At 54.5% G+C, this 112810-nt stretch carries 117 protein-coding genes, 1 tRNA gene, 3 rRNA genes, 1 other RNA gene, 1 pseudogene and 1 other annotated feature (2 of these 124 running past the window's edge); of the genes and pseudogenes, 42 read left to right on the plus strand and 81 right to left on the minus strand.

Features of this window, described 5'->3' with window-relative positions; all coding sequences use genetic code 11:
* The 6 genes from lepA to rseD form a co-directional block, all read right to left on the minus strand.
* A protein-coding gene (lepA, locus tag L362_RS10175; RefSeq protein WP_008502183.1) for a translation elongation factor 4 crosses the window boundary here: on the minus strand, positions 1–1030 show its 5' portion. 770 nt of this gene lie to the left of the window's left edge; 1030 of the gene's 1800 nt are visible here — the first part of the coding sequence; the start codon lies at positions 1028–1030; its stop codon lies off the left edge, out of view.
* 184 nt (positions 1031–1214) lie between these two features.
* A complete protein-coding gene (gene rseC, locus L362_RS10170) occupies positions 1215–1691 on the minus strand; it encodes a SoxR-reducing system protein RseC (protein ID WP_008502184.1) in 477 nt (158 codons plus the stop codon).
* The gene (gene rseB, locus L362_RS10165; protein WP_008502185.1) at positions 1688–2641 is read right to left on the minus strand and encodes a sigma-E factor regulatory protein RseB; all 954 of its coding nucleotides are present in this window, start codon (positions 2639–2641) and stop codon (positions 1688–1690) included. The genes rseC and rseB overlap by 4 nt, the downstream gene beginning before the upstream one ends.
* The gene (gene rseA / locus L362_RS10160) at positions 2641–3291 is read right to left on the minus strand and encodes an anti-sigma-E factor RseA (RefSeq protein ID WP_008502186.1); all 651 of its coding nucleotides are present in this window, start codon (positions 3289–3291) and stop codon (positions 2641–2643) included. Before rseA ends, rseB begins: the two co-directional genes overlap by 1 nt.
* Positions 3292–3322: 31 nt before the next feature.
* On the minus strand, positions 3323–3898 hold the full coding sequence (gene rpoE / locus L362_RS10155) for an RNA polymerase sigma factor RpoE (protein WP_006176728.1): 576 nt from the start codon (positions 3896–3898) through the stop codon (positions 3323–3325).
* Positions 3895–3978, minus strand: a complete 84-nt coding sequence (gene rseD / locus L362_RS25115; RefSeq protein WP_223605340.1) for a rpoE leader peptide RseD — start codon at positions 3976–3978, stop codon at positions 3895–3897. The genes rpoE and rseD overlap by 4 nt, the downstream gene beginning before the upstream one ends.
* 343 nt (positions 3979–4321) lie before the next feature.
* On the opposite strand from rseD, the gene nadB reads away from it, so the two are divergent.
* The gene (gene nadB, locus L362_RS10150) at positions 4322–5941 is read left to right on the plus strand and encodes an L-aspartate oxidase (RefSeq protein ID WP_023294332.1); all 1620 of its coding nucleotides are present in this window, start codon (positions 4322–4324) and stop codon (positions 5939–5941) included.
* Here nadB and L362_RS10145 read toward each other — a convergent pair.
* Positions 5926–6663 (minus strand): tRNA(1)(Val) (adenine(37)-N(6))-methyltransferase TrmN, encoded by a 738-nt coding sequence (locus L362_RS10145; protein ID WP_023344703.1) that lies wholly within the window; start codon positions 6661–6663, stop codon positions 5926–5928. The two genes, nadB and L362_RS10145, sit on opposite strands and share 16 nt — an antisense overlap.
* Before the next feature lie 132 nt (positions 6664–6795).
* Here L362_RS10145 and srmB point away from each other — a divergent pair, with 132 nt between their 5' ends.
* Entirely contained in the window at positions 6796–8124 is a 1329-nt protein-coding gene (srmB, locus tag L362_RS10140; RefSeq protein WP_023344704.1) for an ATP-dependent RNA helicase SrmB, read from the plus strand.
* 50 nt (positions 8125–8174) lie between these two features.
* Here the strand turns inward: srmB and grcA are convergent, their stop codons facing one another.
* Positions 8175–8558, minus strand: coding sequence for an autonomous glycyl radical cofactor GrcA (gene grcA, locus L362_RS10135; RefSeq protein ID WP_008502190.1), 384 nt, complete (start codon positions 8556–8558; stop codon positions 8175–8177).
* Between the two features lie 313 nt (positions 8559–8871).
* Here grcA and ung point away from each other — a divergent pair, with 313 nt between their 5' ends.
* Entirely contained in the window at positions 8872–9561 is a 690-nt protein-coding gene (gene ung, locus L362_RS10130) for a uracil-DNA glycosylase (RefSeq protein WP_023294333.1), read from the plus strand.
* 40 nt (positions 9562–9601) lie between these two features.
* On the opposite strand, the gene L362_RS10125 is transcribed toward ung, so the two are convergent.
* Positions 9602–10702, minus strand: a complete 1101-nt coding sequence (locus L362_RS10125) for a tRNA/rRNA methyltransferase (protein ID WP_008502192.1) — start codon at positions 10700–10702, stop codon at positions 9602–9604.
* Between the two features lie 204 nt (positions 10703–10906).
* Between L362_RS10125 and trxC the strand changes: the two genes are divergently transcribed.
* From trxC to L362_RS10100, 5 genes are all read left to right on the plus strand, one after another.
* Positions 10907–11326 (plus strand): thioredoxin TrxC, encoded by a 420-nt coding sequence (trxC, locus tag L362_RS10120; protein ID WP_021241886.1) that lies wholly within the window; start codon positions 10907–10909, stop codon positions 11324–11326.
* Positions 11327–11395: 69 nt separating this feature from the next.
* Entirely contained in the window at positions 11396–12094 is a 699-nt protein-coding gene (tapT, locus tag L362_RS10115; protein ID WP_008502194.1) for a tRNA-uridine aminocarboxypropyltransferase, read from the plus strand.
* 35 nt (positions 12095–12129) lie between these two features.
* Positions 12130–14793 carry a bifunctional acetate--CoA ligase family protein/GNAT family N-acetyltransferase gene (gene pat / locus L362_RS10110; RefSeq protein ID WP_023344705.1) on the plus strand — a complete coding sequence of 888 codons (2664 nt, stop codon included), beginning with the start codon at positions 12130–12132 and terminating at the stop codon, positions 14791–14793.
* Between the two features lie 110 nt (positions 14794–14903).
* The gene (gene pssA, locus L362_RS10105) at positions 14904–16259 is read left to right on the plus strand and encodes a CDP-diacylglycerol--serine O-phosphatidyltransferase (RefSeq protein ID WP_023294337.1); all 1356 of its coding nucleotides are present in this window, start codon (positions 14904–14906) and stop codon (positions 16257–16259) included.
* Between the two features lie 45 nt (positions 16260–16304).
* Complete coding sequence (locus tag L362_RS10100; protein WP_008502197.1) at positions 16305–16628, plus strand: YfiM family lipoprotein; 324 nt, start codon at positions 16305–16307, stop codon at positions 16626–16628.
* On the opposite strand, the gene L362_RS10095 is transcribed toward L362_RS10100, so the two are convergent.
* The 8 genes from L362_RS10095 to rluD all read right to left on the minus strand — a co-directional run bounded on the left by L362_RS10095 (position 16625) and on the right by rluD (position 27936).
* Positions 16625–17920 (minus strand): MFS transporter, encoded by a 1296-nt coding sequence (locus L362_RS10095; RefSeq protein WP_023344706.1) that lies wholly within the window; start codon positions 17918–17920, stop codon positions 16625–16627. The two genes, L362_RS10100 and L362_RS10095, sit on opposite strands and share 4 nt — an antisense overlap.
* 207 nt (positions 17921–18127) lie before the next feature.
* Positions 18128–18243, minus strand: a 5S ribosomal RNA gene (gene rrf / locus L362_RS10090).
* A gap of 64 nt (positions 18244–18307) precedes the next feature.
* A 23S ribosomal RNA gene (locus L362_RS10085) occupies positions 18308–21212 on the minus strand.
* Between the two features lie 182 nt (positions 21213–21394).
* Positions 21395–21470, minus strand: a tRNA-Glu gene (locus tag L362_RS10080).
* Between the two features lie 85 nt (positions 21471–21555).
* Positions 21556–23097, minus strand: a 16S ribosomal RNA gene (locus tag L362_RS10075).
* Together the 16S, 23S and 5S rRNA genes with 1 tRNA gene alongside form the textbook arrangement of a ribosomal RNA operon.
* A gap of 427 nt (positions 23098–23524) precedes the next feature.
* Positions 23525–26098: an ATP-dependent chaperone ClpB gene (gene clpB, locus L362_RS10070; RefSeq protein ID WP_023344707.1), complete on the minus strand. Its 2574-nt coding sequence runs from the start codon at positions 26096–26098 to the stop codon at positions 23525–23527.
* 129 nt (positions 26099–26227) lie between these two features.
* A complete protein-coding gene (yfiH, locus tag L362_RS10065) occupies positions 26228–26959 on the minus strand; it encodes a purine nucleoside phosphorylase YfiH (protein WP_023344708.1) in 732 nt (243 codons plus the stop codon).
* Positions 26956–27936, minus strand: coding sequence for a 23S rRNA pseudouridine(1911/1915/1917) synthase RluD (rluD, locus tag L362_RS10060; RefSeq protein WP_008502468.1), 981 nt, complete (start codon positions 27934–27936; stop codon positions 26956–26958). The genes yfiH and rluD overlap by 4 nt, the downstream gene beginning before the upstream one ends.
* Positions 27937–28067: 131 nt before the next feature.
* Between rluD and bamD the strand changes: the two genes are divergently transcribed.
* The 4 genes from bamD (at position 28068) to pheA (ending at position 30842) form a co-directional block, all read left to right on the plus strand.
* Positions 28068–28805: an outer membrane protein assembly factor BamD gene (gene bamD / locus L362_RS10055; protein WP_008502469.1), complete on the plus strand. Its 738-nt coding sequence runs from the start codon at positions 28068–28070 to the stop codon at positions 28803–28805.
* 268 nt (positions 28806–29073) lie between these two features.
* Positions 29074–29415, plus strand: coding sequence for a ribosome-associated translation inhibitor RaiA (gene raiA, locus L362_RS10050; RefSeq protein ID WP_008502470.1), 342 nt, complete (start codon positions 29074–29076; stop codon positions 29413–29415).
* Between the two features lie 110 nt (positions 29416–29525).
* Positions 29526–29651 (plus strand) — a sequence feature (Phe leader region).
* The gene (gene pheL / locus L362_RS24820; RefSeq protein ID WP_196231168.1) at positions 29527–29574 is read left to right on the plus strand and encodes a pheA operon leader peptide PheL; all 48 of its coding nucleotides are present in this window, start codon (positions 29527–29529) and stop codon (positions 29572–29574) included. Its footprint overlaps the feature before it by 48 nt.
* A gap of 30 nt (positions 29652–29681) precedes the next feature.
* Positions 29682–30842: a bifunctional chorismate mutase/prephenate dehydratase gene (pheA, locus tag L362_RS10045; RefSeq protein WP_023325894.1), complete on the plus strand. Its 1161-nt coding sequence runs from the start codon at positions 29682–29684 to the stop codon at positions 30840–30842.
* Here pheA and L362_RS10040 read toward each other — a convergent pair.
* Genes L362_RS10040 through aroF form a run of 3 tightly spaced genes read right to left on the minus strand, consistent with a single transcriptional unit; the run spans position 30839 to position 33973 of the window.
* Positions 30839–31711 (minus strand): SMP-30/gluconolactonase/LRE family protein, encoded by an 873-nt coding sequence (locus L362_RS10040; protein ID WP_023344709.1) that lies wholly within the window; start codon positions 31709–31711, stop codon positions 30839–30841. The two genes, pheA and L362_RS10040, sit on opposite strands and share 4 nt — an antisense overlap.
* A 59-nt stretch (positions 31712–31770) precedes the next feature.
* Complete coding sequence (gene tyrA / locus L362_RS10035; protein WP_008502473.1) at positions 31771–32892, minus strand: bifunctional chorismate mutase/prephenate dehydrogenase; 1122 nt, start codon at positions 32890–32892, stop codon at positions 31771–31773.
* Between the two features lie 10 nt (positions 32893–32902).
* A complete protein-coding gene (gene aroF, locus L362_RS10030; RefSeq protein WP_008502474.1) occupies positions 32903–33973 on the minus strand; it encodes a 3-deoxy-7-phosphoheptulonate synthase AroF in 1071 nt (356 codons plus the stop codon).
* Positions 33974–34187: 214 nt separating this feature from the next.
* Here aroF and L362_RS10025 point away from each other — a divergent pair, with 214 nt between their 5' ends.
* From L362_RS10025 to L362_RS10010, 4 genes are all read left to right on the plus strand, one after another.
* On the plus strand, positions 34188–34562 hold the full coding sequence (locus L362_RS10025) for a DUF2799 domain-containing protein (RefSeq protein ID WP_008502475.1): 375 nt from the start codon (positions 34188–34190) through the stop codon (positions 34560–34562).
* 138 nt (positions 34563–34700) lie between these two features.
* Positions 34701–35252 carry a regulatory sequestration protein YfiR gene (locus L362_RS10020; protein ID WP_021241999.1) on the plus strand — a complete coding sequence of 184 codons (552 nt, stop codon included), beginning with the start codon at positions 34701–34703 and terminating at the stop codon, positions 35250–35252.
* Positions 35245–36465: a diguanylate cyclase DgcN/YfiN gene (gene dgcN, locus L362_RS10015; protein ID WP_021241998.1), complete on the plus strand. Its 1221-nt coding sequence runs from the start codon at positions 35245–35247 to the stop codon at positions 36463–36465. Before L362_RS10020 ends, dgcN begins: the two co-directional genes overlap by 8 nt.
* A 12-nt stretch (positions 36466–36477) precedes the next feature.
* Positions 36478–36963, plus strand: a complete 486-nt coding sequence (locus tag L362_RS10010; protein WP_008502478.1) for an OmpA family protein — start codon at positions 36478–36480, stop codon at positions 36961–36963.
* A 2-nt stretch (positions 36964–36965) separates the two neighbouring features.
* Here L362_RS10010 and L362_RS10005 read toward each other — a convergent pair whose 3' ends face one another.
* The 7 genes from L362_RS10005 to ffh form a co-directional block, all read right to left on the minus strand.
* On the minus strand, positions 36966–38336 hold the full coding sequence (locus L362_RS10005; RefSeq protein WP_023344710.1) for a PepSY-associated TM helix domain-containing protein: 1371 nt from the start codon (positions 38334–38336) through the stop codon (positions 36966–36968).
* Positions 38337–38372: 36 nt separating this feature from the next.
* Complete coding sequence (locus L362_RS10000) at positions 38373–38777, minus strand: DUF2946 domain-containing protein (protein ID WP_023344711.1); 405 nt, start codon at positions 38775–38777, stop codon at positions 38373–38375.
* Positions 38778–38908: 131 nt separating this feature from the next.
* A complete protein-coding gene (gene rplS / locus L362_RS09995; RefSeq protein WP_002914145.1) occupies positions 38909–39256 on the minus strand; it encodes a 50S ribosomal protein L19 in 348 nt (115 codons plus the stop codon).
* Positions 39257–39299: 43 nt separating this feature from the next.
* Complete coding sequence (trmD, locus tag L362_RS09990; RefSeq protein WP_008502493.1) at positions 39300–40067, minus strand: tRNA (guanosine(37)-N1)-methyltransferase TrmD; 768 nt, start codon at positions 40065–40067, stop codon at positions 39300–39302.
* Between the two features lie 31 nt (positions 40068–40098).
* Positions 40099–40638 (minus strand): ribosome maturation factor RimM, encoded by a 540-nt coding sequence (rimM, locus tag L362_RS09985; protein WP_021241995.1) that lies wholly within the window; start codon positions 40636–40638, stop codon positions 40099–40101.
* A 15-nt stretch (positions 40639–40653) separates the two neighbouring features.
* The gene (rpsP, locus tag L362_RS09980; protein ID WP_003863133.1) at positions 40654–40902 is read right to left on the minus strand and encodes a 30S ribosomal protein S16; all 249 of its coding nucleotides are present in this window, start codon (positions 40900–40902) and stop codon (positions 40654–40656) included.
* A gap of 116 nt (positions 40903–41018) precedes the next feature.
* On the minus strand, positions 41019–42380 hold the full coding sequence (gene ffh, locus L362_RS09975; protein WP_008502496.1) for a signal recognition particle protein: 1362 nt from the start codon (positions 42378–42380) through the stop codon (positions 41019–41021).
* A 166-nt stretch (positions 42381–42546) separates the two neighbouring features.
* On the opposite strand from ffh, the gene L362_RS09970 reads away from it, so the two are divergent.
* Both L362_RS09970 and L362_RS09965 read left to right on the plus strand, forming a co-directional pair.
* The gene (locus L362_RS09970) at positions 42547–43338 is read left to right on the plus strand and encodes a cytochrome C assembly family protein (protein WP_032623031.1); all 792 of its coding nucleotides are present in this window, start codon (positions 42547–42549) and stop codon (positions 43336–43338) included.
* A gap of 18 nt (positions 43339–43356) precedes the next feature.
* Positions 43357–44643, plus strand: a complete 1287-nt coding sequence (locus tag L362_RS09965; protein WP_025759264.1) for an HlyC/CorC family transporter — start codon at positions 43357–43359, stop codon at positions 44641–44643.
* A gap of 52 nt (positions 44644–44695) precedes the next feature.
* On the opposite strand, the gene grpE is transcribed toward L362_RS09965, so the two are convergent.
* Positions 44696–45289, minus strand: a complete 594-nt coding sequence (gene grpE / locus L362_RS09960; protein ID WP_008502499.1) for a nucleotide exchange factor GrpE — start codon at positions 45287–45289, stop codon at positions 44696–44698.
* A 122-nt stretch (positions 45290–45411) separates the two neighbouring features.
* On the opposite strand from grpE, the gene nadK reads away from it, so the two are divergent.
* From nadK to bamE, 3 genes are all read left to right on the plus strand, one after another.
* A complete protein-coding gene (gene nadK / locus L362_RS09955) occupies positions 45412–46290 on the plus strand; it encodes an NAD(+) kinase (RefSeq protein WP_008502500.1) in 879 nt (292 codons plus the stop codon).
* A gap of 85 nt (positions 46291–46375) precedes the next feature.
* Positions 46376–48037 carry a DNA repair protein RecN gene (gene recN / locus L362_RS09950; RefSeq protein WP_023325902.1) on the plus strand — a complete coding sequence of 554 codons (1662 nt, stop codon included), beginning with the start codon at positions 46376–46378 and terminating at the stop codon, positions 48035–48037.
* Positions 48038–48175: 138 nt separating this feature from the next.
* Positions 48176–48514 (plus strand): outer membrane protein assembly factor BamE, encoded by a 339-nt coding sequence (gene bamE / locus L362_RS09945; RefSeq protein ID WP_008502502.1) that lies wholly within the window; start codon positions 48176–48178, stop codon positions 48512–48514.
* A 108-nt stretch (positions 48515–48622) separates the two neighbouring features.
* Here the strand turns inward: bamE and L362_RS09940 are convergent, their stop codons facing one another.
* Positions 48623–48910: an RnfH family protein gene (locus L362_RS09940; protein WP_008502503.1), complete on the minus strand. Its 288-nt coding sequence runs from the start codon at positions 48908–48910 to the stop codon at positions 48623–48625.
* Complete coding sequence (locus L362_RS09935; RefSeq protein WP_014832955.1) at positions 48900–49337, minus strand: type II toxin-antitoxin system RatA family toxin; 438 nt, start codon at positions 49335–49337, stop codon at positions 48900–48902. Before L362_RS09935 ends, L362_RS09940 begins: the two co-directional genes overlap by 11 nt.
* A gap of 156 nt (positions 49338–49493) precedes the next feature.
* Here L362_RS09935 and smpB point away from each other — a divergent pair, with 156 nt between their 5' ends.
* The 4 genes from smpB to L362_RS09920 all read left to right on the plus strand — a co-directional run bounded on the left by smpB (position 49494) and on the right by L362_RS09920 (position 52747).
* The gene (smpB, locus tag L362_RS09930; protein WP_008502505.1) at positions 49494–49976 is read left to right on the plus strand and encodes an SsrA-binding protein SmpB; all 483 of its coding nucleotides are present in this window, start codon (positions 49494–49496) and stop codon (positions 49974–49976) included.
* Positions 49977–50065: 89 nt separating this feature from the next.
* Positions 50066–50429, plus strand: a transfer-messenger RNA (tmRNA) gene (gene ssrA, locus L362_RS23960).
* A gap of 271 nt (positions 50430–50700) precedes the next feature.
* Positions 50701–50940, plus strand: coding sequence for a DinI family protein (locus L362_RS09925; RefSeq protein ID WP_023344712.1), 240 nt, complete (start codon positions 50701–50703; stop codon positions 50938–50940).
* Positions 50941–51397: 457 nt separating this feature from the next.
* Positions 51398–52747, plus strand: coding sequence for a hypothetical protein (locus L362_RS09920; RefSeq protein WP_023344713.1), 1350 nt, complete (start codon positions 51398–51400; stop codon positions 52745–52747).
* Positions 52748–52817: 70 nt separating this feature from the next.
* On the opposite strand, the gene L362_RS09915 is transcribed toward L362_RS09920, so the two are convergent.
* The 42 genes from L362_RS09915 to L362_RS23970 form a co-directional block, all read right to left on the minus strand.
* The gene (locus L362_RS09915) at positions 52818–53246 is read right to left on the minus strand and encodes a tail fiber assembly protein (RefSeq protein WP_023344714.1); all 429 of its coding nucleotides are present in this window, start codon (positions 53244–53246) and stop codon (positions 52818–52820) included.
* 1 nt (position 53247) lies between these two features.
* A complete protein-coding gene (locus L362_RS24950; protein ID WP_023344715.1) occupies positions 53248–54045 on the minus strand; it encodes a gp53-like domain-containing protein in 798 nt (265 codons plus the stop codon).
* Positions 54045–54725, minus strand: a complete 681-nt coding sequence (locus L362_RS09910; RefSeq protein WP_023344716.1) for a baseplate wedge 1 family protein — start codon at positions 54723–54725, stop codon at positions 54045–54047. The genes L362_RS24950 and L362_RS09910 overlap by 1 nt, the downstream gene beginning before the upstream one ends.
* Positions 54722–55921: a baseplate J/gp47 family protein gene (locus tag L362_RS09905; RefSeq protein ID WP_023344717.1), complete on the minus strand. Its 1200-nt coding sequence runs from the start codon at positions 55919–55921 to the stop codon at positions 54722–54724. Before L362_RS09905 ends, L362_RS09910 begins: the two co-directional genes overlap by 4 nt.
* Positions 55922–56275, minus strand: a complete 354-nt coding sequence (locus tag L362_RS09900) for a contractile injection system sheath initiator (RefSeq protein WP_023325694.1) — start codon at positions 56273–56275, stop codon at positions 55922–55924. It abuts the gene before it with no gap.
* Positions 56275–57027 (minus strand): Gp138 family membrane-puncturing spike protein, encoded by a 753-nt coding sequence (locus tag L362_RS09895; RefSeq protein ID WP_023344718.1) that lies wholly within the window; start codon positions 57025–57027, stop codon positions 56275–56277. Before L362_RS09895 ends, L362_RS09900 begins: the two co-directional genes overlap by 1 nt.
* Positions 57028–57087: 60 nt before the next feature.
* Positions 57088–57471 (minus strand): hypothetical protein, encoded by a 384-nt coding sequence (locus L362_RS0123085; RefSeq protein WP_032637835.1) that lies wholly within the window; start codon positions 57469–57471, stop codon positions 57088–57090.
* Entirely contained in the window at positions 57455–58273 is an 819-nt protein-coding gene (locus L362_RS09890; protein ID WP_155249608.1) for a hypothetical protein, read from the minus strand. Before L362_RS09890 ends, L362_RS0123085 begins: the two co-directional genes overlap by 17 nt.
* A gap of 122 nt (positions 58274–58395) precedes the next feature.
* Positions 58396–58743 (minus strand): hypothetical protein, encoded by a 348-nt coding sequence (locus L362_RS09885; RefSeq protein WP_023344720.1) that lies wholly within the window; start codon positions 58741–58743, stop codon positions 58396–58398.
* Complete coding sequence (locus L362_RS09880; protein WP_023344721.1) at positions 58740–59807, minus strand: hypothetical protein; 1068 nt, start codon at positions 59805–59807, stop codon at positions 58740–58742. Before L362_RS09880 ends, L362_RS09885 begins: the two co-directional genes overlap by 4 nt.
* 2 nt (positions 59808–59809) lie before the next feature.
* Positions 59810–60112, minus strand: a complete 303-nt coding sequence (locus tag L362_RS09875; RefSeq protein WP_023344722.1) for a phage baseplate plug family protein — start codon at positions 60110–60112, stop codon at positions 59810–59812.
* Positions 60112–60699 carry a phage baseplate protein gene (locus L362_RS09870; RefSeq protein WP_023344723.1) on the minus strand — a complete coding sequence of 196 codons (588 nt, stop codon included), beginning with the start codon at positions 60697–60699 and terminating at the stop codon, positions 60112–60114. Before L362_RS09870 ends, L362_RS09875 begins: the two co-directional genes overlap by 1 nt.
* Positions 60699–62681 (minus strand): hypothetical protein, encoded by a 1983-nt coding sequence (locus L362_RS09865; RefSeq protein WP_023344724.1) that lies wholly within the window; start codon positions 62679–62681, stop codon positions 60699–60701. Before L362_RS09865 ends, L362_RS09870 begins: the two co-directional genes overlap by 1 nt.
* Entirely contained in the window at positions 62671–62835 is a 165-nt protein-coding gene (locus L362_RS24955; RefSeq protein ID WP_023229521.1) for a DUF6889 family protein, read from the minus strand. Before L362_RS24955 ends, L362_RS09865 begins: the two co-directional genes overlap by 11 nt.
* A 23-nt stretch (positions 62836–62858) precedes the next feature.
* Positions 62859–63311, minus strand: a complete 453-nt coding sequence (locus L362_RS09860; protein WP_023344725.1) for a phage tail assembly chaperone — start codon at positions 63309–63311, stop codon at positions 62859–62861.
* Positions 63312–63314: 3 nt separating this feature from the next.
* Entirely contained in the window at positions 63315–63755 is a 441-nt protein-coding gene (locus L362_RS09855) for a DUF3277 family protein (RefSeq protein ID WP_000257260.1), read from the minus strand.
* Between the two features lie 11 nt (positions 63756–63766).
* Positions 63767–64912: a DUF3383 family protein gene (locus L362_RS09850; RefSeq protein ID WP_023344726.1), complete on the minus strand. Its 1146-nt coding sequence runs from the start codon at positions 64910–64912 to the stop codon at positions 63767–63769.
* Between the two features lie 3 nt (positions 64913–64915).
* Entirely contained in the window at positions 64916–65461 is a 546-nt protein-coding gene (locus L362_RS09845; RefSeq protein ID WP_023150228.1) for a phage neck terminator protein, read from the minus strand.
* Entirely contained in the window at positions 65454–65858 is a 405-nt protein-coding gene (locus L362_RS09840; RefSeq protein ID WP_023344727.1) for a hypothetical protein, read from the minus strand. The genes L362_RS09845 and L362_RS09840 overlap by 8 nt, the downstream gene beginning before the upstream one ends.
* Positions 65858–66364 carry a hypothetical protein gene (locus L362_RS09835; RefSeq protein ID WP_023344728.1) on the minus strand — a complete coding sequence of 169 codons (507 nt, stop codon included), beginning with the start codon at positions 66362–66364 and terminating at the stop codon, positions 65858–65860. Before L362_RS09835 ends, L362_RS09840 begins: the two co-directional genes overlap by 1 nt.
* Entirely contained in the window at positions 66361–66771 is a 411-nt protein-coding gene (locus L362_RS09830; RefSeq protein ID WP_023344729.1) for a DUF4054 domain-containing protein, read from the minus strand. The genes L362_RS09835 and L362_RS09830 overlap by 4 nt, the downstream gene beginning before the upstream one ends.
* Positions 66743–67153 (minus strand): STY1053 family phage-associated protein, encoded by a 411-nt coding sequence (locus tag L362_RS09825; RefSeq protein WP_023344730.1) that lies wholly within the window; start codon positions 67151–67153, stop codon positions 66743–66745. Before L362_RS09825 ends, L362_RS09830 begins: the two co-directional genes overlap by 29 nt.
* Positions 67154–67199: 46 nt before the next feature.
* Positions 67200–68147 (minus strand): DUF2184 domain-containing protein, encoded by a 948-nt coding sequence (locus L362_RS09820; RefSeq protein WP_016247459.1) that lies wholly within the window; start codon positions 68145–68147, stop codon positions 67200–67202.
* 11 nt (positions 68148–68158) lie between these two features.
* Entirely contained in the window at positions 68159–68662 is a 504-nt protein-coding gene (locus L362_RS09815) for a structural cement protein Gp24 (protein WP_023344731.1), read from the minus strand.
* 11 nt (positions 68663–68673) lie between these two features.
* Positions 68674–69945, minus strand: coding sequence for a DUF2213 domain-containing protein (locus L362_RS09810; RefSeq protein WP_023344732.1), 1272 nt, complete (start codon positions 69943–69945; stop codon positions 68674–68676).
* A gap of 261 nt (positions 69946–70206) precedes the next feature.
* Positions 70207–70740: a phage head morphogenesis protein gene (locus tag L362_RS09805; RefSeq protein ID WP_016247462.1), complete on the minus strand. Its 534-nt coding sequence runs from the start codon at positions 70738–70740 to the stop codon at positions 70207–70209.
* A 70-nt stretch (positions 70741–70810) separates the two neighbouring features.
* Positions 70811–72280, minus strand: coding sequence for a DUF1073 domain-containing protein (locus tag L362_RS09800; protein WP_023344733.1), 1470 nt, complete (start codon positions 72278–72280; stop codon positions 70811–70813).
* Between the two features lies 1 nt (position 72281).
* Positions 72282–73898, minus strand: a complete 1617-nt coding sequence (locus tag L362_RS09795; protein WP_023344734.1) for a hypothetical protein — start codon at positions 73896–73898, stop codon at positions 72282–72284.
* A gap of 198 nt (positions 73899–74096) precedes the next feature.
* The gene (locus tag L362_RS09790; RefSeq protein WP_023344735.1) at positions 74097–74699 is read right to left on the minus strand and encodes a beta/alpha barrel domain-containing protein; all 603 of its coding nucleotides are present in this window, start codon (positions 74697–74699) and stop codon (positions 74097–74099) included.
* A gap of 244 nt (positions 74700–74943) precedes the next feature.
* Positions 74944–75951 (minus strand): tyrosine-type recombinase/integrase, encoded by a 1008-nt coding sequence (locus L362_RS09785; protein ID WP_023344736.1) that lies wholly within the window; start codon positions 75949–75951, stop codon positions 74944–74946.
* A 64-nt stretch (positions 75952–76015) separates the two neighbouring features.
* Positions 76016–76198 (minus strand): hypothetical protein, encoded by a 183-nt coding sequence (locus L362_RS09780; RefSeq protein WP_023344737.1) that lies wholly within the window; start codon positions 76196–76198, stop codon positions 76016–76018.
* Positions 76198–76626, minus strand: a complete 429-nt coding sequence (locus L362_RS09775; protein ID WP_023344738.1) for a hypothetical protein — start codon at positions 76624–76626, stop codon at positions 76198–76200. The genes L362_RS09780 and L362_RS09775 overlap by 1 nt, the downstream gene beginning before the upstream one ends.
* A 135-nt stretch (positions 76627–76761) precedes the next feature.
* Entirely contained in the window at positions 76762–77283 is a 522-nt protein-coding gene (locus L362_RS09770) for a hypothetical protein (protein ID WP_023344739.1), read from the minus strand.
* Positions 77280–77810 (minus strand): lysozyme, encoded by a 531-nt coding sequence (locus tag L362_RS09765; protein WP_023344740.1) that lies wholly within the window; start codon positions 77808–77810, stop codon positions 77280–77282. The genes L362_RS09770 and L362_RS09765 overlap by 4 nt, the downstream gene beginning before the upstream one ends.
* 2 nt (positions 77811–77812) lie before the next feature.
* Positions 77813–78061: a class II holin family protein gene (locus L362_RS09760; protein WP_023331998.1), complete on the minus strand. Its 249-nt coding sequence runs from the start codon at positions 78059–78061 to the stop codon at positions 77813–77815.
* A 61-nt stretch (positions 78062–78122) separates the two neighbouring features.
* On the minus strand, positions 78123–78674 hold the full coding sequence (locus L362_RS09755; RefSeq protein ID WP_023344741.1) for a motility associated factor glycosyltransferase family protein: 552 nt from the start codon (positions 78672–78674) through the stop codon (positions 78123–78125).
* A gap of 131 nt (positions 78675–78805) precedes the next feature.
* Positions 78806–79609 carry an antitermination protein gene (locus tag L362_RS09750; RefSeq protein ID WP_023344742.1) on the minus strand — a complete coding sequence of 268 codons (804 nt, stop codon included), beginning with the start codon at positions 79607–79609 and terminating at the stop codon, positions 78806–78808.
* A complete protein-coding gene (locus L362_RS09745; protein WP_023344743.1) occupies positions 79606–80466 on the minus strand; it encodes a hypothetical protein in 861 nt (286 codons plus the stop codon). The genes L362_RS09750 and L362_RS09745 overlap by 4 nt, the downstream gene beginning before the upstream one ends.
* Positions 80466–81434, minus strand: a complete 969-nt coding sequence (locus L362_RS09740) for a toprim domain-containing protein (RefSeq protein ID WP_023344744.1) — start codon at positions 81432–81434, stop codon at positions 80466–80468. Before L362_RS09740 ends, L362_RS09745 begins: the two co-directional genes overlap by 1 nt.
* A complete protein-coding gene (locus tag L362_RS09735) occupies positions 81431–83047 on the minus strand; it encodes a DEAD/DEAH box helicase (protein ID WP_023344745.1) in 1617 nt (538 codons plus the stop codon). Before L362_RS09735 ends, L362_RS09740 begins: the two co-directional genes overlap by 4 nt.
* Positions 83048–83460: 413 nt before the next feature.
* On the minus strand, positions 83461–83763 hold the full coding sequence (locus tag L362_RS0123090) for a hypothetical protein (RefSeq protein WP_032637839.1): 303 nt from the start codon (positions 83761–83763) through the stop codon (positions 83461–83463).
* Positions 83764–83988 carry a hypothetical protein gene (locus L362_RS23970; protein WP_023344746.1) on the minus strand — a complete coding sequence of 75 codons (225 nt, stop codon included), beginning with the start codon at positions 83986–83988 and terminating at the stop codon, positions 83764–83766. It lies immediately after the preceding gene.
* Between the two features lie 105 nt (positions 83989–84093).
* Between L362_RS23970 and L362_RS09730 the strand changes: the two genes are divergently transcribed.
* The 11 genes from L362_RS09730 to L362_RS09680 all read left to right on the plus strand — a co-directional run bounded on the left by L362_RS09730 (position 84094) and on the right by L362_RS09680 (position 88983).
* Entirely contained in the window at positions 84094–84870 is a 777-nt protein-coding gene (locus L362_RS09730; RefSeq protein ID WP_023344747.1) for a S24 family peptidase, read from the plus strand.
* Between the two features lie 185 nt (positions 84871–85055).
* Positions 85056–85487, plus strand: coding sequence for a helix-turn-helix domain-containing protein (locus tag L362_RS09725; RefSeq protein WP_023344748.1), 432 nt, complete (start codon positions 85056–85058; stop codon positions 85485–85487).
* A 66-nt stretch (positions 85488–85553) separates the two neighbouring features.
* Positions 85554–85940, plus strand: a complete 387-nt coding sequence (locus L362_RS09720) for a S24 family peptidase (protein ID WP_023344749.1) — start codon at positions 85554–85556, stop codon at positions 85938–85940.
* A gap of 106 nt (positions 85941–86046) precedes the next feature.
* Complete coding sequence (locus L362_RS09715; protein ID WP_023344750.1) at positions 86047–86268, plus strand: hypothetical protein; 222 nt, start codon at positions 86047–86049, stop codon at positions 86266–86268.
* Complete coding sequence (locus L362_RS09710) at positions 86261–86626, plus strand: hypothetical protein (RefSeq protein WP_023344751.1); 366 nt, start codon at positions 86261–86263, stop codon at positions 86624–86626. Before L362_RS09715 ends, L362_RS09710 begins: the two co-directional genes overlap by 8 nt.
* Complete coding sequence (locus L362_RS09705; protein WP_023325728.1) at positions 86619–86831, plus strand: hypothetical protein; 213 nt, start codon at positions 86619–86621, stop codon at positions 86829–86831. Before L362_RS09710 ends, L362_RS09705 begins: the two co-directional genes overlap by 8 nt.
* On the plus strand, positions 86803–87024 hold the full coding sequence (locus L362_RS24960) for a ParE family toxin-like protein (protein WP_023344752.1): 222 nt from the start codon (positions 86803–86805) through the stop codon (positions 87022–87024). Before L362_RS09705 ends, L362_RS24960 begins: the two co-directional genes overlap by 29 nt.
* Positions 87021–87245 (plus strand): hypothetical protein, encoded by a 225-nt coding sequence (locus L362_RS09695; RefSeq protein ID WP_023344753.1) that lies wholly within the window; start codon positions 87021–87023, stop codon positions 87243–87245. Before L362_RS24960 ends, L362_RS09695 begins: the two co-directional genes overlap by 4 nt.
* Positions 87246–87345: 100 nt before the next feature.
* On the plus strand, positions 87346–87657 hold the full coding sequence (locus L362_RS09690) for a hypothetical protein (RefSeq protein ID WP_023344755.1): 312 nt from the start codon (positions 87346–87348) through the stop codon (positions 87655–87657).
* The gene (locus tag L362_RS24965; RefSeq protein ID WP_000050710.1) at positions 87647–87856 is read left to right on the plus strand and encodes a hypothetical protein; all 210 of its coding nucleotides are present in this window, start codon (positions 87647–87649) and stop codon (positions 87854–87856) included. Before L362_RS09690 ends, L362_RS24965 begins: the two co-directional genes overlap by 11 nt.
* Positions 87811–88983, plus strand: a complete 1173-nt coding sequence (locus L362_RS09680) for an Arm DNA-binding domain-containing protein (RefSeq protein ID WP_023344756.1) — start codon at positions 87811–87813, stop codon at positions 88981–88983. The genes L362_RS24965 and L362_RS09680 overlap by 46 nt, the downstream gene beginning before the upstream one ends.
* 300 nt (positions 88984–89283) lie before the next feature.
* On the opposite strand, the gene L362_RS09675 is transcribed toward L362_RS09680, so the two are convergent.
* The 4 genes and pseudogenes from L362_RS09675 to L362_RS09660 form a co-directional block, all read right to left on the minus strand.
* Entirely contained in the window at positions 89284–90330 is a 1047-nt protein-coding gene (locus L362_RS09675; RefSeq protein ID WP_023344757.1) for a bifunctional transcriptional activator/DNA repair enzyme AdaA, read from the minus strand.
* Complete coding sequence (locus tag L362_RS09670; protein WP_023344758.1) at positions 90314–91090, minus strand: isocitrate lyase/PEP mutase family protein; 777 nt, start codon at positions 91088–91090, stop codon at positions 90314–90316. The genes L362_RS09675 and L362_RS09670 overlap by 17 nt, the downstream gene beginning before the upstream one ends.
* 158 nt (positions 91091–91248) lie before the next feature.
* Positions 91249–91515 (minus strand): annotated as a pseudogene (locus tag L362_RS23980) (nucleotidyltransferase domain-containing protein); the annotation flags it as partial.
* Between the two features lie 305 nt (positions 91516–91820).
* Positions 91821–92135: a hypothetical protein gene (locus tag L362_RS09660; RefSeq protein WP_023344760.1), complete on the minus strand. Its 315-nt coding sequence runs from the start codon at positions 92133–92135 to the stop codon at positions 91821–91823.
* Between the two features lie 402 nt (positions 92136–92537).
* On the opposite strand from L362_RS09660, the gene L362_RS09655 reads away from it, so the two are divergent.
* Both L362_RS09655 and L362_RS09650 read left to right on the plus strand, forming a co-directional pair.
* Positions 92538–92894 (plus strand): hypothetical protein, encoded by a 357-nt coding sequence (locus tag L362_RS09655; protein ID WP_008502540.1) that lies wholly within the window; start codon positions 92538–92540, stop codon positions 92892–92894.
* 105 nt (positions 92895–92999) lie between these two features.
* A complete protein-coding gene (locus L362_RS09650; RefSeq protein WP_023344761.1) occupies positions 93000–93560 on the plus strand; it encodes a YceI family protein in 561 nt (186 codons plus the stop codon).
* Here L362_RS09650 and L362_RS09645 read toward each other — a convergent pair.
* Genes L362_RS09645 through L362_RS09635 form a run of 3 tightly spaced genes read right to left on the minus strand, consistent with a single transcriptional unit; the run spans position 93552 to position 95405 of the window.
* Positions 93552–94343: an anti-sigma factor family protein gene (locus L362_RS09645; protein WP_023344762.1), complete on the minus strand. Its 792-nt coding sequence runs from the start codon at positions 94341–94343 to the stop codon at positions 93552–93554. The two genes, L362_RS09650 and L362_RS09645, sit on opposite strands and share 9 nt — an antisense overlap.
* Positions 94340–94897 carry an RNA polymerase sigma factor gene (locus L362_RS09640; protein ID WP_023344763.1) on the minus strand — a complete coding sequence of 186 codons (558 nt, stop codon included), beginning with the start codon at positions 94895–94897 and terminating at the stop codon, positions 94340–94342. Before L362_RS09640 ends, L362_RS09645 begins: the two co-directional genes overlap by 4 nt.
* On the minus strand, positions 94878–95405 hold the full coding sequence (locus tag L362_RS09635; RefSeq protein WP_008502544.1) for a tetratricopeptide repeat protein: 528 nt from the start codon (positions 95403–95405) through the stop codon (positions 94878–94880). The genes L362_RS09640 and L362_RS09635 overlap by 20 nt, the downstream gene beginning before the upstream one ends.
* A 757-nt stretch (positions 95406–96162) precedes the next feature.
* On the opposite strand from L362_RS09635, the gene L362_RS09630 reads away from it, so the two are divergent.
* The 4 genes from L362_RS09630 (at position 96163) to L362_RS09615 (ending at position 111083) form a co-directional block, all read left to right on the plus strand.
* A complete protein-coding gene (locus tag L362_RS09630) occupies positions 96163–106224 on the plus strand; it encodes a BapA/Bap/LapF family large adhesin (protein ID WP_023344764.1) in 10062 nt (3353 codons plus the stop codon).
* A gap of 80 nt (positions 106225–106304) precedes the next feature.
* Positions 106305–107708 carry a TolC family outer membrane protein gene (locus L362_RS09625; protein WP_023344765.1) on the plus strand — a complete coding sequence of 468 codons (1404 nt, stop codon included), beginning with the start codon at positions 106305–106307 and terminating at the stop codon, positions 107706–107708.
* Positions 107705–109903 (plus strand): type I secretion system permease/ATPase, encoded by a 2199-nt coding sequence (locus tag L362_RS09620; RefSeq protein ID WP_023344766.1) that lies wholly within the window; start codon positions 107705–107707, stop codon positions 109901–109903. The genes L362_RS09625 and L362_RS09620 overlap by 4 nt, the downstream gene beginning before the upstream one ends.
* A gap of 10 nt (positions 109904–109913) precedes the next feature.
* The gene (locus L362_RS09615) at positions 109914–111083 is read left to right on the plus strand and encodes a putative HlyD family type I secretion protein (RefSeq protein ID WP_086374946.1); all 1170 of its coding nucleotides are present in this window, start codon (positions 109914–109916) and stop codon (positions 111081–111083) included.
* An 83-nt stretch (positions 111084–111166) separates the two neighbouring features.
* Here L362_RS09615 and L362_RS09610 read toward each other — a convergent pair whose 3' ends face one another.
* Positions 111167–111676 (minus strand): DUF6622 family protein, encoded by a 510-nt coding sequence (locus L362_RS09610; protein ID WP_023344768.1) that lies wholly within the window; start codon positions 111674–111676, stop codon positions 111167–111169.
* A gap of 85 nt (positions 111677–111761) precedes the next feature.
* Positions 111762–112810: the 3' portion of an aminotransferase-like domain-containing protein gene (locus L362_RS09605; protein WP_023344769.1), read on the minus strand. Its footprint extends 133 nt past the window's final position; 1049 of the gene's 1182 nt are visible here — the last part of the coding sequence; its start codon lies beyond the right edge, outside the window; the stop codon is at positions 111762–111764.

Here is a 112810-nt window from a genome sequence, read left to right on the forward strand (position 1 = left end):
CGAGGAAGCCGCAGCGGAAGCCGAAGCCCAGCGCCGTTGAGCTTTCTGGCTCGTAGAACAGGGAGGCATCGTTCAGGCTAAGCTTGCCAAGCGCATCACGGAAGTTTTCGTAGTCGTCAGAGCTGACCGGGAACAGGCCCGCGTAAACCTGCGGTTTCACCTTTTTAAAGCCTGGCAGCGCTTTTTCTGCCGGGTTACGCGCACCTGTCAGGGTATCGCCCACCGGCGCACCGAGGATGTCTTTGATGGCGCACACCAGCCAGCCTACCTCGCCGCATGTCAGCTCGGTACGGTCAACCTGTTTTGGCGTGAAGATACCCAGACGGTCGGCGTTATAGACCTGTCCGGTACTCATAACCTTGATTTTGTCGCCTTTGCGCATGGTGCCGTTTTTAATACGCACCAGGGAGACAACGCCCAGATAGTTATCGAACCAGGAGTCGATAATCAGCGCCTGCAGCGGGGCATCCGGATCGCCTTCCGGGGCCGGAATATCACGTACCAGACGTTCCAGCACGTCGGTCACGCCGACGCCGGTTTTCGCAGAGCAGCGCACGGCATCGGTCGCGTCAATACCGACAATATCTTCAATCTCTTCCGCGACGCGCTCAGGATCGGCGGCTGGCAGGTCAATCTTGTTCAGAACCGGCACAACTTCGAGATCCATTTCCATCGCGGTGTAGCAGTTTGCCAGGGTCTGGGCTTCTACGCCCTGCCCGGCATCGACTACCAGCAGCGCGCCTTCACAGGCCGCGAGCGAGCGTGAAACCTCATAGGAGAAGTCAACGTGGCCTGGGGTGTCGATAAAGTTCAGCTGATAGGTTTCGCCATCAGCCGCCTTGTAATCCAGCGTGACGCTCTGCGCCTTGATGGTGATACCGCGTTCGCGTTCCAGGTCCATGGAGTCCAGAACCTGGGCTTCCATTTCACGATCAGACAGGCCACCGCAAATCTGGATAATACGGTCAGACAGCGTCGACTTACCGTGGTCAATGTGAGCAATGATCGAAAAGTTACGTATGTTCTTCATATAGTTAAATAATTATGCCTTACGAATTCCTGGAGGCCGCTGTTCTTAGCCTGACGTTTTTCAGTGCGAAAACGCAGCATTCTACACTACATCTCCGCTACCTGGAAATGGACTTAGCGCCAGGTATAGCGTGAAGAAAGGACGTTTTCTGTTTTAAGACGTAAAAATGACAAAGCCCGATGAATCACCGGGCCTCAGAAGAGAGCGTCTCAACGCGAAGCTGGTCTGGCGCCAGCCCAACGCTGAGAATGACAGGCTGCCACTCCTCGCGCGCGGCAAGCGTCGGGGAGAGGCCTTTGGCAAGCCAGAATCCCCCCAGACCACCTAATGCGGCACCGCACATGGCGGCACCGTCGGTGCCAAACAGCATCTGGAAAACGCCGCCCATGATAAACAGCCCGAGCAGCGGAGAGAGATAGACCAGCATGGCGGAGCTGAGCAGACTGCCTTCCGCGATGCCGAGTTCAACTTTCTGCCCGGCCATCAGCGGCTGTTCGCTCGGCACAGAAATCGTGTGTGAGGTTTGCGGCCCGAGCTTATTCAGCACGCGGCTGCCGCAACCGGCTCGGGATGCGCAGCTATTGCATGAGGCTTTTACATCGCAGCTCACCAGCGCAATGCCGTTTTGCCACGAGACTACCGTCGCCCATTCTTTGATCATTGTGCGGCCCTGAATTTAATGCTGTCGGAGATGCGCTTCGCCGTTTGCGGAGGAAGTTCCCCCACAATGGTGATCTCTGCATTATCGCGTACCGTTGTGCTCACCGTACGGCGCCCGGTACGCAGAATTTGTTCAGTGCTGTTTGCCGTTGCGCGATTGATATTCACCGAGAAGCTGAACAAACCATCGGAATAGAGGCGTGATTCCACCGGCGTTTCAATCGTTGGCAGCTGGCGACGGCTGCTGGACACTTCGCTAAATCCTTGCGGGATCCAGGCAGGTACCCAGTTGAAATTAACGGAATCGCCTGCCGGAACGGAAAGCAGCGGCGGCAGGCTGGCCTTAGCCAGATTCTGCATGCTGTTGCCAACCTGGTTATTCACGCTAAAGGAGATAACGCGGAACTGTTCCAGCGTTTCACCGTCACGGTCAAGCAGGTCTACACGCATGGGGAGTTTGGTTTCCGCGTCAATCCAGACAATATAGCTGTAGCGCGTTCCATCCCGGGCGACAACGCGGATCACCTCACACAGTCTGTCCGCAATACGCGTACGCCCTACCGAAATAAAATCGTAGTAAGGGGCAAGCCGTTTGAAGTCGGTGTAAATGAGTGACGGCAGGGAATCAACGATATAGTCACCATTCAGCGTGAAAGGCTCCAGGCCGGGTTCGAAATAGCTGATTTCGTTACCACGCTGGACAACTTCCCGACGCGGGCCATCCATCTGTAAAAGCTGGGCGAGCGGCTGATTATCAAGACGGGCATGGCGATAGCGTAACGACTCGACGCCCTGCTTATTGATGCTGATAAATGCCAACTCGTAATTGAGTGACTGGCTGGCCAGATTCATTTGCTGCAACAACGCCCCGGATGATACATCAGCCGAGGCGTTGGCAGAGAAGAACAGGCTACCCGCCATCAGAGACATGGCGAACCAAAGTTGCTTCATTACTGCGATTGCGTTCCTAAAGTTTGGTTTCCGGGCACCTGCACAGCAGCTTGCTGTGTCTGCGCCTGCTCAAACTGAAGCTGTTCAGAGTGCAGACGACGCTGCAACTCGTAATCCTGCAACATCGCATTAATGCGACGGCGCTGCTCCTGAACCTGCTGTTGCTGGCCGCCGCTGGCGGAAGCATCAGCCGGTACGCCCAGGCTTACCGGGCTGGCTTTGCCCATCATCGGCAGTGTGTTAAACACTGGCGCTTCTGGCTGCTGATTAGTTTCAGACTGAGTATTATAGTGCTGGACGCCAACGATAACTGCAAGCGATACGCATGCAGCCACACCCATTTGGGTAAGCTGGCTGGCCCACGGACGCACCTTTTGCCAGAATGGCATTTTCTGCCACTGGTGAGGTGCGGGTTGAGCTTCAGGAATCAGCGGAGTGGTCTGATGAACAGGCTCATTCTCAATCGCCGCCATGACGCGGGCTGAGATATCGAAATGGAGAACCTCGCCGGTGTCACCGCGAAGGGTGTCACGGATGAGATGGTAACTCTCCCAGGTCTCTTGCATTTCGGGAGAATGAGACAGCTCGTTGAGCAGCTCACTATCCACCGTTTCACCATCCATTAAAGCGGAAAGTTTTTCTTTCTGCATGCCTAATACCTTTTCCAGTATCCCGCTATCGTCAACGCCTGATAAGCGGTTGAACTTTATTATCAATAGCTTCTCGCGCACGGAAAATTCGTGAACGTACCGTGCCGACCGGACAATCCATGATAGCGGCTATCTCTTCATAGCTCAGACCATCCAGCTCCCGTAACGTAATTGCCATGCGTAAATCTTCCGGGAGCGACTCGATCGTGCGAAAAACGATTTGTCTCAGTTCTTCTGACAACATTAAGTTCTCAGGGTTCGAAATTTCTTTCAATGCGCCGCCACTTTCGAAGTTTTCGGCGTCGATTGCGTCCACATCACTAGAAGGCGGACGACGACCCTGAGCGACCAGATAATTCTTTGCCGTATTGACCGCAATACGGTATAGCCAGGTATAAAAAGCACTATCTCCCCGGAACGAATCCAGCGCGCGATAGGCCTTAATAAAAGACTCTTGCACCACATCAGGCACATCACCTGACGGTACATAGCGGGAAACCAGGCTCGCCACCTTATGCTGGTAGCGCACCACCAGTAAGTTAAAGGCTTTCTGATCTCCCTTCTGGACCCGTTCAACCAGGACCTGGTCCGTTAACTGCTCGCTCATCCGAGGTAATGTCTCCCCAAACCTAAATTCCACGCGTTATCGAAACGCCACTCTAAAAATACCGCACTTTGAGCAAGCACCGAATTAGAGTGTCTGATCTTCAATAAGTTCCGTAACGCCTTTGTTTTTGTTCATCGCGCCGCAGACTGTTCATTTTCTCTCATTATAAGTCTGTTCACGATACGCACCACTTTCTGACAAGAAACATCTTTTTCCCGCCAGAAGAGTAACGCAACCCAGTCTTTATTTCATCACAAAATCTGACGCTAACGATCTGCTTCGCAAAATAATTTCACTCATTTAACCTCCGTTTACCTCCGCTTACGCGTTTAGCCATTGCAACACCCGTTAAAAAAAACGTGCGATAAATCGCATTCAGGTGCTATTCTGAGTCAACACTGTTTAGTAAATTAAACAACAATCATGAACACAACACCTGAACTCCATTGTGATGTACTGATCATCGGCAGCGGTGCTGCCGGTCTCTCTCTGGCGCTACGCCTGGCGGAGCATCAAAACGTTATCGTTCTGAGTAAAGGGCCGATAAGCGAGGGTTCCACGTTTTATGCCCAGGGCGGGATTGCCGCGGTGTTTGATGAGACAGACAGCATTGCCTCCCACGTCGACGATACGCTGATTGCCGGGGCCGGGATCGTGGATGCGCACGCCGCAGAGTTTGTCGCCAGCAATGCCCGCCATTGCGTGCAGTGGCTCATCGACCAGGGCGTCTTATTCGATACGCAGGTTCAACCCAACGGTGAAGAGAGCTACCACCTGACGCGCGAAGGCGGTCATAGCCACCGCCGCATCCTGCACGCAGCGGATGCCACCGGAAAAGAAGTGGAGACCACGCTGGTCGGCAAGGCGCTGAGCCATCCTAATATTCGGGTGCTTGAACGAAGTAACGCCGTTGATCTGATTATCTCCGACAAGATTGGCCTGCCGGGCACGCGTCGCGTGGTGGGCGCCTGGGTGTGGAACCGCAATAAAGAGAAGGTGGAAACCTGCCAGGCGAAGGCTGTGGTGCTGGCTACGGGCGGCGCCTCTAAAGTGTATCAGTACACCACGAACCCGGACATTGCCTCCGGAGACGGTATCGCGATGGCCTGGCGCGCCGGCTGCCGGGTGGCGAACCTTGAGTTCAATCAGTTTCATCCAACCGCCCTGTTCCATCCTCAGGCGCGCAACTTCCTGCTGACGGAAGCCCTGCGCGGCGAAGGCGCCTATCTGAAACGCCCTGACGGCACCCGCTTTATGCCGGACTTTGACGCCCGGGGCGAACTGGCCCCGCGCGATATCGTTGCCCGCGCCATCGACCATGAAATGAAGCGTCTTGGCGTGGACTGCATGTATCTTGATATCAGCCACAAGCCAGCAGAGTTTATTCGTCAGCACTTCCCAATGATTTACGAAAAACTGCTCAACCTTGGCATCGATTTAACCCGCGATCCGGTACCCATTGTGCCAGCCGCCCACTACACCTGCGGTGGGGTGATGGTTGACGATCATGGGCGTACCGATGTGGATGGTCTTTATGCTATTGGTGAGGTCAGCTATACCGGACTTCACGGCGCGAACCGTATGGCCTCTAACTCGCTGCTGGAGTGCCTGGTCTACGGCTGGTCTGCCGCAGAAGACATCACGAAACGCATGCCCTACGCCCGCGAAACAGAGCGCCTGCCTGCCTGGGATGAAAGCCGCGTGGAAAATCCGGACGAACTGGTCGTGATCCAGCATAACTGGCATGAGCTACGGTTGTTCATGTGGGATTACGTCGGGATTGTGCGCACCACGAAACGTCTTGAACGCGCGTTGCGCCGCATCACTATGCTGCAGCAGGAAATTGACGAGTATTATGCCAATTTCCGCGTATCGAATAATCTGCTGGAGCTGCGCAACCTGGTGCAGGTTGCCGAGCTAATCGTTCGCTGCGCGATGATGCGTAAAGAGAGCCGCGGGTTGCACTATACCCTGGACTACCCGGATCAGCTTGCTGAATCCGGCCCGTCGATCCTCGCCCCGCAGCTTTACATAAACAGATAGAACGCCTGGGTCAGGGCAGTGTAATCTTCGGAATAACGCTGGTCTGGCCCACGGATCACCATTCGATCGTTAAAGCATTCCCCCTCTTTCGGCGAGAGCGCCAGCAGCACGCGGTGCGGCAGTCGGCCTTCGGTATCCGAAATATCGGTACGCAGACGCAACGTCCAGCCAATCTCCTGCGCGATACCGATGAACGTGTTGCCGGTACTCTCTGGCAGGACCACGCAGAAAAATCCTTCTTCGGAGATGAGTTCGGCCGCACTGGTGAGCAGCGCTTTATGATCGAGGGAACCGGTATAACGCGCCTGTTCGCGCTCGGGTGTCCCGCACTCAACGCCGGGCTCGTAGTAGGGAGGGTTGCTGACGATTAAATCGTAACGCGCGGTTTGTTCAGGCGCCCAGGCGAGCACATCCGCACATTCCACTTTCATGCGGGCTGCCCAGGGCGATTCGGCCATATTGTCACTCGCCTGCTCTGCCGCCTGCGCGTCCAGTTCGACGGCATCAATGGTGACATGCTCTTCCGTGCGCTGCGCCAGCATCAATGCCACCAGCCCGCTGCCGGTACCGATATCAAGAATACGCTTAACCCCTGCGACAGGCGCCCACGCTCCCAGTAAAATACCGTCTGTACCGACCTTCATGGCACAGCGATCGTGAGCGACAAAAAATTGTTTAAACGTAAAACCATCGCGGCGCAGTTGCGCTTTGAGTTGAGACATGTCGGGGCAACCTTCTAAGTGAAACTGGAGTAGCATAGGGGAAAGCGAAGTGGCCGAAAAGCGATATCCATACAAACAGATGAAGATTACAGCCGTAACGTCTATAATCAGCGCCCCACACAGAGGTAGAACATGACTGTAACGACTTTTTCCGAACTTGAACTCGATGAAAGCCTGCTCAATGCACTTGAGAGCAAAGGCTTCACACGCCCGACCGCCATTCAGGCAGCGGCCATTCCGCCTGCGCTTGAGGGCCGCGATGTGCTCGGTTCTGCGCCAACCGGTACGGGGAAGACTGCAGCCTATTTGCTGCCTGTGTTGCAGCATCTGCTCGACTTTCCACGTAAAAAATCTGGCCCGCCTCGTATTTTAATCCTGACGCCGACGCGCGAACTGGCCATGCAGGTGGCCGATCACGCGCGTGAACTCGCGGCAAATACCCATCTGGATATCGCTACCATCACCGGCGGCGTTGCGTATATGAACCACGCCGAAGTGTTCAGCGAAAACCAGGACATCGTCGTTGCGACGACAGGCCGCCTGCTGCAGTACATTAAAGAAGAGAACTTCGACTGCCGCGCGGTTGAAACGCTGATCCTCGACGAAGCCGACCGTATGCTGGACATGGGCTTCGCACAGGATATCGAGCACATTGCCGGGGAAACGCGCTGGCGTAACCAGACCATGCTGTTCTCTGCCACCCTTGAAGGGGAAGCGATTAAAGACTTCGCAGAGCGTCTGCTGGAAGATCCGGTAGAAGTGTCGGCGACGCCGTCCACCCGTGAGCGTAAGAAGATCCACCAGTGGTACTACCGCGCGGACAACCTTGAGCACAAGGTCGAATTGCTGAAACACCTGCTGAAGCAGGAAGATGCGCTGCGCACAATCGTGTTTGTCCGTAAGCGCGAGCGCGTGCACGAGCTGGCAGAAATGCTGCGTAACGCCGGGATCAACAACTGCTATCTTGAAGGCGAGATGGCGCAGATCAAGCGTACTGAAGGCATTAAGCGCCTGACCGACGGTCGCGTTAACGTGCTGGTTGCCACAGACGTTGCCGCTCGTGGGATCGACATCCCTGACGTCAGCCACGTCATTAACTTCGATATGCCGCGCAGCGGCGATACCTATCTGCACCGTATTGGCCGTACCGGCCGCGCGGGCCGCAAAGGTATTGCGATTTCACTGGTCGAAGCGCATGACTACCTGCTGCTGCAGAAAATTGGCCGCTATGTTGACGAGCCGCTGAAAGCGCGGGTTATTGATGGCTTGCGCCCAACCACACGTGCGCCGAGTGAAAAAATGACGGGTAAACCGTCCAAGAAAGCGCTCGCGAAACGTGCTGAGAGAAAAGAGAAAGAAAAAGAGAAACCGCGCGTGAAGCAGCGTCACCGCGACACCAAAAATATTGGTAAGCGCCGTAAGCCAAGCTCTGCCGCGCCAGAGACAAAAACGGAAGAGTAAAAAAAGCCGGGGAAATCCCCGGCTTTTTTATTCCCCCCGTAGCTGAAGCCTTACAGGCTTTCAGTAAAGGTACGCGCGATAACGTCGCGCTGCTGTTCTGGGGTCAGAGAGTTGAAGCGTACCGCATAACCAGACACGCGAATGGTCAGCTGCGGGTATTTTTCTGGATGCTCAACCGCGTCCATCAGCGTTTCGCGGCGCAGTACGTTTACGTTCAGGTGCTGACCACCTTCCACGCGCACTTCTGGCTTCACTTCCATTGGAATTTCACGGTATTCGATTTCGCCCAGTTTGCTCACCGGCACGATTTCATCTTCAGCAAAACCCGCTTTCGCGACGACACAGCGCGCTTCGTTTTTCTCGCTGTCCAGCAGCCAGAAAGAGTTGAGCAGATCGTCATTTGCAGCTTTAGTAATCTGGATACCTGTAATCATGTGTTGCCTCCCTAGGCTACATTAACTGATGTCGGCCTCTCGCGGCCAATTGGTAAAACCATTGTTTCTTGTGTGTATATATATCATTCACACCCCGGTGATTTATTGATTTAAATCAACAAAAACACCAACCACATAAAGAGTGTGGTTTGAATTTATTGCTTTAGATCAATTTCACGACCTTACCAATTCAATTTAACCTGCACATTTTCAACATAAATTTAGCGACTTAGCGCACATTTCGGCGTGGAATTTTGCTCACCGGGCTTTAGCAGGTAAGCTAGTCAGAGATTGAGATTCGCAGGAGAGCGAGATGACGACACCTTTAACCTGGCATGACGTGCTGGCAGAAGAAAAGCAGCAGCCCTATTTTATCAATACGCTCAACACCGTTGCGGCTGAGCGTCAGTCCGGACAGACGATTTACCCGCCGCAGAAAGATGTGTTCAACGCCTTTCGCTACACCGAACTGAGCGATGTGAAAGTGGTCATTCTGGGCCAGGATCCCTATCACGGTCCGGGCCAGGCGCATGGGCTGGCGTTTTCCGTACGTCCGGGCGTGGCGATCCCCCCTTCTCTGCTCAATATGTATAAAGAGCTTGAAGGAACCGTGCCCGGGTTTACCCGACCAAACCACGGCTACCTGGAAAGCTGGGCGCGCCAGGGCGTGCTGTTATTGAACACGGTACTCACCGTGCGGGCCGGCCAGGCGCACTCGCATGCCAGCCTGGGCTGGGAGACGTTCACCGATAAAGTCATCAGCCTGATCAACGAACACCGTGAAGGGGTCGTGTTTTTACTGTGGGGATCGCACGCGCAGAAGAAAGGGGCGATTATTGACCGCCAGCGTCATCACGTGTTGAAAGCGCCGCACCCGTCACCGCTGTCTGCACATCGCGGTTTCTTTGGCAGTAATCATTTTGTTCTGGCGAACGAATGGCTGGAAAAACGTGGCGAAACGCCAATTGACTGGATGCCTGTGTTACCGGCAGAGAGCGAGTAGTATTTGAATGTGCCGGGTCAGGCCCGGCACATGAAGAGGCTTATGCCTTATTCTGACGCCACCATTCGGCCAGCAGTACGCCGGTTGCAACGGATACGTTCAGACTTTCCACATTGCCTGTCCCATCGATTGAGACGCTCAGATCCGCACTGGAGAGCGCTGCATCAGACAGACCATCGCGTTCCTGACCCAGCACCAGCACCATCTTGCGTGGCAGCGTCGCTTTAAACAGCGGCGTACCGGCATGGCTCGAGGTAGTCACGATGGAATAACCCGCTTTACGGAACTGCTCAAGGGCATCCAGCACGCTGTCGCCGGTGATCGGCTGTACGTGCTCGGCTCCGCCTTCCGCAGTACGGATCGCGGCACCGGATTCCAGCAGCGCGGCATCCTGCAACAGTACGCCTTTCACGCCAAAGTGCGCGCAGCTACGCATCATCGCACCCAGGTTATGCGGGTTGCCCACATCTTCCAGCGCCAGCACGCAGTCATCGGCATCCGCCTGGCTGACCCACTGCTGCACGGTGGTGCCGTTACGTTTTTTGATCAGGAAGCAGACGCCGCCGTGGTGCTCGGTACCGGATGCTTTGGTCAGCTCGGCATCATCAACCACGTGGTAGGCTTTGCGGTTTGCCGCCATCCAGCGCAGCGCTTCTTTAAAGCGCGGGGTTACGCTCTGAATAAACCAGGCGCGGACGATACATTCAGGACGGCTCTGGAACAGCGCCTGGCAGGCGTTCTCGCCATACACGCGGGTCTCTTCCGCACGCTGACGGCGCAGCACTTCCGGGTCGATAAAGCTTTTACCGCTGATACCGCCGTGATCGGCCTTTTCTGGCGTTTCGTCGCCAGGGGCACGAGAAACGGTGCGCCACGGGGAGGCGTTATCACGTGAGAAGTCATCCCGCGGACGGTCATCGCGTTTGCGATCGTCACGCTTGCGGTCATCACGTTTGCGGTCATCACCGCGGTTGTTTCTGTCATCGCGGGCGGGGCGACGGCCACCGTCTGCACGAGAAGACGCCGGACGCCCGCCACCTTTTCCGGTACGCGGATTTTGGGTGCGTTTATCAGAGTCATCATCACTGCGGACATACATCACTTTGACCTTGCCGCTTTTGTTTTTCATTTCGTCGTTCATGCTTTTCTCCACCAGCGCTGCGCGAAGCGCGCAGATTACCCGATGTGCCAGCGCATAGCCATAATTTCGTACAAAAGCCTGTGACTATTGTTCTCATTGAATAAAACGCATTGTTGTTTCAAACAGGCTCATTGATAATATGTAACATATTAGAAACATTATCGGCGTCTTGCCGCTGTCCCACGGCTCTATCAGAGGTTAGTTATGAATACCGTATGTGCCAACTGTCAGGCTCTTAACCGCATTCCGGACGATCGGATTGAAGATGGTGCGAAATGCGGACGTTGTGGCCATGAATTGTTTGATGGCGATGTCATTAACGCGACGGGTGCTACGCTGGACAAACTCCTCAAGGACGATCTGCCTGTCGTAGTGGATTTCTGGGCGCCCTGGTGCGGCCCATGCCGAAGCTTCGCGCCGATCTTCGAAGACGTGGCCGAAGAACGCAGCGGGAAAATACGTTTCGTTAAGGTCAATACTGAAGCTGAACCTGAACTGAGCGCCCGTTTTCGCATTCGCAGCATCCCGACGATTATGATTTTCAAAAAGGGTGAAGTGGTCGACATGCTCAACGGTGCGGTGCCTAAAGCCCCGTTTGATAGCTGGCTTAACGAATCACTGTAACATTCACGGGGCACATCTTGTGCCCCGTTCCCGCCTCTGCGAAAATAGGGTTTTTCCTGCATTTCGCCCATGACTGATAACGCTGTTCTTCAATTACGCGCCGAACGCCTTGCGCGCGCCACCCGTCCGTTCCTCGCGCGCGGAAACCGTATTCGCCGCTGTCAGCGTTGCCTGCTGCCGCTGAAGGTTTGCCTGTGCGAGACGCTGACCCCAAGTTCGGCACAGAGCCGTTTTTGTCTGGTCATGTTTGATACCGAGCCGATGAAGCCCAGCAATACTGGTCGCCTGATTGCCGATATTCTGCCGGATACCGCGGCGTTTCAGTGGTCCCGCACGGAGCCCCCTCAGGCCCTGCTCGACTTAGTGGCAAGCCCGGACTATCAGCCGATGGTCGTTTTCCCCGCGTCATATGCAGGTGTCGATCGCCAGGTGCTTTCGACGCCGCCATCCGGTAAACCGCCGTTGTTTATTATGCTGGACGGCACCTGGACCGAAGCGCGAAAAATGTTTCGCAAAAGCCCTTATCTCGACGCACTGCCGGTGATTTCTGTCGATCTGTCCCGCGTCTCCGCCTACCGCCTGCGTGAAGCGCATGCTGACGGGCAATACTGCACCGCCGAAGTGGCCATTGCGCTTCTGGATCTGGCGGGTGATACCGCTGCGGCTGGCGCCCTGGGCAACCATTTCTCCTGTTTCCGGGAACGCTATCTGGCAGGAAAAACCGTTCATAAGGGCAGCGTCACAGCAGCCGAGACGGAAAGCGTTTAAAATCATCAGGTCGCTTGCATTCACAGGAGGCCTGCATGAGCCAGCGAGGGTTAGAAGCGCTACTTCGTCCTAAATCCATTGCCGTCATCGGCGCATCAATGAAACCGGATCGTGCTGGCTATCTGATGATGCGCAACCTGCTGGCCGGGGGATTTAATGGCCCCGTCATGCCCGTCACGCCAGCGTATAAGGCGGTTCAGGGAGTGCTTGCATGGCCTGATGTACAGAGCCTGCCTTTCGTACCGGATCTGGCCGTACTGTGTACAAACGCGAAACGGAATCCGGAGCTGCTGGAATCGCTCGGCAAGAAAGGCTGTAAAACCTGCATTATTCTCTCGTCTCCGCCTGAACAGAAAGCCGAGCTTCTGGCCTGCGCCAGTCGCTATCAAATGCGCATTCTTGGACCAAACAGTCTCGGCCTGCTCGCCCCCTGGCAGGGCTTAAATGCCAGCTTCTCTCCGGTTCCGATCCGCAAAGGCAAGCTCGCGTTTATCTCGCAGTCGGCTGCGGTATCGAACACCATCCTCGACTGGGCGCAGCAGCGTGAAATGGGATTCTCCTACTTCATTGCTCTCGGCGACAGTCTGGATATCGACGTTGATGAGCTGCTGGATTTTCTGGCGCGCGACGGTAAAACCAGTGCGATCCTGCTTTATCTTGAGCACCTCAGCGACGCGCGTCGTTTTGTCTCGGCGTCGCGAAGCGCGTCGCGCAATAAGCCGATCCTGGTAATCAAAAGCGGGCGCAGCCCTGCGGCTCAGCGTCTGCTGCAGTCGCATTCCGGCATGGATCCCGCCTGGGACGCCGCTATTCAGCGCGCGGGTTTGCTGCGGGTACAGGATACGCACGAGCTTTTTTCCGCCGTTGAGACGTTAAGCCATATGCGCCCGTTGCGCGGCGAGAAGTTAATGATTGTCAGTAACGGCGCCGCTCCTGCCGCACTCGCGCTGGATGAGCTGTGGCGGCGCTTCGGCAAGCTGGCCACGCTGAGTGAAGAGACGCTGCAGCGCCTGAAAGATGCGCTTCCGACCAGCGTGACGCCCGGCAATCCTCTTGATTTACGCGATGATGCCAGCAGCGAGCGCTATATCAAGGCCATTTCCATTTTGCTGGATAGCCAGGATTTCGACGCGCTGATGATTATCCACTCCCCCAGCGCGGTCGCGCCGGGCAGCGAAAGCGCGCGCGCGCTCATTGAGGCCGTGCGCAACCATCCGCGAGGCAAATATGTCACCCTGCTCACCAACTGGTGCGGTGAGTTTTCTTCGCAGGAGGCGCGACGCCTGTTCAGCGAAGCCGGACTGCCAACCTACCGCACGCCGGAAGGCACCATAACCGCGTTTATGCATATGGTGGAATATCGCCGCAACCAGAAACAGCTCCGCGAGACGCCGGCGTTGCCCGGGAATTTGACGGCCAATACCGTTGACGTTCACCGGCTGTTGCAGCAGGCGATTGAAGAAGGTGCGACGTCGCTGGATACGCATGAGGTCCAGCCCATTCTGGGCAGCTACGGGATGCAGACCCTGCCGACCTGGATCGCCAGCGACAGCGCTGAGGCCGTGCATATTGCCGAGCAGATTGGCTATCCGGTTGCCCTGAAGCTGCGCTCCCCGGATATTCCGCATAAGTCTGACGTTCAGGGGGTGATGCTCTACCTGCGGACGGCGGCAGAGGTGCAGCAAGCAGCCGATGCCATCTTCGATCGGGTCAAAATGGCCTGGCCGCAGGCAAGGATCCACGGCTTGCTGGTGCAAAGCATGGCTAACCGCGCAGGCGCTCAGGAGTTACGCGTGGTGGTCGAACACGATCCCGTTTTCGGCCCGCTCATCATGCTGGGTGAAGGCGGCGTGGAGTGGCGCCCGGAGGAGCAGGCCGTGGTGGCGTTACCGCCGCTGAACATGAACCTGGCGCGTTATCTGATCATCCAGGCGATTAAAAGCAAAAAGATCCGCGGCCGGAGCGCGCTACGTCCGCTTGATATTGCCGGGCTAAGTCAGTTCCTGGTACAGGTCTCTAACCTGATTGTGGATTGTGCCGAGATCCAGCGGCTGGACATTCATCCGCTGCTCGCCTCCGGCAATGAGTTTACGGCGCTGGACGTGACCCTGGATATCGCGCCATTCGAAGGAGACAGCGAGAGCCGTCTGGCGATCCGCCCGTATCCCCTGCAGCTGGAGGAGTGGGTTGAGATGAAAAATGGGGAACGCGCCCTGTTCCGCCCTATTCTGCCGGAAGATGAGCCCCAGCTGCGGGCCTTTATCTCTCAGGTCACGAAAGAGGATCTTTATTATCGCTATTTTAGCGAAATCAACGAATTTACCCACGATGATTTAGCCAATATGACCCAGATCGACTACGATCGAGAAATGGCGTTTGTTGCCGTTCGTCGCGCCGATAAGGGTGATGAGATCCTCGGCGTCACGCGTGCGATTTCTGACCCGGATAACGTCGATGCGGAGTTTGCCGTGCTGGTGCGCTCCGATCTTAAAGGTCTGGGCCTGGGAAGACGACTGCTGGAAAAACTCATCAGTTATACGCGAGATCACGGATTGTTACGCCTTAATGGCATTACTATGCCTAACAATCGCGGTATGGTGACCCTGGCGCGAAAACTTGGGTTTGACGTTGATATTCAGCTGGACGAAGGTATTGTTGCCTTATCCCTCAGTCTGACATCAGCAGACAAACGCGAGTAAGCTACTGGAAATGTTACCCACTTTGGACGGGACTGGTGGTATCATTGTCCGCTTATGTTGTTTGCATAGTACAGACAACCCTTCAATGAACAGAGAAGAAACGCACTGTGATGTTGTCAAAATTTAAGCGTAATAAACATCAACAACACCTTGCTCAACTACCGAAGATTTCTCAGTCAGTTGATGATGTAGAGTTCTTTTACGCTCCCGCTCATTTTCGGGAGACGCTTCTGGAAAAGATAGCCAGCGCCACGCGACGCATTTGCATTGTGGCACTGTATCTTGAACAGGATGAAGGCGGGCGCGCGATCCTGAACGCGCTCTATGAAGCCAAACGTCAGCGTCCGGAACTGGATGTTCGCGTGCTGGTAGACTGGCATCGCGCCCAGCGTGGCCGTATTGGCGCTGCCGCATCAAACACCAATGCTGACTGGTATTGCCGCACGGCGCAGGAAAATCCTGGCGTTGACGTGCCTGTTTATGGCGTCCCGGTGAATACCCGTGAAGCGCTCGGCGTTCTTCATTTCAAGGGGTTCATCATTGATGACAGCGTGCTTTACAGCGGTGCCAGCCTTAATGATGTCTACCTTCATCAGCTCGATAAATATCGCTATGACCGCTACCATCTGATCCGTAATCCGCAGATGGCCGATATCATGTTCAACTGGGTTGATAAAAATCTGGTTCATGGCCGTGGTGTTAATCGTCTTGACGATCCCGAGCGCCCTAAAAGCCCGGAGATCAAAAACGATGTTCGCGCCTTCCGCCAGGAGCTGCGCGATGCGGTCTATCATTTCCAGGGCGATGCGAACAACGAAGAGTTATCCGTTACCCCGCTGGTAGGGCTCGGCAAATCAAGCCTGCTGAACAAAACGATCTTCCATCTGATGCCGTGTGCGGAGCAGAAACTGACTATCTGCACGCCATACTTCAATCTTCCTGCCGTGCTGGTGCGTAATATCATTCAGCTGCTGCGCGAGGGTAAAAAAGTGGAAATCATCGTGGGTGATAAAACGGCAAATGACTTCTTCATTCCCGAAGATCAGCCGTTCAAAATCATTGGTGCGCTGCCTTATCTCTATGAGATTAACCTGCGTCGTTTCCTGAGCCGCTTACAGTATTACGTCAACACTGACCAGCTGGTTGTGCGTCTCTGGAAAGATGAAGACAATAGTTACCATCTCAAAGGCATGTGGGTCGACGATGAGTGGATGCTGCTGACAGGTAACAACCTGAACCCGCGCGCATGGCGACTGGATCTGGAAAACGCTATCCTGATTCATGACCCGCAGCATGAGTTAGCCGCCCAACGTGAACGCGAGCTGGAGCTGATTCGCACCCATACGACCGTCGTGAATCACTACCGCGAACTGCAGAGCATTGCCGATTATCCGGTAAAAGTTCGCAAGCTTATTCGCCGCTTACGTCGTATCCGTATCGACCGACTTATCAGCCGTATTCTGTAATATCCAGGCCCTGTCACCCGCAGGGCTTTTTTATGGAGCCCGTTGATGCGTATTCCTCTGGTACTGAGTGTGCTCTTCCTGAGTGGCTGTAGCCATATGGCTAACGATAGCTGGTCCGGACAGGACAAAGCACAGCATTTCCTCGCTTCCGCGATGTTGTCCGCAGCCGGTAATGAATATGCCCAGCACCAGGGATACAGCCGGGATCGTAGCGCGGCGATCGGGTTAATGTTCTCAGTAGGTCTTGGGGCATCAAAAGAACTGTGGGATAGCCGCCCCGCAGGGAGCGGCTGGAGCTGGAAAGATTTCGCCTGGGATGTCGCCGGCGCAACGACCGGCTATGCCGTATGGCAGATGGCGCGCTATTAAAGTCGAATGCCTTTCCCTTTGCGATGCAGCATCAGGGAGACAACAAACGCCAGTGCCCCCATTCCCGTTACGTACCAGAAGAATGTCGTTTCGCTTCCCCATGATTTAAGCGACAGCGCGACGTACTCCGCCGATCCGCCAAACACCGCGTTGGCTACCGCATAAGAGAGCCCTACCCCTAACGCACGGACCTGCGCCGGGAACATCTCGGCTTTCAATATTCCACTGATGGAGGTATAGAAACTGACAATCACCATCGCCACCATCACCAGCGCAAAGGCGGCATACGGTGAAGAGACATGCTGAAGCGCTGTCAGAATGGGAACGGTACATAATGCCGATAATCCGCCAAAAATGAGCATTGAGGTACGTCGGCCAATTTTGTCCGAGAGCGCTCCGACGATCGGCTGTATGAGCATAAAGACAAACAGCGCCGCGGTCATGACCACACTGGCGACGTTTGCGTGCATGCCGGTGGTATTCACCAGGTACTTTTGCATATAGGTGGTGAAAGTATAAAAACTGAGAGAGCCGCCCGCAGTGAAGCCCAGCACCATCAGGAAAGCTTTGCGGTTACGCCATAACCCTTTGAATGTTCCCGCCTCCTTCAGCATCCGGACCTCTTTCTGAGAGGTTTCATCTAACTGACGGCGTAGCCAAAGTGCGACAATCGCCAGTACTGCCCCCATTGCGAAAGGAATTCGCCATCCCCAGGCATGTAGTTGTTCGTCCGTCAAAATCTGCTGCAGGATCACCACCACAAGAATGGCCAGCAGTTGACCGCCAATCAGCGTGACGTACTGGAATGAGGCGTAAAAACCTTTACGGCCTTCCAGTGCAATTTCGCTCATGTAGGTCGCACTTGTACCGTATTCACCGCCCACCGATAATCCCTGAAATAAGCGGGCCAGCAAAAGCAGCGCCGGTGCCCAGGTGCCAATCGATTCATATCCCGGTAAGCAGGCGATCACCAGCGAGCCAAAGCACATCATACACACCGAGATCAGCATCGAGGCCTTACGCCCTCGACGATCCGCAATACGGCCGAACAGCCAGCCCCCGATGGGTCGCATTAAAAATCCTGCGGCAAAAACCCCAGCCGTTTGTAGCAGCTGTGTAGTGGTGTTGCCGGATGGGAAGAAAATATGTGCGAAGTAGAGTGAACAGAATGAGTAGACGTAAAAGTCGAACCATTCAACCAGATTCCCTGAAGAGGCGCTGACGATTGCCCATACCCTTCTTCGGGTATCACTGTGAGCCAGCGTCCCGTGTGATGTCATGCTTTCTGTCATTGTGATTATGCTCCTGCCATAAACTGCGGCGTATTGAGCCAGAAGGCTCAATAACCTCGTAAATGAAATGTTATAATTTTGTTATAAATAACATTGCGACAGGGATCACACATTCCATTAGCAGGATAAGGGATTAAGAGAAAGGCCAGGATGGAGATAAAAGCAAAAAACCCCGCACCTTTCGGTACGGGGTTTTTCTTGTTTGATGCCTGGCAGTTCCCTACTCTCACATGGGGAGACCCCACACTACCATCGGCGCTACGGCGTTTCACTTCTGAGTTCGGCATGGGGTCAGGTGGGACCACCGCGCTAAAGCCGCCAGGCAAATTCTGTTAATCTGTATCAGGCTGAAAATCTGTCTCTTCGCCAAAACACCTTCGGCGTTGTAAGGTTAAGCCTCACGGTTCATTAGTATCGGTTAGCTCAACGCATCGCTGCGCTTACACACCCGACCTATCAACGTCGTCGTCTTCAACGTTCCTTCAGGAGACTTAAAGTCTCAGGGAGAACTCATCTCGGGGCAAGTTTCGTGCTTAGATGCTTTCAGCACTTATCTTTTCCGCATTTAGCTACCGGGCAGTGCCATTGGCATGACAACCCGAACACCAGTGATGCGTCCACTCCGGTCCTCTCGTACTAGGAGCAGCCCCCCTCAATTCTCCAGCGCCCACGGCAGATAGGGACCGAACTGTCTCACGACGTTCTAAACCCAGCTCGCGTACCACTTTAAATGGCGAACAGCCATACCCTTGGGACCTACTTCAGCCCCAGGATGTGATGAGCCGACATCGAGGTGCCAAACACCGCCGTCGATATGAACTCTTGGGCGGTATCAGCCTGTTATCCCCGGAGTACCTTTTATCCGTTGAGCGATGGCCCTTCCATTCAGAACCACCGGATCACTATGACCTGCTTTCGCACCTGCTCGAGCCGTCACTCTCGCAGTCAAGCTAGCTTATGCCATTGCACTAACCTCCTGATGTCCGACCAGGATTAGCTAACCTTCGTGCTCCTCCGTTACTCTTTGGGAGGAGACCGCCCCAGTCAAACTACCCACCAGACACTGTCCGCAACCCGGATTACGGGTCTACGTTAGAACACCAGCCATTAAAGGGTGGTATTTCAAGGACGGCTCCATGCAGACTGGCGTCCACACTTCAAAGCCTCCCACCTATCCTACACATCAAGGACCAGTGTTCAGTGTCAAGCTATAGTAAAGGTTCACGGGGTCTTTCCGTCTTGCCGCGGGTACACTGCATCTTCACAGCGAGTTCAATTTCACTGAGTCTCGGGTGGAGACAGCCTGGCCATCATTACGCCATTCGTGCAGGTCGGAACTTACCCGACAAGGAATTTCGCTACCTTAGGACCGTTATAGTTACGGCCGCCGTTTACCGGGGCTTCGATCAAGAGCTTCGCGTTGCCGCTAACCCCATCAATTAACCTTCCGGCACCGGGCAGGCGTCACACCGTATACGTCCACTTTCGTGTTTGCACAGTGCTGTGTTTTTAATAAACAGTTGCAGCCAGCTGGTATCTTCGACTGATTTCAGCTCCACCCGCAGGGGCTTCACCTACATATCAGCGTGCCTTCTCCCGAAGTTACGGCACCATTTTGCCTAGTTCCTTCACCCGAGTTCTCTCAAGCGCCTTGGTATTCTCTACCTGACCACCTGTGTCGGTTTGGGGTACGATTTGATGTTACCTGATGCTTAGAGGCTTTTCCTGGAAGCAGGGCATTTGTTACTTCAGCACCGTAGTGCCTCGTCATCACACCTCAGCGTTAAAAGGTACCGGATTTACCTGGAACCTCCGCCTACATGCTTAAACCGGGACAACCGTCGCCCGGCTAACATAGCCTTCTCCGTCCCCCCTTCGCAGTAACACCAAGTACAGGAATATTAACCTGTTTCCCATCGACTACGCCTTTCGGCCTCGCCTTAGGGGTCGACTCACCCTGCCCCGATTAACGTTGGACAGGAACCCTTGGTCTTCCGGCGAGCGGGCTTTTCACCCGCTTTATCGTTACTTATGTCAGCATTCGCACTTCTGATACCTCCAGCAACCCTCACAGGCCACCTTCAACGGCTTACAGAACGCTCCCCTACCCAACAACGCATAAGCGTCGCTGCCGCAGCTTCGGTGCATGGTTTAGCCCCGTTACATCTTCCGCGCAGGCCGACTCGACCAGTGAGCTATTACGCTTTCTTTAAATGATGGCTGCTTCTAAGCCAACATCCTGGCTGTCTGTGCCTTCCCACATCGTTTCCCACTTAACCATGACTTTGGGACCTTAGCTGGCGGTCTGGGTTGTTTCCCTCTTCACGACGGACGTTAGCACCCGCCGTGTGTCTCCCGTGATAACATTCTTCGGTATTCGTAGTTTGCATCGGGTTGGTAAGCCGGGATGGCCCCCTAGCCGAAACAGTGCTCTACCCCCGAAGATGAGTTCACGAGGCGCTACCTAAATAGCTTTCGGGGAGAACCAGCTATCTCCCGGTTTGATTGGCCTTTCACCCCCAGCCACAAGTCATCCGCTAATTTTTCAACATTAGTCGGTTCGGTCCTCCAGTTAGTGTTACCCAACCTTCAACCTGCCCATGGCTAGATCACCGGGTTTCGGGTCTATACCCTGCAACTTAACGCCCAGTTAAGACTCGGTTTCCCTTCGGCTCCCCTATACGGTTAACCTTGCTACAGAATATAAGTCGCTGACCCATTATACAAAAGGTACGCAGTCACACCACGAAGGTGCTCCCACTGCTTGTACGTACACGGTTTCAGGTTCTATTTCACTCCCCTCGCCGGGGTTCTTTTCGCCTTTCCCTCACGGTACTGGTTCACTATCGGTCAGTCAGGAGTATTTAGCCTTGGAGGATGGTCCCCCCATATTCAGACAGGATACCACGTGTCCCGCCCTACTCTTCGAGTTCACAACCTGTGTGCTTTCGTGTACGGGACTGTCACCCTGTACCGTGCGACTTTCCAGACGCTTCCACTAACACACAAGCTGATTCAGACTCTGGGCTGCTCCCCGTTCGCTCGCCGCTACTGGGGGAATCTCGGTTGATTTCTTTTCCTCGGGGTACTTAGATGTTTCAGTTCCCCCGGTTCGCCTCGTTAACCTATGTATTCAGTTAACGATAGTGTGTCGGAACACACTGGGTTTCCCCATTCGGACATCGCCGGGTCAAAGGTTCATATCACCTCGCCGGCGCTTTTCGCAGATTAGCACGTCCTTCATCGCCTCTGACTGCCAGGGCATCCACCGTGTACGCTTAGTCGCTTAACCTCACAACCCGAAGATGTTTCACTTCTGATTGCGAAAATTTGAGAGACTCGAACACACCATTAAGATGTGTCGTTTCAATTTTCAGCTTGATCCAGATTTTTAAAGAGCAAATATCTCAAACATGACTCGCAAGTCAGTTTTGAGATATGACGGCAGGTGACTTTCACTCACGAACCAGCAAGTGGCGTCCCCTAGGGGATTCGAACCCCTGTTACCGCCGTGAAAGGGCGGTGTCCTGGGCCTCTAGACGAAGGGGACACTGAAGTCTCAATCGCAAGACGCCTTGCTATTTACTTTTCATCAGACAATCTGTGTGAGCACTGCAAAGGCAGGTTCTTTAAGGTAAGGAGGTGATCCAACCGCAGGTTCCCCTACGGTTACCTTGTTACGACTTCACCCCAGTCATGAATCACAAAGTGGTAAGCGCCCTCCCGAAGGTTAAGCTACCTACTTCTTTTGCAACCCACTCCCATGGTGTGACGGGCGGTGTGTACAAGGCCCGGGAACGTATTCACCGTAGCATTCTGATCTACGATTACTAGCGATTCCGACTTCATGGAGTCGAGTTGCAGACTCCAATCCGGACTACGACGCACTTTATGAGGTCCGCTTGCTCTCGCGAGGTCGCTTCTCTTTGTATGCGCCATTGTAGCACGTGTGTAGCCCTACTCGTAAGGGCCATGATGACTTGACGTCATCCCCACCTTCCTCCAGTTTATCACTGGCAGTCTCCTTTGAGTTCCCGGCCTAACCGCTGGCAACAAAGGATAAGGGTTGCGCTCGTTGCGGGACTTAACCCAACATTTCACAACACGAGCTGACGACAGCCATGCAGCACCTGTCTCAGAGTTCCCGAAGGCACCAATCCATCTCTGGAAAGTTCTCTGGATGTCAAGAGTAGGTAAGGTTCTTCGCGTTGCATCGAATTAAACCACATGCTCCACCGCTTGTGCGGGCCCCCGTCAATTCATTTGAGTTTTAACCTTGCGGCCGTACTCCCCAGGCGGTCGACTTAACGCGTTAGCTCCGGAAGCCACGCCTCAAGGGCACAACCTCCAAGTCGACATCGTTTACGGCGTGGACTACCAGGGTATCTAATCCTGTTTGCTCCCCACGCTTTCGCACCTGAGCGTCAGTCTTTGTCCAGGGGGCCGCCTTCGCCACCGGTATTCCTCCAGATCTCTACGCATTTCACCGCTACACCTGGAATTCTACCCCCCTCTACAAGACTCTAGCCTGCCAGTTTCGAATGCAGTTCCCAGGTTGAGCCCGGGGATTTCACATCCGACTTGACAGACCGCCTGCGTGCGCTTTACGCCCAGTAATTCCGATTAACGCTTGCACCCTCCGTATTACCGCGGCTGCTGGCACGGAGTTAGCCGGTGCTTCTTCTGCGGGTAACGTCAATCGCTGAGGTTATTAACCTCAACGCCTTCCTCCCCGCTGAAAGTACTTTACAACCCGAAGGCCTTCTTCATACACGCGGCATGGCTGCATCAGGCTTGCGCCCATTGTGCAATATTCCCCACTGCTGCCTCCCGTAGGAGTCTGGACCGTGTCTCAGTTCCAGTGTGGCTGGTCATCCTCTCAGACCAGCTAGGGATCGTCGCCTAGGTGAGCCGTTACCCCACCTACTAGCTAATCCCATCTGGGCACATCTGATGGCAAGAGGCCCGAAGGTCCCCCTCTTTGGTCTTGCGACGTTATGCGGTATTAGCTACCGTTTCCAGTAGTTATCCCCCTCCATCAGGCAGTTTCCCAGACATTACTCACCCGTCCGCCGCTCGCCGGCAAAGTAGCAAGCTACTTTCCGCTGCCGCTCGACTTGCATGTGTTAGGCCTGCCGCCAGCGTTCAATCTGAGCCATGATCAAACTCTTCAATTTAAGTTTGATGCTCGTGAATTAAACTTCGTAATGAATTACGCATGTTCACTCAGAGACTTGGTATTCATTTTTCGTCTTGCGACGTTAAGAATCCATGTCACTTTGAGTGCCCACACAGATTGTCTGATAAATTGTTAAAGAGCAGTGCCGCTTCGTTTTCGCTGCGGCGCGGGGTGTGCATATTACGCTTTCCCGCTTCAGAGTCAAGCGTTTATTTTCACTATTCTCTGCTGACCCGGCGGCGTGTGTGCCGTTGTTCCGTGTCAGTGGAGGCGCATTATAGGGAGTAATTCCGAACCTGCAAGGATAAAGTGAAAATTATTTACTGACTGCTCACTTTCCAGGCAAACCTCACTCCAGACCTCAATTTTCGCCTGGTTTTTAAACAAAAACGAGCCGCAAGCGGCTCGTTTTTGCGTTTTGTGACTTACTGCACTGCCACAATGCGATCGTCGTTGGCTTCCAGACGGATAATTTTACCAGGAACCAGTTCCCCGGAGAGGATCTGCTGCGCCAGCGGGTTTTCGATCTGCTGCTGGATAGCACGTTTCAATGGACGCGCACCGTACACCGGATCGTAACCATTCTTACTCAGCAGTTTCAGCGCATCGTCGGAGATGTGAATTTCGTATCCACGCTCTTCCAGACGTTTGTACAGACGCTGCAGCTGAATCTGCGCAATCGACGCGATGTGTTTCTCACCCAGAGGATGGAATACCACCACTTCATCAATACGGTTGATGAACTCCGGACGGAAGTTATGGCTCACCACACCCAGCACCAGCTCCTTCATGTGACTGTAGTCCAGTTCACCGAAACGTTCCTGAATCAAATCGGAACCCAGGTTCGACGTCATAATGACAACCGTATTACGGAAGTCGACCGTTCTCCCCTGCCCGTCGGTCAGACGACCATCGTCCAGCACCTGAAGCAGGATGTTGAACACATCCGGATGCGCTTTTTCCACCTCATCCAGCAGGATGACGGAATAAGGACGACGACGCACCGCTTCTGTCAGGTACCCACCTTCTTCATAACCCACATATCCAGGAGGCGCCCCGACCAGACGCGAGACGGAGTGTTTCTCCATAAACTCGGACATGTCGATACGCACCATCGCATCGTCGCTGTCGAACATAAAGTTAGCCAGCGCTTTACACAGCTCGGTTTTACCGACACCCGTCGGCCCCAGGAACAGGAATGAACCAATCGGACGGTTCGGATCGGACAGCCCTGCACGGCTACGACGAATAGCATTCGATACCGCTTCAACCGCTTCATTTTGACCAATCACACGATTGTGGAGATCGTTCTCCATGCGCAGCAGTTTTTCACGCTCGCCTTCCAGCATGCGCGCCACCGGAATACCGGTCCAGCGCGCCAGGACTTCCGCAATCTCGGCATCCGTCACTTTATTACGCAACAGACGCATCGTTTTACCTTCTGACTGCGTCGCTATCTCAAGCTGTTTTTCCAGCTCAGGAATTTTGCCGTACTGCAGCTCTGACATTCGCGCCAGGTCGCCCACGCGTCGCGCCTGCTCAATGGCAATTTTTGCCTGTTCGAGTTCAGCTTTGATGGTCTGCGTACCGGAAAGGGAGGCTTTCTCGGCTTTCCACTCTTCTTCCAGCTCAGAATACTGGCGCTCTTTATCGTCCAGTTCTTCATTGAGCATATCGAGACGTTTCTTACTGGCTTCATCAGACTCTTTCTTCAGCGCCTGCTGTTCCAGCTTGAGCTGAATGATGCGTCGGTCGAGTCGGTCCAGCTCTTCCGGCTTCGAGTCAATCTGCATACGAATGCTCGACGCCGCTTCATCAATCAGGTCGATGGCTTTATCCGGCAGCTGACGGTCAGCAATATAACGATGCGAAAGCGTCGCCGCCGCAACGATGGCCGGGTCAGTGATCTGCACATGGTGGTGCAGTTCATAGCGCTCTTTCAGACCACGCAGGATCGCGATGGTATCTTCAACGCTTGGCTCGGCAACAAACACTTTCTGGAAACGACGTTCCAGCGCAGCATCTTTCTCAATGTACTGACGGTACTCATCCAGTGTAGTGGCACCGACGCAGTGAAGTTCACCGCGCGCCAGCGCAGGTTTCAGCATGTTCCCGGCATCCATTGCGCCGTCTGCCTTACCGGCACCGACCATGGTGTGCAGCTCGTCGATAAACAGGATAACGTTGCCTTCCTGCTTCGCCAGATCGTTAAGCACGCCTTTCAGACGCTCTTCGAACTCGCCGCGGTATTTCGCACCGGCCACCAGCGCGCCCATGTCCAGCGCCAGTACGCGGCGGCCCTTCAGGCCTTCCGGCACTTCACCGTTCACAATACGCTGCGCCAGCCCTTCAACGATGGCGGTTTTACCGACACCCGGTTCACCTATCAGTACCGGGTTGTTCTTGGTACGACGTTGCAGTACCTGAATGGTACGGCGGATTTCTTCATCACGGCCGATCACCGGGTCAAGTTTGCCCTGTTCAGCACGCTCGGTCAGATCGACCGTAAATTTCTTCAAAGCCTGACGTTGGTCTTCGGCTCCCTGATCGTTCACGCTTTCACCTCCGCGCATGTTCTCAATCGCCTGAGTCACATTGGCGGTGGTCGCACCGGCGGATTTCAGCAGGTCGGTCAAGGTACCGCGTGATTCAAGCGCCGCCAGAACAAACAGCTCTGACGAAATAAAATTGTCCCCACGTTTTTGCGCCAGCTTGTCGCAAAGGTTCAGGACGCGCACCAGATCCTGCGACGGCTGAACGTCGCCGCCGGTCCCTTCGACCTGCGGTAAACGGCTCAGCGCCTGATCGATAGCGGTGCGTAACTGGCCAGCATTAATGCCAGCGGACGTTAATAACGGACGTACCGATCCCCCTTCCTGATTCAGCAAGGCGCTCATTAGATGAAGAGGTTCGATAAATTGGTTGTCGTGCCCCAGTGCGAGGGACTGGGCATCGGCGAGAGCAAGCTGGAATTTATTAGTAAGACGATCCAGACGCATAACTCCTCCCATAACAGGTCAAATTTGCTACTGGAGATTAAATGAGGTCATCCCTCAATTATTCAAGGTTAATGACCTGAATTATGTGAAAAGAAAACGGCACGTGCCGGATCGTCTTGATTCTTTAGGTTATATCAGCCAAATGAAACTTGCCATACGGCCCGTCGTCTTGTCGCGACGATAAGAGAAAAAATCACCCTTTTCGGTGAAGGTGCAGCGATCGCCGCCGAAGATCTGCGTCACGCCGACGCGGTTCAGGCGCTGGCGGGCGAGCTGGTAAATATCGGCCAGATATTTATCCCCCGAAGGCAGGAAGGCGTCCACCGCTTGCGGATCTTTTTCCATAAAGGCTTCGCGAACTTCCGGCCCCACTTCAAAAGCGCGAGGGCCAATGGCCGGGCCAAGCCAGGCCATAATATTGGCGGGCTCATCCTTAAAGCAGGCGACGGTTTCTTCCAGCACGCCTTCACACAGTCCACGCCAGCCCGCGTGCGCTGCAGCCACCTCGGTGCCTGCACGGTTGCAGAACAGCACTGGCAGACAATCGGCGGTCATTACGGCACAAACGGTTCCCGGCGTATTGCTGTAAGAGGCATCAGCGCGTTTGGAAGCATAGGGCTCTCCCGTCAACTTCAGCACCGCCTTGCCATGAACCTGTTCCAGCCAGACCGGTTTCGACGGCAGGTTCCCCGCTGCAAACAGACGCCTGCGGTTCTCTTCCACGTGTTCCAGGTTATCGCCACAGTGTGCGCCGAGGTTCAACGACGCCCACGCGCCCTGGCTCACACCGCCAGTGCGGGTTGAACTGCAGGCAGCCACGCCGGCAGGCAATGGCCACTCCGGGACAATCAGTTTGGTCATAACCAGTCCACTTGATCCTTATGTTCTTCGAAATCAGCACGCATGGCGTCAATAAGGTCCACCATATCCTGCGGGATAGGCGCATGCCACTCCATCTGAATACCGGTGATAGGGTGATAAAGACGCAGCATGGTCGCGTGCAGCGCCTGACGATCGAATTTACGCAATACGCTGATGAACTCATCCGACGCGCCTTTAGGCGGACGCGGACGACCACCGTAGACCTGATCCCCCACCAGCGGATGGGTAATGTGGGCCATATGCACGCGGATCTGGTGAGTACGTCCGGTCTCCAGACGCAGACGCAGGCGCGTATGAATACGGAAGTGCTCCATAATGCGGTAATGCGTCACCGCCGGTTTACCCATCGGATGCACCGACATATGGGTACGCTTGGTCGGGTGACGGCTAATGGGCTCTTCCACCGTCCCGCCAGAAGTCATATGTCCAATGGCTACCGCTTCATATTCACGGGTGATTTCGCGCAGCTGCAGCGACTCCACCAGACGGGTCTGAGCAGGAACGGTCTTCGCCACCACCATCAGACCGGTAGTGTCTTTATCCAGACGGTGCACGATGCCCGCGCGCGGAACATCCGCGATCGGCGGATAGTAATGGAGAAGTGCGTTAAGTACCGTACCGTCAGGGTTTCCCGCGCCCGGATGAACAACCAGGTCGCGCGGCTTGTTGATCACCAGAATGTCATCATCTTCATAGACGATGTCCAGTGGGATATCCTGCGGCTCGAAGCGGATTTCCTCTTCGATTTCAGCATTGATGGCGACAGCTTCCCCACCTAACACTTTCTCTTTTGGTTTGTCCCAGATCTTGCCGTTTACCATCACGCGCTGGTCAAGGATCCATTCTTTTATGCGTGAACGCGAATAATCAGGGAACAATTCGGCCAAAGCCTGATCTAAGCGTTGACCGAGCTGATTTTCGGAGACTGTTGCGGTGAGTTCTACTCGTTGTGCCATAAACTGCTTCTTCGTTTAACGTTGGGTTTTACGGCTTTGCCGTTTAATATAGTGTGCTATTGTAGCTGGTCTTAATCGGGAGCAGGAACAGAGTTTCTCCCGGACAAACATTTGAGGAAAGTCAAAACGTCATGACGCGCATGAAATATCTGGTGGCAGCGGCCACGTTGAGCCTGGCTTTGGTGGGCTGCTCCGGTTCAAATGAACAGGTCCCTGACAATCCGCCGAATGAAATCTATGCGACTGCACAACAAAAGTTGCAGGACGGTAACTGGAAACAGGCGATAACGCAACTGGAAGCGTTGGATAATCGCTATCCATTTGGTCCGTATTCGCAGCAGGTACAGTTAGATCTCATCTACGCATACTATAAAAATGCCGATCTGCCGCTGGCTCAGGCAACCATCGATCGTTTCATGCGTCTGAACCCGACTCATCCTAACATCGACTATGTGATGTACATGCGCGGGCTCACCAACATGGCGCTGGATGACAGTGCGCTGCAGGGCTTCTTCGGTGTGGATCGTTCCGACCGTGACCCGCAGCATGCGCGTGACGCCTTCAATGACTTCTCTAAACTGGTGCGCGGCTATCCAAACAGCCAGTACGTGACCGACGCCACCAAGCGTCTGGTGTTCCTGAAAGATCGTCTGGCGAAATATGAATACTCCGTGGCGGACTACTATACCCGCCGTGGCGCATGGGTTGCCGTGGTTAACCGCGTAGAAGGTATGCTGCGTGATTACCCGGATACTCAGGCTACGCGCGACGGCCTGAAGCTGATGGAAAATGCTTACCGTCAGATGCAGATGACCGCTCAGGCTGAAAAAGTGGCGAAAATCATCGCCGCGAACAGCAGCAACACCTGATTTTGCCTCAATGCAAAACGGCAGCCCGAAGGCTGCCGTTTTTTTATTCGTTTCTGAGCGTCGCTGAAGCGCGTTAGCCTCAACACATCCAGTCAACTATGGCCTCAATTTTTGCCTTCTACAAGGTAAATCTCACCTCTTCCTGCCCTGCCTCACAAAAAAGATTCCCTGACAAAAACCAACAAAATAACGTGATCTAAATCACACATTTTGACATTAGGTCGGGTATGCTGGAATCACCAAGACGGAAAGACAAGAGGTAAAATTTATGACAATGAACATTACCAGTAAACAAATGGAAATTACTCCGGCAATTCGCCAGCACGTCGCAGACCGTCTCGCCAAACTGGATAAATGGCAAACACATTTGATTAATCCACATATCATCCTGTCCAAGGAGCCGCAGGGTTTCATCGCTGACGCAACTATCAATACTCCAAACGGCCATCTGGTCGCCAGCGCAAAACATGAGGATATGTACACCGCAATTAACGATTTGATCAACAAGCTGGAACGGCAGCTCAATAAAGTGCAACACAAAGGTGAAGCCCGTCGCGCCACAACGTCGGTGAAAGACGCCAGCTTCGCGGAAGAAGTTGAAGAAGAGTAATCCTTTAAATTGAGTGTACCGCCAACGCGCCTTCGGGCGCGTTTTTTGTTTTTTATTGACAGGGTGAAAACAGTACGGGTACTTTAACGGTATCACTCACAGGATGACTTTATGAAACTCAAGCCGTTCTTCTTCGCATTCTTTTTTACCTTCCCCTGAACGGGAGGCGTTTCGTCGTGTGATAAAGAATGCGAAGACGAACAACAAGGCCTCCCACACCGGGGGGCCTTTTTTATTGATAACGATAAGATGAGACAGGCAACACTATGACACCGGAAAACCCGTTACTGGATCTGCGCGTAAAAATCAGCGCGCTGGATGAGAAACTGCTGGCGCTGCTGGCCGAACGCCGCGCCCTTGCCGTTGAAGTGGGTAAAGCCAAGCTGGACTCCCATCGTCCGGTCCGTGATATCGACCGCGAGCGGGATCTGCTGGAACGTCTCATTCAGCTCGGCAAAGCGCATCATCTCGATGCCCACTACATCACCCGGCTGTTCCAGCTCATCATCGAAGACTCCGTTCTGACCCAGCAAGCGCTACTCCAGCAGCATCTCAATAAAACCAATCCGCACTCTGCGCGTATCGCTTTCCTCGGGCCAAAGGGCTCCTATTCTCACCTGGCCGCACGTCAGTATGCCGCTCGCCATTTCGAAGAATTTATTGAAAGCGGCTGCGCGAAGTTTGCCGACATTTTTAACCAGGTCGAGACCGGCCAGGCGGATTACGCCGTGGTGCCGATTGAAAACACCAGCTCCGGCGCCATCAACGACGTCTACGATTTGCTGCAGCACACCAGCCTGTCGCTGGTCGGCGAGCTGACGATCCCTATCGATCACTGCGTGCTGGTCTCCGGTTCAACGGACCTGAACACGATCGAAACGGTCTACAGCCACCCGCAGCCGTTCCAGCAGTGCAGCCAGTTCCTGAACCGCTATCCGAACTGGAAAATTGAGTACACCGAAAGCACCTCGGCGGCGATGGAAAAAGTCGCCCAGGCGAACTCCCCCAACGTTGCGGCGCTGGGCAGCGAAGCGGGCGGCGCGCTGTATGGTTTACAGGTGCTGGAACGCAACCTGGCGAACCAGACGCAAAATATTACCCGCTTCGTGGTGCTGGCCCGCAAGGCAATCAATGTGTCTGACCAGGTACCGGCCAAGACCACGCTGCTGATGGCCACCGGCCAACAGGCCGGTGCGCTGGTTGAAGCTCTGCTGGTACTGCGTAATCACAACCTGATCATGACCCGGCTGGAATCGCGCCCAATCCATGGTAACCCGTGGGAAGAGATGTTCTACCTCGATATCCAGGCCAACCTGGAGTCTGCTTCCATGCAGAAAGCCCTGCGCGAGCTGGGCGAGATCACGCGTTCCATGAAGGTGCTGGGCTGCTACCCGAGCGAAAACGTCGTCCCGGTCGATCCGATCTAACGTTCGATAAAACGGCTTTTCTTCATCCCTGCCACGCTCACCGGCAGGGTGAAGATGGCGCCGGAGAGCGGATATTTCGCCACCTCCTCCGCCTCCATATTCTCCCGCGTGGTGGTAATAAACAGCGTTTTCATATCATCGCCGCCAAAGCAAACCATCGTCGGGCAACGTACCGGCATGCGGTACTCTTCCAGCTGCTCCCCTTGCGGTGAAAAACGCGCGATGCGCCAGCCGTCAAACAGCGCGCTCCAGTAGCAGCCTTCCACATCCATCGCCGCGCCGTCCGGTATCCCCTCGCCCTCTTTAAACTGACGAAACACTTCTCGCTTACCCGGTTCGCCCTGCTCATCAAGCGACGTACGATAGATCACACCGTTTGGCGTATCTGAGGTAAACATCCACTGCTTGTCCGGGCTAAACGCCAGGCCGTTATGCCCGTGGATATCGCACTGGATCACCTTCGGCGTCAGGTCGTTGTCGATGCGCATCAGCAGGGCGCCGTTGTAATCTCCCGGCCCCCAGAACGTGCCCGCATAGAACCGGCCCAGATGGTCGGTGCCTCCATCGTTAAAGCGCGCCAGCTGCGGGTTAGAGGGGTTATCACACACCTTGCGGCGCAGCAGGCCGTGTTTATCGGTCAGCCAGATACCCGTTCGCATCGCAACGATAAAACCACCCTGCTCACGCAGCGCGAAACACCCCACCTCCTCGTGGAAAGAGAGTACGGTGTGTTCCGCCGTCGGCAGATGGTAGCGGTGGATCTCGCCTTCCAGAATATCGGCCCAGTAGAGCGCCTGCTCTTCGGCGCTCCACGTCGGGCATTCAGGCAAATGCCCGGTATAATTCAACAGCAGCTGCGGTTCAGCCATGACAGTTCCCCAAAATGAAAAAGCCAGCATTGCTGGCTTTCAGTATATACATCATCGCATTACTGGCGACTGTCATTTGCCTGGCGCAACAACGTCCGGCTCTCATTCTGGAAACGCTGCGCATAATCGCCAAACCAGTGCTCGACCTTGCGGAAGCTGTCGATAAACGCCTGCTTGTCTCCGTGCTCAAGCAGCGTAATGGCTTCTCCAAAGCGCTGATAGTAGCGCTTGATCAGTGCCAGGTTGTTTTCGGAGGACATAATAATGTCCGCGTACAGCTGCGGATCCTGCGCGAACAGACGCCCAACCATCGCCAGCTCCAGACGATAGATAGGTGAAGAGAGCGCCAGCAGCTGTTCAAGCTGCACGTTCTCTTCCGCCAGATGCAGGCCGTAGGCAAACGTCGCAAAGTGGCGCAGCGCCTGAATGAACGCCATGTTCTGGTCGTGCTCAACCGCGCTGATGCGGTGCAGTCGCGCGCCCCATACCTGAATCTGTTCCAGGAACCACTGATAGGCTTCCGGCTGACGACCGTCGCAGTAAACCACCACCTGCTTAGCCAGGCTGCCGCTGTCCGGACCAAACATCGGGTGCAAACCCAGCACCGGCCCGGTATGCGCAGCCAGCATTGCCTGCAGCGGACCATTTTTGACGGAGGCCAGATCGACCAGGATACAGTCTTTCGGTAAAGGAGGAAGCTTCCCGACGATCTGCTCCGTCACGTGGATCGGCACGCTGACGATAACCATCCCGGCATCTTTCATGAGCTCCGGCGCCTGCGCCCAGTCCTCTTTTTCCAGAATGCGCACCTGATAGCCAGAAAGCGTCAGCATTTTTTCAAACAGACGCCCCATCTGTCCTGCCCCGCCGACAATCACCACCGGCCGCAGGGTCGGGCAAAGGGTTTTGAACCCCTTGTCGTTTTCACTGGAATAGGATTCCCGCATCACGCGACGCAGAACATCCTCAATCAAATCCGGCGAAACGCCCAGCGCCTGCGCCTCTTTGCGACGAGAGGCCAGCATTGAGGCTTCGCGCTCCGGGACGTAAATCGGCAGGCCGTATTTGCTTTTCACCTCACCGACTTCGGCAACCAGCGCCATGCGGCGCGCCAGCAGATCCAGCAGCGCCTTATCCACTTCATCAATTTGATCGCGCAGTGCGGTCAATTCAGCAACCATAACTACCCTCTTAAGCCAGACGCGTCGCCAGCTGGCCGCTTAAATCTTTATGGATCTCACGCAGCAGTGCATCGGTGGTTTCCCAGCTGATGCAGGCATCCGTCACGGAGACGCCGTGCTTCATGGCACTGCGCGGTTGTTCAGATGATTGATTGCCTTCATGAATATTGCTCTCAATCATTAGACCGATAATAGAACGGTTGCCATCTTTGATCTGGGCGACCACGGATTCCGCAACCGCAGGCTGACGACGGTAATCTTTATTCGAATTACCATGACTGCAATCTACCATCAGTGCCGGGCGCAGTCCCGCCTGCTCCATCTCTTTTTCACACTGCGCCACGTCCGCCGGACTGTAGTTCGGGGCTTTCCCGCCGCGCAGGATCACGTGCCCGTCCGGGTTACCCTGCGTTTGCAGGAGGCAGACCTGGCCCGCCTGGTTGATACCGACGAAACGGTGCGGCATGGCAGCCGCGCGCATGGCGTTGATCGCCGTCGCCAGGCTGCCATCGGTACCGTTTTTAAAACCAACCGGCATCGACAGGCCAGACGCCATCTCGCGGTGGGTTTGCGATTCCGTGGTACGCGCGCCAATCGCGGACCAGCTGAACAGATCGCCAAGGTATTGCGGGCTGTTCGGATCCAGCGCTTCGGTTGCCAGCGGCAGGCCCATGCTGACCAGCTCCACCAGCAGGCGACGCGCAATCTTCAAGCCTGCTTCCACATCAAACGAGCCATCCATGTGCGGATCGTTAATCAACCCTTTCCAGCCAACGGTAGTACGTGGCTTCTCAAAATAGACGCGCATCACCAGGTAGAGGCTATCGCTGACCTCCTCCGCTAATGCTTTAAATCGACGAGCGTACTCAATGGCGGTTTCAGGATCGTGAATAGAGCAAGGACCACACACCACCAGCAGGCGCGGATCGCGGCCGGCGATGATGTCAGAAATGGTCTGGCGCGAGTGCTCAATCTGAGCCTCCTGCGCGACGCTCAGCGGAAATTCTGCTTTCAGCTGATCCGGAGTAATTAAAACCTGTTCGTCAGTGATATGTACGTTGTTCAGCGCGTCTTTTTGCATGATGGCGATCCTGTAAAGCTCGTTTGCGATAGTTGTTTTCCTCAATGAGGTGAAACCACGATACCATAAAAAGTAAACATTTCAATCCAAAATACGTACACATTACTTTACAGTAGCCAATTTATTGCAAAAATCAGCCGTCAAAAACGTAAAGTTTAAATTACAGACATACTTTCTTAAGCCAGGCTATGCTGAAGTAAAAAGGAGAATGGCTATGCGTTCAATTGCTCTCACGCTGTTGTCGCTGTTTTTAACGGGCTGCCAGATCAATCCTTATACCTTCCAGCCCGACTGGACCAGTCCATCCTGGTTTGATGCCGGTAAAGAAGACGCCATGAATGGCCTGCCGGTTAAAGATAACCAGACCCTGGCCGATAGTTTTAACGACACCCACGTTGATCGTAGTGAATATCTTCGCGGCTATGCCGATGGTCAGAAGAGAGTCTGCGAAGAAGGGTTTATTCACGCCTGGGGATTAGCGGGCAAATCTTTCCCTGCCAGTTGCGATACTGCTGAAAACGCGGCAAAACTGCGTGCGTCATGGCAAAAAGGGATGGATGAAAGTATGCGCTCCAGCAGACTCAATTAAGTCTGTTTTTAATCACCGGAAAATAAACAACAGTAGGATTTAGCTTAGGTTGACCTGAGGCTATTTCTGACATAATGACGGCTCTGATAAACAATGGTATTCTGCCCGCAACTCTTAAGGACATCTATTTCCGGAGCGATGTGGCGGATTCTGGTGAGAAATTTATTCTTGATCTCTTTTTTCCGACTCACTCTGGTGTTAATGCTGTTCATTATGGTGGGCCCAGCGACGGCAGGCACGCTCACGGAAACGGATAAATCGGTACGCTCGATAGTCTCAGGCATTGTGAGCTATACGCGATGGCCGTCACTATCCGGGCAACCTAAACTCTGCATCTATGCCACTTCTCACTATACGCACGCGCTTAGCGGCGACGAAGGGCACAACGAGTTACCCTATACTCCCGCTATTGTACATAACGATCGGGAAGCCCTGGCCGCGACGTGCGATGCGATTTATTTCGGGTCTGAATCACCGGCAAAACAACTTGAATTAATAAGCCAATATCAGGGCAGAGCATTGCTATTAATCTCAGAGCAAAATCCGGAATGTGTAATTGGCAGTGCCTTTTGCCTGATGATCGATCGTGGCCAGGTCCGGTTCTCCGTCAACCTGGATGCATTGACGCGCAGTGGCGTAAGAGTCAATCCGGATGTATTAATGCTGGCACGGAATAAGCAGCATGGATAAAGATTTCACTTCAACGCCACGACCGACGTTTAAAAGAACGTTGAGGCGAAACAGCATGATAAGCGTCATTATCACGATGACGTTAATATGGCTGTTGCTCTGTTTTGCTTCCGTTGTGACGTTAAAACAATACGCGCAAAAGAACCTTGAATTAACCGGGGCCACGATGAGCCACAGCCTGGAAGCCTCGCTGGTTTTCAACGACTCGCTGGCGGCCAACGAAACGCTTGCCGCCCTGGGCAAACAGGGGCAGTTTGCCGCAGCGGAGGTGATTAATGCGCATAAAAAGCGGTTCGCCTACTGGTCCTGGAACCCGGAGGATAACAACGACACGCTGGGCGCGCTGGTCAGCCGCTGGCTTTTCCCCGTACCGGTTGCGCAGCCCATCATGCATAACGGCTTAACGATCGGCGAAATCCGCCTTACCGCACGCGACAGTTTGATCAGCCATTTCATCTGGACGTCGTTTGCCGTACTGACCGGCTGCATTCTCTTTGCCGCCGTGGTCGCGCTCGTCATTACCCAGTCTTTGCATCGTGGAATGGTCACGGCGCTGCAGAACATTACCGACGTCGTGCATGACGTGCGCACGAACCGAAATTTCTCCCGCCGGGTGAAAGACGGCCGTATCGAAGAATTTCACCAGTTTGGCGAAGACTTCAATAGTCTTCTGGATGAAATGGAAGAGTGGCAGCTGAAGCTTCAGGCGAAAAATGCCCAGCTGTTGCGGACCGCCATGCACGACCCGCTTACCGGTCTTGCCAACCGCGCGGCGTTTCGTAACAGCATTGCGGCATTAATGAATGACCCTTCAGCCAGAACAAACTCGGCCCTGCTCTTCCTCGACGGTGATAATTTTAAGTTTATTAACGACACCTGGGGACACGCGGCAGGAGACTGCGTGCTGATCGAAGTCGCCAGCAGAATGATGGAGTTTGGCGACAAACGTCATCAGTCCTACCGCCTTGGCGGTGACGAATTTGCCATGGTGCTGTACGGCGTGCACTCTGAGCTTGAGGTTCAACATATTTGTGCTGCACTTTCGCAGCAGTTTATTCGTCCGTTTGATCTTCATAACGGACAAAAAGCATCGATGTCACTCAGCATTGGCTTTGCTCTGGCGTGGGAAAATACTTCCGTGGAAGCATTACTGGAGAGGGCTGACCGCAACATGTACCAGGTTAAAAACCAGCGTACGAAAACAATAAGTTAGAAAGGATACACTATGTTAAAACGTTACTTCGCGCCCTTAGTACTGGCCTCACTGGTTCTGGCAGGCTGCCAGTCGCCGCCGGAAGGCAAATTCACTCCTGAGCAAATTGCGGCGATGAAGTCTTACGGTTTTAACGAACTGAACGGTGACTGGTCGCTTGGGATGTCGGACACCATCCTGTTTGATAAAAATGACGCCAGGCTGCGATCGGAGAGTGAAACGCAGATCCAGTCCATGGCCTCTCGCCTGGCGGAAACCGGCCTGACCCACGCGCGAATGGACGGTCACACGGATAACTACGGGGAAGAGAGCTACAACGAAGCGCTCTCGTTAAAACGCGCCAACGCCGTGGCCGATGCCTGGGCGAAGGGGGCAAACATCCCGCGCAGCAATCTCACCACGCGGGGATTAGGTCAAAAATACCCGGTTGCGAGCAACAGTACCTCACAAGGGCGCGCTGAAAACCGCCGCGTCGCAGTGGTAATCAGCACGCCATAAGGCTATTTAGCGGAGGATTCGGCGAGCGTCACCCTGGTTGCCGCTCGCCAGCGCAGCCAGTCCACCAGAACAAACAGCGCCAGACTCACGCCCATGACCGGCAGGGCCAGCCCCAACAGTACGCTGATTAACACCGTAACGCCTCTTCCCCACACTGACAAGGCAAGCCAGCTCTGGCAAAGCGTCTGTACCGGACTCACAGCCGATTGCGCCGGACGACGCATCCACCACATCCGGTATCCCCAGATAATGAGCACGCAAAGGGCGAGGCCGAACGCAACCAGCAGCAGCTGATTTGCGAGGCCGAATAAGATCCCCATATGGAAATCCACGCCCCAGCGGGTCAGTTTTGCCATTAGCGGAAAATCCTCGAATCGGGTCCTGTCCAGTACCTGCATCGTATGAGGATCAACCGCCACGGCGTCCACCTGAGTTGGCCAGCTGCGATCGATTTCCGTCACGGTCCAGGCGCGATCCATCGTTTTCGCCGGGCGGATCTCCAGCTTGCTGGCATCAATACCCGCGTTACGCGCCGCGCTTAACACGCCGTCAAACTGCGTCAAATCCATCGCCATATCGGGCATCACCATTCCACCGTGATGACCGCGGTGTTCGGCATGTTCATCCCCGACCTCATGTTGGCCGGATAGCGTCGTGTTCACCTGCGGGGTGAGCCAGTTCATCTCTGCCCGCAGCTTATCCACGTTCCCGCCAGCCCACTGGGACCAGGTCAGGCCGGTTGCGGAGAACAGCAGCATACCACCCAGCAGGCTCCAGCCCAGCGTCACGTGCACCCGACGCCGGTTCTGGAAGCGATTGTTGACCCGCCGTTTGGGCCGGGTATAACACCACAGGGCAATACCGCCCAGCGCGGCGACCCACATCCACGAGGCCGCAAGCTCGCTGTAAAGGCGCCCAATGTCGCCCAGCATCAGGGACGTATGCAGGTAATCAATGGTCTGGCGCAAGGGTAAAATCCCGCTGGTGCCGTATACCGTCAGATCTCCCAGCACCGTCAGGCTTACCGGATCGATAAAGATAGCCCGGTTCTCCGATGGCCCAAGTTTCGGGTCAGCGAACATCACGCGGGTGGTTTCGCCCTCAACCAGGCCCGGACGAACGGCGTGCAAACGTAAATCTGATCCAACGGTTTTTTCCGCCAGGGCGATTTGTTCCGCCAGAGGCAGTGGCTCGCCTATAGAATCCGTGTGGAGCGCGTGCCGGTAGAGTGCGTTTTCCAGCTGTGGGGTCGCCACATACAGCGTCCCGGTTAGCGCGGCGAAGAAGATAAACGGGCCGACAAACAGCCCAACGTAGAAATGAAGGCGACGCAGCAGGTTTCCCCATGCCGCGCGCGAGGTGCAGGTAGTCATACTTTTCCTTTTTAAGGCAAAAAGTTATCGATATTTTTAAAGGGAAAAAGCAGACTGCCGCGGCGGCGCGCGGGTATCAGGGTAAAGCCAGGGGAAGAAGTGCCAGTGCTTGACCGCCTGACGCGGCGGCTTAACGCGAAGCCTCTGCAGCACCACGCTGAGCAGGACGATGAGCGCCAGCATCACGCCAGGGACATGCGCTAACAGCACGCAGTAGCCGCACGCTTCCGCATGGTCGACGGGCATCGTGTGTGGCATATCGCCGTGATGCTCGTCCATCGACATCATGCTCATCTCATGATGCATGCCCGGCATGGCGCTCATGGGATCTTTCTGCAATGAGACGGAGATAAGGGGTGCTACCACGATCAGCAGGATCGCGAACAGCGCGGTTAATGCCGCTGCGCGTTTCCAACTATGCTGATGCAGTATGTTATCCACTTCCCCTCCATTCAAGAGGCAAGCATTGTAAATGATTTATGACGAAAGGGTTAACGCGAGAGGTGCGATGGGATAAAAAAGGGCCAGCCTTTCGGCCAGCCCTTTCTAACAGGATGTCGCTTAAGCGAATCTTAGTTCAGACGCTCTTTAATACGAGCAGACTTACCAGTACGCTCACGCAGGTAGTACAGTTTAGCTTTACGTACAGCACCACGACGTTTAACAGCAATGCTGTCAACTACCGGAGAGTGAGTCTGGAAGACACGCTCAACGCCTTCGCCGTTGGAAATTTTACGAACAGTGAATGCAGAGTGCAGACCGCGGTTACGAATAGCGATAACCACGCCCTCGAATGCCTGCAGACGTTTTTTGGAACCTTCAACAACCCATACTTTCACTTCCACGGTGTCACCTGGACGGAAGGAAGGTACGTCCTGCTTCATCTGCTCTTGTTCAAGTTGCTTAATAATGTTGCTCATAATTTAATCTCTTATCCTGGGTAAACTGATATTCGGGAGCGTATTACGCATTCCCATCATGTTCATGCTGCTGTTGCGCGTGTTCAGTTTTGAACTCGGCCAGCAACTTTGCTTGCTCTTCAGTCAGAGCCAGGTTTTCCAGAAGTTCAGGTCTTCTAAGCCAGGTTCGGCCCAGCGACTGCTTCAAACGCCAGCGACGTATCTCGGCATGGTTTCCTGACAGTAACACTGCCGGGACTTCCATCCCTTCTAACACTTCAGGACGGGTATAGTGTGGACAGTCCAGCAACCCATCGGCAAAGGAATCTTCCGTTGCCGAAGCTTCATGGCCCAGTACTCCCGGAATGAACCGGGCGACGGAGTCAATCAGCGTCATTGCGGGTAACTCACCACCGCTGAGAACGTAATCGCCGATAGACCATTCTTCGTCAATCTCGGTTTGAATTACGCGCTCATCTATCCCTTCGTAGCGACCACAGACCAGAATCAGCTTTTGATTCGTCGCCAGTTCGCTGACGCCCGCTTGATCAAGCTTGCGTCCCTGAGGTGACAGATAAATCACCTTTGCGCCTTCACCTGCCGCGGCTTTTGCTGTGTGAATGGCGTCCCGTAAGGGTTGCACCATCATTAGCATCCCCGGTCCGCCGCCGTAAGGACGATCGTCCACGGTACGGTGCCGGTCATGAGTAAAGTCACGCGGACTCCAGCTCTGGATGCTCAGCAGGCCATTCTTTACTGCCCGGCCAGTTACCCCGTAATCGGTAATCGCGCGGAACATTTCAGGAAACAGGCTAATTATGCCAATCCACATAGCGCCGTCTTTTACCGTTTATCCGGAGAATTTAAAAACCAGGATCCCAATCTACTTCAATGGTTTGAGTAGTGAGATCGACTTTCTTGATAACCTGTCCATCGAGGAACGGGACCAACCGCTCCTTGATGCCAAATGCATCTTTCAGGTTTGCCTTAATGACGAGAACGTCATTTGACCCGGTTTCCATCATATCGATGACTTTCCCCAGGCTGTAGCCTTCAGTAGTGACTACCTGGCAACCCATAAGGTCTTTCCAGTAGTAGTCGCCCTCTTCCAGCTGTGGCAACTGCGACGAATCCACGACAATTTCACAATTAGTCAGCGCATTCGCGGCATCACGATCGTCAACGCCTTTCAGCTTGATGATGATGTCCTGATTGTGGTGACGCCAGCTTTCCAGCTCGACCTCTTCCCACTTACCGCCTTTCTGGATAAACCAGGGCTGGTAATTAAAAATGCTATCAGCGTCTTCAGTGGAGGAAAACACTCTGAGCCAACCACGGATACCGTAGCAAGAACCCATTTTTCCCAATACGATCGGTTCAACAGGTGCTTTATTGCTCATCATGACCACCGTGACAGATTAAGCTGCTTTGTTTGCTGCTTTGATCAGCGTAGCAACGCGATCGGAAACAGTAGCGCCCTGGCCAACCCAGTGAGCGATACGATCCAGATCCAGACGAGTTTCTTCTTCTGCGCCAGCGGCCAGTGGGTTGAAGAAACCAACGCGCTCGATGAAGCGACCGTTGCGTGCATTACGGCTGTCAGTCACAACAACCTGGTAGAACGGACGCTTTTTAGCGCCGTGACGTGCTAAACGAATAGTTACCATAACATCCTCTTGTGTGAATAAAACAACCGGGCCCCATCGAGGAACGGAGCCCGGGTGTCATATTAAAAGCCCGAAAATTTTACTCATTTTCGGGCAAAAAGCAATCTCAAAAGCGATTAACGCCCTGGAAAACCGGGAGGCATCATCCCTTTCATGCCGCGCATCATCTTCGCCATGCCGCCTTTCTTCATTTTCTTCATCATGCGCTGCATGTCGTCGAACTGTTTCAGAAGGCGGTTAACGTCCTGCACCTGCATGCCGCAACCGGCTGCGATACGGCGTTTACGGGAACCTTTGATGATGTCCGGGTTAGCGCGCTCTTTCAGCGTCATCGAGTTGATGATCGCCTCCATACGCACCAGCACCTTGTCATCCATCTGCGCTTTCACGTTGTCTGGGATCTGGCCCATGCCCGGCAGTTTGCCCATCAGGCTGGCCATGCCGCCCATGTTTTTCATCTGACGCAGCTGCTCAAGGAAGTCGGTGAGATCGAAACCGTCCCCTTTTTTCAGCTTGCTGGCCAGCTTCTCGGCCTGCGCGCGGTCAACCTTGCTCTCGATATCTTCGATCAGCGACAGCACGTCGCCCATGCCGAGGATACGGGAGGCAATACGATCCGGGTGGAACGGCTCCAGCGCTTCAGTTTTTTCGCCCACGCCGAGGAATTTGATCGGCTTACCGGTGATATGACGAATAGAAAGCGCCGCACCGCCGCGGGCGTCACCGTCCACTTTAGTCAGCACCACGCCGGTTAACGGCAGCGCTTCGTTAAACGCTTTCGCGGTATTCGCCGCATCCTGACCGGTCATGGCGTCGACGACAAACAGGGTCTCTACCGGGTTGATAGAGGCATGCACCTGCTTGATCTCGTCCATCATCGCTTCATCAACGTGCAGACGACCGGCGGTATCCACCAGCAGCACGTCGTAGAATTTCAGCTTCGCCTCTTTCAGCGCGGCGTTAACGATGTCGACAGGCTTCTGCGCCACGTCGGACGGGAAGAAATCCACGCCAACCTGCTCTGCCAGGGTTTCCAGCTGCTTGATCGCCGCCGGGCGATAGACGTCCGCAGAGACCACCAGCACTTTCTTCTTGTGCTTTTCGCGCAGGAATTTACCCAGCTTACCGACGCTGGTGGTTTTACCCGCACCCTGCAGGCCCGCCATCAGCACCACGGCCGGTGGCTGAGCGGCCAGGTTAAGCACCTGGTTCTCTTCGCCCATCGCCGAAACCAGTTCGTTACGAACGATTTTGACGAACTCCTGACCCGGGGTCAGGCTCTTGTTAACTTCATGACCAACCGCCTTCTCTTTCACGCGGTTGATAAAATCACGAACAACCGGCAACGCCACGTCTGCTTCCAGCAGCGCCATGCGCACTTCGCGCAGCGTTTCCTTGATGTTGTCTTCAGTAAGGCGTCCGCGGCCGCTGATGTTGCGCAGCGTGCGCGACAAACGATCGGTTAAATTATCAAACATTGTCTCTCGCCTGAGTAGAAACGTTGGGCCGCCATGAGCGACACATACACAGAATTTTGCCGGAGTATAACATGAAGGCGCCTTTGTTGTTATGCAACGGTTGGAGCAGGCGTCACGTAACGTTATACTGCTTCTCTTTCTTATTAAGACAACTGTCGATGCCTATATGCCTGTTTTCGCACTGATCGCCCTTGTTGCCTACTCTGTCAGCCTCGCGCTGATTATTCCCGGACTGCTGCAAAAAAACAGCGGCTGGCGGCGCATGGCTATTCTTTCGGCGGTGATCGCACTGATTAGCCACGCCTTTGCGCTGGAATCACGCATTATCCCCGGCGACGGCAGCGTGCAAAACCTGAGCGTGCTGAACGTCGGCTCGCTGGTCAGCCTGATGATCTGTACGGTAATGACCATCGTCGCGTCTAAAAATCGCGGCTGGCTGCTGCTGCCGATTGTCTACACCTTCGCGCTGATCAATCTGGCCCTCGCCACCTTTATGCCTAATGAGTTCATTACGCATCTGGAGGCGACACCGGGGATGCTGGTGCATATCGGCCTGTCGCTCTTTGCCTACGCGACGCTGATCATCGCCGCGCTTTATGCCATGCAGCTCGCCTGGATTGACTACCAGCTGAAAAACAAAAAGCTGGCGTTTAACCATGAAATGCCGCCGCTGATGGTGATTGAGCGTAAGATGTTCCACATCACCCAGGTGGGCGTGGTGCTGCTGACGCTCACGCTCTGCACCGGGCTGTTTTACATGAAGAACCTGTTCAGCGTGGAGAATATCGATAAAGCGGTGCTCTCCATCATCGCGTGGTTTGTCTATATTGTCCTGTTATGGGGCCATTATCATGAAGGCTGGCGCGGTCGTCGCGTGGTCTGGTTCAACGTCGCGGGTGCGGGCATTCTCACCCTTGCCTATTTTGGCAGCCGCTTCATACAGCAATTTGCTGGCTAAGAAACAAAGGAGTTCCCCCTGGAACACATCTCAACCACCACGCTGATCGTTATCCTGATCGTCATGGTGGTCATCTCCGCCTATTTCTCCGGCTCGGAAACCGGCATGATGACCCTGAACCGCTACCGGTTACGTCATCGTGCTAAACAGGGTAACCGCGCCGCCCGTCGCGTTGAAAAACTGCTCCGCAAGCCGGATCGCCTGATTAGCCTGGTGCTCATCGGCAACAACCTCGTCAACATTCTGGCCTCTGCGCTCGGCACCATCGTCGGGATGCGCCTGTACGGCAACGCCGGGGTCGCAATTGCCACCGGCGTACTGACGTTCGTGGTGCTGGTGTTTGCCGAAGTGCTGCCAAAAACCATCGCCGCGCTTTACCCTGAAAAGGTCGCCTATCCGAGCAGCTTCCTGCTGGCACCGCTGCAGATCCTGATGATGCCGCTGGTCTGGCTGCTGAACATGGTGACGCGCGTCCTGATGCGGATGGTGGGAATCAAAGCCGACGTCACCATCAGCAGCGCGCTCAGCAAAGAGGAGCTGCGCACTATCGTGAATGAATCCCGCTCGCAGATCTCACGGCGCAATCAGGACATGCTCCTGTCGGTGCTCGATCTGGAAAAGGTGAGCGTGAACGACATCATGGTGCCGCGTAACGAAATCGTCGGTATCGACATCAACGACGACTGGAAAGCCATCGTCCGCCAGCTGACGCACTCCCCGCACGGGCGCATCGTGCTCTATCGCGACTCGCTGGATGACGCCATCAGCATGCTGCGCGTGCGCGAAGCCTATCGTCTGATGACCGAGAAAAAAGAGTTCACCAAAGAGGTGATGCTGCGCGCCGCCGACGAAATTTATTACGTGCCGGAAGGAACGCCGCTCAGCACGCAGCTGGTGAAATTCCAGCGCAACAAGAAGAAGGTCGGCCTGGTGGTCAATGAGTACGGCGATATCCAGGGGCTGGTGACGGTCGAAGATATTCTGGAAGAGATTGTCGGGGACTTTACCACCTCAATGTCGCCTTCCCTCGCGGAAGAGGTCACCCCGCAAAACGACGGATCGGTGCTGATTGACGGAAGCGCGAACATTCGTGAACTCAACAAAGCCTTTAACTGGCATTTGCCGGAAGATGAGGCTCGCACCATTAACGGGATGATTCTGGAAGCGTTGGAAGAGATCCCGGCCGCGGGCACGCGGGTGCGCATTGAGCAGTACGATATTGATATCCTGGACGTGCAGGACAATATGATCAAGCAGGTGAAAGTCCTGCCCGTTAAACCCCTGCGCGAAAGTATCGCGGAGTAAGGTTGTAGGCCGGGTAAGGCGAACGCCGCTACCCGGCACTACGGATAGCGAATTACGCTTTCGCTTTCGCCACGGTCACCATCGCCGCGCGGATGGTACGGCCGTTCAGGGTATAGCCTTTCTGCATCACGCCCAGCACTTTACCGGCTTCAATCTCTTCAGATTCAACCATCGCAATGGCCTGGTGAACGTTTGGATCCAGCGGAACGTCGGTATCGGCAATCACTTCCACGCCAAACTTACGCACCACGTCGAGCATGGATTTCAGCGTCAGTTCGATACCTTCGATCATCGCCGCGTTGTCCGGATTCGCTTTGTCAGCCACTTCCAGCGCACGATCGAGGCTATCGATCACCGGCAGCAGTTCGTTGACGAATTTCTCCAGCGCGAACTTGTGCGCCTTCTCAACGTCCTGCTCGGTACGACGACGCAGGTTTTCCATTTCCGCCTTGATGCGCAGAACACTGTCGCGTTCGCGATTCTGTGCTTCTACCAGCTGGGCTTCCAGATTCGCAATTTTTTCATCGCGCGGGTCCACCTGCTCAGCAGATGCGTCTGGCTCTACAGCCTCAACTTCATCGTGCTGTTCCGTGATAATTTCTTCAGGGGCTTGCCCCTCAGGCGTTTTCTGTTCTTTACTACTCATGAATTTCTCCGCGTTTTTCTGCATTCATCTCGCTAACTTCGCTTATTATGGGGATCAGTTTCCGGGATTCAAGGGAACAAGACAGATTGTCATCATTCATCAGGCACAAGGACCTCCAGAAAATGAATAATCATTTCAGGTGTATTGGGATCGTCGGGCATCCGCGTCACCCTACCGCACTAACGACACATGAAATGTTGTATCGCTGGTTGTGTAGCAAAGGCTATGAAGTGATGGTCGAGCAGCAGATTGCCCAGGAACTGCAGCTGAAGAGCGTCAAAACCGGCACGCTGGCGGAAATTGGCCAACAGGCCGATCTCGCCGTGGTGGTGGGCGGCGACGGCAACATGCTCGGCGCGGCCCGCACGCTGGCGCGTTATGACATCAAGGTCATCGGCATCAACCGTGGCAATCTCGGTTTTTTAACCGACCTCGACCCGGACAATGCGCAGCAGCAGCTGGCCGACGTGCTGGAAGGCCACTATATCAGTGAAAAACGCTTTTTACTGGAAGCGCAGGTGTGCCAGCAGGACTGCCAGAAACGCATCAGCACCGCCATTAACGAGGTTGTCCTTCACCCTGGCAAAGTGGCGCACATGATCGAGTTCGAAGTCTATATCGACGAGATCTTTGCCTTCTCCCAGCGTTCTGACGGGCTGATTATCTCCACCCCGACCGGCTCAACCGCCTACTCGCTTTCTGCCGGCGGCCCGATCCTGACGCCCTCATTGGATGCCATTACCCTGGTGCCGATGTTCCCGCACACGCTCTCCGCCCGCCCGCTGGTGATCAACGGCGACAGCACGATCCGTCTGCGCTTCTCGCACCGCCGTAACGACCTGGAGATCAGCTGCGACAGCCAGATAGCGCTGCCTATCCAGGAAGGTGAAGATGTGCTTATTCGCCGGTGTGATTACCACCTGAATTTGATACATCCAAAAGATTACAGCTATTTCAACACATTAAGCTCGAAGCTTGGCTGGTCAAAAAAATTGTTCTGATTTTGCATCCAGGACTTTACTGTATATAAAACCAGTTTATACTGTATGAAAACACAGTTATGGTTTTTCATACAGGAAAACAATTATGCTGGCACAACTGACCATCAGCAACTTTGCCATTGTTCGTGAGCTTGAGATCGATTTCCACAGCGGCATGACGGCGATCACCGGGGAAACCGGTGCGGGTAAATCCATTGCCATTGATGCCCTCGGCTTGTGCCTTGGCGGCCGCGCTGAGGGCGACATGGTGCGCATGGGCGCAAACCGTGCCGACCTGTGCGCCCGTTTCTCCCTGAAAGACACCCCTGCCGCCCAGCGCTGGCTGGAGCAGAATCAGCTTGAAGATGGACGTGAGTGTTTACTTCGCCGCGTTATTAGCAGCGACGGTCGCTCACGCGGCTTTATCAACGGCACGGCGGTCCCGCTCTCCCAGCTCCGTGAACTCGGCCAGTTGCTTATCCAGATCCACGGTCAGCACGCGCATCAGCAACTCGTTAAACCCGAACAGCAGAAAGCGCTGCTGGATGGCTATGCGGGTGAATACGCGCTTACTCAGCTTATGGCAGAGCACTATCGCCAGTGGCATCAGAGCTGCCGTGAACTTGCCCAGCACCAGCAGCAAAGCCAGGAGCGCGCCGCCCGTGCGGAGCTGCTGGAATACCAGCTTAAAGAGCTGAACGAATTCAACCCGCAGCCGGGTGAGTTTGAGCAAATCGACGAAGAGTACAAGCGCCTGGCGAACAGCGGTCACTTGCTCTCAACCAGCCAGAATGCGCTCAACCTGCTGGCGGATGGCGAAGACGTGAACCTGCAGAGCCAGCTTTATAACGTCCGTCAGCTGCTTACCGAACTGGTCGGCATGGACAGCAAACTGTCTGGCGTCCTGGATATGCTGGAAGAGGCGGCCATTCAGATCTCTGAAGCCGGTGACGAACTTCGCCACTACTGTGAGCGTCTGGATCTCGACCCGAACCGTCTTTTTGAGCTGGAGCAGCGTATCTCCCGTCAGATCTCGCTGGCGCGCAAGCACCACGTTACGCCGGAAGAGCTGCCGGGCTACTATCAGTCTCTGCTGGACGAGCAGCAGCAGCTTGACGATCAGGCTGACTCGCAGGAGACCCTCTCTCTGGCGGTGAGCCTGCACCATGAACAGGCGCTGGCGACAGCGCAAAAGCTGCATGAAATTCGTCAGCACTATGCTCAGGAGTTAAGCCAGCACATTACCGACAGCATGCACACGCTGGCGATGCCGCACGGCGTCTTCACCATTGACGTTCGCTTTGAAGAGAACCACCTGACGGCGGAAGGTGCGGATCGCATCGAATTCCGCGTCACCACCAACCCGGGGCAGCCGCTGCAGGCGATCTCCAAAGTGGCCTCAGGCGGTGAACTGTCGCGTATTGCGCTGGCGATTCAGGTGATCACCGCGCGTAAAATGGACACCCCAGCGCTGATTTTCGATGAAGTGGATGTCGGCATCAGCGGCCCGACGGCGGCGGTGGTGGGTAAACTGCTGCGCCAGCTCGGCGAATCCACGCAGGTGATGTGTGTCACCCACCTGCCACAGGTCGCGGGCTGCGGTCATCATCACTTTATTGTCAGCAAAGAAACCGACGGCGAAATGACCGAAACGCACATGAAGCCGCTGGATAAACGTGCGCGTCTGCAGGAGCTGGCACGCCTGCTCGGCGGCAGCGAAGTCACGCGTAACACGCTCGCGAACGCGAAAGAACTGCTGGCGGCATAAACTTTTTCGGGATCTCAGGGTCATACAGAACAACAAAAACGCCGCCAGACCGGTTTCAAAGTGGGGCAAGGTCTATTATCATCGGCATATTACATATGAGCCGCGTTCTGCTCGGGCCCGAAAAGGAATCAAATCACTATGCGTTGTAAAATGCTGACCGCTGCCGCAGCGGTTCTTCTGATGTTGACCGCAGGCTGTTCCACTCTGGAGAAAGTGGTTTACCGTCCTGACATCAACCAGGGGAACTACCTTACCCCTAACGATGTGTCCAAAATCCGCGTGGGGATGACACAACAGCAGGTCGCTTATGCACTGGGAACCCCGATGATGTCCGATCCGTTCGGCACTAACACCTGGTTCTATGTATTCCGTCAGAAGCCGGGCCATGAAGATGCGACCCAGCAGACCCTGACGCTGACCTTCAGCAGCGCCGGTGTGTTGACCAACATCGACAACAAGCCTGCCCTGACTAAATAATCCGGTGTCAGAAATGCAAAAAGGTGCTCATTGAGCACCTTTTTTGTATCTGAGTTCTTACGAAGAATCGTAGCCCCGGTAAGCGCAGCGCCATCGGAGAAGAAAGCGCTACTTGCTGGCCTTCTCCGCGCGCTGACGACGCAGCTCTTTCGGGTCGGCAATCAGCGGACGATAAATCTCCACCCGGTCGCCCTCTTTCAGCACATCGCCAAGCTTCACCGGACGGCTATAAATCCCGACCTTGTTCTTCGCCAGGTCGATATCGCTGCGAAGTTCGAGGATGCCGGAAGCACGGATGGCCGCCTCAACGGTCGCCCCCTCCTCCAGCGTCACGCGCTGCAGATACTGCTTCTCCGGCAACGCATAAACCACTTCTACAGCAATCTTATGCGACACTGTAAACCTCTTTGGCGCGGGTGGTGAACGCCTGAACCATATTCGATGCCAGCTCTTTAAAGATGCGGCCAAACGCCAGCTCAATCAGCTTATTGGTAAACTCGAAGTCCAGATGGAACTCAATGCGGCAGGCGTCAGCGCTCAGCGGCGTAAACTTCCAGCCCCCCATCAGGGTCTTAAACGGACCATCCACCAGATGCATCAAAATACTCTGATTGCTCGTCAGCGTATTACGGGTGGTGAACGTCTTGCTGATCCCCGCTTTGGAGACATCCACCGCCGCGGTCATCTGCGTCGGGCCGGATTCCAGAACGCGGCTCCCGGTGCATCCCGGAATAAATTCTGGATAAGACTGAACATCGTTCACTAACTGATACATTTGTTCCGCGCTGTAAGGCACAAGCGCAGTACGGCTAATCTGAGGCATAGCATTTCCCATGGTCACACAACGGACAAATAATAACATTTATCACCTGTTAAAAAAACGCTAAGCCTCATCTCGTGCTAAGATAGCGCGTTAGACCTCACAGGACGCAATGAGGTGACTTTTTGAAATCAGATTACCGACGGCTTTACGACACTTATGACGAAGAAAAAAGCACATAAACCAGGCTCGGCGACCATTGCGCTCAACAAGCGTGCTCGCCACGAGTATTTCATTGAAGAAGAATTCGAAGCTGGCCTTGCGTTGCAGGGCTGGGAAGTAAAATCGCTGCGCGCCGGGAAAGCCAACATTGGCGATAGCTACGTGATCCTGAAAGATGGCGAAGCCTTCCTGTTCGGCGCGAACTTTACGCCGCTGACCGTCGCCTCTTCACACTATGTGTGTGACCCTACGCGCACGCGCAAATTGCTGCTGAACAAACGTGAGCTGGAATCCCTCTACGGACGCATCAACCGCGAAGGTTTCACCGTGGTCGCCCTGTCGCTGTACTGGAAAAACGCCTGGTGCAAAGTAAAAGTTGGCGTCGCGAAGGGTAAAAAACAGCACGACAAACGTACTGACCTGAAAGAGCGCGAGTGGCAGCTGGACAAAGCGCGCATTATGAAAAACGCAGGACGTTGATTCTGCACACTTATTGTACTATTCAATAAGTTAGCGTTCCGGGCTGGTATCCAGGAAGTGAAATCTGGTATACTCAGTTCAACACTATTGGGGCTGATTCTGGATTCGACGGGATTTGCGAAACCCAAGGTGCATGCCGAGGGGCGGTTTGCCTCGTTAAAAGCCGCAAAAAAATAGTCGCAAACGACGAAAACTACGCTTTAGCAGCTTAATAACCTGCTCTGAGCCCTCTCTCCCTAGCTTCCGCTCTTAAGACGGGGATCAAAGAGAGGTCAAACCCAAAAGAGATCGCGTGGAAGCCCTGCCTGGGGTTGAAGCGTTAAAACTAATCAGGCTAGTTCGTTAGTGGCGTGTCTGTCCGCAGCTGGCGTGCGAATGTAAAGACAAACTAAGCATGTAGTACCGAGGATGTAGAAATTTCGGACGCGGGTTCAACTCCCGCCAGCTCCACCACTTTTGATAGGACTGCAACCGGGCAGCGGCAATAAAAACAGCCACTTATGGACTCTGACCAGACAGAGCGCAGACCGAGATAAGACAAAAAAATGCACGTGAAATGCACGTGCACTTTAACAGAACCCCAGATCTCACGGTCTGGGGTTTTTCTATTTGTAACTAAGAGTAACAAAAACACTTCTCTTCCTCGCGCTGCGCTCGCCTTGACACTGTTTATTTTTACAGTAAAAATACTGTATACAACCACAGTGGTTTTCCGGAGGCTTTTATGTTCGTTGAACTGGTTTATGACAAGCGTAATGTTGAGGGGCTCGAAGGGGCCAGAGGGATCATTCTGGCCGAGCTGACGAAGCGGGTGCACCAGATTTTCCCTGATGCTGAAGTGAGGGTGAAGCCAATGCAGGCGAATGGCTTGAATAGTGATGCCAGCAAAAGCGATCGGGAGAAGTTGAATCGCATGCTGGAGGAAATGTTTGAAGAGTCCGATATGTGGTTGGTTCCTGACTGATTAATTTTGAACATATTTATCGCATCATTTATTGAAAAGGAACAAATAAACCTTAAAAAATGGTGTACTTTCCTCCATTTAGTTGTTTTTAAACATCCTCTGTATCGTTCTTGTTTGAGATGGTAGTATAAGCCAACGTAAGTCATACAACTTTTCGGTAAGAATTATGGTAGATTTTTTTGTACGATTGGCAGCTCTCATCTCTTTTATAACTCTCGTATCAGGTAGGAGTCTGCAGAGTCCTACATTGTTGATCATGGAGATAGCTATGATAGCGATATGGTTTATTCAGGATTTTAAATATTTTAAGCGTTTTTTATAAAATAAAAACTTGTTAAATGTATAAAATATAAACTAGATATAATAAAACTTGCTATACTCAATACAATTAATTAGTTTGCAATAATTAATATAGGGAGAGTAGTAATGCCTCATAATTTCTTAACAGGTGATATAAGTGACAAATAAAATAAATTACTTAATTGTGGCATGTTTAGCATTTGTGGTATGTCACTTGTCATGGAATACTTATTTAATAAATACCGGAGACTTTGACCGTGTAGTTTTACCTTTTATGGAAGGTGTAAAAGCTTTTTCGAAGAACATATCTTTCACATATAAACTCAAGGACTCATTCGATCCGATTTCTTCATACGATTATAAAAGTTCGTACAGTTACATTCTTTATGCTTACGCAGGGATAGTATCTTTATTCACTGATAAATTCGATATTCATGTTTTTGGGACATTGCTGAAAGTTGCTTACATATTCTCCTTATACTTACTTTTCTCTAATTTCACAAAAAAAAAGGGGGTTATTTATACAGCACTGTTTATTCTCACATCAATCTTCCTTTACTCTTCATCAAATGTTGCTTTTTTCAATTCTTTCTATCAAGAGCAAGTTCTTTTAATCTGCCTCCCGTTAATATGCTCATATGCATTTAGAAATGACAATAAAGCATTGATAATTACAACCATAGCCATGGTTATAATAGCTACATCAAAAAGTCAGTTTTTCTATGCGCCTTTAATTGTTTTCTCCATGTATGCTATATTCAATCGCCAACGAATTGCAATAAAATCACTATGTTGCATGTTCTCTCTTATACTATCTATAATTTGTGTTTTGGGTTCGAGCTCAGCAACATCATTTAACAAATATCATGCTAATTTCTTTGGTGTTTATGTATTTGCTAAAAGCAACGATCTGACTATCCCAGATAGTGTGGATACTGATTGCATTGGCATTGATGCTTGGGGCAATAAATTCAGTAAAAAAGACGGAGCTGAGCGAACGGATATAGGAATGAAATGTTTCGACAGAAATACCAGCTATGGCTTCAAGGAAGTTTTGAATTGGATAAAAGAAAACCCATCATTTATCTATAAAGTTCCATATGATGATGGAATTAAAACGCAATTAACAGAGAATTATTTCCATGTATTTAAAAACCTTAAGTTAATTGTTAATAATGAATGGCCTTTATCATCAATTACTGAAGCAAAGGATAAACTCTTTGAAAAGAGCAAGTTCACCATACTTTTAATAGTAATGCTCATTTCACTCACCTCCTTCAGGAATAGCCGAGCTGGAATATTTTTCTTTTTATCATCATTTGGTGTATCACAAATGTACGTTGCATTTTTAGGCGAGGGCTATCGAGATTTAGACAAGCATCTCTTTGGTATGAATATAGCGTTTGATCTTGTTGCATTCATCCTCGCAGCAATTTCAGTCGTGTGGTTAGTACAGGTAACAATTAAAATAAAAGCAAAAGAGAAACCCATCACAACATATCAATAATATATACCTAGCGTTGAGGTCTGTGATAGATTGCAGACCTCAAACTATTACTACTGCAGGACAACTTGTTTTAAATTGCTGGCTTAGTAGGCCAAATGAAAATTGGCGCATTGGAGATATCGACTGCCTTCACTGCTTTGATGTACATCATCCAGGCCGTTAACTTTGCTTTGTCGTCATCGTCAATAATGCCCAGGGACAATTCCGTGCGCCAGTCGGCGGTTACCTCATTTGCCTTTGCGAGAAGAGTTTGTCTCTTCCGTTCTGCAAGAGCGATCTGTTCTTCGGTTGTCAGTTGGGGAGCATCTGTCCACTCAGGCAATCTGTCGGCAGAAATCCCCCTTATCTTTCCATCTGGAGGCATTGCTGAATATTCCGCAAAAACAGAGTCTGCAACGGGTATTAACTCATCAATATCCCAGCCAGCATTGCGGTAGTCTTCAACCATTCTTTCTGGGATGAATGCGTTTTTAGATGGCGACCATAAATAGTTCTTCATTTCAGTATCCTATTGCCATATAACGAACCCCAACCTGACCGGCAGTGCTGGACTGCACGCCATTAACGTAGCAGGCAGTTGTCACTGCTGTAGTACCCGGATTACCAATCATTGTTAATGTAAAGTTATTGGCTGTTACCCCCACAAATGCGCTTGCATAGGCTTGCAGGCAGGCATTAGGGAATGCAATCGGGTATGTCCAGGGAGCAAATCCCCCAGAGTTTGATAGAACTTGTGCCCACTGAATAATCAGACCGCTGGGCAGCTTTTGCCAGCCATTACCCGACAACGACGCTGCAAAGCTGGACATATCAGGCAGCTGATTATTGCCAGTACCGACACCACGTTTTGCCGCCTCCCCCAAACCAAGGTATGTGAGAAGGTTCGCCACGGTTGTCTGACCGATGACGTCCCGACCGATCTGCGTGAGGTCAGTTTGTGCTGCACTATCTGTCCCAGTGAAATACGGAAGCTTATTTACCCCTGTAGCGAGGCCGGCAAGTGCAGTCAGTGTGGCGTCAAGCGCCTGGAAGTCCTTACCGAACGCGGTGGACATCTTCGAGATAAATCCTGCAACATCCCCATCATCAAGCACATCCAGCCCGCTTTTGTTGGCGGTGTACTGCGCCAGCGCAGCGGCGATAAAGCTGGCCTGACGAAATGCTTTGTTCATTTGCGAGCTTTTGGCTACGCCAGCCTGAAAGCCCCCTGAGAGAGCGGCAAGAGCTTCCCATTCAGCCTGTGGTGTAACGTTGGCGCCAGCGCCTGTAGCAAAAGGTTTAAAATCGTTTATAGCCATCAGAGTAATTTCCCCCATGCGCCTTCATCAAATCCGGCGATGTATTCGTTTTCTATGTCAAAACCGAAAAATCGGTTACCTTCTGACGGAGTCTCTACCGCCGGGGTTTCTATGCTTCCTCCCCATACGCCAGCAGCTTTCACCGTCAGGTAGCCCTGGCGAATTGCTGCGATTAGTTCTAGAGACACGTCAGAAATATCAGTCTCTGGAAAAACCCAGACCGAGATCGTCATGTCCTGGTTGTCTACGATTTGCATCTTCAGGCCAGAACCTTCAGTTGCAGCGTCGAGGATGGGAGGCAGCGAATCATTCCGGCCGTCCCAGTTGTTGATAGCGATTTTCGCTTTAAGAACGATGCGATAAGTTTCATCGCTCAACGTGGTGTAGCCTGAATCGGGGTCATACGGGCCTTGCCATATCCCCTGATCGAACCCGAGCCCGTCAGTGTCCAGGCTGAAATAAACGCCGCTTATCGGCTGGCTTACTATGCGACTGCGACCAATCCAGAGGCCGAGCGTATCGAGCTGGACGCCGACGGCCGTATCAATGTCGAAAGCGGTTACCAGTCCCCGGGTGGCGGTAGTGATATCAATCAGTGGCCGCGTGCTCAGGTCGACGTGATCAAAAAATTTCGGCTTCGTGGCGTGATAGTTGGTGATTAAGTCCGTGTACTTGCTCATGACGTCACCGTTAGAACAATGTTTTCGGGTTTACACGACGCGGATTCGTCGTAGGCGATAATGATGTTTGCCGCCGCGACGCTACCGGCTGATTTGCCAATCAGCAGCTCCTGTATGTCGTAGTAGCGTGCATTGCCACCACTCACTACGCCGAGGTTAGCCGGAGAGTAAATCCTGCTCAGCAGCACATCGTCGCCGATCGTCAGCCCGTTGATGTAATCCGCGACGGCCTGCTGAATCTGTACGCCAATTTGCGACGTGTAGCCCGTGAAGGCTTTCAGGGTAATATGCCCGTAAATCGGGACATCAGTAGACCGCGAGAAGCTGATCACGTGTGGGTTGCCGTAGGTGTCCGGTACCGTGACAGAGGTTGTCCCGTAAGTTGCCGTTCCCTGCCCTTTGTTACCCCGGATTGTTTGGGCTATCTCGGTAACATCACCTCCATCAACTATGGCGGAAATGGAATGAGGCGGCAGCCCGTTGCTGTCGGTTGCACCAGTATCATTCTCGTAGAGCTTGTGACGCGTCACGCCTGCAACGTTAGCGATTGCACCGTCGACACCTTCAAACGGTGTGAGGGATGGCAGCGCTACGCTTTGCCCCTGCCTGATGCGCAGCTCTGCGTCGGTTTCCGCCGGTGCGCCTACGGTGGCCGCCGCCGGGTTGGTTACTGAAGCCCAGCCACGGGTAGGTGTGTTGATAGTGGTGATCGTCCCGGCCAGCGCCGCAACCGCTCCGCTGTTTGAGCAGGTTGCAGTTACCGTCACGGTACCGCCGACACCGATCGTCACTGAGGCAGGAAGCCGCCAGATCACGTTATTCGTGTCTTTCACGGTACCGTTTGTGATGGATGTCCCGGGAGTTCCGGCCAGAACTAGATCTACGGTAGAGTTCGTCTCCCCCCGGCGCGCGATACCGTTAATTTTTACGTTACTGGTCAGCGCGGCCCCGTAACTTGTTGCAGGTGAGAAGCAGTTATAAACGGAGATGGCCGTGTTGTTGGCATCGTGAATAGCCAGCGCCACCAGCGCCACCATCTGGCCGTCTTTGCTGTCCGTCTCCAGATAAGCGTCACTGCCATAAATCTGCTGGAAATAGCTCGTCAGGGTATCGAGTATCGTCTGGTAATCAGGCGCACTGATCCCCTCAGCGGTTACCGTTGCCGATAAGCCGAGTGTGTCCAAATTGAGGGCCATTTATGCCTCGCTGGTTACTGTCGTTGTTCCGTAGATGGTGTCGATTTCAGCGAAGAACTGGACGCGGCGCGTCGTAGTATTCACTGTCGTATTGAAAGAGAGGATGGATTTAACACCCCGCGTCTCGAGGATGCGCTTACGGATCGCCAGGTTGTATGTTTCCGGCTTCTGCTTACCGAGTACGGACTGAATCCACGGTGTCCCCTCTGTAGTGTCGAGAAACCATTGCCCATACCACAATTCGAAGCGCGTTTTCACGGCCTGCGCCACGGCCTCAGGTGAGTTAATCAGCCAAGTATCATCGCCGCTGCCAAAGGTGTAATCACCGTCGGCATCTTCACGTCTGTATCGCATCAGTTCACCCCGTCTGTGTTGCTGGTGCCGTGCTGCACGCCGCCGTGAGTGTGCGTATCATCGATTGTCTTGCCGTTAGCTTTAACGGTACCGATAAACTCGACAGCGCCGGTGATTTTGGATGCAACGCCAGAAGCAACAGAACCCACCATTCCACCCAGCCAGGACAGGAGCCCGTGAATGGTAACTTTCGCCGAGAAGTCGGCCTGCGGGGTAACTACATCCAGACCGCCAGGCGCTACGATTTTAATTTTCTGCGTAGTGGGGTTGAGCTCAAAGAACGTGCTTCCGTCGTCGCTGCGCAACTGAGCGGCCCCCGTGCTGATTCCGCTGATTTTCTGCGCCTGAGACTGCGGCCCGACGATACAGAACGCATCCGATAAATCATGCACCCGGTCGTCGACAGGCTCCTGCACCCCGCCGTTCTGCCACCAGAAATCGATGCAGCGATCGGCGAAAATCACCAGGCATTCATCGCCGGCTTTAACAGGGAACGTCAGCGTGCATCCCCCGCCGCGCGGAAATACCACCGGCACATCCACCAGAAGCGGGTAATTTTTGGTAATGCGATTCCCTTCGTTATCCGTTTCAACCGAACGGATAGCAGGCTGCACAACCGCCGTCACCGCGTCAGTATCGAATGACTGGACGATGCCAGGCAAAGCGACGCGGATCTGGTTCTTTGTTGTGTCCCGCTCAGATTTGAATGTTTCGGCAAGGTCGCCGCTGCGGGTCTGGTCAGATACTGCCATTTTGTAGGCTCCAGAAAGCAAAAAACCCGCCGGGTGGCGGGTTCGATAGATTTAATTTTATTACGGTACTAACTTCATCAGTTCTTTAGCATTGCTTATAGCAGCATCTTTATCGTCTTGTGTGATAGTCGAATCCAACGAGTAATCTGCCTTTGCCCGAAGCTGCTTAGTTAATTTCAATAAACCAGCAATTTCATATTGCTTAGGTGGTTTCATCCCACCGTTCAATTTTGCGCAACCATTTGAGTTAAAGGTGTGTATTAGTTTCTCATGCATGCCTGAAGGACTTCCTACAAGCAAAATACCTGCAGCATTAACCCTGTCTAACACATGAAGATATCCAGCATAGTATGCTCTGCTTACCGCATTTCGTAGCTGAATTTCATCTCCAGATGCAGTGTAATCAATCGCTATATCTAAGAAATCATTAGGATTTACAGGCATTCAGCACGTCTTCCTTGTCGCTACTAACAAACAGGCCACCCAAAGCCCAATCAATCATGCCTAATGAAGCTCGTTGAGAAATCAGCTTGATATTCATGTCTGAGCACTTCTTAGAATCAGAATCCAAAACATAAATTTCTAATAGTAAAGACTGCCCATCTTCGTCAGTAACATCCAAAAGCCGTGGGGATGCATGCTGCTTTTGCTGCCAATCGAGTTGTTCCATCATCAGAGCAGAAAGTGTTCGAATAGCTTCAATTTTATTGTGCTCTTCAGCAAGTTTTGCGTAATCAAGTGCTCTATCCAAAGCTCGCCTCTCTCGCTTGTCTCGCCTTGCATCCACTAACTCATCCAACTTTTCAGCTTTCTTTAGCTCAAAATATAAATTTTTTAAAGCAGAGTAGTCGGCAGTTTGAATTGCATAAAATAAGCCGTTACGCATCATCTCCCAACTAACTATATGTCTACGAGCTCTCCTGACGACATCTAGCGCTTCCTGTGGTCCTAAGCGCCAGAACATTCCAAGCATGTAGTGGTTCCAGCTAACAGAATCGTTGGGGTCTAGATCAATAGATTTCTCAGCTAACTCCACACCATTGGCAATGTCAAAGCAGCTGAAATAAATCAATGATTGCGTCGAGTATTTTATTGATTCACTTTTAATTTCAAGGGATTGCTCTAAAGCTCTTTTAACAACGAATGAAGATACTTGCTCGTCTATCAGCAAATATGGTTTCACAAAAGACGCGATTCGATTGGAAATATCGATGTCTTTAGATTTTTGAGCGTCAGTCTTAACCACGGCTATCTCCATAAATTCCTTTTATCATGATAACCTCCTTCAACATGCCTCGCCAATAATTAGTAGATGGTTGACCACTTCGCCATGACTGAATCGTACGTAGCATAGAGGCCCGTCAACCTTCAACCAGCAACCTTTTTACACGGGAAAGATCCGATGATTTTCGGCGCGTCCATGCTGTTCTGCAGCAGTTGGACATTCAGGAAAGCTTTTCCGTTACGCTTCACAAACTCAAAGCCGTAATTGTTACCATCACGGGAAGGCATCAGGCCCATGTCGGTTTTAACGTTGTCCCAGTCATCTTTCTTGCCAAGAAACTTAATCTTCTGAGATGTTACCTGTTCACCGTTGATTTTCGTCCAACCGTTATCAGCCGCATGAAGTCGATATCCGCCGCATTGCAAATCAGCAAAAGCCGCTGAGCAGGAGAACAATAACGAAATTGTCAGAACTAACTTCATACGCTTCATGAATAAATCCTTTGCTGCGCCGAGGACGAGAGTAAATCCGCCGCGCCACGCGCTTCGCACATCATATCCATGTACCACGCCTGGCCCCTTGTATCGCCAGTGTACATAATCCCGCGCACAATATAAACGCCATCCGTTGCGATGCTGGCAGGCTGCGCCGTGGTGCCGCTGAGCGTGATATTTCCGTCCGTGTTCTGGTCGGTGATCTGCCCACCAGCCATAGCGATATCATTGTTCGACAGCGCGGTGCGATACACGGAAGCCTGATCCAGCTGAATAAGCCCGTTAACCCGGATATTCGGGTTAATCAGCGCGCGGACGTTTACGCCGTTGCCGATGGTCTGCTGTGGCATACCGATAAGCCCGGTAGCGCTGTTTAGCACAATCGCGTCGTGAACATACTCGTTATTCGCCACCATCTGCCGCTGGCCGTCCACGAATTGCCATGTTGCGCCACATTGTCCGGCCACGTTGTCCATAAGATGCCGTGTCATGCCGAACAGCACCCGACCCCGGGGGAATACGGTAGCAGGCATTTCAGGCGTCAGGCCTTCTGTCGCGCCTTTGGCCTCGAAGTCTTTCATCAGCGCGCGGTTCACGTCTGCAACCGTGTAACCGGCGGCCAGCGTCTGCGAGGTTATGCTGGTAGCAAAAGCCAGATCCGTATCGGCTGCCTGAATCAGGACGTAGGAATCAATGGGGCTGTCTTTACCGGTGACCGAGTAGCGTATTTCGCCGCTGAAAATCAGCCCGTAGTTCCGGCCATCACTCTGGCCCACGTCCGCCGCGTCGACTTCGCGCACGGTCCCGACATCGCTTGCCGACACCTCCGGCGCAATTCCGTCGTAACCGGCAATCAGCCGCACCTTAGAAAACTCCTGCCCGGTGATGCGGTTCACCGTATCAGCTGACAGGTTGTAAATTTTGAACGTTCCAACCCGTGACGCGCTGCTGATGTTGAACCAGTCGATCGTAAAGGTCACTTTAAAATCGCTGAGCTCGATACCCTGCCCGTTCTCGTCCACGAGCTGCAGCTCGAAATGTCTCATCCAGTTCTGTGACATGCTTACTCCGTTGATACCAGTAAATGACTGCGGCCGCCCAGGTCGGTTTTCGTCGGATAATCCTGTGTGCTGTCGTCACAGACCACCACCAGCTTAAAGCCGAGCCCCATATAGCCGTACTGCGCCAGCAGGTCAGCCCCCGTTACAAGAGGAATACCGGAGATTACCGGCTCCCCCCTGTCGTTCTGCAGGTCCAAAATCCAGTACAGATCGCGCCAGGTGATGCTAATCCGCCAGGTGGTACCTGCCAGGATGATGCTGAATTGCTGGTTATCCGCTGTCAGCGGGATTTCCTGAATTGCCATTAGCCGAGCCCCAGTAATGACGCCGCGTTACCCGTGATGCTTTTCAGCAGCGAGGGATTTGGCGGCTTTGTGGTTTTGTTGCCGGTATTCAGTACCGCCGACGTGCTGGCCCCGTCCTTCATGTTGGTTTTATCCGCGACGGTGATCTGCTGCGTCTGCGAGATAAGAACCTCCCTCAGGGTGAGAACGGCAGACAGGACGTTTTCGGTTGTCTTGTCTGTCGTCACTTCCAGCGCGCGGATCAGCATGTTGCTATACAGCCGTTTGCCGGTCACCACGTCGAAAGGAATACGGCTCGCCTGCAGGTCGAGTATCTCCTGATACGTCTGCTGGGGACTTAGACCAAGCAGGCTGGTAGCCGTCAGGTTACTGGCAAAATCCAGCAACGATCCGCCACCAGCGAAACCGACCTCCATCACCACTTCAGACGGTTTTTTGTAGGCATGGTCGGCGATGGCGGCCCCGACCTCGACAGGGTGCTCTGTTATCTCCAGCGTGTCGGTATGCTTCTCAGAAACAACCACGCTGGGGACAATCATCCCTATTTTTCGGCTCTGCTGCTGAAAGAGCGTAGAGAGAATATCCATTAGCCCACCTTCGTTTGATTACCGCGCATAACCTGGGCGTTTGCCGACTGCTGTCGACGCTCGACCTCGGTACCGACAGAACGCGGGTCACCACCACCGTAAATGTGGTAGGTGTTTTTCTGGTTCACGTTCGCCCCGCCAATTCCCGCGACGGCAGCCTTCCCGATTAACTCCTTCGAATAGATGTTTCGCCCATTCTCATGGTGAATAATGCTGCTCATTAATGCCGACATCGTTTGTGGGTCGTTAATATTTAAAGCGGCCTGCGGGTTTACTCCCAGACGTTGGGAAACCGCCTGTATATAGGCTGCTGTATTGTTATTGTCGGAAGCGGGCGCCCAGGTGGAGATAATTTTCTCTACGCTGTTAATCCCTCTTCCTGCATACAGCACGAGCTGGCGCGAAAGAGCGCGCAAACCATCGAAGGCGGTTTCGAATCGGGCAAACCTGCCGCCGGGGCGCTCAAGTTCAGCCCCCGCCTGACCAGCAAAATTCAGGTTTCCGGGATTATTGTTCCGTTCACCTCGCTTTGCAGCCTGTCCAATCTGATCTGGCTCATCATCACCAAACCAGCCGCGAACCGTTCGGCCCACGCTGCGAGGATCGAATCCCCAGTGCTCTTTAATCCAGTCGGCGGTACCGTTGGCGCTGTCTGTTACCATCGGCATCGCTGACGGATTTTCGCTGCCCTGATTAAGCATCTGTTTGCCGATACTGGCGGCATCAGCCCAGCGGCCATCTTTAATGGCGTTGAGTAGGTCGGCGATCATATTCAGCATTTTGCTGAACTCGCCCATCTGGTCGATAAAGTTGCTGAAATCCCACTTCAGGGACCATGATTTGGGGTCAATATTGAGCAGCTTCGCCAGCGCTTTCGCCAGGTCGTTAACGGTCGTTTTAAGGTCACGAACCATCTTCATCGCGGCGTCGACTTCCGGCTTCCACTTGCCCCAGTCAATCAGGCTGTCCCCGCCTTCCTTCCAGGTCTGATAGTCCTCCCACAGAAGGGCAATCCCCGCCGCCAGCGCGGTAATTAGGCCAATCGGCGACATCCAGAACGTACTGTTCAGAATGCGCAGCGCAATCGTCAGCGCGCCGAACAACGAGATGAGCTCCCGCGTTTGCTTATCCAGCGATTGCCACCAGGTGATAAGGCTGGATGTCCCCTCAATAAGCCTGAAGAACAGCCGCCCGATAATGTCCCCGAGCGCCAGAATGCCTTTTATGGCTTTCGTCAGGGTCTGCTCGATGCGCGGGAAGTTATCCAGGATGTGTCGGCGCAGCGTGTCCAGCGAACCCGCCAGACCACCAGCAAGATTAGAGCCGATTTTGTCACGGGCCATGCCTGCCATCGCGCCGAACTCGCGCAGGGAGGTCATGAATTTGTTGGAGCTTCTGGCCGCCTCGTCAGCATTGAAGCCGATAGCTTTCGCCATTGCGCTGTACTGCCCGGAGAAACCGCCCACACCCCGACGCATCGCCATCAGGGTATTTTCGTCAATGCCCAGCATCTGCGCATACTGGTTAGCCCGGTAATACGGCATGCTGCTGAGCTTCTGGCCGACACCCGTAAAGATAGCGGCCATATCGCGCATGTTGCCGCTGGCGTCACGGGTCTGTACGCCCAAGCGATTCAGGAAGCCTTCCGCGCCGGGATTGTTACGAACAAACCGGGAGAGGCTTTCCAGTGAGGAGCGCGCCGCGTCTACGCTGCCGCCTACCTGCGAAACAGCATAGCCAATAGACTGAATCCCCTGAACCGTCGCGCCGGTGCGCTGTGACGCCCAGTAGAGATTATCCAGCCCCGAGGCGATCTTAGCCGTGAAGGCCACCACGGTAAGCGCGGCACCTTCGACGGCCAGCCCCATTTTGATAGCGTTTGCGGTCGTACCGGCGAGAACTGAGTCGAATTTTGACGCACCCGCTTCGTCGATATCAAAACCGAGCGAGACGAGGAAATCTTTAATAGTCTCAGCGTTCATTATCCTCTCTCCATTTCTCAATACGGCGCTGGTTGTCTGCCTTAACGGCCAGGTGGTCATTCATCAGCGCGATATCACACAGATCGACCGATCCATCCTTCAGCGCGTAATAAGGGATTAACCCGGCGTCAACCGGGTCAAGGAGATAAGACAGCCCGTCAGGCAGGCTGTTGAGGGTTAACCCTGAGGCTGGCCCAGCGTCGCGCTGGTAGGGCTCACGGGCAAAAAATTTCCCAGCGAATCGGCGACCACCCGCGCCACCAGCTGCAGCATGGTCAGCAGGTCGATATCATCGAACATCAGCTGACCGCTGTTGAATACCGGCGTCCATCCGTCCATGTGCTTGCGTGATACCACGGCCAGGCACGGATGAATAATCGCGTTGGTATCTTCTTCAGTCAGGGAAGACAGTTCCTCAGCGATGCGCGGGAGCAGGGTTTCAAACACCGGTTTCAACTGATCGAATTTCACGGTGTCGATTTTGCCATCAGCAGGCAGAAGGGAGCGAATGCTCCCGAAATCTGACATCATGCCCGCCAGCACCGGCAGCAGTTTGCGGGTCACTTTCAGCTGGTCAAAAACGCTGAGTTTTGCCACGCGGTAATCGTGGCCTTTGATTGAGCATTCCATCTGTTAAAACTCTCCGAGAACCTGGTCGATTTTGCCGCAGTCAAACACCCAGGGCATCGTATTACCGGCTTTAGCGTTGGCGTTATCCGGCTGTTTCTGGAACGCCACGCTGCGCGCCGTGATGATGTCTCCGCTCACCTTGTTGCGGATCACAATGACGTTGTTTCCCCAGGTACCTGAGGACTGACTCTGCGCGTTGTACGCCAGCGACAGCTTTTTGTTTGTCGGCGAGGTCTTCAGCAGGTTGACGGTTACCGTGCCGCTTTTATCCGCGTGCAGGCTGTGCATCACTTCGCCGTCAGCGCCGATGGTCATGGTATTTTTGGGGCCGCCCATTGCAACGGTGATCCCCTCCTCTGAACTGGCGGAACCGTAGCCCAGATCAATCTCGCCGGTCGGGCCGGAGAGGGACGCCGTGACGTCCATAAAAGAATAAGTAGCCATTCATGTTCTCCTTAGCGAACGACGTTGATCTGCACATCAGCGAAATGAACCGCACCCGCCAGCTTACAGGCCACCTGAATAACAGGTGCCTTACGTGCTTCACGGTCAGCCTGCGCCTGCTCGGAAATCGGCTGCGCGTAGACGTAATAGCCTTTTGTCAGCGTGTCGCCGGAATCCAGCTGCCCAATCGGGCCACCGTTCCATACGCCAGCAGCCACCAGCCCGTTCGTGACGGACTGATCCATCGACTGCTCAACATTGGAAAGCAGACGCGTAACGCCAGCATCGGTCTGTGGGACTTTGGTTGTGCTGGTGTAGAGCAGGTTGTACAAGTTGGTCTGAACGTAGTTCTGCAGCCAGTCGAGCCCGTGGCGTTCGTCGAAGAAATCACCGCTGGACATGACGCCCTGCTGCAGGATGGCCGTATCGTTCTGGTAGTACACAAATACGTTGCAGTTTTTGGCATCCAGCGCCGCCGCCTGATTGGTGGTCAGGGTTTCATAGGTGATCCCCGGCTCCTGCTTGAATTTCAGGGTAATGGTGGTGTTGCTGCCGTTGAAATTCACAGTAAACGCGCGGCCAAACGCAGACAGCGCGGCGTACTTGCTGCTGGTGGAATACTGCACAAACGTGCGAGCGTATTTTGCCGCCTTCAGCTTATAAGCTAGGTCGGTAGTGGAGGTCGCGTTTACCGTCTCAGGCTCTGCAGTGGTAATCGCCAGAATTCGGCTGAGACTGGAGGCCTCAATCGCAGCGGCCACGCTCAGCCAGTCGGCATCGTCGATATCTTCATCGTCAGCCACGGCCAGGCCGTACCAGTTCGTGTAATTCAGAACGGCGTTCACCGCCTGCAGTAGCGTTTCCGTCGAACCGCTTTCAGCCGATACCAGCGTTTTAGCCCAGCGACCGACATACACCTGCTGCGGTTTCGGCGATTGCGAGAAATATACGGTCGCGGCTTCATATTCCGGGCTATCCACGCCGAAATCAGAGCCGATATCTTCAGGGGATGAGTAGAGGCGAATACGCTCAGAAACCGGGATAACCGTAGAACTCCCGAGAATGAGCAGCGAACCAAAGTTTCGACCAGTAGCCGCACGCGGCCCAATGATCACGTCGACATTAACGACGTTAGATACAGGTAATCCCTGCGGCATAATTTAGTCTCCGAAAAATGAGACGGGCGCATCTTGTAGCGTCCGGACGTTGTAGGTACGAATGTTTTTGCGGGACAACGTGATGGTGAGGTCGTAGCGCCTCACCCACTGGTTATTAATGAGCTCTGGCAGGTTGTAGATAGTCCCGGCCTCCACCAGCGAAAGCCCCGAGCGATTCAGTTCGGCGTTGTTTTGCTCGACAAATATCCCCGCGCGGAAAGTTGATGCAGTGTTGGCCCCCAGAGGGCCATAGAAGCAGCAAATCACCGTTACCTGTTCCCATGTCCATTGCTCGGACTGTTCTTCCGAAACCTGAACATCGGATTGGCTTAACGGCTGGGGAACGGTAGTGATACCGAAGGCGCACCACGTCACCCCGTTGTTGGGGATCTGCGGCTGCGGGTCAGTCCATCGGGGGAAAACAAGCGCGGCCGGCAAGCCAGAAACGCCACGAATCCACCGGCTGATTTCACGCTCCAGCGCCTCGTCATACTGGGGGCTATCCCCGACAGGCGTCAGATAACCGCGCGCGGTGCTGTCGTTACTCAACTGGCGTCCCTCCGTTAAAGTCCACCAGCTCACAATGCGCCTGGACGAATCCGGCGCCGTAACTGGTGTACGGATCGACAAATGTCACCCGGTAAGCACGCCCGTTATAGCTCACGATATCGGCATCAAGTCGCGGGGCGCTGTCTGAACCGGGCTGGCCCTGGGTTAATCTGAACTGCGTCACGATGAGGATCGCACCGCTGATGTTCTGGCCTGCCGCCATTCGCCTGGCTTCCAGAGAACGGTCAACCGTCACCACGCCAGAGAATGGGATATCCTGAGCTGTGTTTTTCGTGAAATTGTCCTCATCCACCGTCTGAACCTGCCGGTGACACACCAGACTGGTGTCCATGAAGTCGGGATCGAGAAGAACATCGCTCACATCGAGAAGAGGCATTATTTTTTCCTCACGACGTAGTTAATTGAGCGCAACAGGTATCCGTGGGCATAAAGCGGCTTTTCGCCGGGAATGCCCTCGGCCCTTCTGCGTTCGAGGGTTTTCTCAGAAAGTGGGTGCAATCGGTCACCAGCACCGATAACGGCTTTTGCAGCGTCACGGGCAATCTGTCCGGCGCTCTCCAGCTCACGCACTGCTGCTTCAGTCTGCCCCTCCAGCGCGGCGGTTGCCGCTGCCTTGAGGTGTGCAGTGGTTCGGGGTTTTGAATCCTCGATCCCCATATCCAGAAAAGGACGTGGGGGAAGCGTGACTGTCGTACCGTCGATTTCCACCGTTGCCCCCGTCGAGTGGAGATAGCCCAGTTCCGCGTTATTAATCGGAGAGCCATCCTCACGCCCTGCCTTGTCCTCAGGTATTCCTACCAGCACATCCATTCCGGATAGCTGGCGGAGGGATTCCAGAACAGCCACGGCGTTATCAGCACGAACCGTTAACCCGCTTTTCATAGCAGCTGCCTGCCACCAGCACCGAACATCGACCACCACCAGTAGAACTCGCGCCCGTAGGCGGTGCTGTTCCAGAAACCGGCATCCGGATTGATTACCCCGGACACGTCATAGCTCACTGAAACCTTATCCACGGACTTAGAGGACACTACACCTGCAGCGCCGTTGCTGTTCACACCACCAGCGGTAGCGGCGGCCAGCGTGCGGCCGCGCAGCTCCGTATAGTGAGCTGTGAATAGCTCGGCCAGGTAGACGAACTGATCGCCCTGTACGTCCTGATTCAGGAGTGAATCGGCCTGCCCCAGATAGAAATTCACTGAGGGGTCAGGGTAGCGGGTTTTATCGGCGAACTCGGGAAAGTCGGTGCGGAACTGCTCGTTAGTCGGAAGCCTGCTGTTTTTTGGCATTTTTCGCGTCCCCGGCGGTGTTATCGGTTTTGTCCGTGCTGTCGGCAGGTTTACCGCCTGCTGGTGCCTGAGCGGCTGCCAGCTGCGCTTTCAGGTCTGTGTTTTCATTCCCCAGCGCGGTGATGGTTTTTTCATGCTCAGCCAGCTGCGCTTTCAGGGTGTTATTTTCTTCTGCCAGGAGAACAAGGCTCGCGGAAAGGTCTTCATTGCTCTGCTCGTGCGCCAGGTCGGCTTCGTCAATCGGGCGCGCATAGGCTTTAAAAGCCCAGTGGTCCTTCACTTCTTTCGGGAAAGAGGAACTGTCGTGGATGCCCTGAGACAGCTCAAATTTAGAACCGTCGGAAAAGCTGAGAGTAGCGCCACCGGAAACAACGTATTTCATGTTTTTTGCTCCATAAAAAAAGGCGGGTTTCCCCGCCTGTTTCAGGTTAAGACGCCGGAACGTCCAGGTAAGAGATCGTATTGGAATACGGGGTTTCCACCTGGCCCAGCTTGCCGTAGTAAGTGGTCAGCTGCTGCAGGCCGCGATACTCCAGCGGCGTGTTCAGCAGAGGAACCATAGGGAAGCGAACGTATTTTTCGTCCTGGGTATAAGCAACGATACGATGCGCGCCACCAGCGCCACGCTTGGAGGCCCACTTCATGGAGACGATCTCCAGTGGTGTGCCGTTTTCCTGAAACGCGATGGTGTTAATCTTCACGTATTCCAGCACGGAGATATTCCCTGCAGAGGAAACCTTTTTGCTCGCCAGCAGGCCGAACAGCTCCGGAGCCAGACCGATTTTCGCCGGGCAGACCGCATAACCAGAACGAACCCAGCCATCAGACAGTACCAGGTTGATATCCTGAACAATCACATCCGGATCGGTGGTTGCGGTCCACGCTGCAGCTGCAGCAACAGGAGTAACATCCGGCAGGTTCAGCAGGCCAGCAACGCCGAGCTCGTTATCACCGATATAAACCTGTTCGTCGGTGTCCATGTTCCACTTCAGTTTCATGCCTTCGTATTTCTGGACATCAACCGGACGGCCCAGTTTCTGGGCAGAAGCCAGTTCCGGCACCGTCCAGCTGATTTCCTGCCCCCACAAGGTGAGGTTGTTACGGGTAGGCTGAATATCGAGTTCGATACCAGGAATGGCAGTAGCTTTTTTGCCGATCCAGTTTTTACCGTTAGGGTTTGGACCACCAACGCCCACGAAATCGGTATTAGTGAAGGATGACACTTCATCAGCGATAGAAATGTCGCTGCGCAGCGGCATGTCGCGTGACCATTTGTAGGACACTAAAGGCATGTTCAGCGTCTGATCCATGCGCTCCAGTTCGCCGACGAGAAACGCGCCGGTGGAGTCGATGGTCGCTCTGTCAATTGTAAACATTACTTATTCCCTCAGATGTTATAAGCGATTTCAATACGGCCGTCGGCTTCACCCGGCCCCATGACCTCTGCATTTGGCAGCTGAGGTGTATTTGATGCGGTAGAGTCCGGAGACAGCACAAAGGAGCCAACCGGGCTTTGAGTGGTGCCACCAGCCACGCGAACGTAAACCGGATCGCCTTTTTTCGCGGTCGCCGCGTTGCCTGCTGTAGCTATTACGCAGATGTAACCGCGTTTCAGGTTGTCACCAACCTGATTAGCCGTCACACCGATGTAAGCAAGGTCCAGAGCAGAGGTAATCGGGAACGGTCGAACCAGAATCCCTTTCACTTTGCTGATGGTGTCGCCAGATTCCAGCGGAACGAATTTATCGTTCACGTATTTACCAACCAGCCCGTAGGACGCGAACTGCTTCGTGTGGTCCAGGCTAACCGGCTCGATGGTGAGATCACGAGGACGGGTAACGCCCCCGGCAATGCCCAGGGGCATGCGCGTTAAATATGCAGTACCTGCCATGATGATTTACCTTATTTGTTTTTTGCCCAGAATTCGGCGTTGACCTTGTTCAGTTCTGCCGGGGAAAGGTGCTTAGTGCTGATTCCGCTGTCCGTGGTGCGGGTAATGTTGTTTAGCGGGGTCAGCTGATTTTTCGCCTTATGCAGCGCCACAGCGGCAGTAAATACCGCGTCGACCGTAGCCTTTGGCGCTTTGTAGAAATCATCCACTCCGAACGATTTCAGGCTGTCGCCAGTGCGCATTGCATGACTCAGCACCTGACGCTTCAGACTCTTATCACCAGCAGGCTGGAAGCCAGGGCAGATAATTTCCGCATCGGCGATCAGGTTGCGCTTAAAGGCGGCATCACCCGTCACTTTGCGGTTTTCTTCCTCGTCTTCATCAGTGGTCATATTGCCCGGGTCCGGATCGCCGTCGGTGGTTTTACCCTCCAGCTTTTCCAGACGAGCCAGCAACGCTTTCGCCCAGGCCGGAATTTCTTCATCGCCGGTGCCGGTTTTGTCTTTGTTCGGATCGCCTTCGTCCGTAGTGGTGCGATTGCCTTCAGGTAAGGCTGTGGCCTGTGAAGGAATGTTGATGGTGATAGAGGAACCGGGGATTGAAGGCATGCCATCAGACGGCATATCCGGCGCTTCGTCGATGAGTTTTGCCAGTGCATCCTCATCTTTCGTCTTAATGGCCTGAGCCAGTTTTTTAAGCCATGACATTACAGGCTTCTCCTTTGTTGTTGATGGGATGGAATCCCCGATTGCACAGCGGCCACCAGCACGCCCCCGGTCGATGCCGACAGCGAGGTGGTTACCTGTGATTTGGTATTGCTTGCCTTTGCCGGGTGCCAGCTGCTTGTACTGCGCGTCATAGCCACAGCTGACATCGGTCAGGCCAGAATTCACCGCGTCGATTGCTTCCTGGCGTTTAATCAGCACGTCAGCAATTAGCAGATCCGATTTATCGCCGGTGCCGCGCCGGACGTTCTGAATGTGTCCGTGTGCCAGCTCTGCGAAGTTAGAAGGGTTCACGAAAACGATGTTGCCCAGGCTGTCCTCTGGATGCCCCAGCGTGACGGCTACGCCCTCAAAGCTCGCCATTGTCTCCGGCGAAAACACCTCGTCTTCTGTTCGCCAGACTGTCACCGTGCCGGTGCCGTCCGGTTCGAGGTCGATTTCCTCAGGTAAATAGACCTGCGTCCCTGTGCGTGCGATCGGCACGTCTTTACACAGCAGCGATCCGTCCGCCTGTAGATAGCGCGTTTCGCCCAGGCGTGTAGTGAAGAAATATTTCATGGGTTACCTGCTCGATTACGGGCAACAAAAAGGCCGCCCGGAGGCGACCTTGTGAGATGGGAAAAATGTTCGAAATAACGGGCTATTTAACATAAGGGTTCTTACCCGCACCGACGAAAATGGACTCGATTAAAATGTCCCCTTAAAGCCGTAAAAGTAGCGATTAACTGGGCTGAAAATCGGTCTTTTCGAATACAACATTTTCATAACATTTCGCGGGTATTGCAGTTCGCATGAAATGAATGCTCAAAGCCGTATTTTTCATTTTCTCGGTGCAGGAATCTGTACTTCAGGCCAGCATTTGCAGTTTGGCAAACATCCGGCGTGTCCGGTCATACCGTCCAGCGTCGGCGGGTTATCCCAGCGCACAAATTTATCTTTCATCTTGCGGTGAGAATCGCGCGTTCCGGCCCCCTCGATACGCCACCAGTAGCCCTCTGAGCCAACCGAAAGGGCTCTGGCCTGCGTCAGCGCGCCGGTAGCTCGTCCAATCTCTGTACGGGCAATCAGTTGCGCCCTGCTGGCGGTCACGTCACCGGAGGCCATGATCATCTCGTAGAGTTCGTCCGGACGTTCACCAGTGATAACCGCCTGCATTGCGCGCTTTTGTATGTCCATCACGCGATCGGCTGCTTCCAGCGGCAGGGACTTCATCAGCTGAATCTGGCGGTACACGATATCCTGCGCCACCTGCCCGACGGGGGTATTACCCACCACATCGCGCAGGCCAGCGCCGATTTCCTCTGATACCGATTTCCACTGATTCCATTCCTCCTGCTCGACCTGGGCAAACATCCTTCGCCCGACCTGCTCTGCCCAGTCGCTGATTACCTCGGAATAGTCCACCAGCGTTTTCGAAATGCTGTCAGCGCTGGCCTGTGAACCATCGTAGGTACCATCGACGATCTGCCCTATCTGGTTTGCTATCGCCAACAGGCTTTTTCGATACTGGATCTCCGAACGACGGCGGAGGGATGGTTTCAGGTTCATCCTCCTGCCACTGGGCCTTCGCATCTTCTATGTCCTCATCAGTGATAGAACCACCGATCCCAATCACATCAGAAATGTTCCTGAGGTCGTTAAGCGCTGCTGCAGGCGTCATTCCGAGCTCACGAACGGCGGTACCGAGTGCGGTAACCACATTGTTCGCCATCGCTGCACGGTCCACGTCTGACATCTCCCAGAGCTTGTTAAACTCGAATGTAAAATCGTCAGGCAGTGGTTCACCGAACAGAGAGCGCCAGGAGATATCGAGCAGCCAGCGGATATGTCGGCGTAAGCGTCTCTCCTGCAGCGAGTTAACCCGGCTGTAGTAGTTTTCCAGATCGCCGTCGCCGGTGTTGAAACCTGCAGGGGACTGCCCGAACAGACGGACGAGAGGAATTCCCGTCGCGCCGGAAACCTGCTCAGCAAAGCGCAGAAGGACATCAGCGATACCCGCAAACGTATAGCTGTGGGTTTCGAACTTATCCTTACCATCCATGATGGTCATGCCTTCGATGGTCTGGAACTGACGTATCATGTCCAGGTGCTTCATCAGCGCCTTTTCAAGGTCGCCTCCGGTAGCAAGAATCTTGCGCAGGTCTTCAATGCTGTAGGTCCGCAGATGCGCTTTGTGGATCAGTTGTGTGGTGCCGACGGTCGCAGTATCAAACGCCTCGATACGCTCGAAAATACGCTCCACGACAGACATCCCCCAGCCGTTTTCCGTCTGGGCCTGCTGGAAAGGAAGCGTATCGCCCTCCATGCGGATAACGCGGCTATGGTGGATCTTCCAGGGGGGAATCCCCTGCTGGTTCGTGATTACCTTGTAATATTTCGGTTTCCCAAAATCGGGACCGTAATCGGTAACGAGATCGTAATAACTCGGGTTAACCATCCAGCGGTCAAGGCTCATCACGCCCTTAAATTGCCCCTCTTTGATGCGATCCAGTTTAAGCTGGGAGGACATATCCTGCCCTTCAAGCAGGACCACCAGCACCGCGCCACCATACAATCGTGACCATTTGAGGTTATCGTTGAGCCCATCCCATATAGCGAGCTCATCCCAGAAGGTTTCGAGCTTGCCCTTTTGTCCAGGTTTCAGCTTTGAGCTGATGTTAATCCCCTTACGGGTCATATCATCGGCCATAGCATCCACACCGGCACCAACGAGGAACGATGAACGATACGCAAACTCCAGCATCACCCTGTTACGGCTGATGTACCCGGGCATGTACATTCCGCCCGTCTGTATGTTTCTGGTGTCGCTGCCAAGTTTGGCCGTGAAATTGTTGTACCCGTCAGCTGTCGCAACGGGCTTTTGTGCGTCGTTCTGGCGTTTCTTACGGGACATGTCACGCTCCGGCCAGTTTGGCCCAATTATCAAGAGAGGAATCCATCGGCGCGTAGTTAATCATCACGGCGTCAGCGAGGTTCGGCGATTTTGTGCCTTCCGGCTGTTTATCCACGAGGATTTTACCCACGGCGTTTTTCGACCATGTAGGCTGTGAAAGCTCCATCAGCAGGCGGTCAATATTTTCTATCTCGCTGCTTATCGAAATGATTTCGTCGGGGTTGTAGTCCATCCCGTTCAGCGCGCGGAAGGTGTTCCGAAACAGCTTGCGGAGATGCCACCAGCTCTGTGCTTTTGCGTTCGCGAAGAAGTCTTTATTCAGGCGCGCCGCTTTACCGTTATCACCAGGAACGGCTTCATCTTCCGGATCGAATACGCTACCGCTACCACGGAAAGGCGTAGCTGTGATTGTTCCCCGGCCTTCAGCCTGCCTGAGCTCGTTTATCACGCGAGCATCGCCACGCGCACCGGCGCCCAGACCGTCCTCATCGAAACGGAACTCATCCAGACCGTAATCGTCACAGTACCCAAACGATTTAACGACAGAAGCGTAGATGTCGCTGCCAATGCCAGACCATTCGTGAACGTTCTGCAGAAGGAAGCCATAGCGGCAAGAAAAGCCGTTTTTGTCTTTCCCTTCATCCGCGATATCCATTGCGCCGAGGCGCTGGCCGCTGGGCTGAATACCCAGTTTGATATGCGCGTCGACGGCAGCCTGCACCCATTCAGAAGGAATGAGAATCCCCTCTGTGGATGCGCTGTAGTTCAGGTCCAGTTCCTGAGCAACGATAATCGGATCATCAATTTTCAGACATTCGTTGCGGTACCACTCATCATCCTTGCGAGGGTCGCTGCGCCAGTGGAACGTAAACACCGGGATATTTCCGCTGTGGCGCTTTTTAGCAAACGGGTTATTCATGCCGTTGACCGAAGAGAGGTCTATACGGCAGCGGGTCGTCTGAGAGAGCGCAGCGTCGATGAGTAATGGCCGTTTGAGGAATGCCGACTCATCCACGAAATAAAGCGTGGTACGGTCACCACGGCCAATGTTATCGCCAGCCTCTCCCTTAATTACCGCGCCCGTTTCCGGGAACTCCACGCGCATGTAAGGGGCATGTTTTTTGTCACTCCATGAACCGCGAAACTCAACCGGCAGCAGCTCGACAAACTTACGCGCTTTCCAGAACAGTGCTTTCGGGTCGCCGGTACTGTCGACATATTCCTCTTTACGGGAACCGAACCCGATCACCATTTCTTTGTTGAACAGGCAAAGCGAACAGGCCAGACCGATAGAGGTCCAGCTCAGCCCCATTTCTCGGCTTTTTTCTGTCAGTCCATGCTCAAGACTGGCGCGCCTGTCCATGATCCAGTGAATCCATTCCTCCTGGCGGGGGAACAGCAAAAACGGGATGGTGGCAGGCAGGCCATAATCGAGGTTACGCGGGTCCGTCGTCATACCCCAGTCGATGATGAACTGAGCCGGGTTAGTGCGGTAAAACTCACGGAGTGCCGGAAGCATTTCAGGCGCTTTCCTGATCCGCTCCAGCCTCTCCATTCTCCACTCAAACACGGCGGTATAGTCCGGTTTGCGGAAGTCAAAGGGGAACGGGATCGGCACAGAAAAATTCCTCAAAAACGCCCCGATTTAACATAATGGTCGTTACCCGCACTGGCGCAACAGCACCCATCACGCAAACGCGGTGAAGCCTCTGTTTTGAACAGAAAAGTGGTCAAATCGGGATGAATAAAACGTGCATAAAACGGGTCAAAAAGTGCATAGCGTTTTTTTGGTTCGAAACGCCTGTTTTTGCAATTTTCAGCCCATGAGTTTTTTGTAGATATCTGCGGCCTCATGCGGAGACAGGTTCGCCGCGTCGGCTTTGGCTGCCTCGTCCATATTGGTGAACGATTCGAAAATTTTCGGTGCTTCCAGCTCCATAAGCAGGGTTGCCGGAACTTTTACTCCCTCTGCCTCAAGCAGCTGCGCCGCCTCCAGCGCAGAGTAATTCCCGGCCACCTTGTGTTTCATCACCTCGCGAAGCACATCACGCTGACGTTCTTCCTCGCTATAGACGCTGGTACCAAGACCGAGCACCTTTGAGAAAACAGCAATATCGTTATGCGTGGGCAGCACATCTTCGATCGTGGTTTTCACACCATCCGGCGATGTGGTGACAACCTTCCGCTTGCGAACGTCCAGGCTCTTACCGGCAACGCGGTTTATTTTCTCTCTGAGAGCTTCGCGAGCCTCAGTGAAAGCGCGCTCAAACTCTATATTCTCTTTACGCCAGCGACGGATCGTCGTCTCGTCCACACCTAAGCGCTGAGCAACCATCCGATTGCTGATTTTGCTACGGGCTAATGCCATGTCCATAACGATACCGACGTAGGCTTTTCTGAAGCTTTTTTTAGGAGCCATACTTCCGCCTAAGTCAATGTGATTATTTTTTGTTCAAAATCCAATTTCTCCGATCCGGGTGCGGCGTATCACGCGGTAAATTCTGGCGTGCAGGCCGCGTCCTCTCTGGTGCCAAGTGCGGCATATCAGAGGGGGTAAAAATGCGGCATATCCTTTTTTTCGGGAAAACTGCGATTTGATGCCCGGAGGCCGCGCAGAATGGGGAGATAGTGGATCGCCCTAATATTTCCACTATGTGGATAACTCAGTCGTCCAAATCCATCTCCACCACTTCACCGAAAAGGTGACCGTAAACGTCCATTGTGGTTTTGATGTTCGAATGCCCTATAAGTCGGGAAACCTTCAGAATGTCGACGCCTTTGTTTGCCAGGCGAGATACAGCAAAGTGGCGAAGATGATGGAATCGCTTAATGCCATAGTCGTTCAGGGTTCTGACGAGAACCCCCTGAGTGCCGTAGCTGGTAGCGAGGCATGCGCCGGTAAACTGGTTGCAGATAAGAGGCTCAGAGGTACCGAGTTTACTTTTATCCAGCAACGCGAAAAGCTCACGCGGCATCCGTACCCGGCGCTCCACGCCTCTTTTCAGCCCCTCGTGTATAACGCCATCAACAACATGTCCCCGGATGTCGATCCAGTCGACTGACACGTCGTTATAAGTAACAGCCAGAGCCTCACCGATGCGCAGGCCACAAATACCGAGCCAGCACGCAATACGCTCACGAACTGGCGCGTTATTCAGTAGCTCTCTGACCGATGATGATGGCGGTATGGTGATGGGTCGACGCTTCCGGCGCGCGGGACGGTCAACAGGGTTAAAAGTGATGAGCCGCTTTTCCACCAGCAGGAAGAAAGCCGAACGAATCCAGCGATGGCAGCCGGTGCGAACCGAATCAACGATATCGCGATGGCTGATATGGAGAATATTTTTTTCCAGTATCGGCCCGTCTACAGCGAGAAGATCGTGACGGCATTTCGTATATGACGACAGCCGTATGATATTTTTTTCCAGCTTGCCGGCCTGATACCCCAGATAAAACAGAATTAACTTTCGGAAAGTCCAGGAATGGTCTATTCCGGTCCAGCTGGCGGTTCGACAATCCAGCTCGATATTCTGTTTTTGCCAGAAAAGATGTGCGGCATCATCAATATTCTTAAAGATGCGGCGGCGCCCATGACCAGATTTTTCATCCTTCCAGTGGACGTAATATTTTGATTGTCCATTGGCATCAGTGGATTCTTTTATCGAAGCCATACTGAACAATCCTCACTCAAAAAACATTATCAAAGCCACTCGGTGAATGGCTTTTGTAATGAATTTATCGGACCAGCGTTACTTTCGTTTTTGTAAACCGGCGCACCAGTCGAACGGCTTCACGCTGGAGCTCGCCTTCGATCTGAGGAGTAAGTGGCTTACGTGCGTATTTCCGGCTTATTTCTTCAATCACCTGGTTTATTTGCTCATTACTCGGCGGGATTACTTCGACATTTAAGCGAGCCATCAAGCCACCTCTTTTTCGGTTAGTTTCTCGACCTTATCACGAGCAAGCGAACAGCACAGGCGCACAAACAATGACGCTATTACGTAGGCTACCGCTGTAAACACCCACCCACCGTATGCAAGCATGGAAGCCCCCAGCACCAGGCAGAACCATCCCCAAACTCTCGCTATTGCGTTCTTGCGCTTAGCAAAGCGTTCAAGGTATTCAATACCCTCCCGCCGGGACTTATCATCCTTTGAATACTCAACACCAAACGTAATAATGAGAGCTAACAAACCAACTACCGCGCCAAGCAATACGATCACCCAATAGGCGGCGGCAACTACTCTCAATAAAGAACCGGCACCTGTAGTAACAGCAAAAAGCAAAGCGGCGAGCAGCGCGTAAAAAGTTATTTTTGTTGCTGCATCAGTGAAAAATTTCTTCATTGCGTTTCCTTTAAGGTGTGAGCCTGTCGTACAGGAGCACCGCCCGAGAGAGGTCGCCACCTTTAACGATGCTCCTCAGGCTCACTACTGAAAGACTCTCTGAAATGCGCGTACGAGGCGCAGAAAAAAGCCCCGCTATTGCGAGGCTCTGGTTTTCTCTATTTCACGTATCCCAGCCAGCTGGTTATTTGCTTTTTCGATAGCGGCCAGCAGCGGCTTGATCCAGAGAACAGCCTGACAATACGTCAGCGCGCTGGTGGTAGTGGCGCTATCACCGGCTGCGTCAGCGCCCCCGGAATCGGTGTGCATTGCGCTGGCACGTAGACGGTGCGTGTATTCGAGCAGCCCACCAGCGACATCAGCAGGAACAAGCAGATCACAGGTTTTTTCACGGCGGAGGATCTCCCGGTATTCGATAACCGTGTTATCGGCGCTGGCATCAATCAGTGAATTGTTCCGGTTGGTGTAGTCGGCAATCTGATTGAAACGATTAATGTTAAAAGCTTGAGTGGCTATCACCTGCCGCTGGCCATCTACCTCTTGCTCTGCTTTTTCTGCCCTGCCACGTTGTTCGCTAAACTGCCCCAGCAGCACAAAAATAATGATTCCTGACAGCAGCAACTCAACACCCAGAAGCAACCAGGTTTTCAGGGTCATTTATCAAGCCCCCAGCACGATAGCTCGGACTCCTGGTCACGGCGTAGAACCTGCCCGTAACAATTGTTCGAGCGGATACGACAATCGCGACCGCCGTCATAGGTCCAGCGTTTTATCTCTGCGCATGCACCGGACCGATCACCAGCATTGAGCTTTCTCCAGAACGTTGACGGCAGGCATTTTCCGGGGCCGATGTTCCACGGGCAGAAAGACGCTATGCCGACTTTTTGTGGCTCGGTCAGCGGAACTCGAACGTTTTTTTCCACCCAGGCCAAAGCTTTCGCCTGCTCTGCCTTGTCGATTTTGTCGCACTGCTGGCGAGTCAACTGCATGCCCTTAACCACGGGTTTGCCGTCAACGCGAGTCACACCGCCACAAATCGTCCACACGCCACCAGCATCAGGATAAGCAACCAGGCTGGTGCCTTCTTTTTCATCCTGAAACTGACTCATTAGCACCGACGCAGTGGCACCGGCAGCCAATAGCCCAAGCATGGCAGCGCTGAGCTTGCTTTTAGTTGATGCCATGATTAGTTGTCCTGCGGTGGAGGGGTTACATAGCCACGCGCCAGCGCTGCCTCATAGGCTTTTGTCTGGCGGCGTTTGAAGTAAAAGTTAACGAAGAAAGTCAGCAAGCCAATAACGAAGCCGCCGACGACTGCGACAAGGTTCCAGTCAAGGTCATGTATCCATTTAGCTATGCCACCCCAGCAAATGAGGCCGCCGGATGTACAGTACCCCGCTATCGATGCGATTTTGTCAGGCATAGTTCTGTGCATTCCACACCTCCGGGTCCGGGGTGTTGTGTGTTAAAAAAAGAAGTTAAATTTTACGGAAAACTTACGGCAGAGCATTTGATAGAGCCTCTTCGAGGCTGAGACGCCGGAAGCACTTAAGCTCTGTCTGGCGACTACTGTTGATAATATTCACCTTACCGGCCAGCGCACTGGCGGTATTGGTAAACTCACCGCGCCATCGCGTAACACTCTCTGCTGTAGGATTATCCAGCCCGACGTGATCACCATGCCAGTGACTACCGCCATTAATGGAGCAGTCAAACCCTAACAGGATGATGTTTTTCGCCCCCTGGCTGGCAGCAAACAGAATCGAGCGCTGCCCGGAGTTGAAGGCCCACCGGGTATCTGTATCAAACAGATTTAGCCCATAGCGTTTATGAGCCCGGTAATTACAGGTCCAGCGAGAGGCGGAGGACGGCAGAACATCGATGTTTGCATCCCACCAGCGCAGATCACCCGCGTAAATGTATTCACAATCAGGCACGGCTCGCCAGGTGGAGTTAACAGCTATAACCGGCAGCCCCGATCCGGAGATCAGTTCGCAATCTGATTTATTGAGAGACGGGCCGGATGCACAAATGATGAATGTATTCATTCGCGGCGACCAAATTTAGGCATAAAAAAACCCGCTCGGAGGCGGGTTTGATTTCGTGCAGGCGCAATAACCTACGATTTGAAGCATACACGACAAGTTCGGACAAAATCAAGCTTAATGTGGCTAATATGCTAAATTTTGTTCACATCATCACGAAAGCTCGTTGCGTCCTGAAACGCCGAGTCTGCTTTTTGTTCTTCTCTGTAGCAGACGTCGACAAGCCCCTCCAGAAACGGTTTCCAGTTACGGGTCCACGTTCTGACGTGCAGATCCGGGACTCGCTTCAGTATCGCTTTATAGGCTGCAGTAGACGGCACCCCAGAAAATCCGTTTCCGCTGCAGCGCTCACAGGTTTTGAACACCGGCGCGCCGCGCTCGCTTGTGGCTTTGCGGTCGAGCACCTCACCTTTGCCGCCGCAACGGCATCGGGCCAGCAGCTCACCTTTGCCGTTACATGCCGTGCATTTACGCTTGACCAGTTCGTGCTTGATTTTCGGCGGTACGATTTCCATTCCGTCAGAGTTGAAGACTCCCGGATGTTTGATCACATCCTCATACTGAGAGGTTAATCCGCTGCCGCCGCAGCTGTGACACGTCACGCTGGTTTCCGCTGAACGGGAGTATTCGGCAAAGGCGAATTGTGCGAGCACCAGCATACACCAGCCGAATTCTCCTGCTGCTGTTTTACGTACATTCTTGGGCGCTGATTCCATTGCATGACGCGACAGAGCCTGTACAGCCAGTTGCTCATCGCTTTTGCTGATCCCGGTCTTACCAAAGAAGGCAGCCAGACCAAACCGCGCTCGGCTGCTGGTGGTACCAATGGCCGCCATAACATCAGTGCCGGTGATACGATCCGGAGAGGTTCCTTTCACGTCGTCGCTGATGTGCATTCCCTGAGGGCTAAAGTGTTTTAGTGATGCCTCCAGTTTCATTCTTCACACTCCCCTACCAGGTTAAGAATCACCGCGGCGCCGTGGTTCTCCATGTATTGGCCCTTTTCACTTTCAAGGAACCAGCGACATACCTCGATAGCTTCAGCTCGCGTCACGGGTTTGATGGTTGCCAGCAATTTTTCAAGGTAGCGCTCGCGGTCATATACGGATTCGTGATGCTCTGAGTAACCAAATTCATCGCCCAGCTCCTGGCTTGAAGTGTGGCGAACGCTATAGAGCCAGTCCCAGTAAATAAATTCACGAACAACATCGGACAGCGTAAAAGGCTCAGGCAACACATCGCGATATCCATCAACAAATGCCCGACGCTGATCATCAATTTCATACATACGGCTGCCGTTAATGCTGCCAGCTTTCTTCTCGGCCGGAGTCCATCCCCAACGGTGATCGTCGATAAATTTCGGGGAAGACTTGATTACTCTCTCAGCTTCAACATCTTCGAGCGCTGCCTCATAGCTGCCGAAAGTAGCCCTGACTGATGCTGCTTTTTTGATATTCTCCCGGGCGTTCTTGATTGCCTGTGCCGGGTTACCCATACCGATTGTACCGAAGGCAACCTGGAAAGGATCGCCACCATTCGCCAACAGATAACCCGCATAACGTTTCTCGGCCTCTTTTGGGGTGATTTCAATTTTCTCCAGCGCGGCTTCGGCTGCGTCCAGATGTGCGGGTTCGTTCAGACGGATAACCTCCAGCACCCAAAGATAAGCATCAGTCTGCTTATGCCCGGTGATTCTCCGTTGCTCGGGCAGAGGCTTGATGTTTGAGAGGGCGGAGCTGTGAGCTGCCGTCGGGATGGTGAATAGTGCTTTATGTTCGTTGTTATCAGTACGCATTACGCAGCCGCCTTTTTCTTGAAGAAAACCACCTCACGAACCTGATCGCCGTTCATGAGCATGTCGTTAAAATCCCCGTGATCCGGGTAGTAGATGCTGATTTTTTCCAGGTCATTTTTTGCCAGTAAGTTGGCATGGGCGCATTCCGTGGCCGCAGCCAATCCGGTGGCGCTGTTTACGTCTCGATCTGCGAAAATAATCAAATTTTTCACACCTGCAGGAACACGGAATTTCTTCATGAATCCGCTGGTCATGGTGGCCCAGGTGTTAACGTTGTACAGCTGCTTGCAGGAAAGAGCCGTTTCGATACCCTCTGCAATTCCGAGGGTCGTCGCTACCGGGAACATGCGAATAGCGACGGAACGGGCATGATCCAGATAGCTTTCGTCCTGAAGAGATTTCTGGCGCTTCACGCTGTCTCCAATGTCAGCCTTTTTCGCGCCATCCAGTAAGGTCAGATGCCTATAGCAAAGTTCGCCTTTGTCGTCGGTTGCTAATGCATAGAGAGACTGAAATACCCTTCCGTTGTGTCGTTGGTGATCATTGAAACGAATGGCATCAGCAGGAAGCTGATAAATCCCGCGTGCGTTGAGATAAGCTGCGCCAGAGGTCCCTCTCAATGGGGCCAACTTAGAGAACTTACTGAGCACTCTTTTACGCATGCTGCCTGCGCTGCTTGTTTTGGGGATATTCTCACGGCGGAACGTATTGCCGATCAGAGCATCGATTTCGCGGCAAATCTCGTTAAATGGTTTGCCCTGGGTTTTGGTAACCAAGTCCATTCCCGTACCGCTGCCGCAGGTACAGATCCATGTTCCCCGGCCGTCCCGGTCATCAATACGCAGCTTTCCCCGCGCACCACATACCGGACATTCGCCTTTAAAGTGATTTCTGGCATTAATGGGAGGTAACCCGAAGTGCTCAAAAATCATTGCCCATTGACCTTTTGCCGCTTCTGCCGTCTTCATGCTCGTTTTCCTAACTGCTGTTTGATATCGCTAATCGCTTTCTGTGCTTGCTGTACTGATGATGGAGCTGCCGTTCCTGATGCCTCCTGCAGGCGCTTTGCCTTCTCCTGCCCTTTCGCATACGCAATCAATTTGTGCCGGATGAAATTAGAGACGGTCGGCGTGATCTCCATCGGGAAATCGCTCAACCCGTTAGGCCACTCGTCAAACCGTTCGCGAAAGGTGTTTGCGCACCAGCCATCGCTGATGGGCTTTTTCCCCTGCGATACGCGCTGGCGCTGATAGAATTTGATCTGACTCCACCAGGCCTGTTTCTCTGCCTTAGTGGGCTGATGCTGGTTTTTACCCAGCTTTTTGAGTTTGCGGCCGGTGTCGGTATCGACGTCCTCACCGCCCAGCGGCTTATGCCCACATTTCGGGCATACATAGACGCCAGCTGGCTTCATGTAATGGCATTGAGAGCATTCGTGTGGCAGCTTTTCGGCCCGTTCCTCAGCTGCGCGGCGCGCGCTTTCCTCCATGCCGTCAGACTTACCGGGAAGATCGTCGTACTCGATTGAATCCGGATAACCCAAACGGTGTACGGTGCCGCTGTGATCGAAGATGAGGCAGGACTCTTTACCCGGTGCGGTGCGCAGGCCACGCCCGAGCGCCTGCAACCAGCGAATTTCGCTTTTTGTTGGCCTGGCGTAGATGATGCAACGAACGTCACTATCGAAGCCGGCCACCAGAACGCCCACACTAACGATGATTTTCGTTGCACCGGTTTCAAAGCGGTGAATGATGGTCTGGCGCTCATCCACTGGAGTGTCGGCGGTCATGACCTCAGCATTAACACCCGCCAGGTTAAACTGGATTGTCAGATAATTGGCGTGGGCTACGTTGACGCAGAAAGCGATGGTAGGCAGATCCCGGCCATTCTCCAGCCAGTTCTGTACGATGTCGCCCACCAGCGTAGAGCCGCACATGATTTCAGCCAGCTGCGTTTCGTTGTAATCGCTGCCGTACTCAAGCGATGCTTTGGTTTTAACACCCTTCAGATCCGGCTTAGTTGGCGCGTAAAATTCGTATTTACTCAGATCGCCACGCTGGATTAACTCGCCGATGGTGGTCGGCTTAATCAGTCGGTCATAGTATTTGCCCAGGAACGGGGAAAACGGAGTACCCGACAGGCCAATCACCTTTACGCCTTTGCCGCGTAGACGGTCGATATCCTTCAGGATGCGTTTTTTACGCAGGTGTGCTTCGTCGATAATCAGCAGATCGATATTTTCAGGAAAAACACGACGAATAAGCGTGTCGGCGCTGGCAATCTGAATTTTCCGGTCCGGATCGTAGTTCGGGTGATCAGCCCAGATATAACCGATTTCATCCCCCGGTAATCCATACTCCACGAACCGATTAGCCGTCTGACCGATCAGGATAGTGTACGGTGCACAGAACAGGACGCGCATACCACGGCTGACAAACCCGGCAACGATGAAGGCGGCCAAACCCGTTTTACCGCTACCGGTTGGCGAGTACACCATGAAGGTGTCGTTTGCCTTCCAGTCACGGCGCAACATGTTTAGCGCTCGTTCCTGTGCAAAATTCGGCGTGATCGTCAGCTCCATTGTGCAGCTCCCGTGCTGATGAGATAATAATTTTGTGATGTGGTTTTCATGGATTCCCCCTCACATGGCTGGTGGCCTCCCCAAAGGCTGCCAGCCTCCCTTCTGATTCAGCTCCCCTGAAAAATCACTCTTCCAGGAAGAACCATTTTTCGTTTCTCAGCGACTGCTCGCTTTGTACTACCTTGCTGATACAGGCGTTTTTTTAATTTCGCCCTTAAGACAGAGATCTACTTAACCAATGGATCTCTCCTGTTGGAAAAGACCCTATTCCTGCCCCTACACCCAATCCCCCCTTACCCCCCTTTCCCTCTTCCCCATAAAAACGTACTACTTCCCTAGTACATATGAGGAGTTGGGTCAGTTGGTTGCCAACCTGAACAGGCACCTTTAAGCCTGCTTCTGTTCGGGTACCTTTAAACCCGAAACAATGAGGAGCGCGATTGCGTTACAGCCAGGGGAGGTTCGGCGGTATACCCCTGTAAAGCTCTGCCCTGATTTCTCACAAACAGGCGAAGCCTTGTGTTTGCTTCATGCCTTGCCTGGTTCTCCTTGCGGTAGGAAACGGGTTCAGCTTCGAACGTCTCCTGATACACAGCTGCATAACGCTGGATAGCTTTTTGTCGTGCAGTTGGTGTCAGGCTAAGTAACTGCTGCTTAATCCACTCAGCATCCGCCTGACTGAAGTCAGAGGGCATCACCTCAAAACCACCGTTCATTTAGCTATCGCTGCATCTGAAAACTAACTGCTCTTTGGCTATAATTGGCTTTTCTGGAAAAGACTTAGAGGCCGTCTCAATCGCTAGAGCCAATCGAGGTGAAGCATTACGATATCCATACGCGATGAGATTTAAGTAACCAGGTGAAGTACCAGCCTTGCAGGCAAGATCGTTCCACTCATCGGTAGAGGAAGATTTACGCCAAGTGAGAAGTTGATTTTTCATACTCGCTCCTTTTTTATCAAAGTTTATCTTTACGATAAATAACAAGCAAGTTAATTTATCAAAATTAGCATTTATCAAGATGATAAAAAATGAGAGGATGGTTGAATGGACATTAAAGAAATCAGACGCCGCAACTTGCAGGCATTACTAAACGATTATCTCTTACGCAAACCGAGGGCTGGTAAAGCCAGTTTCGCGGAGGAGATTGGCATCCCTCCATCACAACTGAGTCAGCTAACTAGTGACAGAGAAACAAGAAATATTGGTGACGTCATGGCACGGCGGATTGAAAGCACTCTGAAGCTTGATCACGGGTGGATGGATTCCCAACAATGGGGACCCGGTCCAGACTCACCATTTCTAAGCAAATCAATGGATATGCCAAGTGAAAAATTTACACTTCATAGCGAAAACAGTGTCTACACTGATCATAATCACAGCACTGATCAAAAATACATTATAGAAGTTTTAGACACAGAATTTAGTTGTGGAGGGGGTAGATTGAACTCTGACTATCCTGAAATAATTCGTTCGATTGAACTTGATCCAGAAGAAGCAAAAAGAATGTTTGGAGGGCGGCAGGCATCATCACTCAAGATAGCAACAGCTATGGGTGACAGTATGTTAGGAAGCATCTCTCCAGGAGAACTTGTTGTTCTTGACGTCACAGTTAAACGTTTCGTAAGTGATGGGATTTACGCGTTTGTCTATGGTGATAATCTCCATATCAAACGCCTACAACTGTTGAAAGATAGGCTTATAGTCATTAGTGACAATACTTCTTATGACAAATGGGAAGTCACCAAAGAAGACGAGGAGCTCTTCCGCATACAAGGTTTTGTCGTGGGTAAATGGCAGATGTCTTACACCCGACTGGGTTAAATATCCACCCAATGAATTCCATCTAAACCGCCGTCTAAGGCGGTTTTTTTATCACCCTGCAAATTTATTTATCAATATTTATCAACAGCATAATGCTCAGCCCACCATTTTTGATAAAATTACACTTTACCAAATTTTATCATTGAGATAAATTTAAATCTCAGCCACACGATGGAGTGCACAAAATGAGCAATCAAATCACAATAGCCAAAACAATCGGCAAAAGGATATTAAATAGAAGATCTTCGCTTCGACTTTCTCAGGATTATTTGGCTGATCATCTTGGTTTAACAACCAAAACCATTAACAACTGGGAAACCGGAAAAACTGTTCCATTCGCTGACCAGTTAATCCAATTGGCGAACGTTCTTCATTCTGACGTTCTGTGGCTCATTTCAGGAAACGAACAGTGCGGTGAATTTACCGAGCCAACCAGCGTAATAACGTCAAATCAACTTAACTCATGGGCTGCGGATATTGGAAATTGCAGAATGGCTTTATCTAACGCTATGGATTGCATGCCTCAGGAATTATCGACTATCGGTACGCTTACTATCGTTTATGAAAAATTAGACGACTTGCAAGAAACCATCTGCAAGCAAGCCGACAAAATTTAAAATTAATTAACACTATTTAATTAACGCCTTTCTTGGTGGGGACAAACTCACCCTGAGGAAATAAAAATGCAAAATTCCGTCGCAATTAATCAGCCAATTAAAACGCCTCAAATGCTGTTCGGTTCTGACAACATTAATGACTTTGGTAACCGCGTTCAGAGCTGCAGGATGGAAGGTGACTCAATGCAACCAACCATCGAACCCTGTGAGGTAGTGGCTTTCGTTGATTGCGGTGGCCGTGCGCTTACCTCTGGCATTTATGTTTACACAATGGATGCTTTTGGTCGCCCATGCCTTTTCATTAAGAGAATCGAGCCATTAGCTGATGGCTCATTAAAAATCATCTCTGATAACCATCATTACGAAACTTTCACCCTTAACACAGATGAACAGAAAGAAATCAAAATTCACGGTCGGGTAGTCGCTTCTTTGGCTGTGAGGCGCTTCGTATGACTTTCATCAAAGACATAGCGGCATATAGAACAGCATGCCTTTATGCGGCCTGCGGTTACGAGGTAATCGCTCGTCTTTATCTTAAAAAAGCATATGGACGGTAATTATGATCGTATTAAAAAGACAAGATATTCAGAGTGTGAATATCAAAGCTGAGCAACTGGCGGGTCTATCGCAAACATTATTTGAATATCACGACAAGCTCGACCACTTCCAACTTAAAACGATTTGCGCTCTTGTTTATGACCTAGCCGCTGATATTCATGACTGGACCGAAAAAGAAGAGGAAATAGTTATGAACTTGGAGGAGAAACAGCGCAATGGATAAATTAATCGAGACATATCGCCGACGAATTTTAAAGGCTGCGTTATTACGCCACCAGCGTAAAACCGGAAGCACCTGCATCATTATTAATATGTCTAAGGGGGGAATAAACACCGTCGAATTAACAGAAATACTGCTTGATGGTCTGTTGAGACGATTCGAAAAGCTGGCTCTCAGTGAATACGGGAATGTCGACGGCGTAAAAGCCATCAGAGGAATTTACAGCAACGCCGTGGATGTGAATGGCAGCGGTGAGTTCCTGACAGAAAGCGGAAAGGCATTAATCGACGATCTCATTGCTGAGCTGGTCGAGTTTGCCAAGAAACAAAAATCAGTCACTGCGGAGACAAGCCATGAGTGATCAGACACCAATTATCACACACGAACCAGTAAATATCGTGCTGACAATCGAGAACGGGAAAGTTATCCACGCGCGCCCGGTTCAGAACGGCGAGGTTACAGCATCGCTGGAGACTTTTTTATGGATGGCTGAGCAAGCCGGTTACACGATCACCCCACCAGCAGGAGAGAAGGACAATGGCCCTGACAGCGATACGAATTCCTGAGTGGGTACACCAGCAGGCGGTCCATGTACTCCGCCAGTTCAGAGCCAGGCGGATTCATCCCTGCCGTATGCACGGCTCGGGAAACCTGAGCCTGAGGGTTAATCGCCGCTGGCGGCTGCTATCCCGAGACGGCGGCCAGAACTGGGAAGTAATGAGCCATGAACGATACAGCAAACTGAAGGACAGAAAATGAAAATTCAACATCAGGACTATGGCGCCGTGGCGAACATCGTTATCACAAGCACTCTGTTTGAGTTCCGTAAACATAACCGAGTGGTAGATGTCACGCTGCTAAATACCCCCGGCATCGTAGCAACCCGTAGCGGAATGTTCTTCATGAGAACTGTTTTATCCGGCAAGTCCCGGGACATGCTGCGTGCATACAGATCTGTTTTTCGGGAGGCGTCACGATGAAGTATTTCCTCCTCTCTGTGCTGTTTGGCCTGTTGCTGGTGGCCGTCGTGTTCGGCGCGCTGATTGAGTATAAATTTTTGATAGGTTTCTGAGGCATGCCATGAAAAAAGGTACCACTGAAATTATTGAACGCTGGACCCGTTTAGCAGCGGAGGCCAAAAAGCTGGGGCTCGCCACCATCCCGATCGACCCTGAAAACATGTTGATGGTACTGGAGGAACTGCCAGCCAGTTCGGCGGAAAAGTCCGCCGATTGCCAGAACGACCATCAGGCTGCAATCGACATCTTGCGCGACAGAGCTGCTCGCGAACTCGATGGTGGTTTTCGCTCACATCACAACGCCCTGATTTACGCAGCTAATGAACTGGAAAATGCCCAGGCTTTCGGGCGGGAGGTCAGCCATGAGTCTTGACTGTGTACCCCTTTCTACGTACTGCAGGGACGCGGGGGAAACGGTAGAAGCCGTTAACAAACGGATACAAAGGGGGTTATGGAAGGAGGGAGTACATGTATTAAAAGTCGATGGCGTTAAAGAACGCTGGATTGACTTAACGGAGGTTTCAAAGTGGGCAAGAAAGAACAAGGATCATTATCTCTCCCAAGAGGAGTAACCATCCGCCAGCATAAAACTGGCGACACTCTGGTTATCACTTTCACATACAAAGGGGTTCTGTGCCGGGAGCCCCTCTCCAAAATGGAAGCAAACGCGCGCGGTGTGAAGTACGCCGAGCGTCTGCTCGGGGAGATACAGAACCAGATCGTCAGTGGCACCTTTGAATATGCGAAATATTTCCCCAACTCCAAAAAGCTGGAGCTGTTCGGGGTGGTGAAGAAAACCAAAAACATAAAGTCCTACCTGGACGAGTACCTGAAAATCTGCCAGAACCGCAACCTGTCCCCGTCGACTATAAATGGTTATGAAAAATGCCTGTCGGCACTGTCAGCTCTGCATAAACTCCACGTGTCAGAACTGACGCCAGCGGTCCTTAAAAACTGGATAGCCAGCCGGAAAACAAAGCTGAAAACGACCAGGAATAACCTTTCGTTTCTGCGCAGCGCCATCGATGAAGCTGTTACGGATGGCCTGCTGACCATTAACCCGGTAACCCTCGTCAGCGCCAGCCGGTACCACGTGATCGACAGCAGTCCGAGCGCCGATGATTACGAGGTTGACCCGTTCACGCCAGCGGAGACCCTCGCCATTTACCAGAACTGCAGGTACCCGGAATGGGAAAACCTGTTCCGCTTTGCTTTCAATACCGGTCTGCGGAGCTCCGAACTGTGCGCGCTGCGCTGGCCTGATCTTGACACCATCGCGAACACAGCCCACGTTCAGGCAGCCAGTGTCGTAGGGGTACTTAAAGGCACCAAGACAAAAGCCGGTACCCGTAAGGTGGAGCTGAACAGTGAGGCGCTGGCGGCCCTGCAGGCGCAGAAGAAATACACCTTTATGAAAAGTGAGTTCATATTCAGCGATCCGAAAACGGGAGAACCCTGGGCGAACGCCGACGCTATCCGTAAAAAAGCATGGGTGCCGACCCTGAAAAAAGCTGGCGTGCGCTACCGTAACCCGTACCAGACGCGGCACACATTCGCCACCAAGCATATTAGCCAGGGCGTTAACCTCTTCTGGCTTGCCGGACAGATGGGCCACAAAGGGCCGGAAATGATATTCCGCAACTACGGTAAATACCTGGCTGAATATGACGGTAAAACCGCGATTTCAGCCGCGCTGTAGCGGGGGATATATTTCAAAATGTTGGACAGAATCAGGACGTTAGACAGACCTCAATATGCACGTAAAATGCACTTGATGTCTGTCACAGTGACAGAATTGTTTATTTTCAATGAGTTAAATACATTTCGGACGCGAGTTCAACTCCCGCCAGCTCCACCAAAATTCTCCATCGGCGATCACCAGAGTCGTCTGATGAAGTCCTGAAAGCCCGCACGGCGCAAGCACTGCGGGCTTTTTTGTACCCTCAACATGTCCCGCGAAGTCCGTAAATTTTCCCGGCGACACAGAAACATCACGCCATTAAACATTATTTCTCTCATGCTCAATGAGCCATTCTTTGCGTGAAATCCCCCCTCCGTAACCTGTCATCGCCCCATCTTTTCCAATTATCCTGTGACAGGGGATGACAATCGCAATCCGGTTGGCACCGTTAGCGGCAGCGACGGCGCGCACAGCATTTGGCTTATTAAGCCGTAGTGCAATGGCCTGATAGTGTGAGGTCTGTCCATAGGGAACAGCACGCAACGCATGCCAGACGGATTGTTGAAAATCACTGCCCGGATCATCTAAAGCCAGATCAAACTGTCGGCGCGTTCCGGCAAAATACTCGCCGATCTCTTTTACTGTCTGCCGGGTATGGCTGTTTTCGCCGGTGACGATTCTGGCGTTAAATAAACGCTGAATATCGCGGAATTCTGTTTCTAACATCCGGCGATCGGTAAACTCCAGCAGACAGACTCCCCACTCTGTCGCGCAGACAAACATCGGACCAAGCGTCGTGGTAAACCGGTGAATGACTATCACCTGGGTTGCCTGAGTCGGCGCTGCGCCAGTAAGCCGCTTGTAGGTATAACCAAAGCCGCTAAGCGATTCATAGCCATTGTCCAGCGCAACGTCAGTCGCCGGTCGTCCACTTTTTAGCTCCTGCAGGGCAACGTTCACCCGCTGCATTCGCTGGAAAGCCTGAAAAGTAATGCCGTGATGTTGCAGGAACCAGCGCCTTACCCGCTCCGGGCTGATGCCATGCTGACGAAGCTCCGCGTCTGCTACACGGGATTTGATATCGCGCCTGACAAGCGCAAGCGCCTGCTCAACGAATAATGGCGCGCTGTGCGCATTTTCCGCAGGTCTGCAGACTTTACAGGGACGAAAGCCGTCCGCCAGGGCAGATTTGGCATCTTTATAAAATTCGACATTTTCGCGCTTGGGCTTTCGCGCCCGGCATACCGAAATGCAGAAAACGCCCGTGGTTTTGACGCCAACAAAAAACACGCCAGTGTAGTCTGAAGCACGTTCAAGTAATGCCTGATACCAGATATCACACAGATTTTTATCGGTTATTTTCATCGCCAAAAAGTCCTTCAAACGTCTGACGAGATCGGATCGCATGCATGACATCAGTCAGCGTTGACTGCATCGCTGAATGAACAAAATTGCCCATTGAAATGCGGCTTACCCCTGCCCGTTTCAGCCTGTCGAATGACGGAAGATCGGGCATGCACATGACATTCAAAGGCAATCCCGTTGCCTCTGCAATGAGGCTGATGTCTTTCTCTGACGTCAGGCAGGGAACAAAAAGGCCGTCAGCACCTGCAGCTTTGTAGCGTTGACCCCGTAATATCGTCTCCTGCAACGCGTCTTCATGCCCGAGCAGGTACGTGTTAGTCCGGATGTTCAGAAACAGGCTGTAATTTTCGCTTCTCAGCGTATCGCATACTGTTCTCAGGTTACGGGAAAAATCAGAGGCATCGTCAAGCTGACGAACCCCGTTTATGACTCGGCTGTCTTCGAGGTTAACGCCTGCGACGCCTGTCTGAGCAAGGCGCCGCAGATTGTCTGCTATCTCTTCGGCTGAATCACCATACCCTGCTTCCATGTCAACGCTCAATGGCAGGCTGCTGGCAGCCCGGATCCGGGTGACCATATAAAACAACTCATCAAACGGCACTCCCTGCCCGTCGTCATATCCCAGTGTGGACGCTATAGCTGCACTGGACGTTCCAAGAACCTGGTAGCCTGCTTTTTGCGCTGCGACAGCACTGGCGGCATCCCAGACGTTGGCGATAAGAAGAGGCTCATGCTGATAGTGGCGTTCTGCAAAGTTCATATTCATATCCTCTCGATAGATTGAAAATGAATCTAAGCACTCAGGAAGAACCTCACAACCGAAATTCAGACGACCATTTTTTAGCAAACGTCGTCTGAACATGGGGGGCGGAACAGACCAAAACCTTTCAGGCCCGGGCTCCGGCTTTCAGCATGGCTAAGCAGACGAGGCTCTCCCACATGTTCCCCGGTGAAAGCATGGAGCAGGTGACCCAGTGTTCCGGCGAACACAATACGCTGAGCCATGATTTCGTCATAGTAGAGAGGGTCTACCACAACGACAAAATCAAGATCGGAGTATTGATCGAACCCGCCATGAACAAGCGAGCCGCCAGCGAGAAGGGAGTGAATCCGCGAATCAGCCTGAAATTTAAGCTTAAGTTGCTCTGCAAAACTTCTGTGTAAATCGGGTAACGTACTAAGCATACTTTTTCCTGTTCACAAAAAAGACAAAGCATTACAGGGTATCGCGCAGTGAACAGGCAGGCCAGATATTTTTTGCAGGAACAATAATGTCCTAAGAAGGTTCTCCCGATGCGTTATATTGCCCTGTAAATTCGGAGAAATTTCTGACCATCGTCGATTACTCGGATATCTGACTAACATAGTCGTACCAGTAAAGGCAACAAAGCAGTCCTTATGAGATTATATGGACTCTATGAGTCGGCCAAAACTCACCATTAAAATCATTGGATATGGCATAAACGCAAAAATTGTTTTTGACTTGCTGTCTATTGATAATAATCCTGCTTAAAACGCCAGGCTTTATACGTTAATTTGAGGGGAGTCATCCAACAGAAGATACCCAAGATAAACACTACAGCAATGCCTGAGGAGATGATATTTTCTCGGGAAGCAAAGCATACCCCCACGATGAACAGAACCGTAAGTACGACGGAAAGAATGATTGTCACTTTAAACCGATTTGAAAGCGCAGGAAGCAAAATATCCAGCGTCGAATGCTGAGTATCCACATAACGTTTAAGCTTTTGCAGCTCTTCTTTTGTGAAACCCGACCTAAGCAACGCTTCTTCTGTTATCGCCATGACATTCCTATCCTTCTAATCAGAGCCAGTATACCGTGATCTTTGCAAAAAAAACCGACCAACGGGCCAGTCGTTGATATTGTTAATCCCCTGACATTGACAAATATCAACACCCTCTCCCTCCCTCCTGTGCAAAATTACCCACACCACCCAGCGCTACGGAATAGCCGCTCACCCCGGAAGGAACCCCATCATGTACAGACCCATAACCGTCATAATATTCATTCTCCTGACCCTCGCCGCCCTCGCGGAAATAGGCGTTTTATCCTTTGGATAATCCTCAGGCGAAATACCCCTCCTCGGGGCATGTTGATCTCATTACAGTTTTTTCCTAAAGCCATCCCGTTTCGCCTGTGCCATGCTGAATCACGCTCATAACCGATAACGTTAAATGAGGATATTATGAAAAAAACAATTATCGCATTATCTGCCGTTCTGCTGGCTTCCCCAGTATTTGCTGCGACCACACATGCAACTGACGATACCGTCGCGGCGGCGAACGCAAACGCCAACGAGGCGAAGCAAAAACTGCACGAAGAGCAGAACAAAGGTGAAGAGCTGAAGCTGAAACAGAAGCATGCTGCGGAAGGTAAAAGCGAAAGCTTTGGCAGCAAGGTCAGCGAAGATTCCCAGAAAGCCTGGCATAAAACCAAAGAAGGCACCGAGAAAGGGTGGGATGCCACCAAAGAAGGCGCGGAGAAAGGCTGGAATAAAACCAAAGAAGGTGCCAGCGAGCTGGAAAAGAAAGTCACTGAGTAAGTCGTTATACTCACGAAAAGGTCGCGATTGCGGCCTTTTTTATTTCTTCGAATATAATTAGCACCTCAGGCGTTTACGCAGTGCGCACTTATCGGAGAAACCACTATGTATCGCCTTTTGGCCTTTCTGACCGTTCTGCTGTTATGCCCTTCCCTGCATGCTGCCCCGAAAAGCTACCTTATCGACACCGAAAACACCGCCATTCGGCTCTCGTGGCATGCCTTCGGCGGCATCCTCTCCTGGGCGACGTTCAGCGGCGTGACGGGTGCCGTAACGCTCAATCCGGATAACGACGTTGACGATCACATCCACGTCACCATTCCCGTGGCCACCCTGGTGGCCTCAAACACGCTGCTCACCTGGCAATTAAAAAGCGACATGTTTTTTGATGCGGAGCACTACCCGACCATCGAGTTCATCAGCTCTCGCGTGGTCGACCAGGGCGCCGGACGGTTCAGGGTGTTCGGCACGTTGACCGTTCGAAACATTGCCCGGCCGGTGATCCTGGAGGCGGTGGTGAAAGACCCGCATGCGCAGGCCCTCACGCTGGATGCCACCACCGCGATATCACGCGCGTCCTACGGGATGGATAAGTTTGCCCTGGTCGTAGACGATCGTATTGCCATCGCCATTGCGATACAGACTAACAAGGTGCCGTCATCCTGAGATCACGCGCTGCAGCCGCTCAGCGTTTCCCCGCAGGTGAGACGGCGGGTTGCGGCCAATCAGGACAAACTGATAGCCCGCCTCCTGCCACCACGCCAGGTTCATGCTGTGCCGCTGCTCCTGTTGGAGCGAGACCGTCGTCTTCTCATCAACAGGCGAAATACAGAGGGCCATCGGGCCGTAGTCGGCGTTGATCCAGGCTATCTGCGCGATAGACGTCGTTTCATAGCGCAGCATGCGCACCATTTTAAGCTCAGCCCCCTGCAGGGTAAGCTGCGACAGGTTTAGCGTCATGCCGATGTCCTGCGCGGCCCGTTCCAGCCCGCGCTGCAGAACCGGCGTTGCGCTGTCCATATCCAGCAGCGTCTCAACGCTGTACAGGGACATATATTGCGCTTCGAGGTCGCGGATATGGGCGTTCTCATCCGCAGGCGCAGCTGAGGGATGCAGCAGATACCCCAGCCCGGAACCCACCAGCAAAAAGCTGGCCGAGGCGGCGATCAGCGCCCGTCGGCTGACGCCAGCCGCCGTCGAGACCTGCGGGTCGGGAAGTGCCGCGAGACGCGCCTGCATCCTCTCAAGAGGCGCATCATCCAGCAGGGAGGCAAACGCCCCGGCGTAATCCTGACTGCTTTTCATCAGTTCGTCGGTTCGCCCGGCGAGGCGCTCGTCACATTTTAACTGTTCTTCAAATAACTGCGCGTCGGCGCGGCACATCTCGCCATCTATCCAGGCCACAATGGCGTCGTCGTTATAGGGCGGTGCAAAACGGTGCGCGTTCAAGAGCGTTTCTCCTTTACCGGAGGCAGTGCGTCAGCGGATTTGGCAAGCCGAGCCCGCGCCGTCGCCAGTCGGCTCATCACGGTACCGATCGGCACCGCCAGAGTCTCCGCCGCCTCCTGGTAGGTAAAGCCTTCGACATAAACCAAAAATACCGCGTTGCGCTGGGCTTCGGGCAGCGCATTAACGCGCTGCATCACCTTCAGGTAATGCAGGCGCGTCTCATCCTGTTCGCGGGTGTCGGGCGCCAGCAGCTCGTCGCTGGGGACAAATCCCTGCCCCTGGCGAACGTGTCGTGCCCGAAGTTCAGAGATCCAGATGGAGTGCAGGATCGCGAACAGCCACCTGTCGATGCGCGTGCCCGGCGTATACTGGCTGCTTCTTTCAAGCGCACGCACGCAGGTGGACTGAACCAGCTCTTCGGCGATATCCCTGTTTCGCGACAGCACCAGCCCATAGCGCCAGAGGCGCGGCAGGTGTGCGGCAAGCTGTTGACGAACCTCACGGGTTGCGATGGGTTTTCCCTCCACGAGAAGATCAGGATTCCGGGTGTCCATTGATGGCGGCCTGCAGGTCACGGTACTCCTCGCAGGACTGGCCACAGATACCGGCAATGACCTTCAGCTGTTCTTTCGCGAGGTCGGGACGTCCTTTCACCATCCACGCTTCACCGAGATACTCCCGGGCTTTGGCGTAATCCGGGGCGATAGCCAGCGCACGCTGGTAATAACCAATCCCTTCGTCCGTTCGGCCCAGTTTGCGCGTGGCGAACCCGCGATAGTTCCACGCTTCAGCCGTGTTGCCATTTTTCAGCGAATCCAGCAGGTTCAGCGCCGCCTGGTACTCGCCTTTCTTCGCGAGATGGTACGCATAGTTGGTTTTGTCCTGGTCGCTGAGGCTGCTGCTCTTGTCCGGCACGCATTTCTGCGTGGCGCTGTCATACACCTGTCCGGAAGGGCAATCAGGCGTTTTGCTCTCGGTACTATTATTGCCCATGGCCAGCGCCAGCGGGGACAGCAAAGAAAAAATCAGCACCGGGATCAAACGAAACGAGGTTGTGCGCATATAAAACTCCAGGGTGAGTGGGGAGTGACGTCAGTAAACGTCCGGGTGAGGATTTTTATTCATTCTTCGGTGAATTTTTTTCTGTCCTAAAACCCTGCCTGCACTTCAGTTGTAAAGGTAATAAACCAGGTTATTTTTTGTTTTCTCGTTATTATTCCTTGCGCCCATTAGCAGAGTTTTAACCCCGTACAAGAATATATTTCATTACCTAAGTGACATAATATATCTTACATCAAAAACGTTACCCTAACTTAAACACACATTAAGCGCGCTTAAATAATAACGTTTGACATGATATTTAAAATGCTCCCTACCAATTATCATACCGGGTCGTAAACGTTAAATAACAGCACCACAAAAGAAAATAAAAAGACACTAAAAACAACCACATAAAAAACAACAATTATAAAAAATAGCAATCCATTAATGCCCCACTCATTGTTTCCATCTTTATTTACCAAAGCTTAATTTGCACAACCCTCATTTTCTGTCTATATCATTTTTATATTCCAGAAACCAATTCCTCTATTAATTACAGGGTTTTATAAAATACAAAACACCCATTAAACGGTTTTTTCATAAGTCATTAGATTCGCTCTGATGTTGCCACTCTGACGCATGGCGGGCATCGTGCGCGCTGAAATCTACGGTGAGCGCTGTTTTATAACAGCAGCTGCGCCGGGGGCGCCCTTTACCTTCAGCAGAGATGGCTCGTCTTGCTCGCCGTTCATGACACTTCTGCTGGAGTAATAACAAAATGAGCCAAATCTCTGTTATTTCAAAACTTACTGGCGTAGAAACGACCCTGGAAGGCACACAGGTTACGCTGAACCATTCCTCTGTCGTTGAGCTTCACGTCGAGCGAGCGAGCGTCTCACACTTCGCGCGAAGCGGTAACGACCTGCTGGTGACACTGCACTCCGGCGAGGTGATCACCCTTAAAAACTTCTATGTGACGGACGCGCAGGGCGTGAGTCAGCTGGTTCTGCAGGACAGCAACGGCGCATTATGGTGGATTGAAGATCCGACCGGGGCCGCCACGTACGAATCTATCGCGTCCACGGACGTGCTGCTTGCGGCGTCAGGAAGTGACGCCGGTGGCGCCGCCATCTGGCCATGGGCCCTGGGTGGTATTGCCGCTGCAGGGGGCATCGCGGCCGCGGCAAGTAGCGGCGGTGGCGGCGGCGGTGGCAGCAGTAACAATTCGGCCGATCCGGATACGACTGCACCAAATGCACCTTCCGGCCTTAAGTTCTCCTCAGACGGTAAAACCGTCACCGGTTCCGCCGAACCCGGCAGTACCATCACGCTGAAAGACGCGAACGGCAACGTCATTGGCACAGGAAAAACGGGCAGCGACGGCAACTTTAGCGTCTCCCTCGGGACACCGTTGACCAACGGCGAGCAGGTAACCGCCACCGCAACGGATAACGCCGGGAATATCAGCCAGGGTTCAAGCATCACCGCACCGGATCTCACCGCACCCGATGCACCCACGATTGGCAGCGTAATCGACGATATCGCCCCTCAGACGGGGACGGTGACCAACGGCGGCAGCACCAACGATCGGCGGCCGCAGCTCTCCGGCACTGCCGAAGCGGGCTCCACCGTGACGATTTATGACGGCGGAATAGCCATTGGCACCGCGGTCGTCGCCAGCAATGGCACATGGACATTCACCCCGTCCATCGACCTGAATGAAAGCACCCACCAGATTACCGTACGGGCAACCGACGCCGCCGGCAACACCGGGCCAGCCTCACCGGTATTCATCCTCACCGTCGATCTCACCCCTCCGACAGCGCCCACCGCGATTGTGCTGCTCGACGATACGGGCCTTATTCGAGGAACAATCACGTCGGGCGTGCCTACCGATGCCTCGCAGCCGATCCTGGCGGGAACGGGCGAACCCGGTGGAACCATCACCATTTACGATAACGGCGTGGCGATTGGCACAACGACGGTGCTGCCTAACGGTACATGGAGCGTTACCCCAGGGGGCCCGCTCCCGGACGGAACGCACTCGATCACCGTCACTGAAACCGATGCCGCCGGAAACCAGAGTACGGCCTCTGAGCCTATCATCTTTACCGTGGACACCACGCCGCCGTCAGCCCCAGGAAACCTCGTGGTGTCGAATGATGGCGGCACCATCAGCGGCATTGGAGAAGCAGGCAGCACGGTGACCATCCGTGAAGGCGATTTCACCCTTGGCACAGTGGTTGTTGATAGCCAGGGGAACTTCAGCCTGACGCTGAGCCCGCCGAGGATCAACGGCGAAATCCTGTCCGCTGACGCCACCGACACGGCGGGCAACACCAGTCCGACCACCTCCGCGGCGGCACCGGACATTACCCCGCCGCAGACCCCGGTCATCCTGTCGGTGATTGATGACGTGCAGGCCACCACCGGCCCCGTGGCCCAGAATGGGCTGACCAACGACCGGGCACCGACCGTGAACGGCACGGGCGAGGCAGGTTCGACCATCACGATTTATAACGGCAGCGATGCCCTCGGTACGGTGGTTGTTCCCTCCGCCGGCCAGTGGAGCTTTACGCCGCCCACACCGCTGACCGACGGCACCTGGGTGCTGACCGCGAAGGCGACGGATCCCGCCGGTAACCCGAGCGGGATATCAAACACGTGGACAATTAACGTTGACGGGACGGCACCTGGCGCCCCGGTGATTTTACAGGTTGTAAACGATATCCCAGGGCAGACCGGCGCGATCGACGTGAACGGGACCACCAACGACGCCACCCCGACGCTCAGCGGTACCGCTGAAGCAAACGCGACGATCAGCCTGCGCGTGGACGGTGTTGAAATCGGTACAACCGTTGCCAATGGCCTCGGCGTATGGAGCTTTACCCCTTCCTCCCCAATCGGTGAAGGCCCCCACGCTCTGACCGCCGTCGCGACCGATGCGGCAGGCAACCCCGGCCCCGTCTCCAACACCTGGACCCTGACGGTTGACAGCGTCGCGCCTGCGGCGCCGGTCATTACCCAGGTGCTGGATGATGTGCCGGATCGCCTCGGCGCCCTCAATTCTGGCGACAGCACCAACGACACCACGCCAACGCTCAGCGGCACGGCTGAACCGGGCTCAACCGTTACCATTCGCCTGGATGGTGCCAATCTTATTACGATCCCGATCGACGGCAGCGGCACCTGGACCTATACCCTTCCCACGCCGCTTGACGAAGGTCCTCATACCTTTAGCGTCGTCGCCACCGACGCGGCGGGTAACACCAGCCAGCCGTCAGACGACTTCACCCTGAACGTCGATATCACTGCGCCAGCGGCGGCCACCATCGCCACCGTGATCGACGACGTCGGCGGCGTACTGGGTTCGCTCAACAGCGGCGATACCACGGATGACACTCGCCCCCTGCTGCAGGGCACCGCCCCGGCAGACACGGTGATCACCGTATATGACGGCACGACTCTGCTTGGCACCGCCATCCTCAACGGCAGCGGCGGCTGGAGCTTCACGCCCGTGACCCCGCTCACCGACGGTCCGCATTCCCTGACGGTGCACGCCACGGACGCCGCGGGCAATACCACCATCTCAACGCCATTTGAACTGACGGTGGATACCGTTGCGCCTGCCACGCCGGATATCCCGGCCATTACCGTCAATCCTGACGGCACAACAACGCCGCTGAATCCGGGCGAAACCACCCGCGACACCACGCCGACCCTGAGCGGTACCGGCAATCCTGGTGATACCGTGACGATCTACAACGGCGGCGTCAAACTTGATGATGTGCTCGTGGACAATAACGGCAACTGGACATGGACACCAGCCACCCCGCTACCTAACGGAACCTATGACATCACTCTGACCGTCACCAACATGGACGGCACGGGCAACGAAAGCGCCCCCTCTCAGCCGGTCACTATCACCATTGATACCGAGGCGCCGGCTACGCCTGCGGCACCGATCGTCACCGACAGCGTCACCCAGATCACCGGTCCCGTCCCCAATGGCGGCACCACCAACGATCCGCGCCCGGTGCTGAGCGGCACCGGTACGCCGAACGACGTTATCAACATCACTGACACCGTTAACGGTACACCGACCGTTGTGGGCACCGTCACGGTAGACAGCAACGGCAACTGGAGCTGGCGTCCTGGCAGCGACATTGCCGAGGGCAGCCACGCCTATACCGCCACCGCCACCGATGAAGCGGGCAACGTCTCTGACCCGTCGTCAGCGATTACGATCATCGTGGATACCCAGGCGCCGGATACACCGGTGATTAGTGCAGTGGGCGGCGCGCCTGATGGTGGCTTTATCACAGATACCACGCCGACAGTGGGCGGAACCGGCGTTAACGGTGAGACGGTGATCGTCTACAACAACGGCGTCGAGCTGGGCCGTGTCGTGGTGGTGAACGGAGAATGGAGCCTGACGCTTCCAGCGCAAACGGACGGTCCGCTGAACATTACCGTGGCGGGCGTGGACACAGCGGGCAACGTCAGCGCGCCGAGTTCGGTCTTTACCGTCACGCTCGATACCGTTGCGCCAGGGATCCCGCAGATCAGTGCCGTCTCAGACAGCCAGCTCACCAACAACGTGCTCTACACCCGCGACGGCACGCCGACCCTTACCGGGACAAGCGAACCCGGCACCACCGTGATTGTCTCCGTCGACGGTATCCCGTCAGGGGTGCCGGTCACGATCCAGCCGGACGGCAGCTGGAGCTGGACCGCAGGCACAACGCTCTCAGAGGGTCCGCATACCTTCACTGTCTCCGCTACCGATCCTGCGGGTAACGCTTCAGGAAGTTCAGCCCCGCTGAACGTGACGGTGGACACCCTCACCCCGGACGCCCCTGACAATCTGAACCTGGCACCAGAAGGTACGCCACTAACCGGTAGTGCCGAAGCAGGAAGCCTCATCACGGTGAAAGACAGTAATGGCAACGTCATTGGTACCGGGGTTGCCACCGGCGGTAACTTCTCCATCGCTGTCAGCCCCGCTCAGCAGGATGGCGCGACCCTGACCGTGACCGCGACAGATGCTGCCGGGCATGAAAGTCCCGTTGCGAATTACACCGTCACCGGCACGGAGCCGAATCTTCCTGATGTACCCGTCATCACGGCGATCAACGATGACGTCGACCCAATCATTGGCGACGTGAAAGGCAAAACGACCAACGACACCACCCCAACCCTCACCGGTACGGCTCAGGCGGGGAGCCAGATCGCTATCTACCTGGACGGTAGCGCGACGCCATTGACGACGGTCACCGCCGACGGCAGCGGCAACTGGAGCTATACCCCAGCCGCGCTTGGCGAGGGGCTGCACACCTTTGAGGTGACTGCGACCCTTAACGGCCAGACCAGCGGCCGCTCTCCGGCGGCCAGCGTCACCATCGACCTCACCGCACCGGGCACGCCAACTATCGGCGCGGTGATCGATGACGTCGGCCCGGGCACCGGCCCGCTGACCAGCGGCCAGACCACCAACGACAACCAGCCGACCCTCACCGGCACCGGCGCGGTGGGCGATACCATCTCCATCTACAACAACGGCGTGCTGCTGGACAGTGTGGTAATCGGCAATACCGGCACCTGGAGCTACACCACGCCTGTCCTGGCAGAGGGCAATCACGTCCTGACCATCCGCGAGACCGATCCGGCGGGGAACCAGAGCGGTCCTTCGGCGGGCTTCACCGTCGTGGTGGATTCCGTTTCCGCCACGCCGGTCATCACCAACGTCACGGATAATGTGGGCAATGCCGCCACCACGGTGGTCAGCGGCGAGCTCACCAACGACGCCACGCCAACCCTTACAGGGACAGCGGACGCAAACAGCGTGGTGACTATTTTCGACGGCGGCACCCAGATTGCCGTGGTCACGGCTGACAACACGGGTACCTGGACGTTTACTCCTGATACCGCCCTCGGCGAAGGCTCGCACAGCTTCACCGTCCGGGCGACCGATCCGCAGGGCAACCTCAGCGCGGTCTCCGCCCCCTGGAGCGTGGAGATTGACCTGACTGCACCGACGGTTCCAACGCTGGATAATGTGAACGACGACGTCTCTGGCGGCGTCCAGGGTAACCTCACCAGCGGCCAGGTGACCAACGACAGCACCCCAACCATCAGCGGCACCGGGCTGGCGGGCAGCACTATTCACATCATGAATAACGGCACGCAGATTGGTACAACGACCGTTGACGGAAGCGGGAACTGGTCCTTTACGCCGACCGCGCCGCTGGGCGACGGCAGCTACGCCCTGCGCGCGTATGCAACGGATACTGCAGGCAACGCCTCGGCGAACTCATCGGTCTTCGCTTTTACCATTGATACCGCAGCCCCCGGCGTGCCGGTGGTGACCAGCGTGGTTGATGATATCGGTCCGGTCACCGGAACGCTCACGTCGGGCAACAGCACCAACGACGCGCGTCCGACCTTCAGCGGCACGGGCGAAGTGGGTTCTACCGTGCACGTGCTCGTTGATGGCAACGAAATTGGCACGGCGGTGGTCAATGCCCAGGGCAACTGGAGCTTCACCCCGGGCAGCGATCTGGCCGAAGGTCCACACGCCATCACCTTTAACGCGACCGATGCGGCAGGCAACACCGGCGCCACAACGGCACCGTTTAACCTGACGGTCGATACGGGCGTGCCGTTAGCGCCGGTCATCTCGACCGCGGGTGACAACGTGGGCAGTATTCAAACCCCGCTCTCTTCCGGGCAGAGCACCGACGACACTACGCCGACGCTGAACGGCACCGCGACCGCCAACGCCACGGTTACCGTGTATGAAAACGGACAGCCGGTCGGCACCGTGCAGGCGGACGGCACCGGCGCATGGAGCTTTACGCCATCAGCGCCGCTGGGCAACGGCAGCCATACCTGGACCGCCACGGTCACCGATGCAGCGGGCAACGTCAGCCCGACCTCGCCGGGCTTTACCCTGATTGTTGATACCGCGGCACCGAACGCGCCGGTTATCAGCCAGGCAATCGACGACGTGGGCAGCATCACCGGCCCGCTCACGTCCGGGCAGACAACCGACGACACCGTACCTCGGCTTGTTGGAACCAGCGAACCGTTTGCCACCGTGAAGATCTATGAGGGCACCACTCTGGTCGGCACGGGCACCGCGGACGGCAGCGGCAGCTGGAGTATCTTGCTCACCACCACGCTGGCGAGTGGCCCGCACAGCTTTACCGCGCAGGCCACGGATGCGGCAGGCAATACCAGCGTGTCGTCCACCAGCTTCAGCCTCACCGTCGACACCACGCCGCCTGCGCTGCCGGTGCTGACCAGCATTCTGGATGACGTGGGCAATGCGGCGACGCCGGTTGCCAACGGTGGGTTCACCAACGACGCGCAGCCGACCCTCAGCGGTACGGCGGAAGCGGGAGCCACGGTGAAAATCTTTGATAACGGCGTACAGATCGGCAGCGTGACGGCGACCGGCGGCGCGTGGAGCTTTACGCCTTCTCCGGCGCTGAGCAACGGCGCGCACACGTTGACCTTCACCGCCACCGATGCGGTGGGCAACGCCAGCGCCCCCACCGCCGGATATGTCATTAACGTCGATACCCTTCCGCCAGCCGCGCCGGTCATCAGTTCGGTCATTGATGATGTCGGCAGCGTCACCGGGCCCGTGACCGGTACGAACCCGACTAACGACACCCGTCCAACGCTGAGCGGAACCGCCGAAGCGAATGCCACGGTCCGGATCTACGACGGCATCACGCTGGTGGGCACGGTCACCGCCGATGGCAGCGGCAACTGGACCCTGCCACAAACCACCACCACGTTGACGCAGGGCACGCATAACTTCACCGCTACGGCCACCGATGCGGCGGGCAACACCAGCGTGGCGTCAGCCGTGACGACGATTATCGTCGATACGACCGCGCCAACGGCGCCGACCGGCACCTTCAACGCCGACGGTAGCATCCTGACCGGGAGCGCGGAGGCGGGCAGCACCGTCACTATCCGCCTTGCGGACGGTTCAACGGTGACCGCCATTGCGGGCAGCAACGGCACCTACAGCTACACCTTCATTAACAAACAGATCGAAGGTCAGACGCTGCAGATCACCGCGACCGACGTCGCAGGCAACACCTCCCTGCCGGGCTCTGCCCTTGCGCCGGTGGTGCCGCTCTCCGCCAGCAATAACGTTGAGGAGTTGAACCTCAGCACCACGGCGACCGTGACCAACAGCCAGTACAGCGACTACGGCTTCCTGCTGGTCGGCGCCGTGGGCAACGTCCTGACGCTGATCGGTAATGACACCGCGCAGGTGAACTTCACGGTGGGCAACGGCGGCAGCGCGGACATCGTGGTAAACGCCAACGCTACGGGGGCGGTGCTCTCTCTGCTCAATACCCTTGAGCTGGTGGTGCAGCACTACGTCAACGGTGTCTGGACAACCGTGGTGGATACCGGCCAGCCGCAGTTTGCCGATCTCCTGACCCTCGGCGCCACCGGCGTCTCGCTGAACCTGACCGGGCTGGCCGACGGCAACTACCGCGTGCTGAGCTACAACACCAACCTGCTGGCGACAGGTTCCTACACCAGCCTCGACGTGGCGGTGAAAGAGACCGGTCCGGGTACGGTCACGGGCGATACCAGCCTCAACGGCAACGTGATCCTCGATACGGACCCGACCGCCGGCAGCGACAACGCGCCGGCCGGCACCACTATCTCCACGGTCACTAACGCGCAGGGCGTGACCACCAGCGTGAACGCCGACGGCACGGTGATCCAGGGCAAATACGGTACGCTGACCATCAACCGCGACGGCAGCTATACCTACAACCTGACCGACACCAGCGCCGCGGTCGTTGGCCGGGCGGAGAGCTTCACCTACACCATCACCCATAACGGCGTCAGCGCGTCGGCAAACCTGGTGCTGTCTCTGGGTGCCGGTACGGTCATCAACGGCATTGTGGCAGTGGACGACACGGCCTCGCTGACCTTTGACACCACCGTGAGTGAGGTGAATAACGGCGCCTCGTCTCAGAACGGTTTTACCCTGGTGGGCATTAATCTCGGCAGCACGCTGGGGCTTAACCTGCTGGACGACCTGACCAACCCGATTATTTACAACGTGGAGGAAGGGACGACCCGCACCATGACCATCCAGGCCTCCGTGGGCGGCGTGGCGCTGGCATCGGTGTTCGATCTGTACGTCTATAAGTTCAACAATGCGACCCAGACCTTCGAGCAGGTTCGCGTCGAGTCGGGCTGGCTGCGCGCGCCGCTGCTGGGGGGCACGTCACCGCAGCTTACGCTGAACCTGCCTGCCGGGGAGTACCTGTTCCTGCTGAATACCGCGTCCGGGATCACCGCCCTGACGACCTACACGCTGAGCGTCCTGCAGGACCATGTCTACAGCGTGGCGAGTATCAGCGAAACGACCACCGGCGACGTGCTGGCGAATGACCCGGTTCCAGCGGGCACGCTGGTTACCGAAGTGAACGGCGTGACGGTCAACAGCAGCGGCACCACCACCATTCAGGGGGAATACGGCACGCTGACCATCAATGCGTCCGGTCAGTACACCTACACCCTGAGGAGCGGCGTGGGCGCGGACCATATCAGCACGCCGGATACGTTCGTCTACACCGTTACCGCGCCTGACGGCTCGAAGGATACGGCATCGCTCAACATCACCCCAACCGCGCAGGCAATGAATGCGGTCAACGATGTCAGCGCCACGATGGACCTTACCTCGGTGCACCACACGTCGGTCTACTCGGATACGACCGTGGGCGTCGCCAGCTGGACGACGGCCCTGTTCTCATCAACCCAGGGCAGCGGCAGCGGAACCTTCGTGGTCGACCCGAACACCGCGCTGCACAACGCGTCGCTGCACTTTAGCGTGGCCTCGCTGCTGGCGCTGGGCGGGCTGACGGTGAACTGGACGATTAGCGATGCCAACGGCGCGATCCGCAGCGGCTCCTTCAGCGGCGCCTCGCTGCTGGGCGGCAGTATCGACGTCCCGCTGACCGGGCTGGATCTCAACGCCGGGACCTATACGCTGAGCTTTACCGGTAGCGTACCGGGGCTCAGCGTCGGGACCATCACCATCACGCCAAGCGTAAACGGCACCACCTACTCGCTGAGTAATTTCGACGTCACCGGCAGCCACACCGTCAACGGCAATATCTTTGACGGCACCGACTCTGGCGGCGTGCTGGATCAGCTCCACTCGGTGGATACCCGTCTGAGCGTGACCGGCTACAACGGCGTAACCACCACGCTGGATCCGTATACCGGCAGCGCAACGGTGAACATCACCGGCCATTACGGCATCCTGGCGATCGGCGCAGACGGCCATTACACCTATACCCTCAACAGCGGGGTATCGCTCTCAACCATGACCTCGAAGGAGACCTTCAACTACACCCTGACCGACTCTGCCGGAAGAACGGATACCGCTACGCTGACCATCAATATGGCGCCGCAGTTCATCAGCTCGGAACATAACGACGCCATCACCGGTACGGCCTACGGCGATACGCTGATTTACCAGGTGCTGAACAGTACGGTGGGGAATGCCACGGCGGGTAACGTCAGCAGCGCCGGAGGCGATCACTGGACCGGGTTCTCGCTGGCGCAGGGAGACAAGATCGACATTGGCGATCTGCTGGTGGGCTGGGACGGTAATACCGCCTCGTTGGGGAATTATATCCATGTCACACAAAGCGGTAGCAACACTGTGATCTCCATCGACCGTGATGGTGCAGGGTCCACCTACACTAATACTGCACTCGTTACGCTTGATAACGTTCAGACCACGTACGACGAGCTCGTTAACCAGCAACACATCATTACCTGATAGCACCTGCAACAGATGACCCGGGCGCACAGCGCCCGGGCATTAATAATAAAGCTGTACTTTTTTATTAGGGACATGACATGGGAATGAAGATGCCTTACTGGTGGCTCTCGTGCTGCCTGATATCTGTGCCCGCTTTCTGCGCAAATCCGGCGGCAACCATCAATACCGGACAGCTTCGCGAAACGCAGGAACTCCCCTCGCTCAACGGTCGCGTGGCCCCGGTGGCTGGCAACGCCGCGCCCGGCTCATTACAGCTTGGCGAGGCCGTCAACCGTGCCGTCACCTGGCATCCGGCCATCAGCGAAGCCGTGGGCAAACTCTACCAGCAGAGCGAAGAGGTGGACGTCGCGAAGTCAAAATACTATCCGCAGATAAATGCCGGCGTGGACAACGGGTATTCCCACGACGGCGACCAGAACGGCTTTACGCCGTCGCTGGTGCTTTCCCTCTCACAAATGCTCTACGACTTCGGCAAGGTGGCCAGCCAGGTGCGCGCCGAAAGCGCCGGCGTGGCCCAGCAGCAGGCTAACGTGCTGGTGAGTATCGACACCATCGCCCACGATACCGCCGTCGCCATGGTACAGGTGCAAACCTGGCAGCAGATGGTCGACACCGCCAAAGAGCAGCTTGACGCCCTCTCCTCCATTGGCACGCTGACCCGCCAGCGTAACGACGAGGGGGCTACGTCGCTCTCTGACGTGGTACAGACCGATGCCCGTATCGAAGGCGCGCGCGCCCAGCTGATGCAATACCAGGCCAGCCTGGACAGCGCCCGCGCGACGCTGATGAGCTTTCTCGGCTGGAACAGCCTGAACGCGATCAGCAACGACTTTCCGCAAAAGCTGGCCCGCAGCTGCGATGTCGCCGAGCCGGACGACCGCCTGGTTCCCGCGGTACTCGCCGCCTGGGCGCAGGCTAACGTCGCCCAGGCTAACCTCGACTACGCCGACGCGCAGATGACGCCCACCGTCTCGCTGGAGCCGGAGGTGCGCCACTACATGAACGATCGCTACGCGGGCAGCGACACGCGGGATCGCACCCAGTATTCCGCCTGGGTGAAAGTGCAGATGCCGCTCTATCAGGGCGGCGGCCTCACCGCCCGGCGTAACGCCGCCGGACATGCGGTGGAGGCGGCACAGTCCACCATTCAGCGCACGCGCCTTGACGTTCGCCAGAAACTGCTGGAAGCCCGCAGCCAGGTGATGAGCCTGCAAAGCACGCTGCAAATTCAGGGTCGCCAGGAGGCGCTCAGCGCCCGCACCCGCGAACTGTACCAGCAGCAGTATCTGGACCTCGGCTCGCGCCCCCTGCTCGACGTGCTCAACGCCGAACAAGAGGTTTATCAGGCGCGCTTCACCCAGCAGCAGACCGTTGGTCAGCTGCACCAGCTGCAGCTCAACTGCCTGTATAACACCGGGCAATTGCGTCATGCGTTCGACCTTGATAACCGCACCATCCAGACCGTGGAGATCCAGCCATGAAGCAGCGTGATATCCCGCAAGGTGAAAACATGACGGATGCGGCCCTGGCCCAGTGGGCGCAGGCCTTTGGCTTTATCGCCACCCGCTACCGCGTCGCTTGCTCGCCCGGCGCGCTGATCGCAGGCGCACCGTGGCTGAAAGGCAAACCGATGGTGCCCGCCCTCACCCAGCTGGCGCGTGAGGCGGGGCTGTCGTTTCAGCTGCTCACCGCTGACCAGCAGTCAATCAACAGCTGGCGTCTGCCGGTGGTGGTGGCGCTGAATGACGGCCGGGTCGGGGCGATCGAGCACTTCGACGGCGACGATACGCTGGAAGTCAGCTTCTTCGACGACCAGACCTACACCAACCGGCTGTCGATGACGGCCATGCTGCCCGCCATCCGCCACGTCATTGCCCTGCGTCCTCTCGCCGCGCTGAAGGACAGCCGCGTGGATGCTTATATCTCAAAATATCGCCCGGACTGGCTCTACCGGCTGGTGATGCGCGATCTCCGCCCCTACAGCTGGGTGATGCTCGCCGCGCTGTTTATCAACGTGCTGTCGCTTTCCGGGATCGTCTTTTCCATGCAGGTGTATGACCGGGTGATCCCCGCCCAGTCCTACCCGACGCTGTACGTCCTGACCATCGGGGTGCTGATCGCCACCCTGTTTGGCTTCGTGCTGCGCGTGGCGCGCGGGCACATTATGGATCTGCTGGGCAAGCGCTCGGATATGCGCGTCTCGGATCGCGTCTTCGGCCACGCGCTGCGGCTGCGCAACAGCGCGATTCCCCGATCCACCGGGAGCTTTATCTCACAGCTGCGCGAGCTGGAGCAGATCCGCGAGATGGTCACCTCGTCCACCATCTCGACGATTGTCGACCTGCCCTTCTTTCTCCTGTTCGTGGTGGTGCTGGCGATCATCGCCCCACAGCTGGCGTGGATCGCCCCGGTCGCGGCGGTGATCATGGTTCTGCCCGGCCTGCTGCTGCAGAAAAAGCTGGCGGAGCTGGCAAAGCAGTCGGCCCATGAATCGACCCTGCGCAACGCGGTGCTGGTGGAGAGCGTGCAGGGGCTGGAGGACATCAAGCTGATGCAGGCGGAAAACCGCTTTTTGCAGCAGTGGAACAGCTATATCCAGATCACCGCCGAATCCGGCCTGCGCACCCGCGAGTTGACGCAGAACCTGATCAGCTGGGGGATGACCATCCAGAGCCTGGTTTACGCCGCCGTGATTGTGGTCGGCGCGCCGATGGTGATCGACGGCACCCTGACCACCGGCTCGGTGGTCGCCGCCTCGATGCTGGCCTCCCGCATGATCGCCCCGATGGCGACGCTGTGCGGCGTGCTGGCCCGCTGGCAGCAGGTTAAAGCGGCAAAAGAGGGGCTGGACAGCATCATGCAGCTTCCCACCGAAAACCAGCGCGAGGAGACGCCGATCCGCCAGGACGTGCTGCGCGGCCACTACCTCTTCGAGCAGGCGCAGTTCCGCTATCAGCCGGACGATCCGCGCATGGCGCTGCGCATTAACCGCCTCGAGATCGGGCCGGGTGAGAAAGTGGCGATCCTCGGGCGCAACGGCGCGGGCAAATCGACCCTGCTGCAGGCGATGGCGGGCGGGATGGATCTGGCGGCGGGCGAGCTGCGGCTCGACGGCTTCAGCCTGCCGCATCTCGACGTGGCGGACGTGCGGCGCAACGTCGGCTTTATGACCCAGAACGCGCGGCTCTTTTACGGCACCCTGCGCGAGAACATCACCCTCGGCATGCCGCGCGCCACCGACGAAGAGATCTTCGAGGCGCTGGAACTGACCGGCGCGGCGGGCTTCGTGCAGAAGCTGCCCAAGGGGCTGGACTACCCGATCATGGAAAACGGCGTGGGACTCTCCGGCGGGCAGCGCCAGTCGATTCTGCTGGCGCGAATGCTGCTGCGCGATCCGAATATCGTGCTGATGGATGAACCCACCGCCTCGCTGGACGAGCATACCGAGCGGGAATTTATCCAGCGGCTGGGCGACTGGCTCGGACACCGCACCCTGATCGTCGCCACCCATCGCGTACCGGTGCTGGAGCTGGTGGAGCGCGTGGTCGTGTTGAAAGAGGGCATGCTGGTGATGGACGCGCCAAAAGCCCAGGCGCTGAGCAACAGCCGTATGCAGCAGCAACAGCAGCAGGCAGCAACCGGACGGGAGTGGAAAAATGAAAATCAGTCAGCGTGACGTGGCGGCAATGGACGATCTGGATAACGCCCTCGACTCCGAAAGCGGCTACACCGGCGCGCGCCGGATCGTGATCTTCTCGCTGCTGATGTTTGTGGTGCTGGGCGTCTGGGCGTGGTTTGGCGTGCTGGATGAGGTGTCAACCGGATCGGGGAAAGTGATCCCCAGCTCGCGCGAGCAGGTTTTACAGTCTCTCGACGGCGGGATCCTCACCGAGCTGAACGTCCACGAGGGCGATCAGGTGCAGGCCGGCCAGGTGCTGGCGCGGCTTGACCCTACCCGTTCCGAGTCAAACGTCGGCGAAAGCGCGGCGCGCTACCGCGCTTCGCTGGCCTCCAGCGCCCGTCTGTACGCCGAGGTGAACGATCTGCCGCTGAAATTCCCGCCGTCGCTGGCGAAATGGCCGGATCTGATTGCCGACGAAACGCGGCTCTACAACTCGCGCCGCGCGCAGCTGGAGGATACCCAGCGGGAGCTGCGCGCCGCGTTAGATCTCGCCAACAAAGAGCTGGCCATTACCCAGCGGCTGGTGAAAACCGGGGCCGCCAGCCACGTGGAGGTGCTGCGCCTGCAGCGGCAGAAAAGCGATCTGGAGCTGAAGCTCACCGACGTGCGTTCGCAGTATTACGTCCAGGCCCGCGAGGCGCTCTCCAAAGCCAATGCGGAAGTGGATATGGTGTCGGCGATCCTCAAGGGCCGCCAGGATTCCGTCACCCGCCTGACGGTTAAATCTCCGGTGCGCGGGATCGTCAAAAACATCAAGGTCACCACCATCGGCGGGGTGATCCCGCCCAACGGCGAGCTAATGGAGATTGTGCCAGTGGACGATCACCTGCTGATCGAAACCCGCCTCTCGCCGCGTGATATCGCTTTTATCCACCCGAACCAGGAGGCGCTGGTCAAAATCACCGCCTACGACTACGCCATTTACGGCGGGCTGCACGGCGTGGTCGAGACCATTTCCCCGGACACCATTCAGGATGAGGCCAAGCCGGAGGTGTTTTATTACCGGGTGTTTATCCGCACCAGCCAGGATTACCTGGTCAATAAGGCGGGCAGGCATTTCTCGATTGTGCCGGGGATGATTGCCACGGTAGACATTAAGACCGGCGAGAAAACGGTGCTGGATTATCTGATTAAGCCGTTTAACCGGGCGAAAGAGGCGCTGAGGGAGCGGTAGTCAATCGCCGGGTGGCGGCTGCGCCTTACCCGGCCTACATGGTTTTCTCCCTCTCCCTGCGGGAGAGGGTTGGGGTGAGGGCATCAGACCGGAACCCTGGCGACATACACTCCAACATAGCGCGCAAATTTCCCGATAAAGACGCCGGCAAACATGCCGCCGGAGACGATCGCCAGCGCGCTCATGGCGGGCTGCTGCATCGTCTGGGGAGAGACCGCGCTCATCACGCCCAGCACATACTTCACCCCGAACGCCAGCATCATAAACGGCAGCGCGGTGTAGTCGGCCTGGCGGTAAAGGCTGCGCGGCGCCTCTGCGCGGGTAATCACAGCCTGCTTCATCAGGACATACCCCAGCGCGGCACCGGCAAGGATCCCCGCCGTCCACAATGCAACAGTCCCGGGAGTCAGCGTGCGATAGACTATCAGATCGTAAATATCCCAGATAAGAAAGATGCCCGGAATAATGGCAAGCCGCTCCAGCGTCACGGTGGCGGGCCGTCGGGCTTTAAGGCCGCGGGAGATAAGGAAGATAAACAGCACCCACACCCAGACGGGCGTGTGCTTCACAACACCGATCAGAAATTCAAACATGGAGTTCTCCATGGACGATTGCGGCCCGTGCCGCCCTGAACGCGTATTGCGCATAACGGCAAAACCACCGTTATGCGCAGGTCTTTTACAGCGATTTTTTCAGGCGTCGAACCGCTTCTATCAGCTGCTCATCCGTTGGGGTGACGAATGACATGCGCAGCGTTGTCTGGTCCGGCTCGTTGCAGTAGAAAAATTCGCCCGGCACAAAGACCACGCCGTTGCTTAAGGTTTTTTCCAGCCAGCGGGTAGTGTTCATGCCGTTGTTCATTTTCGCCCACAGGAACATGCCGCCCTTCGGCTTGTGGAACGACATCACGTCGCCCAGCTCGGCTTCCAGCTCCGTGGCGAACGTCCGGTATTTCTGGCGATAGGCCTCGCGGATCGTTTTAATCTGATCGGCCAGACGGCCGGTCTTCAGGTACTCATATGTCATCAGCTGCGACAGCGTGCTGGTGTGCAGATCGGTGGTTTGCTTAAGGTTCACCACCGCGCGCTTCAGCCACTCCGGTACCACCACCCAGCCCACGCGGGTACCCGGCGCGAGGATTTTAGAGAAGGTGGAGGTATACACCACGTTCTCTTCGTTGCCGATATCTTTGGCATGGGCAATTAACGGGCGGAAGAGGTCATCGGTATAGTTAATTTCGCTGTACGGATCGTCTTCGATAATCACGAAGTCATAGCGCTTCGAGAGTGCCACCAGCTGTTTACGGCGCGCCTCAGACAGCGTAACGCCACCTGGGTTACCAAAGGTTGGAACGATATAGACCGCTTTGATGGTTTTCTTTGCCACCAACGCCTCAAGTTCATCGACCTTCATGCCGTCACCGTCGGTGCCGACGGATTCAAAGTTGGCCTGCGCCAGGCCAAAGACCTGCAGCGCAGCAAGATAGGTTGGACGCTCAACGACAACCGTATCGCCCGGATTAATTAACGCGCGCGCCAGCACGTCCAGAGATTGTTGAGAGCCGGAGGTAATGACGACATCATCGGCCTTACAGGTGATGCCGCGCCCCTCGCAGATGCGTTTAATTTCTTCGCGCAGCCCCGGCACGCCTTCCGTCAGGCCATACTGGAATGCTTCCCCAAAATGCTGCGATAAGACGGCATCAGAGGCAATTTTCAGCCCTTCGC

It is taken from the genome of Enterobacter sp. MGH 16, assembly GCF_000493175.1.
Taxonomy (GTDB): domain Bacteria; phylum Pseudomonadota; class Gammaproteobacteria; order Enterobacterales; family Enterobacteriaceae; genus Enterobacter; species Enterobacter roggenkampii.

What these genes read in the sequence shown, in the direction of transcription:
- rseC (WP_008502184.1), bottom strand. Translation starts at nt 1,691, where the DNA reads ATGATCAAAGAATGGGCGACGGTAGTCTCGTGGCAAAACGGCATTGCG.
- rseB (WP_008502185.1), bottom strand. Translation starts at nt 2,641, where the DNA reads ATGAAGCAACTTTGGTTCGCCATGTCTCTGATGGCGGGTAGCCTGTTC.
- rseA (WP_008502186.1), bottom strand. Translation starts at nt 3,291, where the DNA reads ATGCAGAAAGAAAAACTTTCCGCTTTAATGGATGGTGAAACGGTGGAT.
- rpoE (WP_006176728.1), bottom strand. Translation starts at nt 3,898, where the DNA reads ATGAGCGAGCAGTTAACGGACCAGGTCCTGGTTGAACGGGTCCAGAAG.
- nadB (WP_023294332.1), top strand. Translation starts at nt 4,322, where the DNA reads ATGAACACAACACCTGAACTCCATTGTGATGTACTGATCATCGGCAGC.
- L362_RS10145 (WP_023344703.1), bottom strand. Translation starts at nt 6,663, where the DNA reads ATGTCTCAACTCAAAGCGCAACTGCGCCGCGATGGTTTTACGTTTAAA.
- srmB (WP_023344704.1), top strand. Translation starts at nt 6,796, where the DNA reads ATGACTGTAACGACTTTTTCCGAACTTGAACTCGATGAAAGCCTGCTC.
- grcA (WP_008502190.1), bottom strand. Translation starts at nt 8,558, where the DNA reads ATGATTACAGGTATCCAGATTACTAAAGCTGCAAATGACGATCTGCTC.
- ung (WP_023294333.1), top strand. Translation starts at nt 8,872, where the DNA reads ATGACGACACCTTTAACCTGGCATGACGTGCTGGCAGAAGAAAAGCAG.
- L362_RS10125 (WP_008502192.1), bottom strand. Translation starts at nt 10,702, where the DNA reads ATGAACGACGAAATGAAAAACAAAAGCGGCAAGGTCAAAGTGATGTAT.
- trxC (WP_021241886.1), top strand. Translation starts at nt 10,907, where the DNA reads ATGAATACCGTATGTGCCAACTGTCAGGCTCTTAACCGCATTCCGGAC.
- tapT (WP_008502194.1), top strand. Translation starts at nt 11,396, where the DNA reads ATGACTGATAACGCTGTTCTTCAATTACGCGCCGAACGCCTTGCGCGC.
- pat (WP_023344705.1), top strand. Translation starts at nt 12,130, where the DNA reads ATGAGCCAGCGAGGGTTAGAAGCGCTACTTCGTCCTAAATCCATTGCC.
- pssA (WP_023294337.1), top strand. Translation starts at nt 14,904, where the DNA reads ATGTTGTCAAAATTTAAGCGTAATAAACATCAACAACACCTTGCTCAA.
- L362_RS10100 (WP_008502197.1), top strand. Translation starts at nt 16,305, where the DNA reads ATGCGTATTCCTCTGGTACTGAGTGTGCTCTTCCTGAGTGGCTGTAGC.
- L362_RS10095 (WP_023344706.1), bottom strand. Translation starts at nt 17,920, where the DNA reads ATGACAGAAAGCATGACATCACACGGGACGCTGGCTCACAGTGATACC.
- clpB (WP_023344707.1), bottom strand. Translation starts at nt 26,098, where the DNA reads ATGCGTCTGGATCGTCTTACTAATAAATTCCAGCTTGCTCTCGCCGAT.
- yfiH (WP_023344708.1), bottom strand. Translation starts at nt 26,959, where the DNA reads ATGACCAAACTGATTGTCCCGGAGTGGCCATTGCCTGCCGGCGTGGCT.
- rluD (WP_008502468.1), bottom strand. Translation starts at nt 27,936, where the DNA reads ATGGCACAACGAGTAGAACTCACCGCAACAGTCTCCGAAAATCAGCTC.
- bamD (WP_008502469.1), top strand. Translation starts at nt 28,068, where the DNA reads ATGACGCGCATGAAATATCTGGTGGCAGCGGCCACGTTGAGCCTGGCT.
- raiA (WP_008502470.1), top strand. Translation starts at nt 29,074, where the DNA reads ATGACAATGAACATTACCAGTAAACAAATGGAAATTACTCCGGCAATT.
- pheA (WP_023325894.1), top strand. Translation starts at nt 29,682, where the DNA reads ATGACACCGGAAAACCCGTTACTGGATCTGCGCGTAAAAATCAGCGCG.
- L362_RS10040 (WP_023344709.1), bottom strand. Translation starts at nt 31,711, where the DNA reads ATGGCTGAACCGCAGCTGCTGTTGAATTATACCGGGCATTTGCCTGAA.
- tyrA (WP_008502473.1), bottom strand. Translation starts at nt 32,892, where the DNA reads ATGGTTGCTGAATTGACCGCACTGCGCGATCAAATTGATGAAGTGGAT.
- aroF (WP_008502474.1), bottom strand. Translation starts at nt 33,973, where the DNA reads ATGCAAAAAGACGCGCTGAACAACGTACATATCACTGACGAACAGGTT.
- L362_RS10025 (WP_008502475.1), top strand. Translation starts at nt 34,188, where the DNA reads ATGCGTTCAATTGCTCTCACGCTGTTGTCGCTGTTTTTAACGGGCTGC.
- L362_RS10020 (WP_021241999.1), top strand. Translation starts at nt 34,701, where the DNA reads ATGTGGCGGATTCTGGTGAGAAATTTATTCTTGATCTCTTTTTTCCGA.
- dgcN (WP_021241998.1), top strand. Translation starts at nt 35,245, where the DNA reads ATGGATAAAGATTTCACTTCAACGCCACGACCGACGTTTAAAAGAACG.
- L362_RS10010 (WP_008502478.1), top strand. Translation starts at nt 36,478, where the DNA reads ATGTTAAAACGTTACTTCGCGCCCTTAGTACTGGCCTCACTGGTTCTG.
- L362_RS10005 (WP_023344710.1), bottom strand. Translation starts at nt 38,336, where the DNA reads ATGACTACCTGCACCTCGCGCGCGGCATGGGGAAACCTGCTGCGTCGC.
- rplS (WP_002914145.1), bottom strand. Translation starts at nt 39,256, where the DNA reads ATGAGCAACATTATTAAGCAACTTGAACAAGAGCAGATGAAGCAGGAC.
- trmD (WP_008502493.1), bottom strand. Translation starts at nt 40,067, where the DNA reads ATGTGGATTGGCATAATTAGCCTGTTTCCTGAAATGTTCCGCGCGATT.
- rimM (WP_021241995.1), bottom strand. Translation starts at nt 40,638, where the DNA reads ATGATGAGCAATAAAGCACCTGTTGAACCGATCGTATTGGGAAAAATG.
- rpsP (WP_003863133.1), bottom strand. Translation starts at nt 40,902, where the DNA reads ATGGTAACTATTCGTTTAGCACGTCACGGCGCTAAAAAGCGTCCGTTC.
- ffh (WP_008502496.1), bottom strand. Translation starts at nt 42,380, where the DNA reads ATGTTTGATAATTTAACCGATCGTTTGTCGCGCACGCTGCGCAACATC.
- L362_RS09970 (WP_032623031.1), top strand. Translation starts at nt 42,547, where the DNA reads ATGCCTGTTTTCGCACTGATCGCCCTTGTTGCCTACTCTGTCAGCCTC.
- grpE (WP_008502499.1), bottom strand. Translation starts at nt 45,289, where the DNA reads ATGAGTAGTAAAGAACAGAAAACGCCTGAGGGGCAAGCCCCTGAAGAA.
- nadK (WP_008502500.1), top strand. Translation starts at nt 45,412, where the DNA reads ATGAATAATCATTTCAGGTGTATTGGGATCGTCGGGCATCCGCGTCAC.
- recN (WP_023325902.1), top strand. Translation starts at nt 46,376, where the DNA reads ATGCTGGCACAACTGACCATCAGCAACTTTGCCATTGTTCGTGAGCTT.
- bamE (WP_008502502.1), top strand. Translation starts at nt 48,176, where the DNA reads ATGCGTTGTAAAATGCTGACCGCTGCCGCAGCGGTTCTTCTGATGTTG.
- L362_RS09935 (WP_014832955.1), bottom strand. Translation starts at nt 49,337, where the DNA reads ATGCCTCAGATTAGCCGTACTGCGCTTGTGCCTTACAGCGCGGAACAA.
- smpB (WP_008502505.1), top strand. Translation starts at nt 49,494, where the DNA reads ATGACGAAGAAAAAAGCACATAAACCAGGCTCGGCGACCATTGCGCTC.
- L362_RS09925 (WP_023344712.1), top strand. Translation starts at nt 50,701, where the DNA reads ATGTTCGTTGAACTGGTTTATGACAAGCGTAATGTTGAGGGGCTCGAA.
- L362_RS09915 (WP_023344714.1), bottom strand. Translation starts at nt 53,246, where the DNA reads ATGAAGAACTATTTATGGTCGCCATCTAAAAACGCATTCATCCCAGAA.
- L362_RS24950 (WP_023344715.1), bottom strand. Translation starts at nt 54,045, where the DNA reads ATGGCTATAAACGATTTTAAACCTTTTGCTACAGGCGCTGGCGCCAAC.
- L362_RS09910 (WP_023344716.1), bottom strand. Translation starts at nt 54,725, where the DNA reads ATGAGCAAGTACACGGACTTAATCACCAACTATCACGCCACGAAGCCG.
- L362_RS09905 (WP_023344717.1), bottom strand. Translation starts at nt 55,921, where the DNA reads ATGGCCCTCAATTTGGACACACTCGGCTTATCGGCAACGGTAACCGCT.
- L362_RS09900 (WP_023325694.1), bottom strand. Translation starts at nt 56,275, where the DNA reads ATGCGATACAGACGTGAAGATGCCGACGGTGATTACACCTTTGGCAGC.
- L362_RS09895 (WP_023344718.1), bottom strand. Translation starts at nt 57,027, where the DNA reads ATGGCAGTATCTGACCAGACCCGCAGCGGCGACCTTGCCGAAACATTC.
- L362_RS0123085 (WP_032637835.1), bottom strand. Translation starts at nt 57,471, where the DNA reads ATGCCTGTAAATCCTAATGATTTCTTAGATATAGCGATTGATTACACT.
- L362_RS09885 (WP_023344720.1), bottom strand. Translation starts at nt 58,743, where the DNA reads ATGAAGCGTATGAAGTTAGTTCTGACAATTTCGTTATTGTTCTCCTGC.
- L362_RS09880 (WP_023344721.1), bottom strand. Translation starts at nt 59,807, where the DNA reads ATGTCACAGAACTGGATGAGACATTTCGAGCTGCAGCTCGTGGACGAG.
- L362_RS09875 (WP_023344722.1), bottom strand. Translation starts at nt 60,112, where the DNA reads ATGGCAATTCAGGAAATCCCGCTGACAGCGGATAACCAGCAATTCAGC.
- L362_RS09870 (WP_023344723.1), bottom strand. Translation starts at nt 60,699, where the DNA reads ATGGATATTCTCTCTACGCTCTTTCAGCAGCAGAGCCGAAAAATAGGG.
- L362_RS09865 (WP_023344724.1), bottom strand. Translation starts at nt 62,681, where the DNA reads ATGAACGCTGAGACTATTAAAGATTTCCTCGTCTCGCTCGGTTTTGAT.
- L362_RS09860 (WP_023344725.1), bottom strand. Translation starts at nt 63,311, where the DNA reads ATGGAATGCTCAATCAAAGGCCACGATTACCGCGTGGCAAAACTCAGC.
- L362_RS09855 (WP_000257260.1), bottom strand. Translation starts at nt 63,755, where the DNA reads ATGGCTACTTATTCTTTTATGGACGTCACGGCGTCCCTCTCCGGCCCG.
- L362_RS09850 (WP_023344726.1), bottom strand. Translation starts at nt 64,912, where the DNA reads ATGCCGCAGGGATTACCTGTATCTAACGTCGTTAATGTCGACGTGATC.
- L362_RS09840 (WP_023344727.1), bottom strand. Translation starts at nt 65,858, where the DNA reads ATGCCTCTTCTCGATGTGAGCGATGTTCTTCTCGATCCCGACTTCATG.
- L362_RS09835 (WP_023344728.1), bottom strand. Translation starts at nt 66,364, where the DNA reads ATGAAAAGCGGGTTAACGGTTCGTGCTGATAACGCCGTGGCTGTTCTG.
- L362_RS09830 (WP_023344729.1), bottom strand. Translation starts at nt 66,771, where the DNA reads ATGCCAAAAAACAGCAGGCTTCCGACTAACGAGCAGTTCCGCACCGAC.
- L362_RS09825 (WP_023344730.1), bottom strand. Translation starts at nt 67,153, where the DNA reads ATGAAATACGTTGTTTCCGGTGGCGCTACTCTCAGCTTTTCCGACGGT.
- L362_RS09820 (WP_016247459.1), bottom strand. Translation starts at nt 68,147, where the DNA reads ATGTTTACAATTGACAGAGCGACCATCGACTCCACCGGCGCGTTTCTC.
- L362_RS09815 (WP_023344731.1), bottom strand. Translation starts at nt 68,662, where the DNA reads ATGGCAGGTACTGCATATTTAACGCGCATGCCCCTGGGCATTGCCGGG.
- L362_RS09810 (WP_023344732.1), bottom strand. Translation starts at nt 69,945, where the DNA reads ATGAAATATTTCTTCACTACACGCCTGGGCGAAACGCGCTATCTACAG.
- L362_RS09805 (WP_016247462.1), bottom strand. Translation starts at nt 70,740, where the DNA reads ATGTTTGCCCAGGTCGAGCAGGAGGAATGGAATCAGTGGAAATCGGTA.
- L362_RS09800 (WP_023344733.1), bottom strand. Translation starts at nt 72,280, where the DNA reads ATGTCCCGTAAGAAACGCCAGAACGACGCACAAAAGCCCGTTGCGACA.
- L362_RS09790 (WP_023344735.1), bottom strand. Translation starts at nt 74,699, where the DNA reads ATGGCTCCTAAAAAAAGCTTCAGAAAAGCCTACGTCGGTATCGTTATG.
- L362_RS09785 (WP_023344736.1), bottom strand. Translation starts at nt 75,951, where the DNA reads ATGGCTTCGATAAAAGAATCCACTGATGCCAATGGACAATCAAAATAT.
- L362_RS09780 (WP_023344737.1), bottom strand. Translation starts at nt 76,198, where the DNA reads ATGGCTCGCTTAAATGTCGAAGTAATCCCGCCGAGTAATGAGCAAATA.
- L362_RS09775 (WP_023344738.1), bottom strand. Translation starts at nt 76,626, where the DNA reads ATGAAGAAATTTTTCACTGATGCAGCAACAAAAATAACTTTTTACGCG.
- L362_RS09770 (WP_023344739.1), bottom strand. Translation starts at nt 77,283, where the DNA reads ATGACCCTGAAAACCTGGTTGCTTCTGGGTGTTGAGTTGCTGCTGTCA.
- L362_RS09765 (WP_023344740.1), bottom strand. Translation starts at nt 77,810, where the DNA reads ATGGCATCAACTAAAAGCAAGCTCAGCGCTGCCATGCTTGGGCTATTG.
- L362_RS09760 (WP_023331998.1), bottom strand. Translation starts at nt 78,061, where the DNA reads ATGCACAGAACTATGCCTGACAAAATCGCATCGATAGCGGGGTACTGT.
- L362_RS09755 (WP_023344741.1), bottom strand. Translation starts at nt 78,674, where the DNA reads ATGAATACATTCATCATTTGTGCATCCGGCCCGTCTCTCAATAAATCA.
- L362_RS09750 (WP_023344742.1), bottom strand. Translation starts at nt 79,609, where the DNA reads ATGAAACTGGAGGCATCACTAAAACACTTTAGCCCTCAGGGAATGCAC.
- L362_RS09745 (WP_023344743.1), bottom strand. Translation starts at nt 80,466, where the DNA reads ATGCGTACTGATAACAACGAACATAAAGCACTATTCACCATCCCGACG.
- L362_RS09740 (WP_023344744.1), bottom strand. Translation starts at nt 81,434, where the DNA reads ATGAAGACGGCAGAAGCGGCAAAAGGTCAATGGGCAATGATTTTTGAG.
- L362_RS09735 (WP_023344745.1), bottom strand. Translation starts at nt 83,047, where the DNA reads ATGGAGCTGACGATCACGCCGAATTTTGCACAGGAACGAGCGCTAAAC.
- L362_RS0123090 (WP_032637839.1), bottom strand. Translation starts at nt 83,763, where the DNA reads ATGAACGGTGGTTTTGAGGTGATGCCCTCTGACTTCAGTCAGGCGGAT.
- L362_RS23970 (WP_023344746.1), bottom strand. Translation starts at nt 83,988, where the DNA reads ATGAAAAATCAACTTCTCACTTGGCGTAAATCTTCCTCTACCGATGAG.
- L362_RS09730 (WP_023344747.1), top strand. Translation starts at nt 84,094, where the DNA reads ATGGACATTAAAGAAATCAGACGCCGCAACTTGCAGGCATTACTAAAC.
- L362_RS09725 (WP_023344748.1), top strand. Translation starts at nt 85,056, where the DNA reads ATGAGCAATCAAATCACAATAGCCAAAACAATCGGCAAAAGGATATTA.
- L362_RS09720 (WP_023344749.1), top strand. Translation starts at nt 85,554, where the DNA reads ATGCAAAATTCCGTCGCAATTAATCAGCCAATTAAAACGCCTCAAATG.
- L362_RS09715 (WP_023344750.1), top strand. Translation starts at nt 86,047, where the DNA reads ATGATCGTATTAAAAAGACAAGATATTCAGAGTGTGAATATCAAAGCT.
- L362_RS09710 (WP_023344751.1), top strand. Translation starts at nt 86,261, where the DNA reads ATGGATAAATTAATCGAGACATATCGCCGACGAATTTTAAAGGCTGCG.
- L362_RS09705 (WP_023325728.1), top strand. Translation starts at nt 86,619, where the DNA reads ATGAGTGATCAGACACCAATTATCACACACGAACCAGTAAATATCGTG.
- L362_RS24960 (WP_023344752.1), top strand. Translation starts at nt 86,803, where the DNA reads ATGGCCCTGACAGCGATACGAATTCCTGAGTGGGTACACCAGCAGGCG.
- L362_RS09695 (WP_023344753.1), top strand. Translation starts at nt 87,021, where the DNA reads ATGAAAATTCAACATCAGGACTATGGCGCCGTGGCGAACATCGTTATC.
- L362_RS09690 (WP_023344755.1), top strand. Translation starts at nt 87,346, where the DNA reads ATGAAAAAAGGTACCACTGAAATTATTGAACGCTGGACCCGTTTAGCA.
- L362_RS24965 (WP_000050710.1), top strand. Translation starts at nt 87,647, where the DNA reads ATGAGTCTTGACTGTGTACCCCTTTCTACGTACTGCAGGGACGCGGGG.
- L362_RS09675 (WP_023344757.1), bottom strand. Translation starts at nt 90,330, where the DNA reads ATGAAAATAACCGATAAAAATCTGTGTGATATCTGGTATCAGGCATTA.
- L362_RS09670 (WP_023344758.1), bottom strand. Translation starts at nt 91,090, where the DNA reads ATGAACTTTGCAGAACGCCACTATCAGCATGAGCCTCTTCTTATCGCC.
- L362_RS09660 (WP_023344760.1), bottom strand. Translation starts at nt 92,135, where the DNA reads ATGGCGATAACAGAAGAAGCGTTGCTTAGGTCGGGTTTCACAAAAGAA.
- L362_RS09655 (WP_008502540.1), top strand. Translation starts at nt 92,538, where the DNA reads ATGAAAAAAACAATTATCGCATTATCTGCCGTTCTGCTGGCTTCCCCA.
- L362_RS09650 (WP_023344761.1), top strand. Translation starts at nt 93,000, where the DNA reads ATGTATCGCCTTTTGGCCTTTCTGACCGTTCTGCTGTTATGCCCTTCC.
- L362_RS09640 (WP_023344763.1), bottom strand. Translation starts at nt 94,897, where the DNA reads ATGGACACCCGGAATCCTGATCTTCTCGTGGAGGGAAAACCCATCGCA.
- L362_RS09635 (WP_008502544.1), bottom strand. Translation starts at nt 95,405, where the DNA reads ATGCGCACAACCTCGTTTCGTTTGATCCCGGTGCTGATTTTTTCTTTG.
- L362_RS09630 (WP_023344764.1), top strand. Translation starts at nt 96,163, where the DNA reads ATGAGCCAAATCTCTGTTATTTCAAAACTTACTGGCGTAGAAACGACC.
- L362_RS09625 (WP_023344765.1), top strand. Translation starts at nt 106,305, where the DNA reads ATGGGAATGAAGATGCCTTACTGGTGGCTCTCGTGCTGCCTGATATCT.
- L362_RS09620 (WP_023344766.1), top strand. Translation starts at nt 107,705, where the DNA reads ATGAAGCAGCGTGATATCCCGCAAGGTGAAAACATGACGGATGCGGCC.
- L362_RS09615 (WP_086374946.1), top strand. Translation starts at nt 109,914, where the DNA reads ATGGACGATCTGGATAACGCCCTCGACTCCGAAAGCGGCTACACCGGC.
- L362_RS09610 (WP_023344768.1), bottom strand. Translation starts at nt 111,676, where the DNA reads ATGTTTGAATTTCTGATCGGTGTTGTGAAGCACACGCCCGTCTGGGTG.